The 115,343-nt window shown below is 65.5% G+C and carries 98 protein-coding genes, 4 tRNA genes and 2 pseudogenes (2 of these 104 running past the window's edge); 54 read left to right on the top strand and 50 right to left on the bottom strand.

Going from position 1 to position 115,343, the window contains the following annotated elements:
• The 5 genes from accC to QFZ54_RS03340 all read left to right on the top strand — a co-directional run.
• Positions 1-672, top strand: the 3' portion of a protein-coding gene (gene accC, locus QFZ54_RS03360) for an acetyl-CoA carboxylase biotin carboxylase subunit (protein ID WP_253072259.1). Its footprint begins 681 nt before the window's first position; 672 of the gene's 1,353 nt are visible here — the last part of the coding sequence; its start codon lies off the left edge, out of view; the stop codon is at positions 670-672.
• A gap of 133 nt (positions 673-805) precedes the next feature.
• On the top strand, positions 806-1,141 hold the full coding sequence (locus QFZ54_RS03355; protein WP_307084404.1) for an arsenate reductase family protein: 336 nt from the start codon (positions 806-808) through the stop codon (positions 1,139-1,141).
• 181 nt (positions 1,142-1,322) lie between these two features.
• On the top strand, positions 1,323-1,661 hold the full coding sequence (locus QFZ54_RS03350) for a P-II family nitrogen regulator (protein ID WP_055875939.1): 339 nt from the start codon (positions 1,323-1,325) through the stop codon (positions 1,659-1,661).
• A gap of 143 nt (positions 1,662-1,804) precedes the next feature.
• Positions 1,805-3,217 (top strand): type I glutamate--ammonia ligase, encoded by a 1,413-nt coding sequence (glnA, locus tag QFZ54_RS03345; protein WP_307084394.1) that lies wholly within the window; start codon positions 1,805-1,807, stop codon positions 3,215-3,217.
• Between the two features lie 593 nt (positions 3,218-3,810).
• Positions 3,811-5,148, top strand: a complete 1,338-nt coding sequence (locus tag QFZ54_RS03340; protein WP_307084392.1) for an ABC1 kinase family protein — start codon at positions 3,811-3,813, stop codon at positions 5,146-5,148.
• 3 nt (positions 5,149-5,151) lie between these two features.
• Here the strand turns inward: QFZ54_RS03340 and QFZ54_RS03335 are convergent, their stop codons facing one another.
• From QFZ54_RS03335 to QFZ54_RS03325, 3 genes are all read right to left on the bottom strand, one after another.
• On the bottom strand, positions 5,152-6,174 hold the full coding sequence (locus tag QFZ54_RS03335) for a phytase (RefSeq protein WP_307084389.1): 1,023 nt from the start codon (positions 6,172-6,174) through the stop codon (positions 5,152-5,154).
• Complete coding sequence (locus tag QFZ54_RS03330) at positions 6,174-9,242, bottom strand: TonB-dependent receptor (protein ID WP_307084387.1); 3,069 nt, start codon at positions 9,240-9,242, stop codon at positions 6,174-6,176. Before QFZ54_RS03330 ends, QFZ54_RS03335 begins: the two co-directional genes overlap by 1 nt.
• A 431-nt stretch (positions 9,243-9,673) precedes the next feature.
• Positions 9,674-10,648: a quinone oxidoreductase family protein gene (locus QFZ54_RS03325; protein WP_307084385.1), complete on the bottom strand. Its 975-nt coding sequence runs from the start codon at positions 10,646-10,648 to the stop codon at positions 9,674-9,676.
• Between the two features lie 119 nt (positions 10,649-10,767).
• Here QFZ54_RS03325 and QFZ54_RS03320 point away from each other — a divergent pair, with 119 nt between their 5' ends.
• Positions 10,768-12,228, top strand: coding sequence for an aldehyde dehydrogenase family protein (locus QFZ54_RS03320; RefSeq protein ID WP_307089244.1), 1,461 nt, complete (start codon positions 10,768-10,770; stop codon positions 12,226-12,228).
• A gap of 100 nt (positions 12,229-12,328) precedes the next feature.
• Here QFZ54_RS03320 and QFZ54_RS03315 read toward each other — a convergent pair whose 3' ends face one another.
• From QFZ54_RS03315 to QFZ54_RS03295, 5 genes are all read right to left on the bottom strand, one after another.
• The gene (locus QFZ54_RS03315) at positions 12,329-14,104 is read right to left on the bottom strand and encodes an SLC13 family permease (protein WP_307084384.1); all 1,776 of its coding nucleotides are present in this window, start codon (positions 14,102-14,104) and stop codon (positions 12,329-12,331) included.
• A gap of 69 nt (positions 14,105-14,173) precedes the next feature.
• Positions 14,174-16,891, bottom strand: coding sequence for a methionine synthase (gene metH, locus QFZ54_RS03310; protein WP_307084382.1), 2,718 nt, complete (start codon positions 16,889-16,891; stop codon positions 14,174-14,176).
• Positions 16,892-17,025: 134 nt separating this feature from the next.
• The gene (locus tag QFZ54_RS03305; protein ID WP_307084380.1) at positions 17,026-18,084 is read right to left on the bottom strand and encodes a homocysteine S-methyltransferase family protein; all 1,059 of its coding nucleotides are present in this window, start codon (positions 18,082-18,084) and stop codon (positions 17,026-17,028) included.
• A gap of 128 nt (positions 18,085-18,212) precedes the next feature.
• Positions 18,213-19,157, bottom strand: a complete 945-nt coding sequence (metF, locus tag QFZ54_RS03300; protein WP_307084378.1) for a methylenetetrahydrofolate reductase — start codon at positions 19,155-19,157, stop codon at positions 18,213-18,215.
• Entirely contained in the window at positions 19,154-20,107 is a 954-nt protein-coding gene (locus tag QFZ54_RS03295) for an ArsR/SmtB family transcription factor (protein WP_307084377.1), read from the bottom strand. The genes metF and QFZ54_RS03295 overlap by 4 nt, the downstream gene beginning before the upstream one ends.
• A gap of 193 nt (positions 20,108-20,300) precedes the next feature.
• On the opposite strand from QFZ54_RS03295, the gene QFZ54_RS03290 reads away from it, so the two are divergent.
• The 3 genes from QFZ54_RS03290 to QFZ54_RS03280 all read left to right on the top strand — a co-directional run bounded on the left by QFZ54_RS03290 (position 20,301) and on the right by QFZ54_RS03280 (position 21,931).
• The gene (locus tag QFZ54_RS03290; protein ID WP_307084374.1) at positions 20,301-20,672 is read left to right on the top strand and encodes a hypothetical protein; all 372 of its coding nucleotides are present in this window, start codon (positions 20,301-20,303) and stop codon (positions 20,670-20,672) included.
• Positions 20,673-20,786: 114 nt separating this feature from the next.
• Positions 20,787-20,987, top strand: coding sequence for a hypothetical protein (locus QFZ54_RS03285; protein ID WP_307084372.1), 201 nt, complete (start codon positions 20,787-20,789; stop codon positions 20,985-20,987).
• A complete protein-coding gene (locus tag QFZ54_RS03280) occupies positions 20,984-21,931 on the top strand; it encodes an aldo/keto reductase (RefSeq protein ID WP_307084369.1) in 948 nt (315 codons plus the stop codon). The genes QFZ54_RS03285 and QFZ54_RS03280 overlap by 4 nt, the downstream gene beginning before the upstream one ends.
• Positions 21,932-21,980: 49 nt before the next feature.
• Here QFZ54_RS03280 and QFZ54_RS03275 read toward each other — a convergent pair whose 3' ends face one another.
• Positions 21,981-23,363, bottom strand: a complete 1,383-nt coding sequence (locus QFZ54_RS03275) for a helix-turn-helix domain-containing protein (protein ID WP_307084367.1) — start codon at positions 23,361-23,363, stop codon at positions 21,981-21,983.
• Between the two features lie 186 nt (positions 23,364-23,549).
• On the opposite strand from QFZ54_RS03275, the gene QFZ54_RS03270 reads away from it, so the two are divergent.
• The 3 genes from QFZ54_RS03270 (at position 23,550) to QFZ54_RS03260 (ending at position 25,658) form a co-directional block, all read left to right on the top strand.
• Positions 23,550-23,714 (top strand): hypothetical protein, encoded by a 165-nt coding sequence (locus tag QFZ54_RS03270; protein ID WP_167398800.1) that lies wholly within the window; start codon positions 23,550-23,552, stop codon positions 23,712-23,714.
• Positions 23,715-23,970: 256 nt separating this feature from the next.
• Positions 23,971-24,954, top strand: a complete 984-nt coding sequence (locus QFZ54_RS03265) for a cation diffusion facilitator family transporter (protein ID WP_307084365.1) — start codon at positions 23,971-23,973, stop codon at positions 24,952-24,954.
• A 56-nt stretch (positions 24,955-25,010) separates the two neighbouring features.
• Positions 25,011-25,658 carry a hypothetical protein gene (locus tag QFZ54_RS03260; RefSeq protein ID WP_307084362.1) on the top strand — a complete coding sequence of 216 codons (648 nt, stop codon included), beginning with the start codon at positions 25,011-25,013 and terminating at the stop codon, positions 25,656-25,658.
• On the opposite strand, the gene QFZ54_RS03255 is transcribed toward QFZ54_RS03260, so the two are convergent.
• Together QFZ54_RS03255 and QFZ54_RS03250 are read right to left on the bottom strand one after the other, a co-directional pair.
• A complete protein-coding gene (locus QFZ54_RS03255) occupies positions 25,655-26,314 on the bottom strand; it encodes a DUF4893 domain-containing protein (RefSeq protein ID WP_307084360.1) in 660 nt (219 codons plus the stop codon). The two genes, QFZ54_RS03260 and QFZ54_RS03255, sit on opposite strands and share 4 nt — an antisense overlap.
• A gap of 73 nt (positions 26,315-26,387) precedes the next feature.
• Positions 26,388-27,173, bottom strand: coding sequence for a 3-hydroxybutyrate dehydrogenase (locus QFZ54_RS03250; protein WP_307089242.1), 786 nt, complete (start codon positions 27,171-27,173; stop codon positions 26,388-26,390).
• Between the two features lie 102 nt (positions 27,174-27,275).
• On the opposite strand from QFZ54_RS03250, the pseudogene ypfJ reads away from it, so the two are divergent.
• A pseudogene (gene ypfJ / locus QFZ54_RS03245) lies at positions 27,276-28,197 on the top strand (KPN_02809 family neutral zinc metallopeptidase).
• 153 nt (positions 28,198-28,350) lie between these two features.
• Here the strand turns inward: ypfJ and QFZ54_RS03240 are convergent.
• From QFZ54_RS03240 to QFZ54_RS03230, 3 genes are read right to left on the bottom strand one after another with little or no spacing between them, the layout of a single operon-like run.
• Positions 28,351-28,632, bottom strand: coding sequence for a DUF427 domain-containing protein (locus tag QFZ54_RS03240; RefSeq protein WP_307084358.1), 282 nt, complete (start codon positions 28,630-28,632; stop codon positions 28,351-28,353).
• 11 nt (positions 28,633-28,643) lie between these two features.
• Positions 28,644-29,000 carry an ArsC family reductase gene (locus QFZ54_RS03235; protein WP_307084356.1) on the bottom strand — a complete coding sequence of 119 codons (357 nt, stop codon included), beginning with the start codon at positions 28,998-29,000 and terminating at the stop codon, positions 28,644-28,646.
• 58 nt (positions 29,001-29,058) lie between these two features.
• The gene (locus QFZ54_RS03230; RefSeq protein ID WP_307084354.1) at positions 29,059-29,430 is read right to left on the bottom strand and encodes a hypothetical protein; all 372 of its coding nucleotides are present in this window, start codon (positions 29,428-29,430) and stop codon (positions 29,059-29,061) included.
• A gap of 92 nt (positions 29,431-29,522) precedes the next feature.
• Between QFZ54_RS03230 and QFZ54_RS03225 the strand changes: the two genes are divergently transcribed.
• From QFZ54_RS03225 to QFZ54_RS03210, 4 genes are read left to right on the top strand one after another with little or no spacing between them, the layout of a single operon-like run.
• Complete coding sequence (locus QFZ54_RS03225) at positions 29,523-31,568, top strand: NAD(+) synthase (protein WP_307084353.1); 2,046 nt, start codon at positions 29,523-29,525, stop codon at positions 31,566-31,568.
• A gap of 54 nt (positions 31,569-31,622) precedes the next feature.
• On the top strand, positions 31,623-32,480 hold the full coding sequence (locus QFZ54_RS03220) for a CDP-alcohol phosphatidyltransferase family protein (protein ID WP_307084352.1): 858 nt from the start codon (positions 31,623-31,625) through the stop codon (positions 32,478-32,480).
• Between the two features lie 15 nt (positions 32,481-32,495).
• A complete protein-coding gene (locus QFZ54_RS03215) occupies positions 32,496-33,587 on the top strand; it encodes an inositol-3-phosphate synthase (RefSeq protein ID WP_307084350.1) in 1,092 nt (363 codons plus the stop codon).
• A 1-nt stretch (position 33,588) separates the two neighbouring features.
• Positions 33,589-34,305, top strand: coding sequence for a phosphocholine cytidylyltransferase family protein (locus QFZ54_RS03210; RefSeq protein ID WP_307084348.1), 717 nt, complete (start codon positions 33,589-33,591; stop codon positions 34,303-34,305).
• 85 nt (positions 34,306-34,390) lie between these two features.
• Here the strand turns inward: QFZ54_RS03210 and QFZ54_RS03205 are convergent, their stop codons facing one another.
• Both QFZ54_RS03205 and ettA read right to left on the bottom strand, forming a co-directional pair.
• Positions 34,391-35,587 (bottom strand): sensor histidine kinase, encoded by a 1,197-nt coding sequence (locus tag QFZ54_RS03205; RefSeq protein WP_307084346.1) that lies wholly within the window; start codon positions 35,585-35,587, stop codon positions 34,391-34,393.
• A gap of 325 nt (positions 35,588-35,912) precedes the next feature.
• Positions 35,913-37,592, bottom strand: coding sequence for an energy-dependent translational throttle protein EttA (gene ettA / locus QFZ54_RS03200; protein WP_307084344.1), 1,680 nt, complete (start codon positions 37,590-37,592; stop codon positions 35,913-35,915).
• A gap of 103 nt (positions 37,593-37,695) precedes the next feature.
• Between ettA and QFZ54_RS03195 the strand changes: the two genes are divergently transcribed.
• The 4 genes from QFZ54_RS03195 (at position 37,696) to QFZ54_RS03180 (ending at position 40,263) form a co-directional block, all read left to right on the top strand.
• The gene (locus QFZ54_RS03195) at positions 37,696-39,099 is read left to right on the top strand and encodes a M20/M25/M40 family metallo-hydrolase (protein ID WP_307084342.1); all 1,404 of its coding nucleotides are present in this window, start codon (positions 37,696-37,698) and stop codon (positions 39,097-39,099) included.
• A 154-nt stretch (positions 39,100-39,253) separates the two neighbouring features.
• Entirely contained in the window at positions 39,254-39,520 is a 267-nt protein-coding gene (locus tag QFZ54_RS03190) for a hypothetical protein (protein ID WP_031393308.1), read from the top strand.
• A 136-nt stretch (positions 39,521-39,656) separates the two neighbouring features.
• A tRNA-Ile gene (locus QFZ54_RS03185) sits at positions 39,657-39,732 on the top strand.
• Positions 39,733-40,008: 276 nt separating this feature from the next.
• The gene (locus tag QFZ54_RS03180; RefSeq protein WP_307084335.1) at positions 40,009-40,263 is read left to right on the top strand and encodes a hypothetical protein; all 255 of its coding nucleotides are present in this window, start codon (positions 40,009-40,011) and stop codon (positions 40,261-40,263) included.
• 58 nt (positions 40,264-40,321) lie between these two features.
• Here QFZ54_RS03180 and QFZ54_RS03175 read toward each other — a convergent pair whose 3' ends face one another.
• The 4 genes from QFZ54_RS03175 to QFZ54_RS03160 form a co-directional block, all read right to left on the bottom strand.
• Entirely contained in the window at positions 40,322-42,436 is a 2,115-nt protein-coding gene (locus QFZ54_RS03175; RefSeq protein WP_307084333.1) for a prolyl oligopeptidase family serine peptidase, read from the bottom strand.
• Between the two features lie 78 nt (positions 42,437-42,514).
• Positions 42,515-43,501, bottom strand: coding sequence for a DUF2891 domain-containing protein (locus tag QFZ54_RS03170; RefSeq protein ID WP_307084330.1), 987 nt, complete (start codon positions 43,499-43,501; stop codon positions 42,515-42,517).
• A 33-nt stretch (positions 43,502-43,534) separates the two neighbouring features.
• Positions 43,535-43,957, bottom strand: a complete 423-nt coding sequence (locus tag QFZ54_RS03165; RefSeq protein WP_307084328.1) for a YybH family protein — start codon at positions 43,955-43,957, stop codon at positions 43,535-43,537.
• 7 nt (positions 43,958-43,964) lie between these two features.
• Positions 43,965-45,638 (bottom strand): EAL domain-containing response regulator, encoded by a 1,674-nt coding sequence (locus QFZ54_RS03160; protein WP_307084326.1) that lies wholly within the window; start codon positions 45,636-45,638, stop codon positions 43,965-43,967.
• A 124-nt stretch (positions 45,639-45,762) separates the two neighbouring features.
• Here QFZ54_RS03160 and moaA point away from each other — a divergent pair, with 124 nt between their 5' ends.
• The 4 genes from moaA to QFZ54_RS03140 all read left to right on the top strand — a co-directional run bounded on the left by moaA (position 45,763) and on the right by QFZ54_RS03140 (position 49,534).
• On the top strand, positions 45,763-46,776 hold the full coding sequence (gene moaA / locus QFZ54_RS03155) for a GTP 3',8-cyclase MoaA (RefSeq protein WP_373458428.1): 1,014 nt from the start codon (positions 45,763-45,765) through the stop codon (positions 46,774-46,776).
• Positions 46,773-47,552 (top strand): NAD kinase, encoded by a 780-nt coding sequence (locus QFZ54_RS03150; RefSeq protein ID WP_307084322.1) that lies wholly within the window; start codon positions 46,773-46,775, stop codon positions 47,550-47,552. Before moaA ends, QFZ54_RS03150 begins: the two co-directional genes overlap by 4 nt.
• Before the next feature lie 88 nt (positions 47,553-47,640).
• Positions 47,641-47,715: transfer RNA gene (locus QFZ54_RS03145), tRNA-Asn, on the top strand.
• A gap of 382 nt (positions 47,716-48,097) precedes the next feature.
• Positions 48,098-49,534: a mannitol dehydrogenase family protein gene (locus QFZ54_RS03140; protein ID WP_307084320.1), complete on the top strand. Its 1,437-nt coding sequence runs from the start codon at positions 48,098-48,100 to the stop codon at positions 49,532-49,534.
• On the opposite strand, the gene QFZ54_RS03135 is transcribed toward QFZ54_RS03140, so the two are convergent.
• Together QFZ54_RS03135 and QFZ54_RS03130 are read right to left on the bottom strand one after the other, a co-directional pair.
• The gene (locus tag QFZ54_RS03135; protein WP_307084318.1) at positions 49,531-50,373 is read right to left on the bottom strand and encodes an amidohydrolase family protein; all 843 of its coding nucleotides are present in this window, start codon (positions 50,371-50,373) and stop codon (positions 49,531-49,533) included. The two genes, QFZ54_RS03140 and QFZ54_RS03135, sit on opposite strands and share 4 nt — an antisense overlap.
• Positions 50,374-50,477: 104 nt before the next feature.
• Complete coding sequence (locus QFZ54_RS03130; protein ID WP_307084316.1) at positions 50,478-51,338, bottom strand: response regulator; 861 nt, start codon at positions 51,336-51,338, stop codon at positions 50,478-50,480.
• A gap of 182 nt (positions 51,339-51,520) precedes the next feature.
• On the opposite strand from QFZ54_RS03130, the gene QFZ54_RS03125 reads away from it, so the two are divergent.
• Together QFZ54_RS03125 and QFZ54_RS03120 are read left to right on the top strand one after the other, a co-directional pair.
• Positions 51,521-52,264 carry a hypothetical protein gene (locus tag QFZ54_RS03125; protein ID WP_307084313.1) on the top strand — a complete coding sequence of 248 codons (744 nt, stop codon included), beginning with the start codon at positions 51,521-51,523 and terminating at the stop codon, positions 52,262-52,264.
• Positions 52,261-53,361, top strand: a complete 1,101-nt coding sequence (locus QFZ54_RS03120) for a glycosyltransferase (protein ID WP_307084311.1) — start codon at positions 52,261-52,263, stop codon at positions 53,359-53,361. Before QFZ54_RS03125 ends, QFZ54_RS03120 begins: the two co-directional genes overlap by 4 nt.
• Positions 53,362-53,389: 28 nt before the next feature.
• Here QFZ54_RS03120 and QFZ54_RS03115 read toward each other — a convergent pair whose 3' ends face one another.
• Positions 53,390-54,247 (bottom strand): glycosyltransferase family 2 protein, encoded by an 858-nt coding sequence (locus QFZ54_RS03115; protein ID WP_307084309.1) that lies wholly within the window; start codon positions 54,245-54,247, stop codon positions 53,390-53,392.
• The gene (locus QFZ54_RS03110; RefSeq protein WP_307084307.1) at positions 54,244-56,286 is read right to left on the bottom strand and encodes an HAD-IIB family hydrolase; all 2,043 of its coding nucleotides are present in this window, start codon (positions 56,284-56,286) and stop codon (positions 54,244-54,246) included. The genes QFZ54_RS03115 and QFZ54_RS03110 overlap by 4 nt, the downstream gene beginning before the upstream one ends.
• A 177-nt stretch (positions 56,287-56,463) precedes the next feature.
• Here QFZ54_RS03110 and QFZ54_RS03105 point away from each other — a divergent pair, with 177 nt between their 5' ends.
• Positions 56,464-57,732, top strand: coding sequence for a glycosyltransferase family 4 protein (locus tag QFZ54_RS03105; RefSeq protein WP_307084305.1), 1,269 nt, complete (start codon positions 56,464-56,466; stop codon positions 57,730-57,732).
• On the opposite strand, the gene QFZ54_RS03100 is transcribed toward QFZ54_RS03105, so the two are convergent.
• The 4 genes from QFZ54_RS03100 to QFZ54_RS03085 all read right to left on the bottom strand — a co-directional run bounded on the left by QFZ54_RS03100 (position 57,648) and on the right by QFZ54_RS03085 (position 61,477).
• Positions 57,648-58,502: a hypothetical protein gene (locus QFZ54_RS03100; protein WP_307084303.1), complete on the bottom strand. Its 855-nt coding sequence runs from the start codon at positions 58,500-58,502 to the stop codon at positions 57,648-57,650. The genes QFZ54_RS03105 and QFZ54_RS03100 overlap by 85 nt on opposite strands.
• A gap of 219 nt (positions 58,503-58,721) precedes the next feature.
• Positions 58,722-60,362 carry an inorganic phosphate transporter gene (locus QFZ54_RS03095; protein WP_307089240.1) on the bottom strand — a complete coding sequence of 547 codons (1,641 nt, stop codon included), beginning with the start codon at positions 60,360-60,362 and terminating at the stop codon, positions 58,722-58,724.
• Positions 60,363-60,551: 189 nt separating this feature from the next.
• Positions 60,552-60,881: a UrcA family protein gene (locus tag QFZ54_RS03090; protein ID WP_307084301.1), complete on the bottom strand. Its 330-nt coding sequence runs from the start codon at positions 60,879-60,881 to the stop codon at positions 60,552-60,554.
• Positions 60,882-61,081: 200 nt separating this feature from the next.
• Complete coding sequence (locus tag QFZ54_RS03085; RefSeq protein ID WP_307084299.1) at positions 61,082-61,477, bottom strand: GFA family protein; 396 nt, start codon at positions 61,475-61,477, stop codon at positions 61,082-61,084.
• 110 nt (positions 61,478-61,587) lie between these two features.
• On the opposite strand from QFZ54_RS03085, the gene QFZ54_RS03080 reads away from it, so the two are divergent.
• Positions 61,588-63,870, top strand: coding sequence for an ATP-dependent helicase (locus QFZ54_RS03080; protein WP_307089238.1), 2,283 nt, complete (start codon positions 61,588-61,590; stop codon positions 63,868-63,870).
• Positions 63,871-63,891: 21 nt separating this feature from the next.
• Here the strand turns inward: QFZ54_RS03080 and QFZ54_RS03075 are convergent, their stop codons facing one another.
• Complete coding sequence (locus QFZ54_RS03075) at positions 63,892-64,233, bottom strand: L-rhamnose mutarotase (RefSeq protein WP_307084297.1); 342 nt, start codon at positions 64,231-64,233, stop codon at positions 63,892-63,894.
• Between the two features lie 112 nt (positions 64,234-64,345).
• On the opposite strand from QFZ54_RS03075, the gene QFZ54_RS03070 reads away from it, so the two are divergent.
• The 5 genes from QFZ54_RS03070 to fucP are packed head-to-tail and all read left to right on the top strand — an operon-like array spanning position 64,346 to position 69,268.
• Positions 64,346-65,086 (top strand): SDR family oxidoreductase, encoded by a 741-nt coding sequence (locus tag QFZ54_RS03070; RefSeq protein ID WP_307084295.1) that lies wholly within the window; start codon positions 64,346-64,348, stop codon positions 65,084-65,086.
• 10 nt (positions 65,087-65,096) lie between these two features.
• Positions 65,097-65,939, top strand: coding sequence for a fumarylacetoacetate hydrolase family protein (locus QFZ54_RS03065; RefSeq protein WP_307084293.1), 843 nt, complete (start codon positions 65,097-65,099; stop codon positions 65,937-65,939).
• Entirely contained in the window at positions 65,936-67,213 is a 1,278-nt protein-coding gene (locus QFZ54_RS03060; protein ID WP_307084291.1) for an L-fuconate dehydratase, read from the top strand. Before QFZ54_RS03065 ends, QFZ54_RS03060 begins: the two co-directional genes overlap by 4 nt.
• Entirely contained in the window at positions 67,210-67,962 is a 753-nt protein-coding gene (locus QFZ54_RS03055; RefSeq protein ID WP_307084289.1) for an SDR family oxidoreductase, read from the top strand. Before QFZ54_RS03060 ends, QFZ54_RS03055 begins: the two co-directional genes overlap by 4 nt.
• A 28-nt stretch (positions 67,963-67,990) precedes the next feature.
• Complete coding sequence (fucP, locus tag QFZ54_RS03050) at positions 67,991-69,268, top strand: L-fucose:H+ symporter permease (protein ID WP_307084287.1); 1,278 nt, start codon at positions 67,991-67,993, stop codon at positions 69,266-69,268.
• A 208-nt stretch (positions 69,269-69,476) separates the two neighbouring features.
• Here fucP and lldD read toward each other — a convergent pair whose 3' ends face one another.
• Complete coding sequence (gene lldD, locus QFZ54_RS03045) at positions 69,477-70,610, bottom strand: FMN-dependent L-lactate dehydrogenase LldD (protein ID WP_307084285.1); 1,134 nt, start codon at positions 70,608-70,610, stop codon at positions 69,477-69,479.
• A gap of 93 nt (positions 70,611-70,703) precedes the next feature.
• Here lldD and QFZ54_RS03040 point away from each other — a divergent pair, with 93 nt between their 5' ends.
• Entirely contained in the window at positions 70,704-71,591 is an 888-nt protein-coding gene (locus QFZ54_RS03040; protein ID WP_307084283.1) for an IclR family transcriptional regulator, read from the top strand.
• Positions 71,588-72,367 carry a GDSL-type esterase/lipase family protein gene (locus QFZ54_RS03035; RefSeq protein ID WP_307084281.1) on the top strand — a complete coding sequence of 260 codons (780 nt, stop codon included), beginning with the start codon at positions 71,588-71,590 and terminating at the stop codon, positions 72,365-72,367. The genes QFZ54_RS03040 and QFZ54_RS03035 overlap by 4 nt, the downstream gene beginning before the upstream one ends.
• Positions 72,368-72,405: 38 nt before the next feature.
• On the opposite strand, the gene QFZ54_RS03030 is transcribed toward QFZ54_RS03035, so the two are convergent.
• Together QFZ54_RS03030 and QFZ54_RS03025 are read right to left on the bottom strand one after the other, a co-directional pair.
• Positions 72,406-72,479: transfer RNA gene (locus QFZ54_RS03030), tRNA-Gly, on the bottom strand.
• 119 nt (positions 72,480-72,598) lie between these two features.
• Positions 72,599-73,087, bottom strand: a complete 489-nt coding sequence (locus QFZ54_RS03025) for a MarR family transcriptional regulator (RefSeq protein WP_307084279.1) — start codon at positions 73,085-73,087, stop codon at positions 72,599-72,601.
• Between the two features lie 60 nt (positions 73,088-73,147).
• Here QFZ54_RS03025 and QFZ54_RS03020 point away from each other — a divergent pair, with 60 nt between their 5' ends.
• From QFZ54_RS03020 to QFZ54_RS03010, 3 genes are all read left to right on the top strand, one after another.
• Positions 73,148-74,257: a branched-chain amino acid aminotransferase gene (locus QFZ54_RS03020; RefSeq protein ID WP_307084278.1), complete on the top strand. Its 1,110-nt coding sequence runs from the start codon at positions 73,148-73,150 to the stop codon at positions 74,255-74,257.
• Positions 74,258-74,309: 52 nt separating this feature from the next.
• Positions 74,310-74,384 (top strand) — tRNA-Gln (locus QFZ54_RS03015).
• 482 nt (positions 74,385-74,866) lie between these two features.
• The gene (locus QFZ54_RS03010; protein ID WP_307084276.1) at positions 74,867-76,045 is read left to right on the top strand and encodes an aspartyl/asparaginyl beta-hydroxylase domain-containing protein; all 1,179 of its coding nucleotides are present in this window, start codon (positions 74,867-74,869) and stop codon (positions 76,043-76,045) included.
• A 34-nt stretch (positions 76,046-76,079) separates the two neighbouring features.
• Here the strand turns inward: QFZ54_RS03010 and QFZ54_RS03005 are convergent, their stop codons facing one another.
• Together QFZ54_RS03005 and QFZ54_RS03000 are read right to left on the bottom strand one after the other, a co-directional pair.
• Positions 76,080-77,360, bottom strand: a complete 1,281-nt coding sequence (locus QFZ54_RS03005; protein WP_307084274.1) for an aspartyl/asparaginyl beta-hydroxylase domain-containing protein — start codon at positions 77,358-77,360, stop codon at positions 76,080-76,082.
• A gap of 26 nt (positions 77,361-77,386) precedes the next feature.
• Positions 77,387-77,647, bottom strand: a complete 261-nt coding sequence (locus QFZ54_RS03000; protein ID WP_307084272.1) for a hypothetical protein — start codon at positions 77,645-77,647, stop codon at positions 77,387-77,389.
• A 134-nt stretch (positions 77,648-77,781) separates the two neighbouring features.
• On the opposite strand from QFZ54_RS03000, the gene QFZ54_RS02995 reads away from it, so the two are divergent.
• Positions 77,782-78,843, top strand: a complete 1,062-nt coding sequence (locus tag QFZ54_RS02995) for a hypothetical protein (protein WP_307084270.1) — start codon at positions 77,782-77,784, stop codon at positions 78,841-78,843.
• A 172-nt stretch (positions 78,844-79,015) separates the two neighbouring features.
• On the opposite strand, the gene QFZ54_RS02990 is transcribed toward QFZ54_RS02995, so the two are convergent.
• Positions 79,016-82,114 (bottom strand): TonB-dependent receptor domain-containing protein, encoded by a 3,099-nt coding sequence (locus QFZ54_RS02990; RefSeq protein WP_307084268.1) that lies wholly within the window; start codon positions 82,112-82,114, stop codon positions 79,016-79,018.
• Positions 82,115-82,415: 301 nt separating this feature from the next.
• On the opposite strand from QFZ54_RS02990, the gene QFZ54_RS02985 reads away from it, so the two are divergent.
• From QFZ54_RS02985 to QFZ54_RS02970, 4 genes are all read left to right on the top strand, one after another.
• Positions 82,416-82,874 carry a hypothetical protein gene (locus tag QFZ54_RS02985; protein WP_307084266.1) on the top strand — a complete coding sequence of 153 codons (459 nt, stop codon included), beginning with the start codon at positions 82,416-82,418 and terminating at the stop codon, positions 82,872-82,874.
• Positions 82,875-83,276: 402 nt separating this feature from the next.
• Positions 83,277-85,199 (top strand): S9 family peptidase, encoded by a 1,923-nt coding sequence (locus QFZ54_RS02980; RefSeq protein ID WP_307084264.1) that lies wholly within the window; start codon positions 83,277-83,279, stop codon positions 85,197-85,199.
• A gap of 38 nt (positions 85,200-85,237) precedes the next feature.
• Positions 85,238-86,218 carry an MBL fold metallo-hydrolase gene (locus tag QFZ54_RS02975; protein WP_307084262.1) on the top strand — a complete coding sequence of 327 codons (981 nt, stop codon included), beginning with the start codon at positions 85,238-85,240 and terminating at the stop codon, positions 86,216-86,218.
• 238 nt (positions 86,219-86,456) lie between these two features.
• The gene (locus QFZ54_RS02970) at positions 86,457-87,908 is read left to right on the top strand and encodes a L,D-transpeptidase family protein (RefSeq protein WP_307084260.1); all 1,452 of its coding nucleotides are present in this window, start codon (positions 86,457-86,459) and stop codon (positions 87,906-87,908) included.
• Positions 87,909-87,930: 22 nt separating this feature from the next.
• On the opposite strand, the gene QFZ54_RS02965 is transcribed toward QFZ54_RS02970, so the two are convergent.
• Entirely contained in the window at positions 87,931-89,265 is a 1,335-nt protein-coding gene (locus tag QFZ54_RS02965; RefSeq protein ID WP_307084258.1) for a chloride channel protein, read from the bottom strand.
• A gap of 144 nt (positions 89,266-89,409) precedes the next feature.
• Here QFZ54_RS02965 and QFZ54_RS02960 point away from each other — a divergent pair, with 144 nt between their 5' ends.
• A complete protein-coding gene (locus QFZ54_RS02960; protein ID WP_307084257.1) occupies positions 89,410-90,576 on the top strand; it encodes an endo-1,4-beta-xylanase in 1,167 nt (388 codons plus the stop codon).
• An 85-nt stretch (positions 90,577-90,661) separates the two neighbouring features.
• Here the strand turns inward: QFZ54_RS02960 and QFZ54_RS02955 are convergent, their stop codons facing one another.
• Positions 90,662-94,141, bottom strand: coding sequence for a TonB-dependent receptor (locus tag QFZ54_RS02955; RefSeq protein WP_307084255.1), 3,480 nt, complete (start codon positions 94,139-94,141; stop codon positions 90,662-90,664).
• A 166-nt stretch (positions 94,142-94,307) separates the two neighbouring features.
• On the opposite strand from QFZ54_RS02955, the gene QFZ54_RS02950 reads away from it, so the two are divergent.
• From QFZ54_RS02950 to QFZ54_RS02930, 4 genes and pseudogenes are all read left to right on the top strand, one after another.
• Positions 94,308-95,810, top strand: a complete 1,503-nt coding sequence (locus tag QFZ54_RS02950; RefSeq protein ID WP_307084254.1) for a tryptophan halogenase family protein — start codon at positions 94,308-94,310, stop codon at positions 95,808-95,810.
• Positions 95,807-97,189 carry a tryptophan 7-halogenase gene (locus QFZ54_RS02945; protein ID WP_307084252.1) on the top strand — a complete coding sequence of 461 codons (1,383 nt, stop codon included), beginning with the start codon at positions 95,807-95,809 and terminating at the stop codon, positions 97,187-97,189. Before QFZ54_RS02950 ends, QFZ54_RS02945 begins: the two co-directional genes overlap by 4 nt.
• A pseudogene (locus QFZ54_RS02935) lies at positions 97,186-98,704 on the top strand (tryptophan halogenase family protein). The gene QFZ54_RS02945 and the pseudogene QFZ54_RS02935 overlap by 4 nt, the downstream one beginning before the upstream one ends.
• Positions 98,701-100,236 carry a tryptophan halogenase family protein gene (locus QFZ54_RS02930; protein ID WP_373458427.1) on the top strand — a complete coding sequence of 512 codons (1,536 nt, stop codon included), beginning with the start codon at positions 98,701-98,703 and terminating at the stop codon, positions 100,234-100,236. Before QFZ54_RS02935 ends, QFZ54_RS02930 begins: the two are co-directional and overlap by 4 nt.
• Here QFZ54_RS02930 and QFZ54_RS02925 read toward each other — a convergent pair.
• From QFZ54_RS02925 to QFZ54_RS02900, 6 genes are all read right to left on the bottom strand, one after another.
• Positions 100,222-101,262, bottom strand: coding sequence for a cupin-like domain-containing protein (locus QFZ54_RS02925; RefSeq protein WP_307084249.1), 1,041 nt, complete (start codon positions 101,260-101,262; stop codon positions 100,222-100,224). The genes QFZ54_RS02930 and QFZ54_RS02925 overlap by 15 nt on opposite strands.
• Positions 101,263-101,371: 109 nt before the next feature.
• Positions 101,372-102,187, bottom strand: a complete 816-nt coding sequence (locus QFZ54_RS02920; protein WP_307084248.1) for a pyrroline-5-carboxylate reductase family protein — start codon at positions 102,185-102,187, stop codon at positions 101,372-101,374.
• Positions 102,184-102,690: a YbjN domain-containing protein gene (locus QFZ54_RS02915; protein WP_443030063.1), complete on the bottom strand. Its 507-nt coding sequence runs from the start codon at positions 102,688-102,690 to the stop codon at positions 102,184-102,186. The genes QFZ54_RS02920 and QFZ54_RS02915 overlap by 4 nt, the downstream gene beginning before the upstream one ends.
• Before the next feature lie 97 nt (positions 102,691-102,787).
• On the bottom strand, positions 102,788-103,075 hold the full coding sequence (locus QFZ54_RS02910; protein WP_307084245.1) for an accessory factor UbiK family protein: 288 nt from the start codon (positions 103,073-103,075) through the stop codon (positions 102,788-102,790).
• Between the two features lie 39 nt (positions 103,076-103,114).
• Positions 103,115-103,672: a TspO/MBR family protein gene (locus tag QFZ54_RS02905; protein WP_307084244.1), complete on the bottom strand. Its 558-nt coding sequence runs from the start codon at positions 103,670-103,672 to the stop codon at positions 103,115-103,117.
• A gap of 359 nt (positions 103,673-104,031) precedes the next feature.
• Positions 104,032-104,832 (bottom strand): TlyA family RNA methyltransferase, encoded by an 801-nt coding sequence (locus QFZ54_RS02900; protein ID WP_307084243.1) that lies wholly within the window; start codon positions 104,830-104,832, stop codon positions 104,032-104,034.
• A 203-nt stretch (positions 104,833-105,035) separates the two neighbouring features.
• Here QFZ54_RS02900 and QFZ54_RS02895 point away from each other — a divergent pair, with 203 nt between their 5' ends.
• A complete protein-coding gene (locus tag QFZ54_RS02895; protein ID WP_132897923.1) occupies positions 105,036-105,707 on the top strand; it encodes an RBBP9/YdeN family alpha/beta hydrolase in 672 nt (223 codons plus the stop codon).
• A 143-nt stretch (positions 105,708-105,850) separates the two neighbouring features.
• Here the strand turns inward: QFZ54_RS02895 and QFZ54_RS02890 are convergent, their stop codons facing one another.
• Positions 105,851-106,018: a hypothetical protein gene (locus QFZ54_RS02890; protein ID WP_307084241.1), complete on the bottom strand. Its 168-nt coding sequence runs from the start codon at positions 106,016-106,018 to the stop codon at positions 105,851-105,853.
• The gene (gene dxs / locus QFZ54_RS02885) at positions 106,015-107,937 is read right to left on the bottom strand and encodes a 1-deoxy-D-xylulose-5-phosphate synthase (protein WP_307084239.1); all 1,923 of its coding nucleotides are present in this window, start codon (positions 107,935-107,937) and stop codon (positions 106,015-106,017) included. The genes QFZ54_RS02890 and dxs overlap by 4 nt, the downstream gene beginning before the upstream one ends.
• Before the next feature lie 92 nt (positions 107,938-108,029).
• On the opposite strand from dxs, the gene QFZ54_RS02880 reads away from it, so the two are divergent.
• The gene (locus tag QFZ54_RS02880; protein WP_307084237.1) at positions 108,030-108,560 is read left to right on the top strand and encodes a GNAT family N-acetyltransferase; all 531 of its coding nucleotides are present in this window, start codon (positions 108,030-108,032) and stop codon (positions 108,558-108,560) included.
• A gap of 141 nt (positions 108,561-108,701) precedes the next feature.
• Here the strand turns inward: QFZ54_RS02880 and QFZ54_RS02875 are convergent, their stop codons facing one another.
• Together QFZ54_RS02875 and QFZ54_RS02870 are read right to left on the bottom strand one after the other, a co-directional pair.
• Positions 108,702-109,169, bottom strand: a complete 468-nt coding sequence (locus tag QFZ54_RS02875) for a Fur family transcriptional regulator (RefSeq protein ID WP_187503499.1) — start codon at positions 109,167-109,169, stop codon at positions 108,702-108,704.
• Between the two features lie 41 nt (positions 109,170-109,210).
• Positions 109,211-109,594, bottom strand: a complete 384-nt coding sequence (locus QFZ54_RS02870) for a MerC domain-containing protein (protein ID WP_307084235.1) — start codon at positions 109,592-109,594, stop codon at positions 109,211-109,213.
• Between the two features lie 266 nt (positions 109,595-109,860).
• Here QFZ54_RS02870 and QFZ54_RS02865 point away from each other — a divergent pair, with 266 nt between their 5' ends.
• The 3 genes from QFZ54_RS02865 to rpsI all read left to right on the top strand — a co-directional run bounded on the left by QFZ54_RS02865 (position 109,861) and on the right by rpsI (position 112,090).
• The gene (locus tag QFZ54_RS02865; protein WP_307089236.1) at positions 109,861-110,928 is read left to right on the top strand and encodes a COX15/CtaA family protein; all 1,068 of its coding nucleotides are present in this window, start codon (positions 109,861-109,863) and stop codon (positions 110,926-110,928) included.
• Positions 110,929-111,053: 125 nt separating this feature from the next.
• Entirely contained in the window at positions 111,054-111,533 is a 480-nt protein-coding gene (gene rplM / locus QFZ54_RS02860) for a 50S ribosomal protein L13 (protein WP_060524218.1), read from the top strand.
• Complete coding sequence (rpsI, locus tag QFZ54_RS02855) at positions 111,533-112,090, top strand: 30S ribosomal protein S9 (RefSeq protein ID WP_082443995.1); 558 nt, start codon at positions 111,533-111,535, stop codon at positions 112,088-112,090. Before rplM ends, rpsI begins: the two co-directional genes overlap by 1 nt.
• A 442-nt stretch (positions 112,091-112,532) precedes the next feature.
• Here rpsI and QFZ54_RS02850 read toward each other — a convergent pair whose 3' ends face one another.
• From QFZ54_RS02850 to QFZ54_RS02840, 3 genes are all read right to left on the bottom strand, one after another.
• Positions 112,533-112,946, bottom strand: a complete 414-nt coding sequence (locus QFZ54_RS02850) for a hypothetical protein (protein WP_307084230.1) — start codon at positions 112,944-112,946, stop codon at positions 112,533-112,535.
• A 108-nt stretch (positions 112,947-113,054) separates the two neighbouring features.
• The gene (locus QFZ54_RS02845; protein ID WP_307084229.1) at positions 113,055-113,309 is read right to left on the bottom strand and encodes a hypothetical protein; all 255 of its coding nucleotides are present in this window, start codon (positions 113,307-113,309) and stop codon (positions 113,055-113,057) included.
• Between the two features lie 204 nt (positions 113,310-113,513).
• Positions 113,514-115,343, bottom strand: partial view of a sensor histidine kinase gene (locus QFZ54_RS02840; RefSeq protein WP_307084228.1) — the 3' portion only. The gene runs 39 nt beyond the window's last position; 1,830 of the gene's 1,869 nt are visible here — the last part of the coding sequence; the start codon falls outside the window, past its right edge; it ends in the stop codon at positions 113,514-113,516.

Genomic DNA, 115,343 nt, shown 5'->3' with positions numbered 1-115,343 from the left:
GAGCGCGACTGCTCGTTGCAGCGCCGCCACCAGAAGGTGCTCGAGGAAGCGCCCTCGCCGATCATCACCGCCGAAGAACGCGAGCGGATGGGCGGGATCGTCGCTAAGGCGATGGCCGACATGGGCTATCGCGGCGCGGGGACGATCGAGTTCCTGTGGGAAGCGGGCGAATTCTACTTTATCGAGATGAACACCCGGCTCCAGGTCGAGCATCCCGTGACCGAGATGATCACCGGGCTGGATCTGGTTCGCGAGCAGATCCGTGTTGCGGAAGGCCATCCGCTGACGTTGCGGCAGGAAGACGTGCAGTTCCGCGGGCATGCGATCGAGTGCCGGATCAACGCCGAGGACCCACGCACGTTCGCGCCGTCGCCGGGGCTGGTGAAGGTGTATCATGCGCCGGGCGGGATGCATGTCCGCGTCGATAGCGGGCTGTACGCCGGGTATCGCGTGCCGCCTTACTACGACTCGATGATCGCCAAGCTGATCGTCTACGGGACGACTCGGCAGGGTGCGTTGCGGCGGTTGCGGCGGGCGCTGGAGGAGATGGTGATCGAGGGCGTCACGACGACGATCCCGCTGCACCGTGCTCTGCTCGACGATCCTGAGTTCCAGGAAGGCGCGTATACGATCAAGTGGCTGGAAGAGTGGTTGGCCAAGCAGGGGGCTTAGCCGTCTGACGTCCCCCCTCCCTGGAAGGGAGGGGCGGGGGTTGGGTCGGCCGTGGGGCTGGCCGGACGTTCCCTCGAAACCGACCCACCCCCTGCCCCTCCCTTCAAGGGAGGGGAGTTTTGACGGAGCATTCGTGAAGGCGACGATCTACCACAACCCGCGTTGCTCCAAGTCCCGCGAGGCGCTCGCCTTGCTGCAAGAGGTGGGGGCGGACGTCACGATCGTCGAATATCTGAAGAACCCGCCGTCCCGGTCCGAGCTGGTCCGCCTTTACGACCGCGCGGGCATGACACCGCGCCAGGGTCTCCGCATGGCCGAGGATGGGGCGAAGGCGGTCAAGCACGGTGACGCCGAGGCTATCCTCGATGCGATGATGATCGACCCGCTGCTGATCGAACGCCCGCTGGTCGAGACCGACAAGGGCGTCCGGCTCGGCCGCCCGATCGCATGGCTGCACGAGATCCTGTGACCGCTTCCCCTGCCCTTGCATTGCGCACGCACCTACCGCGTGCCGCAATTTCAGGCAGCAAGATCGACGATATTCCGTGGTTGCCCGAGAGGGCCGCGGCTGGCACGCTTGGTGCAAGGCGCCCGCAAGGGCGGACGGCTCGCTCGCAAGGGCGAAGGTTTCAACAATCGGGGGCGTACCTGTGAAAAAGATCGAAGCCATCATCAAGCCGTTCAAGCTGGATGAGGTCAAGGAAGCGCTGCACGAGATCGGCGTGAGCGGCATCACGGTGACCGAGGCCAAGGGCTTCGGCCGGCAGAAGGGCCATACCGAACTGTACCGCGGCGCCGAATACGTCGTCGACTTCCTGCCGAAGGTGAAGCTCGAGGTCGTCGTCGAGGACGGGCTCGCGCAGCGCGTCGTCGAGGCGATCGCCGCGGCCGCGCAGACCGGCCGGATCGGCGACGGCAAGATCTTCGTCATCCCCGTCGAGAGCGCACTTCGCATCCGCACCGGCGAGCGCGACGACGACGCAATCTAGCTTCCGGCCACACATACGGCGTTGACGGCGCGTGATGAGATCGTCATTTGACGCGGCGCAACATTGTGTGGAAATCCAGTTCCATACAGCAATTAGATTCCCCCGCACCGCGTGGGCAATCTCCTAAACGAAGGGCAAGCATCATGGCGAATTCGGCCTCCGACGTTCTCAATATGATCAAGGACCAGGAGATCGAGTGGGTCGATCTGCGGTTCACCGATCCCAAGGGCAAGTGGCAGCATCTGACGATGGTCGCGAGCCTGATCGGCGAAGACGAGCTGACCGACGGCCTGATGTTCGACGGTTCGTCGATCGAGGGCTGGAAGGCGATCAACGAGAGCGACATGACGCTCAAGCCCGATCTCGACGCGGTCTATGTCGATCCGTTCTCGGCCACGCCGATGATGATCCTGATCTGTGACATCGCCGATCCGTCGACCGGTGAGCTGTACGCACGCGATCCGCGCTCGACCGCCAAGCGCGCCGAGGCGTATCTGCTGACCACCGGTGTCGGCGACACCGTGTATGTCGGCCCCGAAGCCGAATTCTTCATGTTCGACGACGTCCGCTTCGAGAACAGCTATTCGACGAGCTATTACAAGATCGACGACATCGAGCTCCCGGGCAATTCGGGGCGCGAATATGAGGGCGGCAATCTCGGTCACCGTCCGCGTGCCAAGGGTGGGTATTTCCCGGTCGCACCGGTCGACTCGGCCGTCGACATTCGCGGCGAGATGGTCTCGACGATGATCGAGATGGGCCTGCCTTGCGACAAGCATCACCACGAAGTCGCAGCCGCACAGCATGAGCTGGGCCTGACGTTCGGCACGCTGACGCAGACCGCGGATCGCATGCAGATCTACAAGTACGTCGTCCATCAGGTCGCCCATGCGTACGGCAAGACCGCAACGTTCATGCCGAAGCCGATCAAGGAGGACAACGGCTCGGGGATGCACACGCATTTCTCGATCTGGGAAGGCAAGACCCCGCTGTTCGCCGGCAACGGCTATGCGGGCCTGAGCGACATGTGCCTGTATTTCATCGGCGGCATCATCAAGCATGCCAAGGCGGTCAACGCGTTCACCAACCCGTCGACCAACAGCTACAAGCGCCTCGTCCCCGGTTACGAGGCACCGGTTCTGCTCGCTTACTCGGCGCGCAACCGCTCGGCATCGTGCCGTATTCCGTACGGCACGGGCCCCAAGGCCAAGCGCGTCGAAGTGCGCTTCCCGGACGCGCTGGCCAACCCTTATCTTGCCTATGCAGCGCTGATGATGGCCGGCATGGACGGTATCCTGAACAAGATCCATCCGGGCGAGGCGATGGACAAGAACCTGTACGACCTGCCCCCGGCAGAGCTCGCACAGGTCCCGACCGTCGCGGGCTCGCTCCGCGAGGCGCTCGACTGCCTGCTGGCCGATCATGACTTCCTGCTGAAGGGCGACGTGTTCTCGAAGGACCAAATCGAAAGCTATGTCGAGATCAAGCACGCCGAGGTAGCGCGCTGGGAGATGACGCCGAGCCCAGTCGAGTATGACATGTACTACAGCGGCTGAGCTGCCGTGCCGGCAGCGGTGCGCGAGAGCGCACAGCCGCTGTCGGCCGGCGTCGCGGGTAGCGACGACCGACGGCGTGGCTTTGCCACGGCGCTGAGTGAAAAGAGGGCGCGCGGAGCAATCCGGGCGTCCATTTTCGTAAACCCTCTCCTGCAGGGGGAAGGTGGCTGGCGCAGCCGGACAGAGGGGTATCTCCCTTTTACGAAGTGCGGATACCCCTCCGTGAGCCAAGAGGCTGCCACCTCCCCTTGCAGGGGAGGATCACGTTGCAGGCGCCCCCTTCCGTCATTCCCGCGCAGGCGGGAACCCATACTGGCTTACCATGCGATAGAAGCGCGAGCGGTCGAGGATATGGATCCCCGCCTGCGCGGGGATGACGATGGGGTTGGGAATGACGAAAAGGTATGGGCCCAAGTGCGTCCGCGCCGAGCTTGTTTCCCCGCGAAGGCGGGGATCCAGTCTGGGCTCCCGCCTTCGCGGGAGAACAAGAACGGGTAGCATCGGTTAACTTCGCTCGCTGGGTTCGATTGATCGACCGCTCCCGCCACCCATATCCCTAACAAGAGCCCCCCAAAAAAATCCAAGGAACACCCGTGACCGAAGACAGCGGCAACAGCGCCGGACGTGCGATCCCGAGCGGCCGCCTCGCCCGCCTTGGCGTCTTCGGCAAACTCGCGGGCGGGGTCGCCGGCGGGGTCGTTGCCGAGGCAGCGCGCCGGCTTGCCAGCGGCGAACGCCCCAGGATCGGTGACCTCCTCCTCACCCCCGCCAACGCCACCCGCGTCGCAGACCAGCTCTCCCACCTGCGCGGCGCGGCCATGAAGCTGGGACAAATGATCTCCATGGATGCCGGCGACATGCTCCCGCCCGAGCTTGCGACTATTCTCGCACGGCTGCGCAACAACGCGCACCACATGCCGCCGCAGCAGCTCGACCGCGTGCTCGCCGCCGAATGGGGCAAGGACTGGCGTCGCCGCTTCGCGCATTTCCAGGCACACCCGGTCGCTGCCGCTTCGATCGGCCAGGTTCACCGTGCCCGCCTGCCCGACGGCACCGAGCTGGCGATCAAGGTCCAGTATCCCGGCGTGAAGGAGAGCATTGACGCAGATGTCGACAACGTCGCGACGCTGCTCCGCGTGTCGGGGATGCTGCCCAAGTCGCTCAATATCGCGCCGCTGCTCGACGAGGCGAAGAAGCAGCTTCACGAGGAAGCCGATTACCTCCGCGAGGCGCAGATGCTCGCGCGCTACGGCGAATTGCTCGCCGATCAGCCGCAGTTCGTTGTCCCCGCTCTCCATTCCGATCTCACCACGCCGCGCGTCCTCGCGATGAGCTTCGTCACCGGCGTACCGGTCGAAACGCTGGAGACCGGGCCGCAGGATGTCCGTGACCGCGTGATGCACGACCTGATCTCGCTCGTGCTGCGCGAACTGTTCGACTGGCGGCTGATGCAGACCGACCCGAACTTCGCCAATTATCGCTGGCAGCCCGAGACCGAGAAGCTGGTCCTGCTCGATTTCGGCGCCGCCCGCCCCCTCCCGGCCGAAACCGGCGAAGGGTATCGTCGCCTGCTCACCGCGGCGCTGGCGGGCGACCGCGACGCGGTGCGCGAGGCCGCCATCGCTGCCGGGTTCCTCGGCGAAGCGGCGGTGCTGCAACACCGCGCGCTGGTCGACCGGATGATCGACGTGATCCTTGCAGAACTCGCCAAGCCGGGTCCGTTCGACTTCGGCGACCGCGCGTTCGTCGGGGTCCTGCGCGAACAGGGCACCGAGATCGCGCGCGACCGCGATACGTGGCACCTGCCACCGATCGACACGCTGTTCGTCCAACGCAAGATCAGCGGCACCGCGCTGCTCGCCGCGCGGTTGAAGGCGCAGGTCGACGTCCGCGCGATGGTCGCCGCCTATTGCGTGGACGATCGATCTTGACGCCTATCGCAACCGAAGCGCCTTTCGGACCGCGTCCCAGCTGACATATTTGAAGTTCTGCGTGGCGGGGGCGTTGTCGCCGTCCTGCGCTACCAGCAACCCATGTGGATAGGCCGGACCGAAATCGCCGAGCATCAGGTCGATGCCGTCGGTATCGCTGGTCCCGTCGATCGTGCCGCTTCCGATGCGGAAGCGGCCGGCATAGGTGACGCCCGGCAGACGGTAGAGCGTGTAGGCGTTGTCGCCCTGGCTCGACACGACGAGATAGCCGCCGCTCTTGCCGGAGGGCGCAAGCGCGAGGCCCTCCGCGTCGGCGACCAGCGTCTTGCCGTCGACCTTGGCGATCGGGGTTGCGATCGACGGTGCGGACGGATCGGCGTCGAAGCGCCAGAGGCCGACATCTTCTTCCGCGACGTAGAGTTGCCCGGTGCGATCGTCGACGACGCAGCCTTCGGACTGGGTGCCGAGCTTCATCGAGCGGACCGTCGTGACCTTTGGCGATGTCCCGGACAGATCGATCGCCACCTGATCGATGCGGCCATCCTTCAGCACGACGAAGCCGAACAGCGCCTTGTCGCTGGCACGGGTCCAGAGGCACATGCCGTACGCCTCGCCCGCGCCGACCGGGAAGCGACCGAGCGGCACAAGCTTTGCCGCCGCCGTATTGAGCGTGAACAGCGACACATGCGCGGTAGACACATCGGCGCGGTCGCTGGCGGCGGCGATCACCCGCCCGCCGAGATCGCGCAGGTCGACATTGTTGAGGCGGGCGGCGGGCGTGAAGCTCAGTCGCTTGCCAGCCAGGCTGTAGACATGGATGCCGGCCTTTTTGTCGGTGCCGATGACGAGGCTCTTTGCCGGATCGGCAGCGTTGCGCCAGATCGCGGGGTCGTCGGCGGCATCGGCGGCGGTGTCGACCGGATCGGTCTCCGCGGCCGCAGCGACCATCGGTGCCACGACTTCGGTCGGTGCCGAGGTCGTCGCGCAGCCCGCGAGTAGCAGCGCGGCCAACGAAAGTATCCGCATCAGAACGTTACCCGCACGCCGCCGGTGTAACGCCGGCCGAACGTCTCATGCTCGATCGTGTAGGCCGGCGTGCCGACATAACGACGGCCCGGACCGTTCAGGAGATTGGCGAAATCGGCATAGATCTCGAAATTCCCGTTGATCGCGTAGCGGACCGATGCGTCAAGTTCATTGTCCTTGGCCCAATAGAAATCGCCGCCGTCGACACCGCGGACGACGCCGCCGACGTCCGCGACCGAACCGATCGCGTCGAGCCATGCCGAGCGGTTCTGGTATGAGACGCGGGCCGAGAAGCCGTATTTTTCGTAATAGCCGATCAGATTGTAGATCGCGTCGGATGCACCGGGCAGCGGCACCTTCCGCGACGGGATATCGCCCGTGCCGGGCGTGTCCGCGCGGCTCTTGTTGATCGTCGCGTTGAGCTGGATGCCGAAGCCACCCATCCAGTCCGGCAGGCCGAGATCGGCGGTAAACGGGTCGAGCTGCTGCTGGATCGCGCCCTCGATACCCATGATATAGCCCTTGCCGCCGTTCAGGACGGTCGAGAACTGATATTGCGAACGATCGCTGCCGCCGCTGTTGAGGATATTACTGCCGAAGGTCTGCACCGAGTCGAACAAGACGTTGGTGACGTCCTTGTAATAGGCGCCGATCGACAGGAAGCCGCGCGGCATCGTGTAATATTCGACATAGGCGTCGATGCCCTTGGCCTTTTCGGGTTTCGCGTCGGGGTTGCCGCCGGACACGGTCAGGTTGGCGTCGTTGTACGTCAGGTTCGGACGAAGCTGATCGTAATCGGGCCGTGCGGCGCCAGTGTTGAACGACAGACGCGCCTTCATCCGGTCGTTGACGTCCCAGTTGAGGTGGAGGCTCGGATAGACGAGCGTCTGGCTCGATTTCGCCTCGACCGGCGTCGCCACGCTGGTCGCCGCGTCGATCGAGAAGGCGCGCGCGTCGTTGCGGATATGCTCGACCCGGGCACCGCCGACGATGCTGCCCCAGTTGGTCGTCGTGGTGGCCATCGCATAGGCCGAATAGACCCGCTCGCCGACCTCGTAGAAATTGGCGTCGACCGGCTGGTAGCTGGCGACGCTCCTGGCCTGATCGACCAGCCCGAGCACCTTGTCGCGGTCGAAATACTGGAAGGTATAGCCGAGCGGGATTTCGCCCTGGAACCCGCCGGGTTTGGCGATCGCGGAATAGTTGGTGGAGATCCCCGCGGCGGCGAACTGCGCCGCGCTGTTGATGTCGAGCAGGTTCTCGTTCGCGGTCTTGGTGCGGTCGTCATAGCGGACGCCGGCGGTGAACACCGTCTGCGCGCCGAACAGCGACGCCTCGCGGCTGATGTCGAGCTTCGCGGTGTAGGCCTCGGTCACGTCCTGCGCCTTCAGCGAGCGGAGGCGGGTCAGCGACGTCGGAAAATCCTCGATCGCGGTCACCTGTGCACCGCGCGAGAACGTACCGTCGGCGTTGCGGATCGTGCGGAACAGCTGGACCTTGGCAAGCTGCGGGTCGGTCAGGTCATAGCCGACGGTCAGCCGGTTGGTGGCGTTCGCGAAGCTCGGGCTCTCGTAGTTCAGCTGCGCCGGTTGGGTACGGTCGTCGATCGAGCGCGTGAAGTTGCCGCGCCATGCGACCTTCCACTCGCCGAGTTCGTGATCGCCGCCGACCGTGTTGGTGAACACCGACTGCTTGTATTTGCGCACCGTGAAGTTCGCGTTGAGATCGACGCCGTAGACCGTGCCTAGCAACGGCGTGTTGCCGGTGCAGACGTCGGCATAGCCGGTCGTGCCTGACGCTGGCCGTGCGTTGACGGTGCAGGCGGCGCTGCCGGTCGGCGCACGCGACTGCTGATCGTCGAGATCGAAGATGTAGTTGTTACGCTGCTCGTCGTCCGCGAACGCCGAGTAGATCGTCTCCGCGAACAGCTTGTGGCCGGGCGCCGGGCGCCAGTCGAGCCGGGTCGACAGCGAATAGTTCTTCCGCGTCAGGCGATACAGCTTGTTCTCGGTCTCGCGCGCCCAGTTGCGCGTCTGATAGCCGGGGCGCTTGTCTTCCTTGACCGCCTCGAAATCGGTCTCGAAATTGTCGGTGACCATGCCGCGGCGGTACAGGCTGGCGGACGAGACGATGCCGAACTCGCCGATCCCGGTGTCGATCCGGTCGGAGACGACGAGCGAGCCCTCATATTCGGTCTTCTTGCCGAGTTCGACATAGCCGAGGCCACCCTTGGCCTGCACCTTCATGCCGGGATAGTCGAATGCGGAGCGGGTGATGATGTCGACATTACCGGCGATCGTCTCGCCGGTCATGTCGGGGGTGACGGCTTTCCGCACGACGATCTGCGAGGCGATCGCCGACGGGATCGAGTCGAACCGGGCGTCGCGACCTTCGGGGCTGACGACGTTGATGCCGTCGATCGACAGCGTGGTCCAGTTGATCGGGGCGCCGCGCAGCGTGATGTAGCGCGCCTGGCCCTGGTCGCGCTGGACGCCGACGCCGGGGAGGCGGCTGACCGCCTGCGCGACGTTCTGATCGGGCAGGCGACCGATCGAATCCGAAGCGATGACCGAGACGAGCGACGGGCTGGTGCGCTGGATCTGGAGTGCGGCGGCTTCGGATTCCGCGATCGGGCGCGAGCCCGAGACGACGATCTCGTCACCCTCGCCCGCGGTCGCGCCCGTGGCGGTCGTCATCGCCACGTCGAGCGTCACGGCGGCATCGGCAACGGTCACCGTCCGGCGCGCGTCGGGAAAACCGACATAACGGATCACGAGTTCGTGCGTACCCGCAGGGACGCCTACCAGCGAGAACCGCCCGGTACGATCGACCACGGTCGACAGTTCGAGCGCGGGGATCGAGACCGATGCGCCATCGAGATAGTCCCCGCTGCCCGCCTGGGACACGGTGCCGGTGATCGCGCCGGGTGCGCGCGGCGCGCCGACCGGCGTTGCAGCGTCGGGACGCGCATGGGCGCTCGCAACGGTAAGCGGGATCAGCGCGCAGCCGGTGAGCAGCGCATGCGCAAGGACGCGACCGCGAACGCGGGTCGACAGGTTCGATTTCATGGTATTCCCCCGGGTGGTCCCGACTTCTTCAGCCGGCTTGGGAGGCGCGGTAGCTGCCGCGCATGGCAGCGCCGTTACGTCAGCATGACAGCACCATGACAGCTGCTTCGGCCGCCATCCGACCGCACCGTCATAGTGCGCAGCGCGTGGAAGCGGCAGGCTGGTACGGACTCACGCAAAGCCTGTCCCGAGCCAAGCCGAAGGCGCAAGGAGGCTAGAAGAATGGGTTCACGCGGAGACGCGGAGACGCGGAGGTGCTGAATACGGGACCAACGGTCCCCCTCATCATCGACATCCGAAGTGTTACGCGACGGTCGTACCGCGCGGGACACCTCCGCGCCTCCGCGCCTCCGCGCCTCCGCGTGAACAAACCTTCTTCGCGCCTTCGCGCCTTCGCGTGAACCAATCTTCTTTCGTGAGCAACGCTCGGATCAAGGCAGGAGCAGCGTGCTTCCCCAGGTCTCGCCGCTCTCGACCGCGCGATGGGCTTCCGCGGCGTCTTCGAGGGCGAAGGTCTGGCCGATCTCGGGGGTGATCGCGCCGCTGTCGAGCATCGCGAACATGCGGGCGATGCCGGCCTGCCTCTCCTCGGACGTGACGTAGTAATCGAACAGCGTCGGGCGGGTCACGAACAGCGAGCCCTTCCGCGCCAGGACGCCGATGTTGACGCCGTCGACCACCCCGCCGGCATTGCCGTAGCTGACGATCAGGCCGCGCCGCGCCGCGCTGTCGAGCGAGGCGTTCCACGTCGCGCCGCCGACGCCGTCGAGCACTATTGGCACGCCCTTGCCGTCGGTGATCTCGCGCACCCGCGCGGCGATGTCCTCGGACTTGTGGAGGATGACGTGATCGGCGCCCGCCTTGCGGGTCCGCTCGGCCTTGTCCTCGCTGCCGACGCTGGCGATGACGGTCGCGCCGATCGCCTTCAGCCAGCCGACCAGGATGTGGCCGACACCGCCCGCGGCCGCGTGGACGAGGACGGTCTGGCCTGCCTGTATCTTGGCGCAGCGCTCGACCAGGAACTCGGCGGTGGTGCCCTTGAGCAGCATCGCCGCGGCGGTGCGGTCGTCCAGCATGTCCGGCAGCTTGAAAAGGTCCTTGGCGGGAACGTTGCGCTCGGTCGCGTAGGCGCCGCGCGATGGGCCGAAGGTGCCGACGCGGTCGCCGGGCGCGAACCCCGTCACGCCCTCTCCGACCGCCATAACCACGCCCGCCGCCTCACTGCCGAGCCCCGAGGGCATGTCGACCGGGTAGACGCCGCTGCGATGGTAGGTGTCGATATAGTTGAGGCCGACCGCGGTGTTGCGCATCCAGACCTCGCCCTTTGCCGGCGGCGGCAGTTCGACGTCATGCCACTGGATCACCTCGGGGCCGCCGGTCTTCTCGATGAATGCCACTCTCGCCATGCCGGCCTCCTGATGAAATCTGCCCCCACACTACGGCATGCGTTTCGGGTTGCAACCGATCGGCGGCGAGCCCATTCCTTCGCCCGATAAAACGTAGCGACACGATGCGGAGAGGCATGATGAAAAGCTATTTGCAGCAGTATATCGACGGCGCTTGGGTCGATAGCGAAGGCGGCACCGTCTATCAGGTGATCGACCCGTCGACCGAGCAACCCTGCACCGAGATCACGCTCGGCACGGCCGCCGACGTCGACAAGGCCGTCGCGGCGGCACGCTCCGCCTTCGAGAGCTGGAGCCAGACGAGCGTGCAGGAGCGGCTTGATGTGCTCGGCCGGATCATGACCGAATACAAGGCGCGGATGCCCGATCTGGCGAAGGCGATGTCGCAGGAAATGGGCGCACCGATGGCGCTCGCCTCGATGGCGCAGGCGCCCACGGGCCTCGCGCATTTCTCCGCGACCGCGAAGGCACTGGCGGCGTTCGAGTTCTCGGAGGTCATCGGCAAGGCGACCGTAGTGCACGAGCCGCTCGGCGTCGTCGCGATGATCACACCGTGGAACTGGCCGCTGAACCAGATCTGCGCGAAGGTCGCGCCGGCGCTGGCGGCGGGCGACACGATGATCCTGAAGCCGTCCGAGGAGGCGCCGTCGTGCGCCGTGATCCTGGCGGAGATCATGGATGCGGCAGGCGTACCGGCGGGGGTGTTCAATCTCGTCAACGGCGACGGTCCGGGGGTTGGCGCGGCCCTGTGCGCGCATCGCGACGTCGATATGGTGAGCTTCACCGGCTCGACCCGCGCGGGGATCGCGGTCGCACTGGCAGCGGCACCGACCGTGAAGCGCGTGCATCAGGAGCTTGGCGGCAAGGCGGCGAACCTCGTGCTGGAGGGTTCCGATCTCGCCACGGTGCTACCGCCGACGGTCGCGGGGGTGCTCGCCAATTCGGGCCAGAGCTGCATCGCGCCTACCCGGCTGCTGGTACATGCGAGCCAGGTTGCCGAGGCGACCGCGATCGTGAAGTCGATGATGGAGCAGACCAAGGTCGGCGATCCCGCCGAGATGGGCCAGCATATTGGCCCGGTCGTCAACAAGGCGCAGTTCGACAAGATCCAGGGGCTGATCCAGTCCGCGATCGACGAAGGTGCGACCTTGGTGACGGGCGGCGTCGGGCGGCCGGACGGGCGCAATGCGGGATATTACATCCAGCCGACGTTGTTCACCGACGTGCGGCCGGACATGCGGATCGCGCAGGAGGAAACCTTCGGCCCGGTCGCTACGATTACCGCGTATCAGGATCAGGACGAAGGCATCCGCATCGCCAACGCGACGGAGTACGGACTGTCGGCGACGATCTCGGGCGACCCGGCGGCGGCGGCGAAGGTCGCACCGAAGTTGCGCGCGGGGCTGGTGACGATCAACTCGTGGAGCCCGGACATCGGCGCGCCATTCGGTGGCTACAAGCAATCGGGCAACGGCCGCGAGAACGGGCGCTACGGCCTGACCGACTTCATGGAGGTGAAGACGATCACCGGTCTGCCGGGTAATGTGCGCGAGGGCAAGCCGGCGGAAGCTGGGGCCTGACCCTGCAACCCTCCGTCATCCTGACGAAAGTCAGGATCCAGAGCCGATGGGACGGCGCGCGTAACTCTGGATCCTGACTTTCGTCAGGATGACGGGTGACTCAATGCATCGGCCAGACCGCGACGATTAGCGGGGTGCCTACCAGCAACACCAGCAGCGACAACGGTGCGCCGAGCCGCGCGTAGTCGCTGAACCTGTACCCGCCCGGCCCCATCACCAGCGTGTTGCACTGGTGTCCGATCGGCGTGAGGAAATCGCACCCCGCCCCGACTGCCGTCGCCATCAGGAACGCCTCCGGCCGAAACCCGAGATCGCCGGCGAAGGTGGCGGCGATCGGTGCCATCACCAGCACCGTCGCGGCGTTGTTGAGGAACGGCGTCACCGCCATCGCCGCCGCCAGGATCAGCGCGACCGCGCCCCAGGGCGGCAAGGTTGCCGCGGTCGACGACAGCCACGTCGCGATCACCTCCGACGCGTCGGTGGTACGCAGCGAATCACTGACCGGGATCAGCGCGCCGAGCATGATCAGGATCGGCCATTCGACATGGTCGTACGCCTCGCGCACCGGCAGCACGCCGGTCGCCATGATCAGCCCCGCCGCGGCGAAGAACGCGACCGCGACGGGCACGAACCCCAGCGCGGTCGCACTCATTGCCACCGCGAGGATGGCGATCGGTAGCCAGCTACGCTTCGACACGCCGAGCCGCATCTCGCGCTGCGCCAGCGGAAGACAGCCGAGATCGCGCAGTTTGCTCGGCAATTGCTCAAGCGGCCCTTGCAACACCAGCACGTCGCCGGCGCGGAGTTCGGTGTTGGCGAGACGGCGGGAGAGGTGCTCGCCCTGCCGCGAGATCGCGATCAGATTGACGCCGTAGCGTGCCTGCAACGCGAGCCTTGCGGCAGTGCGCCCGACGAGCTGTGAGCCGACGTTGATAACCGCTTCGATCACGCCGACCTCGTCGTCGTCGTCCTCGTCGGCCTTTTCGCGGTCCTCACCTTCGAGCTTCAACCGGTCGCGCGCGATCACGCGTTCGAGCGCATCGGGTTCTCCGCCGAGGATCAGCGTGTCGCCGGCGCGCAGATGCGTGTGGTCGTGCGGTGCGCTGCGCATCCCGGCGCGGAGGATTCGCGTGATCGTCACCTCGCGGTCGTGGCGGTCGAGGAACGCATCGACCGTATCGTCGACCGCGGGAGACCCCTCCGGGATCATCGCCTCGGTGATATAGCCCTTGATGTCGAGCGCCTCGCCCATCGTCGCTGCCGCCCGGCGATCGCGGGGCAGCAGCCGGTAGGCGAACCGCAGATAGATCAGCCCCATCAGCGTCAGGCCGAGCCCGACCGGGGCATAGTCGAACATCCCGAACGGATGCCCGGTCATCTGTTCGCGCACGCGGCTGACGATGATGTTGGGCGACGTGCCGACCAGTGTGATGAGCCCGCCGAGCAAAGATGCGGACGCCATCGGCATCAGGAAGACCGAGGGCGACGTATCGTTCTTCTTCGCCATCTGGAACGCGGCGGGCATCAGCATCGCGAGCGCGCCGATGTTCTTGACCAGCGCGGAGGCGAACCCGACCGACGCGGTCAGCAGCAACAGTTGCGAGCGGACCCGCGTCACGCGCTTGGCGAACTTGGCCAGAGCACGTTCGATGATTCCCGAGCGCTGCACCGCCGCCGAGATCACCAGCGCCGAGCCGACGATGATGACGATGTCGTCGGAAAAGCCCTTGAACGCGTCCTTCGGGCTGACGATGCCGAGCGCGATGCTGGCGAGCAGCGCGAGGATCGCGGTGACGTCGTAGCGAAACCTGCCCCAGATGAAGAGCGCCATCATCCCGAACAGCGTGGCGATCGAGAGATACTGGGGAACGGTCATCGGGTCTCCGCATGTGGACCCATAGTAAGCGCGGGCTCACGGCGGTTGTTCCGCGCGCGAGCCCGGACCTTAGTCGAGGTTAGGACGAAGCCAGCGCTCGGCGGTCTTGAGGTCGGCGCCACGGCGTGCGGCGTAATCCTCGAGCTGGTCGCGACCGACGCGCGCGACGCCGAAATACTCCGCCTGCGGGTGGCCGAAATAGAAGCCCGATACCGCGGCGGTCGGGAACATCGCGAAGCTCTCGGTCAGTTCCAGCCCGGTCGCGGTCTCGGCGTCGAGCAGGTCGAACAGGATCGGCTTGAGGCTGTGGTCCGGGCAGGCGGGATAGCCCGGTGCGGGGCGGATGCCGCGATACTGCTCCTTGATCAGCGCGTCGTTGGTGAGCTGTTCCTCGGGCGCATAGCCCCATAGCTCTTGGCGAACATGCTTGTGGAGGCGTTCGGCGAAGGCTTCGGCGAAGCGGTCGGCGAGCGCCTTGAGCAGGATGTCGTTGTAATCGTCATGCCCTGCCTTGAACCGCGCGATGTGCTCGTCGATGCCGTGGATACCGACTGCGAACCCGCCGAACCAGTCGTCCTGGGTGTCGATGAAATCGGCGAGACACATGTTGGCGCGGCCCTCGCGCTTGGCGATCTGTTGGCGCAGCATGGGGAGGCGGACTTCTTCCCCCCCGCCCGCTTGCGGGAGGGGGTTGGGGGGTGGGCTCGCGCCATCCTGAAGCGTGCCGATGGAGGAGAGCGCGTGCCCACCCCCGGCCCCTCCCGCTTGCGGGAGGGGGGAAGCGGTGACCACAACATCATCGCCCTCACGGCGCGCCGGCCACAGCCCCGCGACCCCGCGCGGGGTCAGCCACTTCTCCGCGACGATCGTATCGAGCATCGCCTGCGCATCCGCATACAGCGCACTCGCACTCTCGCCGACGACCTCGTCGGTCAGGATCGCTGGGAAGTTCCCTGCCAGTTCCCATGCGCGGAAGAACGGCGTCCAGTCGATATAGTCGCGCAGATCGGTCAGGTCCCAGTCCGCGAATACGTGCACGCCGGGTTTCACGGGCGCAGCAGGCTTCAACGAAAAGTCCGCCACGAACTTGCGCTCCCGTGCGGTAGCCAAGGGCAGCAATTCGCTCTGCCCCTTGTTCGCGCGCGAGATCCGCACCGCCTCATATTCGTCCGCGGTCTTGGTCACGAACTCGTCGCGGATCGTGTCCGACACCAGCGTCGAGGCAACGCCCACCGCGCGGCTGGCGTCGAGCACATGCACCACTGGACCGTCGTACGCGGGCGCGATCCTGAGCGCGGTGTGGACCTTCGAGGTCGTCGCGCCGCCGATCAGCAGCGGCATCGTCATGCCCGCGCGCTTCATCTCCTCGGCGACCGTCACCATCTCGTCGAGGCTCGGCGTGATCAGCCCGCTGAGCCCGATCATGTCCGCATCGTTCTCGTTCGCCGCTTCGAGGATCTTCGACCACGGCACCATCACGCCGAGATCGACCACGTCGAAGCCGTTGCACTGCAACACCACGCCGACGATGTTCTTGCCGATGTCATGCACGTCGCCCTTGACGGTCGCCATGATGATCTTGCCCTTGCCGCGCGCGCCGGGCTCCTTGGCCGCCTCGATATACGGCAGCAGATGCGCGACCGCCTTCTTCATCACGCGCGCCGACTTCACGACCTGCGGCAGGAACATTTTCCCAGAGCCGAACAGGTCGCCGACGACGTTCATGCCGTCCATCAGCGGACCTTCGATGACCTCGATCGGGCGGCCGCCATTGGTCTCGATGATCTGCCGCGCTTCCTCGGTATCCTCGACGACGTGAAGGTCGATGCCCTTGACCAGCGCATATTCGAGCCGTTTGTTGACGCCGAGTGAGCGCCATTCCGCCGCCGCCTTCTCGGCGACCACGTCGGTCCCGCGATAGCGTTCGGCGAGCGCTACCAGCCGGTCGCCGGCCTCGGGATCGGTGTTGAGCACGACGTCCTCGACCGCCTTGCGCAGTTCGGGATCGATGTCGTCGTAGATGTCGAGCTGACCGGCGTTGACGATCGCCATGTCCATACCCGCGGGGATCGCGTAGTACAGGAACACGCTGTGCATCGCCCGGCGCACCGGCTCATTGCCGCGGAACGAGAAGCTGAAGTTCGACAGCCCGCCCGAGATATGGACGTGAGGGCAGCGTGCCTTGATCTCCTTGCACGCCTCGATGAAGTCGACGCCGTAGTTGTTGTGCTCCTCGATCCCCGTCGCGACCGCGAACACGTTGGGATCGAAGATGATGTCCTCGGGCGGGAAGCCGATCCCGACGAGCAGCTTATAGGCGCGCTCGCAGATCTCGACCTTGCGGTCCTTGGTGTCCGCCTGCCCGACCTCGTCGAACGCCATCACGACCACCGCCGCACCGTACGCCATGCACTTGCGCGCCTGCGCCAGGAACTGCTCCTCGCCCTCCTTCATGCTGATCGAATTGACGATCGGCTTGCCGCTGACGCACTTCAGCCCCGCCTCGATCACGCTCCATTTCGAGCTGTCGACCATGAACGGGATGCGCGCGATATCGGGTTCGGCGGCGATCAGTTTCAGGAACGTCGTCATCGCGTGATGCGCGTCGAGCAGCCCCTCGTCCATGTTGACGTCGAGCACCTGCGCGCCGCTCTCGACCTGCTGGCGCGCGACCTCGACCGCGGCGGGGTAATCGCCGGCCATGATCAGCTTCTTGAAGCGCGCGGAGCCGGTGACGTTGGTGCGCTCGCCGATGTTGACGAATGAGGAGGAAGAAGTGGTGGTCATCTGTCTGGTTCTTCCCCCCCTCCCGCAAGCGGGAGGGGGTCGGGGGGTGGGCGCCCGCCATCCGCGGGCCTAATCGTTGGAGGGGAGCGCGAGCCCACCCCCTGCCCCCTCCCGCTTGCGGGAGGGGAAAGAAGTCAGGCCGCCATCGTGAACGGTTCGAGGCCGGCGAGTTTGGTCCGTACTTCCGGCCGCGCCACGACCCGCGGCTCTAGCCCGCGCACACCATCCGCCATCGCCTTGATATGCGCCGGCGTCGACCCGCAGCAGCCGCCGAGCACGTTGACCTGTTTCGCCACCGCCCACTCGCCGACCAACCCCGCCGTCGTCTCCGGCTGCTCGTCATACTCGCCGAGTTCGTTGGGCAGGCCAGCGTTCGGGTAGACCATGATCAGCGTATCCGCGATCGCCGACAGCGTCTTCACATGCGGCCGCAACTGCTCCGCCCCGAACGAACAATTCAGCCCGATCGTGATCGGCTTGGCATGCCGCACCGCGTGCCAGAACGCCTCGACCGTATGCCCCGACAGGTTACGCCCGCTAAGATCCGTCAACGTCATCGACATCATGATCGGCACGTCGCGCCCAAGCGCGTCGCCCGCCTCGATCGCCGCCATGATGCCGGCCTTCGCGTTGAGCGTATCGAACACCGTCTCGATCAGGATGAAGTCGACTCCGACCCCCTCGCCGCCCTCTAGCAGCGCGTCGATCTGCTCGCGGTACACGCCCTTCAAGTAATCGAAGTCGATCTCGCGGAACCCCGGATCGTTGACGTCGGGCGACAGCGACAGTGTCTTGTTGGTCGGCCCGATCGCGCCGGCGACGAAGCGCGGACGACCGTCCTTCGCTTCGTATTCGGTCGCGAGCGCACGCGCGATCCGCGCGGACTCGACGTTGATTTCGCGCACCAGATGCTCGGCGCCGTAATCGGCCTGCGAGATCACGTTGGCGCTGAACGTGTTGGTCGAGACGATGTCCGAACCGGCTTCCAGATATTCGCGCGTGATCGTCTCGGGGACTTCCGGCTTGGTGATCGCCAGGATGTCGTTGTTGCCCTTCTGGTCATGGCTCAAGCCGAGCGATCCCGCATAGGCCGCCTCGTCGAGCTTCCAGTTCTGGATCTCGGTGCCGAACGCGCCGTCGGTGATCAGGATGCGCTTGGCGGCTTCCGCGTTGAAACGTTCACGTGGTGTCATCGTATTCACTCCCCCCTCCCGCGAGCGGGAGGGGTCGGGGGTGGGCGCCTGATATCCTCGGGCGGTAACGTTGGAGGAGAGCGCGAGCCCACCCCCGGCCCCTCCCGCTTACGGGAGGGGGGCAGAAGTTAGGCCGCGGCGACCTTTTCAACCGGCTTCGCGCGAACACCCAGCATGTGGCAGATCGCGTAGGCCAGCTCCGCGCGGTTGAGCGTGTAGAAGTGGAAGTCCTTCACGCCGCCCGCATAGAGCCGCCGGCACATCTCGGCCGCGATCGTCGCCGCAACGAGTTGCCGGGCAGCGGGATGATCGTCGAGGCCTTCGAACAGCCGGTCCATCCACGCCGGGATTTCCGCGCCGCAAGCGCCTGCGAACTTGCGCGTCTGGGCGACGTTGGAGACCGGCAGGATGCCCGGCAGGATCTGCGCGGTGATCCCCGCCGCCGCAACCCGGTCGCGAAACCGGAAATACGCCTCGGGGGAGAAGAAGAACTGCGTGATCGCGCGGCTCGCACCCGCGTCGAGCTTGCGCTTCAGATTGTCGAGATCAGCATCATGGCCGCCCGATTCCGGATGGCATTCGGGATACGCCGCGACCGAAATCTCGAACGGGTGCAGCTTCCGCAGGCCAGCAACAAGAGCCGCCGCATTCTCATACCCACCCGGATGCGCCTGATACGGCTGGCCGAGCGTCGGCATGTCGCCGCGCAGCGCGACGATGTGGCGCACGCCTGCCGCCCAATACTCCTCGGCGACCTGGTCGATCTCGGCCTTGGTCGCCTCGACGCAGGTCAGATGCGCGGCCGCATTCATCGACGTCTCGCGCTGGATCCGCGCGACCGTCGCGTGCGTCCGCTCGCGCGTGGAACCGCCAGCGCCGTAGGTGACCGACACGAAATCGGGGCCAAGCGGCTCCAGCGTCCGGATCGCGTCCCAGAGCTGCGTCTCCATCTTCTCGCTTTTGGGCGGGAAGAATTCGAAGCTGATACCGACATCGCCCGCTAGGTCCGCGAACAGCGGTTCCTCAAGCGCGCGCCGCGCTTCGGCCAGTTGGGGGATCGAAATGTTCGTCATGCCGCCTTCACCTCACGCAAGCTCGCGCCGATCTGCCGGCCGAGCCATAATTTTACCGTCAACTCACCGCCCTCGAGCGTCTCGACCCGCGCCGTCTGCAAGCCCGCCGCCTCGAACCACGCCGCCATCTGCTCGTCCGCGAACCCGAGACGCGTGTGCGCATCGCGCACCCGCAATTCCTCACGGTCGTGGCTTGCAAAGTCCGCGATCAACAGCCGCCCGCCGGGCGCGAGGACCCGCGCCGCCTCACTCACCGCCGCGCCGGGCTGCTGCGCGAAATGCAGGACGTGGTGCAGGATCGCGACATCCGCCGCGGCATCCGCCATCGGCAGCGCGTAAAGGTCCGCCTGGCGCAGTTCCGCGTGCGTCATGTCGTGAAGCTTCGCCCGCGCAAGCCGCAGCATCTCCGAACTGCGATCGATCCCGAGCGCGACCGTAGCCCGTCCGCCGAACAATTCGAGCATCCGCCCGGTACCCGTACCGATATCGATAAGCGTCCCTACCGGAGCGTCGCCCAGCACGAGTGCCATCGCCGCCTCGACCTCGCTATCGGCGACGTGCAGCGACCGGATCGCGTCCCATTCGTCGGCATGCCCCTCGAACCACGCCGCCGCACTCGCCGCCCGGTCCGCGCGCACCGCGGCAAGCCGTGCCGCATCCGCCACCGCCCAATGATCCGGTTCGGCCTTCGCCCAGACATCCAGCGCCGCCGCGACCGGTTCGACCACGTCGGGCGCACCAAGCGCGACGAACACCCAGCTGCCCTCCTTGCGACGTTCGGCAAGCCCGGCATCGCACAGGATCTTCACATGCCGCGACACGCGTGGCTGGCTCTGCCCGAGCACCTGCGCGAGTTCGCCGACCGACAGCTCCATACGCCGCAACAGCGCCAGAATCCGCAATCGGGTCGCATCAGCCAATGCACGGAAGATTTCGAGCGCCATCGTCATGACCGGTCATATAAAGAATTCTTTATATGAGGTCAACGCGAGCGTGAGCGTCTTCGACATCAGGTGCGAGCCGGAGCGGCTTGTCGCATCCGCGACGGTCGTGACGGATCGGAAACGCCTTGTCCGCGTTCGATTGCGCTATGGGCTGTGATTTTGCTGGTCCACAAGACGACGTTTACGGGAGTAGATACGTATGAAGAAGTTCCTGATCCCCGCCCTGGCCCTGACCGCCGGCCTCGCCGCCTGCAGCAACAACGCGCAGGACGAGACTGCACAGGCCGCCAACGCCATTGCTGCCGACGCGAGCGCGACCACCGCCAATGCCGTCGACGACGTCAGCGCCGCCAGCGATCGCGCGCTCGGTTCGGCCGAGCGTTCGCTCGACAATGCCGCTGCCCGCCTCGACAACTCGACCGACAATCTCGATGCCAAGACCGACCGCGCCGGCGACCGAATCGAAGCCGGCGCAGACCGCGCGGGCGCGTCGATCAACAACGGGGCCGACCGGGCCGCTGACGCCACCGGCAACGCGCTGACCCGCGCCGGCAACGCGATCAAGGACTAAATCTTGCCAGGGCGCCCCCACTCCACCGTCACCCTAGTGCATGCTGAAACCTCCCGGTTCGGGTCACGACGACCTCTCCGGGAAGATACCGGCTTTCGCTGGCATGACGGTGCGATGTTGGGGGCGCTGTTTGTCATCTCCGCGCTGGCGGCCTGCTCTCCGGCCACCGAACCCGGCGCCGTTACGGCGGACGAAGCGCATCAGTTGAACGAAGCCGCTGCGATGCTAGACGCCAACAGCGTCGATCTGAACGCGGTTGCCGCTGCGCCCGACGATACCGAAATCTCCTCGAATCAAAGCGATCAGACCCGATGACTCTCCGCCGCCTCGGCTCGACCGATCTGAAGATCGCCCCCCTCGTCCTCGGCGGCAACGTGTTCGGCTGGACCGCCGACCGCGCGGCGAGCTTCGCCGTGCTCGATGCGTTCGTCGCCGGCGGCGGCACGATGATCGACACCGCCGACGCATACTCGGCATGGGTCGATGGTCACAAGGGCGGCGAATCCGAAAGCATGATCGGCGAATGGCTGAAGACCAGCGGCAGGCGCGACGACGTGCTGATCGCGACCAAGGTCGGCATGCTTCCCGGCGAAGGCGGCGAGAAGCTCGCCCCCGCGCGCATCGTCGCTGCTGCCGAAGCGTCGCTCAAGCGTCTCGGTACCGATCGGATCGACCTTTATTACGCGCACCAGGACGACGAGTCGCAGCCGCAGGAGGCTGTGCTCGAAGCGTTCGGCAAACTGGTCGACGCTGGGAAGGTCCGCGTCATCGGCGCGTCCAACTTCCACGCCGCCCGCCTGAAGTCCGCGGTCGAGGCCGCCAAGACGTCCGATTTGCCTCGCTATCACGTGCTCCAGCCCGAATATAATCTGGTCAGCCGCACCAAATTCGAAGGCGAATTGCAGGATTATTGCGTCGTCGAAAATATCGGCGTGCTGCCGTATTACGGGCTCGCGTCGGGGTTCCTCACCGGCAAATACCGCACCAAGGAAGACCTCGGCCAGAGCATCCGTGGCGGCCGAATGGGCGAATTGCTCGAAGGCACCGGCAAGGCGGTGCTCGACGCGATGGACTCGGTCGTGGAAGCGACCGGCGCGACCCATGCACAAGTCGCGTTGGCATGGCTGCTCGCCCAACCCGGCATCACCGCGCCGATCGCCAGCGCCACCAGCGTAAAGCAGATCGAAGACCTGTTGCCGGCGATGACGCTGGAGCTGACCGAGGACCAACTGGCCGCCCTCACCGACGCGGGCGCCTGACCTATCGATCCTCCCCCCCAGGGGAGGATCGATCTAGGTCGTTCGGTCCCTAGTCCCCCGCGAACGTCAGCGCCGATGTGCGCCTTTCCCGTTCGTTGATCAGCAATGCCCGGCCCGCGGGCGCGATCGAGCGTTGCGGGCAGTCGTTGCGGAAGCAGGCGCGGCAACCCAGGCCGATCGGCATGGCCCTCCCCGCCAGATCGAAACCGCTCGCCGCCGCCAGCACGCCGGCTTGTGATGCCGCCACACCGAGGCCGATCGCAAATTCGGCATGGACCGCGCCAAAGCGACTGCCCTGCGGTGTCACCGTTCGCGCCATCGTCAGCCAACGCGCGCCGTCTTCAAGTTCGACGAGTTGGACCATCAAACTGCCGGGCCGGTCGAATGCGTGATGCAACCGCCACAGCGGACAGCGCCCATCCGCCTCGACCAGCGCCGCACCGCTTGCGCCGGGATAGCGCTTCGATGCCTGCCCCGCGCGGTCGATCCGGATCATGAAGAACGGCAGCCCGCGCGCGCCCACCCGCTGCAACGTCGTCAACCGGTGCGCGACCTGTTCGAAGCCTGCCCCGAACCGGCGTTGCAGAAGCTCGATATCGTAGCCGGTCGTCTCGCACCCGCGCAGGAACCGGGCGTACGGCATCATCAGCGCGGCAGCGAAATAGCCGAGCAGGTGGCGGCGATAGAGCCGCTCGGCGGCGCGATCGGTGAAGCCTGCGCCCTTAGCGAGCGCATCGATCTCCGCCTTCGCCTCGATCTGGCCCAGCTGAAAGGCGACCGCGAACGTCCGCGAGGCAGGGTCGAGCATCTCGCTCAGCTGCAACTGGCGCGCGTGGAGGTCGAGCCGGCGCAGCATGTCCGGCAGCACGTCGGCCGGCAGCACGCGGATCGTCAGACCGTGCCTCGCACGCAGCCGTTCGGCGATCGCGCCGTACAGATCGCCCGCACCGAGCCGCAACTCGTCCGCCAGCGCTTCGGCTGTCGCATCTAGGTCGGCGAAATGGTTGCGCCAGCGTTCGATTTCGCGCCGGACGAGCGTCACCGGATCGTCGCCGCTTCCGACTGCCGTGCCCCCACCGATCCGGTCGAACACGCGCGCGAACGCTGCGGCTCCACCGGGCGCGCTGGCCAACCATTCCTCGACCTCCGTGCGATCGATCTCGAGATCGGCGAACATCGGATCCGCCAGCCGTCTGCGGATCGCATCCGCACCGCCGCCCGGTTCCCCTGCCGCAAGCGCTCGCGGATCGAAGTCGAAGCTCTCGGCGAGCTTGATCAGCAACGTCGCGGAGATCGGTCGCTGATTGCGCTCGACCAGATTGAGATAGCTGGGACTGATGGACAGGATCTCGGACATCGCCGCCTGCGTGAGCCCGGCGCTCCTGCGCAAGCGCCTGATCGCATGTCCTGCGAGCAATTTACGGTCTGCCATCGCCCAATCTCCTGTCACGATCTTTACAGACGGACAGCCGATTATCAAGGATCGCCGACAGTCCGACGCCGAGTTCGCGTTGTTTGCCATTCTCCCGGAGGCATGTGCGCCGGTACCAGTTGGGCATCGCCTCTCCACGCAGATGAAAGCTGTAAAGGGAGAGACAGGCCATGAAGGAGGCAAGCCATGCAGACGACCACCGAACAACCCCGCGCCCGCGCCGTCTTCTCGACCAACGATTTCGCGCTGATGAAGGAGGTGCTCGGCGAGATGATCAGCAAGACCTCCATCGACGACGCTCGGCTGATGCGGATGAGCGCGCTGTACCACCGTCTCGGTCGGCTCGGCTAAACCCGTTCAAGAGTTTCCTGGGGAGGAAAGGTACCCGCCGATGGTTCGTCCATCGGCGGGTATTCCTGTTTCCTCTGACTTCGCCCCTCCCTGAAAGGGAGGGGTTGGGGGTGGGTCGGCCCGCTCGTGTCGTGCCGGTTCGATTAATGCGGTGACCTACCCACCCCCGGCCCCTCCCTTTCAGGGAGGGGGGAAGGGAAACTCGCGTCGAAATTCCGCCCCTTTCCAACCGCATCCCCTCGTGTAGGACGGCGGCATGGCTACCTCACTGACCGCGCGCATCAAGGACGATATCGTCCTGTACGGCGCCCTCGCCGCCAATCTCGGGATCGGCGTGGCAAAGTTCGTCGCCGCCGGCATGACCGGATCGTCGTCGATGCTGACCGAAGGGTTTCACTCGGTCGTCGACAGCGGCAATCAGGTGCTGTTGCTCTACGGCCAGCGCAAGGCAAAGCGCCCGGCCGACGAGGCGCACCCGTTCGGCTATGGCCGAGAACTGTATTTCTGGGCGTTCGTCGTCGCGATCCTGATCTTCGCGATCGGCGCGGGCGTGTCGATCTACGAGGGGTGGCGGCACATCCAGGACCCGGAACCGCTGACCAGCCCGACGATCAACTATATCGTGCTCGCCATATCGTTCGCGCTGGAGGGCAGCAGCTGGACGATCGCGGTGCGTGAATTCTCGAAGACCAAGGGCGACATGGGCTGGTGGTCGGCGATCCACCGGTCGAAGGATCCGGCCGGCTTCATCGTGTTGTTCGAGGATTCCGCGGCGCTGGCGGGTCTCGTGATCGCCGGAATGGGCATCTGGGCAAGCCATGCGTTCAACGATCCGCGCATCGACGGCGCCGCATCAATCGCGATCGGGCTGATCCTCGCCTTGGTCGCCGTGTTGTTGGCGCGCGAATCGAAGGGCTTGCTGATCGGCGAGCGCGCCGACCCGGCCGTGATCGCCACGATCCAAAAGATCGTTGCGGCGCATCCCGCGATCGTCTCGGTCAACCACGTCCGCACGGTCCACGCCGCGCCCGACAGCATCTTCGTCGCAATCAGCGCGGACTTCGACGACGCGGTCACGATGAGCGACGGCGAAACGATGATCGAGGCGATGGAGACCGAACTTCGCGCCGCCGTGCCGACGCTGTCGTCGATATATATCCGCCCGGAGAAGCGCGAGAACGCGGTGCTGGCTATCGAGCCTCGTCACGACGACGGCGCTCCCAATCGAAACCACGCCTAATCTGAGTTATACGCAAGCCGCTGGCAACGCTTGAGTTTGCGCGATAGCATCCGAACATGAAACCGTTGCTCCGCCTGATTGCCTTGCTCGTCTTTTACGTCGGATCGGTGCTGCCTGCACAGGCCGCGGTGACGATCACGTTCTGGAGCCATGAGCTCGGCAACAGCTTCCCGCATGCATTCTTCACGTTGCGCGGCATTCCCAATGCGGGCGGTGCGCCGGTCGACACGAATGTCGGGTTTACCGCCAAATCGGTCTCGCCGGCGCTGTTGATGGGCCCGGTCGCAGGCAAGCTCGATATCGCCAAGCCAAGTTATGTTGCCGGCAGCGACGCGCAATTCTCGGTCGTCATGAGCGACGCGCAGTATGAAGCGGTGCTGCGGTTGGTCGACGCCTGGAGCGAGGGCAAGCCGGACAGCGTCTATCGCCTGTCGGATCACAATTGCGTGACCTTCGTGAAGGAAGCGGCGCGGATCGTCGGGCTCACAGGTATCGACCAACCGAAGCTTATGAAGAAACCGCGGTCGTATTTGAAAGCCGTACTGGCGGAGAATACCGGCCGCGTGACGCCCGTCGGCCTGCACGGGAAGGCCTATCTCGCCACGCTCGCGCCCCTTTCCCCGGTTCAGTCCACCAGCACAATTTCGGTCGGTGCCACGACGCGCATAGCGATGCCGATCGTCACGCTCGCCCCCGCGCGTTAAGACGCGGGCACCAGCTCGACGACATCCAGAACGGATTCGAACCGCGGATATGGCAGGACTACGCGCCACCGCTGCGGGCCGATGCGCTCGATCAGGCCGGCCATGTCGCGATTGACGTCGCGACCATAGCGCATCGGGCGCTTCTCATCGCCCAGTTCCATCGTGCCCAGGAATACCGCGCGCGAATCCGTATCGGCGAATACGGTACCGACCGGACGCTGCGATCCGTCGATCTTGACCAAGCTGACGACGTCGGTGCCGCCGTTCGAGTCGATCCGGCAGGCGAACCACGCAGAGGCCGAGTAGGTCGGCCCGATCCCGCCACGCGCGCCAAGCTTGAATGTCCGGCATCGGTACGCGCCGGCGGGGGGCAAGGCGTTGGCAAGCGCATGGTCCGGATCGAACAGAGCCGGTTCGCGGGCGAGTTCCCGCCGATCGACCTGCGCCAGCGCATCCATCCAAGCCCCACGCCAGCCGCGCAACCGTGCTCGGTCCGCCGGTGTCGCGACTCGTCGCCAATCGCCATCCCGGTCAGGGTCTATCGGGGACGGTGCCGCGATGCCTGCGGTAGCCGCGTGCACCGAACTCGAACCGCAGCCCGCCAGGACGATGCAGGCTCCCGTCGCCAGCGATGTCCGCTTCGTCGTCGATCGCATGCCCATCACCGAAGATAACCCTCCAACATGCTGTATGACAATCATATTTCGGCGACACCGACGACCATGTCGGTCACGCTGCGGTCCAGCCGCCGTCCATCGACAGGTTCGCGCCGGTGATCGCCTTGGCCTCGTCGCGACACAGGAATAGCGCGAACGCCGCGACCTGTTCGGGCGTGACGAATTCCTTGGTCGGTTGCGCGGCGAGCAGCACGTCGTTCATCACCTGATCGCGTGTCATCCCGCGCGCCGCCATCGTGTCCGGGATCTGGTTCTCGACCAGCGGGGTCCAGACATAGCCGGGCGAGATGCAGTTGACGGTGATGCCGTCGGTCGCGGTCTCCAGCGCGATCGTCTTGGTCAGCCCTGCGATCGCGTGCTTGGCCATGACGTACGCCGACTTGTTGGGGCTCGCGACCAGCGAGTGCGCCGAGGCGGTCGAGATGATGCGCCCCCAGCCCTTCGCGCGCATCAACGGCACCGCGGCGCGCATCATGTGCCAGGCCGAGGACAGGTTGATCGCGATGATCGCATCGAACTTGTCGATCGGGAAGTCGGCGATCCCGGCGACGTGCTGGATACCCGCGTTGTTGACGACGATGTCGACGCTACCGGTCTCGGCGGCGGCTCGCTCGACCATCGCGGCGATCTCGTCCGGCTTGGTCATGTCGGCCGGATCGTAAAGCGCGGCGGCTCCGCTGGTTTGCGCCAGAGCGGCCCGCTCCCGCTCGATCACGTCCGCGTCGCCGAAGCCGTTGAGCACCACCGCGGTGCCCTCGGCCGCGAACGCCTTGGCATAGGCCAGGCCGATCCCCGACGTGGATCCGGTGATGACCGCGGTCTTGCCCTTCAGGAACATGCGCACTCCCCAATCCTCTTCCGCAGCGGATTCGACCGCCGTGCAACTCTAGCGCCACCTTGCGCATTTCGTTCCCAAGCAGAAACGAAAAGGGGCATATTCATGCGGCTCGACAATTACGATCCGAACATCAACGTCGAGGACCAGCGCGGATCCGGATCCGGCGGCGGCGGCGGTTTCGGCGGCGGTGGTGGCGGCCTGCTGATGGGGCTGTTGCCGATGATCGGCAGTCGCTTCGGGTGCGGCGGGATCGTCGTCGTACTGATCCTGATGGCAGTGTTCGGCGGCATGGGTGGCCTTGGCGGCCTGCTCGGCGGTGGACAGTCCTCCGCGCCGACCACGCAGAGCGGATCGCCGCGCGCCGGCACGGATACCACATCGAGCTGCAACCTGACGCCCGAGAGCAAGGCCGCCTGCAACGCATTCAGCTCAGCGGACAACACGTGGGAAGCGATCTTCCAGAAGAACGGCCAGCGATTCGAAGCGCCGAAGCTGGTATTTCTTCGACGGCAATGGCCGTTCGGGCTGCGGCGCGGCGCAGTCGGCAATGGGGCCGTTCTATTGCCCGACCGACCAGGGCATCTATCTCGACACGAGCTTCTTCAACGAGCTTTCGACCCGGTTCAAGGCGGACGGCGACTTCGCGCAGGATTACGTGATCGCGCACGAGTTCGGCCATCACATCCAGAAGCTGCTCGGCACCAACGCGCAGGTCCAGCGGGCACAGCGGCAGGCGAGCGAGACCGAAGGCAACGCGCTGTCGGTACGGCTCGAACTGCAGGCGGATTGCTATGCGGGCGTGTGGGCGGCAGCCAACCGGTCGCGGCTCGAAGCCGGCGATATCCAGGAGGGCATGACGGCCGCGCAGGCGATCGGCGACGACACGTTGCAGAAGGAGTCGCAGGGACGTGTGGTGCCGGACAGCTTCACGCATGGGACGTCGGCGCAGCGTCAGGCGTGGTTGAAGCGCGGGCTCGACAGCGGCGATCCGCAGCAGTGCGACACGTTCTCGGGCGCGATTTGAGGTAAGGCCTCGATCCTCCCCCCGCCAGGGGTGGCTGGCACTTGCCAGACGGAGGGGGAGGAACGGGTTACGACTGTTCCGCTTCCTCCCCCCTCCGTCACCTTCGGCGACACCTCCCCCTGGCGGGGGAGGAATTAAAATCCGTCTGCGCCCTTACGCGACGGTCACGCCCTTCCAAAACGCATACCGGCCCTTGATCTCAACCGCCGCCGACTTCGGGTCCGGATAATACCAGACCGCATCGACGTTGCGCTTCCCGTCGACGACCAGCGTCTTGTAGCTCGCCACGCCCTTCCACGGGCAGTTAGAGTGCATCGCGCTATCCTCCAGCAGAGCCGGGTCGACGCTGTCGGCGGGGAAATAGTGATTGCCTTCTACGACGACGGTATCGTCCGATCGTGCGATCTCGCGGCCATTCCATGTAGCGACAGGCATGTAAGTCTCCTTCAGGCGCGCCCCAGCCCCGCCGCCTCATACCGCTCGGGCTTGAACCCGACCAGCAGCGTCTCGCCGGTATAGAGGACCGGGCGCTTGATCATCGAAGGCTGCGAAAGCATCAGCGCGGCGGCCTTCTCCGCGTCGAGATCAGCCCGATCCGCTTCGGGCAGTTTCCGGAACGTGGTGCCGGCGCGGTTGAGCAGCACCTCCCAACCAACCCGCCCGATCCAGTCGTTGAGATGCGCAGCGTCGACCCCGGCGGTCTTGTAGTCGTGGAACGCGTACGCCACGCCGTGCGCATCGAGCCACGTGCGCGCCTTCTTCATCGTGTCGCAATTCTTGATGCCGAACATCGTGATCGTCAAAATCGCCTCCCTGTCGCCGCGTGGCGCAAAGCTCGCCACCGGTTCGAACCGACCGGCGTCATACCGCGCCGTCCGTCTTCCCACCATCGGCGCAAGACCGCGCGAGCCGACCACCGATCGTGGAAAAGGCAAAGGCGGGCACGGCCAGGATGCACAGGATCGTCGCACCGGCCATCAACAGCCCGCCTGTGCCCGCGTTGACCCACATGACGGGCAGCTGCGCAAACGTCACGATCATGCCGCCCAGCCAGCCCCGCCGCCGCAACATGAAACCCGATAGCGCCGATAACACCAGCGACCCGGGATACCAGATCCGCCAATAGCCATCCGCGTCCCAGGGCTCTTTCGCGCCCGAAACATGGCTGACGAACTGCCAGTACAGCAGGCTGACGAGCAGGAGCATGAGGGGCTGGATCCATCGGGTGGTCATGCGCCTATCCTCTCACAGGACAGCGCACCGTGCCACCACCCACCTGGATCAAGCCAGTGGCGTGAGGCGGCGAGGCCGTTTATCGGTGCGCCATGACGCATCCATTCTACGCGATCCATAGTCACGGGCTGATCCGGGTTGCCGCCGCTACGCCGCGCGCTTCCGTGGGGGATACCAGCGCAAACGCCGAGGGGACGATCGCCCTGGCGCGCGAGGCGGATGCGCGGGGCGTCGACCTCGTCGTTTTCCCCGAACTGAACCTCACCTCCTATGCGATCGACGATCTGCATCTCCAGACCGCGCAGCAGCGCGCGACGCTGGCCGCGATCGCGACGGTCGTCGAGGCAAGCGCGACCTTGCGGCCGGTGCTGCTGGTGGGGGCGGCGCTGGTGCGGAACGGGCGGCTGTATAATTGTGCGCTGGCGATCGCTCGGGGCGAAGTTCTCGGCGTGGTGCCGAAGACGTTCCTGCCCAATTACCGCGAGTTCTACGAGAAGCGCTGGTTCGCCAGCGGCATGGGAATGACCGGACTGACGATCGAGCTCGGCGGCAAGGACGTGCCGTTTGGGACCGACCTGATCTTCGCCGCGCGCGACCTCCCCGGCTTCGTCTTCCATGCCGAGATCTGCGAGGATTACTGGGCCCCCACCCCGCCCTCGACCGCGGGCGCGCTCGCGGGTGCGCTGATCTGCTGCAACCTGTCCGCCTCGAACATCGTCATTGGCAAGGCACGCGAGCGGGCGATGCTGGCGGCGTCGCAGTCCTCGCGCGCGATGTGCGCCTATGTCTATTCCGCCGCAGGCCCCGGCGAGAGCACGACCGAGGTCGCGTGGGACGGCCAGGGCCTGATCCACGAACTGGGCGAGCAGATCGCGGAGTCGGAGCGGTTCTCGACCGAGCCGGAACTGGTGGTCGCCGACGTGGACTGCGAGCGCATCACCCAGGACCGCCTGCGCAACGGCACGTTCAACGATGCGGTAGTGTTCGGCGGCAATCCTGAGACGCGTTTCCAACGGATCGCGTTCGATCACGAACCCGTGCTCACGGACGGCGGACTGGAGCGCGCCATTCGCCGCTTCCCGTTCGTGCCGAACGATCCGGCGCGGCGTGACGACGACTGCTACGAAGCGTTCAACATCCAGGTGGAGGCGCTGTCGAAACGGCTCGTTTCCGCAAAGGCCGAAACGATCGTGATCGGCGTATCGGGTGGCCTCGACTCGACCCACGCGCTGATCGTCGCGGCCAAGGCGATGGACCGCCTCGGACGCCCCCGTAGTGCGATCCTCGGCTTCACCATGCCCGGCTTCGCGACCGGCGAAGGCACCAAGGCCAACGCTTGGGCGCTGATGCGCGCACTCGACATCACCGCCGAAGAGATCGACATCCGCCCCGCTGCGACACGCATGCTGGAAGACATCGGCCACCCGTTCAGCGATGGCGAACCCGTCTACGACATCACCTTCGAGAACGTGCAGGCCGGGCTGCGGACCGATTACCTGTTCCGCCTCGCCAACCAGCGGCGCGGTATCGTTCTCGGCACCGGCGATCTCAGCGAGATGGCGCTCGGCTGGTGCACCTACGGCGTCGGCGACCAGATGAGCCATTACGCGGTGAACACCGGCGTGCCGAAGACGCTGATCCAGTTCCTGATCCGCTGGTGTATCCGCACCGACCAGTATGACGCGGCGACCGACGCGATCCTCTCGACGATCCTCGCGCAGGAGATTTCGCCCGAACTCGTCCCGGCCAGCGCGGACGGCGCGTTGCAGAGCACCGAGTCGATGATCGGGCCGTATGCGCTCAACGACTTCTTTGCGCACTACGTGATCCGGCACGGCCTCGCTCCGTCTAAAATCGCGTTCCTCGCCTGGCACGCGTGGCGCGATGCGAGCGTCGGTGCATGGCCGGAGGATCTGCCAGCGGACGCGCGCGTCGCCTACGACCTGCCGACGATCCGGCATTGGCTGGAAAAATTCCTGTTCCGGTTCTTTACGACCAGCCAGTTCAAGCGATCCGCAATGCCCAATGGGCCGAAGGTATCGGCGGGTGGCGCGCTGTCTCCTCGCGGGGACTGGCGTGCGCCTTCGGACGGAATTGCAACGGTCTGGATCGAAGAATTGCGGTCAAGCGTTCCATAGGGTTCGCCGCGCCATCTTGCATAAACCGCGTGCCGGGCGCATTATGAAAATCCTATGACAGTGGCTCCACCGGATGGATCGCGCGATCGCCGGATCGAGATCCCTTCCAATCTTTGGCTGATTCACCCGGCAGGCCGTGCGCTTTTGCCGCTTGCGTTGGCGCGTGGGATTTCAGCGAATTCGGTGTCGATCGCCGGGCTTTGCCTCGGTGGAGCAGCCGCGCTCGCCTATACCCAGTGGGGAAACTGGGCGCTCGCGCTGGTCGGACTGGTGCTGTCGATGGGGTGGCTGATTGCCGACGGACTCGACGGAATGGTCGCGCGCGCGACCAAGACCGCGAGCCCGCTTGGGCGGATGCTCGATGGGTTGTGCGATCACGGCGTGTTCGCGCTAATCTACACCTCGCTGGCGATCACGATCGACACGCCCGAGGGTTGGATCATCGCCTTCGCCGCCGGTGGCGCGCACGCGGTGCAGTCGAACATGTACGAAGGCGAGCGCTCGCGCTTCCATCGTCGCATCAAGGGCGTGGCACTCGAAGCGCCGCCCGTGCCCACCGGCAACGCGCTCGTCCGCTTCTACGACGGCGTCGCGAGCAGCATCGACCGCATCGCCATGCCGTTCGAGCGCACGCTCGGCCAGTCGAGCGACCCGGTCGCGCTCGGCGCGCTCTATGGGGCCCGGGCCGTGGCGCCATTGCGCTTCATGGCCTTGCTTACCGCGAATGTGCGAGTATGGGCGATCTTCGTCGCCTGCTTCGCGGGCAACCCACGCATCTTCTGGTGGTTCGAGATCGTCGCTTTGACGCTCGTCGCCATCGTCGGGCTCGTTTGGCACCGTCGTGTCGAACGGGCTTTCGTCCGCACTTCCGCAACGCGACCGAAGACCGCGTCGCGCATGCATCTTTCGTAAGGAACAGGGTCAGTAATGAATAGCATTCGGATCGCCGTGGTCGGCATCGGCAACTGCGCGAGCTCGCTCGTCCAGGGCCTCGAGCATTATCGCGAGGGGGCAAACGACCAGGTTGGCCTGATGCATTTCGACATGGGCGGCTACAAGCCGAGCGACATCAAGGTCGTCGCGGCGTGGGACGTCGATCGGCGCAAGGTCGGCAAGGACGTCGCCGAAGCGATCTTCGCCAAGCCCAACTGCACCGCGGTGTTCGCACCCAATGTCGGCAACACCGGCACGATCGTGAAGATGGGCAAGAAGCTGGACGGCGTCGCCGACCACATGGCCGATTTCAAGGACGACCGTACGTTCCTGGTCTCCGACGCCGCCGAGCCGACCCGTGAAGAGGTCATCGCCGACCTCAAGGCCTCGGGCGCCGACGTGCTGATGAACTACCTGCCGGTCGGTTCGCAGGAAGCTACCGAATTCTACGCCGAGTGCGCGATCGAAGCGGGCGTGGCGTTCGTCAACAACATCCCCGTCTTCATCGCGTCGAACCCGGTCTGGGCGAAGAAGTTCGAGGACGCGGGCGTCGCGATCATCGGCGACGATATCAAGGCGCAGCTCGGCGCGACGATCGTCCACCGCGTGCTGACCGACCTGTTCGCCAAGCGCGGCGTGAAGCTGGATCGTACCTACCAGCTAAACACCGGCGGCAACACCGACTTCCTCAACATGTCGAACCATCGCCGTCTCGAGTCGAAGAAGATTTCGAAGACCGAGGCGGTCCAGTCGGTCGCGGCCGAGCGGATGGACGACGACAATGTTCATATCGGCCCGTCGGACTATGTCCCCTGGCAGAACGACAACAAGGTCTGCTTCCTGCGCATGGAAGGCCAGCTGTTTGGCGGCGTGCCGATGAACATCGAGCTGCGTCTCTCGGTCGAGGACAGCCCCAACTCGGCTGGCGTCGCGATCGACATGATCCGTTGCGCCAAGATCGCCAAGGATCGCGGCATCGCCGGCGTGATCGACCCGGCCTCGGCCTATTTCTGCAAGCACCCGCGCACGCAGATGACCGACGATCTCGCGCAGATCGAAGTCGAGCGGTTCATCAAGGCCGCCTGACATGATCGATACGGCTGTCCTCCTCGCCGCCGGGGAAGGCAGCCGCCTTCGCACCTCCGCTCCGTACAAGCCGCTGTGTGGGGTGGCGGGGCGACCGTTGATCGCCCACGCTTTGGAAGGACTGGCCGAGGCTGGTTTTGCGCGGGCGATCGTGACGGTGAGCTATGGGCGTGAAGCGATCGAAGCGTATCTCGGGAGCCGGCACTGGCCGCTGGTGGTCGAGACGGTCCTTGCGGACCACCGCGAACCTAACGGCGTGTCGGTACTGGCGGCGCGCGATGCGCTGGACGGTGGCGAAGCGATCCTCGCAATGTGCGATCACCTCGTCAGCCCTGAGCTCTACGCTCGCATGGCCAAGGCCGGCGCTGGCGGTGGCCTCCGTCTCGGTATCGACCGGCGCCTCGGTCACGACTGGGTCGACCCGGAGGACGTGACCTGCGTCGCGACCGAAGGCGACCGTATCGTTGCGATCGGCAAGGGTCTCGAACCGCACGACTGCTACGACACCGGCGTTTTCGCGATCGGCCCTGCGCTCTCGGATGCGCTGGCGACGCTGGCCAGCCCTTCGCTTACCGAAGGCGTCCGCTTGCTAGCCGCGCAAGGCCTGGCCCGCATCGTGGATTGCAGCGACATAGACTGGATAGACGTCGACGACGCCCCCGCACTCGCCAAGGCCGAAGCCTGGATGGCGACCAAGGCGGATGCGGTAGCGGCTTAAGCCATTGTTCTCCTGCGAAAGCAGGAGCCCATGATACCGAACGAAACGCGCCTGACCCTGGACTCCTGCGTTCGCAGCAGAACAGTCACTCGGACTGAACGTCGACCCGCGGATCGGGCACCTCGAGCGTCGCACACGTCCCGACCGCAGCATTCGCGATCGTCACCGTCCCGCGCAACTGCCGCGCGAGGCTCCCGATCATCCGCATCCCCAGGCTCTTGCGCGACGCCGTCTTCAGATCGAAGTCCGCCGGCAACCCTGCGCCCGTATCCGAGACGGTCAGCACGATCCGCCCATCAGCGCTCCGGATCGTCACGGCAATCGCGCCGCCCGCATCGTCGTACGCATATTTGATCGCGTTGGTGACGAGCTCGGTGACCAGCAACCCGACCGGGATAGCCGTGTCCGCGCTGATCAGGATCGCGTCGATGTCGCACTCGATCCGGTGGTTCGGCGCCTGCTCGGCCAGCCCTGTGGCGATCCCGCATACCAGGTCGTTCAGCGCCACGATCCCGACCTGCTCGCCGCGCCACAACTGGTCGTGGGTCTGCGCGATCGCCGTGATCCGCGCCTGCGCATCGCCGAGCAACCGCGTGATCCGCGGATCGTCGTCCTCCTGCATCTGCAGGTTGAGCATCGCCGATACCAGCGCGAGGCTGTTCTTCACGCGGTGGCTCGCTTCCCGCGTGAGCAGTTCCTGATGCTCCATCGCATCGCTCAGTCGCTGCTCGGCATGCTGCCGCTCGATCGCGACGCCGATCAGATTGGCGAAGCCCTGCATGAACGACAGGTCGGCCGGTTCGAACTTGCCTTCGTCGGGGCTGTCGACCTCGAGCACGCCGAAGCGCTTGCCCGACGTCTCGACCAGTACGTTGATCGCCCGGCGGATGTTGTGCTCGGCCATGAACGCGGGCGTTCGAAACCGGTCCTCGTTCTCCAGATGGTTCGAGATCACCGCCTCGCCGGTCTCCAGCGCAAAGCCTGCCGGCGACGCGAGATCGGTACGCATCTCGGTCGATCCGACCACCCCGGGCGCCCAACCGGTCCCCGCCCGGACGAGCAAACTGTCCTGCTCAGGTCGATATTCCAGGAACTTGCAATATTTCGACCGCATACCCTCGGCACATAATTCGGTAGCGCGCTGAAGCATGGGATCCAGATCCCGCGCACGCAGAGCCTCGATCCCGAAATCGGCCAGGATGGACTGCTGGCGAAGACGATATTGAAGCTCGCCGGCGCCCGGAGGGGCATCTCCACCCGGAGATTGCTCGATAACTGTCACGCCTGCTCCGTTCGTCGAAATTACGGGTCTGTCCTGCCGGCCTCGGCTAGAGGTTCAAGATGGCGGTTGCAGGGCGGCCTGCGGGTTACTCGTGCGATTGCGCGATATTTTCGCATACGGTGCCATCCCGCACCGCCCCGCATCCGTAATTCTAATCACCCTATCCGTCATCCTGACGAAAGTCAGGATCCAGAGCTGCTTGACGCTGACCTCCGTAACCCTGGATCCTCACTTTCGTCAGGATGACGGCTGAAGCTCGTGAATGTCTGTTCGCCCAAAGTCCGCCGCAGCCCGGCAATCCAGGCTTGCGGCAGGCTCCAGTCGATCAGCGCGTCAGCTTCTTGTACGCCAGACGCGTAGGCCGATCCGCCGCATCGCCCATGCGACGACGCTTGTCCTCCTCGTACGACGCGTAGTTGCCCTCAAACCACTCGACGTGGCTGTCGCCCTCGAACGCGAGGATGTGCGTCGCGAGGCGATCGAGGAAGAAGCGGTCATGGCTGATGACCACCGCGCAGCCCGCGAACGTCTCCAGCGCCTCTTCGAGCGCGCGGAGAGTCTCGACGTCGAGATCGTTGGTCGGCTCGTCGAGCAGGAGGACATTGCCACCCTCCTTGAGCATCTTGGCCATGTGGACGCGGTTGCGCTCACCGCCCGACAGCTGGCCGACCTTCTTCTGCTGGTCCGGCCCGCGGAAGTTGAACGCGCCGACATAGGCCCGCGTGCCCATCTCCTGCTTGCCGAAACGGAAGATTTCGAGCTCGTCGGAGATTTCCTGCCAGACGTTCTTGTTCGGATCGAGATCGTCGCGGCTCTGGTCGACATAACCGAGCTTGACGGTCGAGCCGACCTCGATCGTGCCCTCGTCCGGCGTTTCCTGCCCGGTGATGAGCTTGAACAGCGTCGACTTGCCCGCGCCGTTGGGGCCGATCACGCCGACGATGCCGCCGGGGGGCAGCGTAAAGTCGAGACCGTCGAACAACAGCTTGTCGCCATACGACTTGGTCAGGCCCTTGGCCTCGATCACCTTGCCGCCGAGACGCGCCGGCAGCTGGATCAGGATCGCGGCCTTGCCGGCAACGCGGTTCTCCTGCTTCTCCATCAGCTCGTCAAACGCGCGGATACGTGCCTTCGACTTGGTCTGGCGGGCCTTGGGGGTCTGGCGCATCCACGCCAACTCGTCGGCGATCGCCTTCTGCTTGCCGGCCTCTTCGCGCTCTTCCTGGCTGAGGCGCTGCGCCTTCTTCTCCAGATAGCCCGAATAGTTGCTCTCGTACGTGTAATAGCGCCCGCGATCGAGTTCGAGCACCCAGTTGACGACGTTGTCGAGGAAGTAGCGGTCATGCGTCACGAGGATGACGTTGCCGGTATATTCCTTGAGGTAGTTCTCCAGCCACGACACGCTTTCGGCGTCGAGATGGTTGGTCGGCTCATCGAGCAGCAGGATCTGCGGCTTTTCCAGCAACAGCTTGCAGAGCGCGACGCGGCGCTTCTCGCCGCCCGAGAGGTTGACCACCGACGCATCGCCCGGCGGGCAGCGCAGCGCTTCCATCGCCTGTTCGAGCTGGCTGTCGAGCGCCCAGCCGTCGACCGCGTCGATCTTGGCCTGAAGCTCGCCCATCTCCTCCATCAGCGCGTCGAAGTCGGTGTCGTCCTTCGGATCGCCCATCTCGGCCGAGATCGCGTTGAACCGGTCGACCAGGTCCGCGACCGGACGCACGCCGTCCTTGACGTTGCCCATCACGTCCTTGGTCGGATCGAGCTGCGGCTCCTGCGCCAGGTAACCGACGTTGACGCCTTCCGCCGCCCAGGCTTCGCCGGTGAAATCGGGATCCATGCCGGCCATGATCTTCATCAGCGTCGACTTGCCCGAGCCGTTCGGGCCGATGATCGCGATCTTGGCCGACGGGATGAACTGCAGGTGGATGTTGTTGAGCACGGGCTTGTTGGCACCGGGGAAGGTCTTCGACAGACCCTTCATGACGTAGGTATACTGGACGGCCATGTGGGTGCCGAGCTCCGTTCTGAATAAGGGCGGGATTTGACGTGCGCAGATAGCGATGCGGCGAGCCGTTGGCAAACGGGGAGCGCCGACATACGCTGCCCCCATGATGAAACGCACCCTGCTCGCGGCGCTGGCCGCCTCCGCCCTCACCTCTCCTCTGTCGGCGCAGCGTACCGCCGCCCCGGCGACCGCCGCCGACGCGAAGGTCGCTGCACTCCGCGACAAGGCGCTGACCGACGATACCGCGTACAAGATCGTCGAGGGGATCACGACCGAGGTCGGCCCACGCATGACCGGCACCGAGGCGGCACCGCGCGCGCGCGCCTGGTCGGTCGCCAAGCTGAAGGCGCTTGGGTTCAAGAACGTGCGGATCGAGAAATACCAACTTCCGGTCTGGTCGCGCGGCACGGAGAGCGGGGAACTGGTCGCGCCCTATGCGCAGAAGCTTCACTTGGTCGGCCTCGGCAATTCGGGCGCGACGCCGCCGGGCGGGCTGACCCTGCCGATCGTGTATTTCCCGACGTACAACGACTTGGCGCTCGCCGCCGACGGCAGCCTGAAGGGCAAGATCGCATTCGTGTCGAACGCGATGCAGCCGACCCAGGACGGATCGAGCTATGGGTCGCAGGGCACCGCGCGCTTCGTCGGACCGAACGTCGCCGCCAAGAAGGGCGCGGCGGCGATCGTGATCCGGTCGATCGGCACCGATCACGGGCGCGGGCCGCACGCGGGCAACACCAATTTCGAAGCGGGCGTGACGCCGATCCCCGCAGCGGCGCTGTCGGTTGCCGACGCCGAGCATGTCGAGCGGCTGGTGAAGCTCGGCAAGCCAGTGACGCTGAAGCTGGTGCTTGAAGACAAGCAGGCCGGGATGCAGGAATCGGGTAACGTCGTCGCCGAGGTTCCCGGCACCGACCCCAAGGCGGGCATCGTGCTGGTCGGTGGCCATCTCGACAGCTGGGATCTCGGCACCGGCGCGATCGACGACGGCGCGGGCATCGCGATCACCGCTGCTGCGGCCAAGCTCGTCATGGACAGCGGCCAGCGCCCACGCCGGACGATCCGCGTCGTCTGGTTCGGTGACGAGGAGAGCGGCGGGTTCGGCGGAACCGCCTACGCCAAGGCGCATGCCGGCGAGCGTCACGCGACCGCCGCCGAATCGGACTTCGGCGCCGACCGCGTCTGGCGGTTCGAGAGCAGCCTGCCCGCCGCCGCCAAGCCCATCGAGGATCGTCTCGCCGTCGCGCTCGCGCCGCTCGGGATCATCCGCGGTGCCGACGTCCCGCATGGCGGCACCGATGTCGGTCCAATCATCGCCACGGGGGTAGCCGGGATCGACCTCAACCAATCGGGCCTGCGCTACTTCGATTACCACCACACGCCCGAGGATACGCTGGATCTGATCGACCCCGAACAGCTTCGCCAGAACGTCGCGGCTTGGACCGCGATGATCGCCACGGTGGCCAATGCACCCGAAGAAATCGGCTCGATTGTGCCTCATAAGTGACGAGTTGCGGCAACCGATCTGTCATCGTTCTGCCGCAAACCTTGCGGGCGGATGAATTTAGCGGATTGACCGCCCGCCGGGGTCCGCTATTTGACGGGACTTCGCGACGGCAATCGGGTCGGCCGCGAGTGAAACTATGCTTGGGAGCATTCGAATGAAGAAGATCGTTCTGATCGCTGCTGCCGCCGGCCTGATGTCCGTCGCAGCCTGCAGCAAGTCGCCAGAAGCCGCCGCAGTTGAGAACAACGCGGACATGCTGGCTGACAACATGGAAATGCAGGCTGACAACATGGACGCCATGGCGGACAACACCTCGAACGCAGTCGCTACCGACGTGCTCGAGAACGCTGCTGACAACATGAACGCAGCTGCCGACAACGTCCGTGACGCTGCCGACGAGAAGACCGACAACATGAACTAAAATCTGTCGGGCGTTTTTACGCTCGATAGGATTTAGTGTCGGAAAGGGCGTTCCTTCGGGAGCGCCCTTTTTCTTTGTCCTTTTGCTTGTGCGCTCTTTTGCGGGATGTCCGCTTGCGCTAACGCAGGCGCCGGTGGGGCCTGTAGCTCAACGGTTAGAGCTGGCCGCTCATAACGGCTAGGTTGCGGGTTCGATTCCTGCCGGGCCCACCAACCCTTCCCGGATCCCGCTAGAACGAGATCGGTCGCACCGAAGTGCGCACAGCTGAATTCCTCAATCTTTCATGAGCCTTAGCGTCCATCCGTAAGCGGATGTGTAGTTAAGATCCTGTAAACGAACTCACATCACCGCGACTTGACGTGCTTTAGACGGCGAATTGCGCCAAATGATCGATAGTCAGTAGATTTTCAATGTTTCTGAACAAAGTGTCAGGTACAGGCATTTACGTGGATTGCGACGATCCTCGTCGTAGCTACGGGAGATGCTTAATGTTTATCAAATCTTTGGCCATGGCTTCGGCTGGCCTGGCGCTCGTCGCCGCACCTGTCGCCGCTACCGCCGCACAGACCAGCTCGGTCAGCAGCCTGTCGGTTGCGAAGTCGGCTCGCGCAGGCACGGCGACCGTCAAGAAGAACAACTTTGCTGACGGTGGCCTCATCGTAGTCGCACTCGCAGCAGTCGCCGTAGGCGGCGCGCTGTATCTCGCGATCGACGGCGACGACGACGATTCGGACAGCAACTGATCGTCCGGGCCGGTGTTAACGCACCGGCCCATTCGTACCGTATTTCGGTACGCGACATTCAGCGGATGGCACCGGTGCCGAGCTGGGTGTTAAGATACACCGTGACGAGCGCAGCGCGCTTCGCATCCTCGATCTTGTCCGCACCCGCCGCATGGCCGCCTTCCGGGTTCTCGTAATAGAAGAACGGGTTGCCATAAGCCTCCAGCCGCGCCGCGAACTTTCTCGCATGACCTGGATGGACGCGATCGTCCTCGGTCGAGGTATAGATGAACGGCGTCGGGTATCTCACGCCGCGCTTCAAATTCTGATATGGCGAGTATCGCGCAATGAACGCCCAGTCCGCGGGCTTGTCCGGGTCGCCATATTCCCCGATCCACGACGCCCCCGCCGACAGATGCGAGTAACGCTGCATGTCCAGCAGCGGTGATCCCATCACGATCGCTCCGTAAAGATCCGGGCGCTGCTCCATCGCCACGCCGACCAGCAGGCCGCCGTTCGACCGTCCCGACACCGCGATCTTCCGCTTGGCGCTGACGCCGGTCCGCACCAGGTCGTCGCCGACCGCATGCAGATCGTCATACGCCTTCTGCCGGTTCTCGCGCAGTGGCATCTGGTGCCAGCGCGGCCCGTACTCGCCGCCGCCGCGGATGTTGGCGAGCACGAACGCGTTGCCTTCCTCGACCCAGAACAGGCCCGCCGGACCCGACCGATAGGGCTGGTCGACGAGGTAGGTCGGCGTCTGCGCATTACGGAAGCCGCCATAGGCGTGGACGAGAGCAGGCACCGGTCCGGTCGTGCCCTTCTTGCGCACCAGGAAATACGGGATCTTCGTGCCGTCCTTCGAGGTCGCGAACCGCTGCTCCACCTGCATCGTCGAAGCGTCGAAGCGCGCGGGCAAAGTGTCGACCGCGACCGGCTTGGCATCGGGGCGGACGGCATACAGCGCGGGCGGGCTGAGGAAGCTCTCGACCATCGCAAACGCAACGTCGTCCTTCCCCGCAGTCGCATCGAGGTGGATCGTCGACGATGAAGGCAGCGCCGCGACCCGTTGCGTCCAGACGCCGTCCGTACCGCGCGTCAGCGACACCAGCCGCCCCGAGACATCGTCGAGCATCTTGACCCACAGCACCGACCTGCTCGAATCGACCTGCTCCACCGCCTGCGTCTTGGTCGGCACCAACACGCGCTCGATTGTCGGTGCACGCCCCGCCAGCACGTCGGCGATGCCGTACGCCACCACCGAGCCGCTCGCGATCCCGCGCCAGTCGGAGGCTAGCGTAGCGATCAGGCGACCATCGAGCACGGTGTTCAAGACCGCATCATCGGGCAAGGGCGACGGCACCAGCCGTCCGTCGTCGGCGACGTGACTCCGCTTCGAATGGAAGAAATCGACGTTGCGCGAGACGACCGCGTAACGCCGGTCAGCTTCGGTGTAGACATCGCTGTCGATCCCGACATCGTCCTGCATCGCGCTGGTAACGATCGTTGCGGAGGCAAGCGGCGTGCCACGCTGCCAGCGCTTCACGGTTCGTGGATAGCCGGACTTGGTAAGACTGCCGGTACCGAAATCGGTCGCGACATACAGCGCGTCAGGACCCGCCCAGTTCAGCCGGGTCTTGAAGCTCGGCACGACGAAGCCGTCCGCGACGAACTTGCCCGAGGGAATGTCGAATTCGCGCTCCTCGACCGCATCGCCGCCGCCGTTCGAAAGCGCGACCATGCAGCGATCGTAGGACGGCGACCGGCACGTCGCGCCCTTCCACACCCAGCTCTTGCCCTCCGCCTTGCCCAGTGCGTCGACGTCGATCAGCGTCCGCCACACCGGCTTGCCGCTGCTGAACGACGCCAGCGACGCGACCCTCCACAGGCCGCGCACGTTCGTCTTGTCCTGCCACAGGTTCAGCACCTGATCGCCGACGATCTGGTCCGGCGTCGCGATCTGGCGATCCGCTTGCAACAGGTCGAGCGCGCGCTGGCGATAGCGCGCATAACCAGGCTTCGCCTCCAGCGCGGCGAGCGACCGCGTGTTCCACCGCTTCACCGTATCGAGCGCACGCGCGCCGTGGATATCCTCGAGGTACAGGTTCGGATCGGTAGCGGGGGCCGGCGTCTGTGCCAGCGCGGTCGTCGAAAGGGCCAGCAAGGCCAGGAACGGCAGGCGTCTTTGCATCATCACTCTCTTTTCGTTCGATGATGCGACCTTAGGCAGCCCGGCCCGCTCTGCTAACCCCTTCTCTCCCGCCAACCGCGATCACTCGGCCTCCAGCGCGAGAAGTGCGAACGTCGCCAGCCAATGCTCGCCCATGTAATCGTCCGCGAGATGCGGCAGCGCCTCGGCCAGATGTACGTCGGCGATCGTGCGGGCTGCTACCGGATCGGGCAAGGCATCGGCGATCGTCCGCCAGCACCATGCGCGCGACAGGTTCACGCCGTCGAGATGCGCGAGGCGCCCGTCCGAACGGTCGCTGACGATAGCCGGTGCGCGGAGGCAAGCCGTCGCCGGACCGAACGGGTCGGGCAGGAACGCCGCCAGCCACGGCGCGAAATCGCCGCCCAGGACGTCCTTCATCAACGCTGCCTCGCACAACGTCGCCGACAGGAAATCCTCCCCGCTCGGCTCGAACGGCCGGCAATCCCGATCGTCGCCGTACCAGTCGCGCGCACGCGTCTCGATCAGCGCGGCCAACGACGCGTCATGCGTCCGCGCCCAGCGCAGCGCATGGACGAGCGCGAACGCGGTGCAGTCATGCTTCCCGCTCCGCACCGGATAGATGAGCTTCGGCAAATACGCCGCAAACCGCGCCGCAAATGCCCGCGCGAGCGGCTCGATCGCCGCCGCCCAGGGCCGATCGGGCCGCCGCGCCAGTTCGTCATGCAGGGCAAGCAGCCACCCCCAGCCATAAGGCCGCTCGAACCCGCCTGTCCCCGGCCGGTCGAGATAGGCCACCTCGCCCGCGATCAACGCAGGCACCAGCATCCGGTCCGCCAGCGCCTCGACCGCCGCGGCTTCCGCCATGTCCGGGTACAGCCGCGCGAGCCGCATCACCTGCCACCAGCCATGCACACAGCTATGCCAGTCGAAACTGCCGTGGAACACCGGATGCAACGTCTTGGGCAGCGCCAGGTCGCTTGGCCCGTCCAGCACCTGGTCGAGCTTGTACGGCCATTCGCGGGTCAGGTGCCCGAGCGTCAGCCCGGCAAATCGCGCCGCGGTCGCGCGGTCGAGCGCATGTATCATCGCGTCATCCCAAATCGTTCGTCGGACATCCGGTCAACTGCTGTGATCCGAAATGATCTTCCACGCCGCACCCCGCCGCTCGAACACCAGCGTGGTCATCCCGGATTCGCTCGTCGACGGCCCGGTCAGTGTCCAGCGCGCGAACAGGATTGCATGCGCCGGATCGAGGCCCCGCATTTCCAGGAACGCGAACGACAGCTTGCCGCGCGCGTTACCCGTCCCGCGAAAGCTCGGCCGGTATTTGGCGGAGATCGCCTCCTTGCCGCGCAGCAACCCCTTCGGCGTCACGAACACGGCATCCTCGGCATAGACGTCCATGAACCGCGCAAGATCGCCTGCGTTCCAGCCCGCCGCGCTAGTCTCCATCGCCTTGCGGATCACGATCTCGGCCGGCGTCTGCGCGATCGCAGGCGCTGCGATCGCCATGATCGCCAGGGGTAGCATCGTGCGTCGCATCAGTTCGTCACTCCCGCGCCATCAATTCCAGCAACGCCGCCTCACCCACCGGTTCGGACAGCAGGAAGCCCTGGTACAGGCTGCACCCGCCCGCGGCGAGCAGCTCGAGCTGCGCCGGCCGCTCGACACCCTCGGCGATCACCGCCAGTCCCAGTGAACGCGCCATCGTGATCGCCCCGGCCACCACCACGCGGTCGCGCGCACTGCCATCGATGTCCCGCACCAGCGCCTTGTCGATCTTCACGTAATCCAGCGGCAGCGACTTCAGATAGGCGAGGCTCGAATAGCCCGTGCCGAAGTCGTCGATCGCCACCCGGCACCCTGCCCCGCGCAGTTCCGCGAGCAACGCCGCCGCCGCCGCAAGGTCCTCGATCAGCCCGGTCTCGGTAATCTCGACGGTCAGCCGTCCGCGGGGAAACCCGCTCTCGTCGATCCGCGCCAGGAACAGCGCGCCGAACCCCGGCCGCGTGATATCCGCCGCCGTCAGGTTCAGCGACACGCGCAACGTTCCCAGCGCCTCCGGCCATGCAACCGCCCGCGCCAGCACCAGCCGCTGGATATGGTCCGACAAAGCGATGCCCAGGTCGGCCCGGTCTGCGGCATCGAACAGCGTATCCGCACCTAGCGGCCCGAGCACCCGGTGGTTCCAGCGCGCCAGGGCCTCTACCCCGGTGATCTTGCCGCTCGCGATCTCGACCTGTGGCTGCCAACGCAGGTCGATCTCGTCGCGCTCGATCGCATGGTGCAGGTCGATCGCCAGCGCATCGATTGGCGCGACCCCGTCGGGCAGCGCGACGTGGAGCACCGATCCGTCGCTCGCCTTCGCCTCGGCCAGCGCCTCGCTCGCACGACGCAGCAACGCCGCCGCATCGTCGCCAGGCTGGCGCTGCGCCACACCGAAGCGGCAGCCGAGGACGGCACGCGTATTCGCCACCGCGAACGGCCGCGCGAGCGCCGCATCGAGCGCGGTGATCGCGGCCGTCACCGCCGCCCCCGCCGCCTCGATCACCAGCACGAACTCCGACCCGCCGAGCCGCGCGACCATCGCATCCACGCCGATCGCCCCACGCGCGACCGTTTCCGCCCGCAGCACCGCAGCCTCGATCAGTTCATCCACCGCAGGCCGGCCATGCGCCGCGTTGACGATATCGAGCCGCGACAGCGCGACGAGCACCACCGTCACCGGACTTTCTTCGGCGATCCGCCCTACGATCCAGCGCCGCGCTTCGCCGGTTTCCCTGTCGAACGGCGAAGCGCCCGGTATCGCGCGCCGGTCAATCGTGCCACCGGATGCACGAGCGGCGTAACGCCCCGCGAACCGCAGCGCCTGGACGAGTTCGCCATCGCTGGCGGGGCTGGCTAGGAACTGCGTCGCGCCGGCATCGAAGAATTCGCCGATCGCCTCGACGTCGCCGCGTGACACCAGCACCAGCAACGCGGCACCGTTGGTGGCGACGATCCCACCCAGCCTGCGTGTCGCCGACAGTCCGTCGTCGAGCGCACCGCGCGCATCGATCAACGCCACAGCCGCACGGCTCGCCAGGAATCGTCGCTCCAACCCGTCGGCATCGTTCGCGACCGCCGCCCGCCATCCCGCACCGGCCCCTGCGCTCGCCAAAATCTCCGCGATCTCATCATGTTGACGGAACGATACCGCGAACAGCGTCGTTGCCATCTGCATGTCTTCCATATCCGTCGCACCCCGCTCCATCGGTGCGAGCCTAGCCGCCGCATCGCCGCGCGCCAATCCAATACCAGCCGATCCGGCCTTGTTAGTGGGACAGTCACGTCTTAGCTCGGAGGGGATGACGATGGCACCAACCCTCGAGCAAAAGCCTTTGCGCGATACGCATGGTCGCACGATCAAGTATCTGCGCATTTCGGTGACCGACCGCTGCGACTTGCGCTGCCGCTACTGCATGTCGGAAAAGATGACCTTCCTGCCGCGCAGCAAGCTGTTGAGCCTTGAAGAGATCGCGATCATCGCCGAGCGCTTCATCGCGCGCGGCGTCACCAAGATTCGCCTGTCGGGCGGTGAGCCTCTGGTTCGTCGCGATGTGGCGGAACTGGTCCAGCGCCTCGGCCACAACATCGGTTCGGGCTTGGAAGAGCTGACGATGACCACCAACGGCACGCGCCTCGCGCAGCATGCCGACGCGATGGTCGATGCCGGTATCCGCCGCGTCAATGTCAGCATGGACAGCCGCGATCCCGAACGCTTCCGCTACATCACGCGCCATGGCGACGTGTCGCAGGTTATCGGCGGCATCTACGCAGCGCGCGACGCAGGCCTCGCGATCAAGATCAACATGGTCGCGTTGAAGGGCTTCAACGAGGACGAGATCGGACCTATGCTGGCTTGGTGCCGCGACGAGGGCTTCGACCTGTCGCTGATCGAGACGATGCCCTTGGGTGCGATCGACGAGGACCGTACCGATCGCTTCCTCCCCCTGACCAAGGTCTTCGAAGACCTCGGCCAGCAATTCACGCTAGCCCGCGACGCACACAAGACCGGTGGCCCCGCACGCTACTGGAACGTCGACGGCACGAAGACCCGGCTCGGGCTCATCTCGCCGCTGACCGCCAATTTCTGCGACGGCTGCAACCGCGTCCGTCTCACCACCGAGGGCAAGCTCTACATGTGCCTAGGCCATGACGACCAGGTCGATCTCAAGGCGGCACTACGCGAGGGCGGCACCGCCGGTCTCGACGAAGCGATCGACGCCGGCCTGTTCGCCAAGCCCAAGGCGCACGACTTCCGCATCGGCCAGGGCGAAGGTCCCGCCGTCGCGCGCCACATGAGCGTCACCGGCGGATGAGCCTGTACGAGCGGCGGGCGCTGGTCGCGTCCAACACCCCGCCCGCTCGTGCCGCCCAGGCCGAACTCGCCGACATGGGCGAGTGGGTGCCCGTCGAGGAAGCAGACGTCGTCATCGCGCTCGGTGGCGACGGCTTCATGCTCCAGACGCTCCACACGATGCTGGAACGCCGCAAGCCGCCCGTCCCCGTGTTCGGCATGAACCTCGGTACGGTCGGCTTCCTGATGAACGAATGGCGCCACCACGGCCTTACGGACCGGCTGGAGCGTGCAAAACCCTTCAAGGTCATCCCGCTCAGCATGACGGCAATCGGCGTCGACGGTCGCACGCACACGCTGCCGGCGATCAACGAAGTCTCGTTCCTGCGAGAGACACGCCAAACCGCCAATCTCGAAGTGACGGTGAACGATCGCATCGTCCTCGCCGAACTCGCCTGCGACGGCATCCTTGTCGCCACCCCCGCCGGCTCGACTGCATACAATCTGTCCGCGCACGGCCCGATCCTGCCGCTCGGCTCGGGCATGGTCGCGCTGACGCCGATCAGCCCATTCCGCCCCCGACGCTGGCGTGGCGCGATCCTGCCCGACAAGGCACGCATCCGGATCCGCGTGCTCGACCCCGGCAAGCGCCCCGTCTCTGCGGTCGCCGACCAGCGCGAGATCCGTGACGTCGCTCAGGTCGACATCTGCATGGACCGCGCCCGCGAACTCACATTGCTGTTCGATCCCGAGCACGCGCTCGACGACCGCATCACGATGGAACAGTTCGTCGCCTGACCCGCGGTTCGTCCCGGACTTTCACTTTTTCAAACAAACCTGCTTGCATCGCCCGACTGGCCGTTTATAGAGCCGCCTCCGGCAACGATCCCTGATAGCTCAGCGGTAGAGCTCTCGACTGTTAATCGAGTGGCCGTAGGTTCGAATCCTACTCAGGGAGCCACCCCGCCATTGTAGAAATGGCCGGGTCTAAGTTGTTTGCCGGCTCGCGCCAAGCGCGAGCACATCCCCATATCGTAAGCGCAGATGACCCGCCCGCGGTGGATATTCCCCGCACGGACGGCCATGCCAAGATCGGCCTGTCGAAGATCGCATTCGCGACCACGCCGGGATACGGCACTGGCTTTGCTGCCCCTTGAGTAGTCGCAATCGGCCGACGCTGACTCATGCATAACGGCCGATAGTCGGTCCCGACTGCCACGCGACCGGGGAACGTCAGTGCGAACGCCGTAGACACGGCGGTTACCTACAGGCCAAAGTCGGCAGGCGCGGTGCGGGACGCAGCGACGAACGCAAATCGCAATTCGGAATTTCGGGGTAACGCTTTGACACGACTTAATCACGCGACGCTGGACCAGCTGCCATCGACGATCGAAAGCCCGCGAGGCCGCCCCTTGCCAACGGTCGGCATAGTGCATTTCGGGCCGGGAGCGTTCCACCGCGCCCATCAGGCAGCGTATATCGACGCGGTATTGGGGCATGATCCCCGCTGGGGGATCGCGGCGGTGTCGATGCGCAGCAAAGGAACCGTCGCAGCGCTTGCCGAGCAGGACGGCCTCTACACGCTCGCGATACGCGACGCTGAGTCCTCGAACCGCGTGATCGGCGCGCATCGCCGGTTCCTGGGCCCTGACGATGCCGCAGAGACGCTAGCGTTGCTCGGCGATCCCGCGATCCGGCTGGTGACGTCGACCGTGACGGAGAAGGGCTATTGCCTCGCGGCCGACGGCACACTCGACCTCTCGCATCCCGACATCGCGCAGGACCTCGCCGGCGGCGGGACACCACGCAGCCTCGTCGGGTGGCTGGTCGCTGGCCTCGCCGCTCGCCGAGACGCCGGGATAGTGCCGTTCGTGCCGATGCCGTGCGACAATCTCGCGAACAACGGTGCCAAACTTCATGCCGCGCTCGTCGCGTTCGCAAAGGCGCGCGATGCGGGACTGGCCGACTGGATCGACGGCGAAGTGCGGGTCCCGTCGACGATGGTCGATTCGATCACACCGGCGTCCGATGGCGCGCTGTACGACAGCGTCGCCGAAGCGATCGGCCTCGAAGATCTGGCTGCCGTTCAGCGAGAGTCCTTTGCCCAGTGGGTCATCGAGGACATCGGCGCCCCGCTCGGCCCCGATCTTGCCGCGGTGGGTGCGACGATCACCAGCGACGTCGCGAGCTATGAGAAGGCGAAGCTGCGGATTCTGAACGGCGCGCATTCGACGCTCGCTTATATCGGACTGTTGCGCGGTGCCGCGAGCGTCGCCGACGCGATGGCCGACGCGGCGCTTGCCCGCTTCGTGGATGCGATGATCCGCGACGACGTCATCCCGATGTTGCCGCGCACCCCCGGTTTCGATCTGGATGCCTATCGCGCCGCGGTACTCCAGCGGTTCCGCAATCCGGTCATCATCCACCGGCTCGACCAGATCGCGCAGGACGGCTCGCAAAAGCTGCCATACCGGCTCGGCGATACGCTGATCGCCAACCGCCGGGCGGGGCGGATGCCGACCGGGATCGTGACCGCGCTCGGCGCATGGGTCGCCTTCCTGATCCGACGCGCACGGGAGGGTATGGCGATCGTAGACCCGGCCGGCGATCGTCTCTTGGCCGCCGCAAGGGAAGGCACGCCCGCAGATGTCGTCGCCCGCCTCCTCGACGCCGGGCTAGGTTTCCCAGCCGAACTCCGCGACGACGTTGCCGCCCACTCCGCCATTGCCGACGCCGCGGAACGGATCGGCCGCGGCGAATGGTCGGACGTGGAGCGCTAGAGACGATAGGCTGTCGCCGCATTTCCACCGAAGATCCCGTCACGCGCACCTGGGCAGGCGCGCGTGACGAAGTCCTCGATCAGATCGACGACCCGGCGATACTCGGCAGCAAGCCGGCACACCGGCCAATCGGACCCGAAGATCAGGCGATCCGGACCGAAGCAGGCAAGCAGATGGTCGAGGTACCGCGCGATCTGGTCCCCCGTCCATGTCACGTGGTCCGCTTCCGTTACCAGGCCGGATATCTTGCAATAGAGCGACGGAACCTGCGCCATGTCGGCGATCGCGTCCGCCCATGGGTGCCAGCCACCCTGCGCGATATCCGGCTTGGCACCGTGATCCAGGATCAGTCGTGGAGCATCCGAAAGGCCCGCCGCAACGGCATCGCAGAATCGACGGACATGAATCGCCTGCCGCGGCTTGACGAGAATGTCGTAGCTGAAGCCCTGCTTCAGGGCCGCACGGACCCCACGAACGAAGGCAGGAGTCAGCAGGAATGCATCGTCCGGCTCGTCCTGGACGATGTGCCGAAAACCGATCAGCTTGGACGAGGCGGCGCGAGCCTGAAGCCGCTGCACCACGTCGTCGGCGCGCAGATCGATCCAACCGACCACGCCGACGATGCGCGGGCTCGCCGCCGCCAGGTCGAGCAGCCAGTCTGTCTCCGCATCGGTCTGGCATGCCTGCACGGCGATGCAGCCGTCGATTGCCGCATCGTCGAGCAACGGCATCAGATCGTCCGGGACGAAGTCCTGCGCAAGCACGCTGCCGGGATCGATCCAGTCGAACGCCGCGGGCGAATAGGACCAGAAATGCTGGTGTGCGTCTATGCGGGTCACGGCGCCGGTCACTGTGCGGTACGTCTGTCGAGTGGCGGGAATGTCTGCATCCGCTGAAACTACCGTGTGCATGCCGGTGCAGCAATCGCGTCCCGGTCCGCGCGCTACCTCGATACGACCGTCGGCATGAAGACATAGCCGTTGCCGCGAACCGTCCGGATGATCTCGGTCGGGTCGAACGCAAGCAACTTGCGGCGCAATCGGCTGATGTTGACGTCGATGGTCCGTCCGCGCGCCATGCTCTCGGTACGTCCCGACAGCGCGATCATGTCGTTGCGCGAATGCACCGTCTGCGGCTCGGAGACGAAGGCGTGGAGCAGAAGATACTCGCCGTCGGTCAACCGGACAGCCGTTCCGTCCGGCGCATGAAGCACGCGCATCCGGCAATCGAGCGTCCATCCGGCGAACGCGAAAATGTCGCACGTGCCCGGATGCGCGCAGTCCGCGACGTGACTAGCCTCCACGGTCGCTGGACGCGTGCCCCGCCGTCGCAATACCGAGCGTATTCGCGCGAGGATCTCGCGCGGACTGGACGGTTTGGTCACGTAATCGTCGGCACCCAGTTCGAGTGCGACGACGCGGTCGACTTCACTGCCCAGCGCGGAGAACATGATGACGGCGGGCGCGGTGGCATCCTGCACGAGCGTCCTGAGCACCGACAGCCCGTCCTCGCCCGGCATCATCATGTCGAGGACGACCAGGTCGCAGGACGACCGTCGCAGTAGCGTGCGCAGTGCGGCCCCGCTGTCCACCGCCTCCGCCCGAAGTCCGTGATCGACGAGAAACTCGGTGAGCAAGTCGCGCAGGCCAGGATCATCGTCGACGACGACGATCCGCGCGCCGTCCGGGCGCTCTGCTTCGGTGGTGGCAAAGGCGTTCTCATGGGGAACGTACGAAGCAGGGCCGGGCAAGCCGTGATGGTTCGCGATCATGCCGGTCGCGTGGACCCGACGTTTGTCCAGCATGTTTCCGCATACGGGTGGTCGCTCGACCGGCATGACAAAGGCCGTACGACGGTGAGATGGTTGTACGAAGCCCCAGTCGGCGCTAGCGGAAATCCGCTATGTCGCTCGCTTCCAAACCGCCCGTCAAGCCGTTGAACTGGCGTCAGCCTTTACCCGGCCTCCGGATTATAAAGCGCGGAGACGTGCCGATCACCCGCATCCAGATCTATGGACAGCGGTGCAGCGGCACCAACATCGTCACGCGAACGATCGAGGCAAACATGCCGGGTGCCGAGATCACCGAGGCGTTCGGGTTCAAGCACTGGTTCGTGCCGCCGCAGACGCTGTTCGTGAAGGATACGCTGGTGCTCGTCGTGGCGCGCGATGCGTATGACTGGGCCCGCAGCCTGCACCGCCAGCCCTGGCACGCACATCCCGACCTCAAGGCGCAACCGTTCGACGCCTTCATTCGCAGCCGCTGGCACAGCTATTGGGACGACCATTTCGGCCATATCGAGCCGGGCCATCCGATGCAGGGCGACGAGATGCTGCACGAGCGCGATCCCGAGACCGGCGAACGTTTCGCCAATTGCATCGCAAAGCGTACCGCGAAGCTGCGGCATTGGTCGTCCCTGACCGATCGCGCGCACAACGTGGCGTTGCTCGGCTACGATGCCTTCACGCGCGATCCCGCCGCGTTCCTCACCGCGCTCGGCACGGTGACCGGCATCGCCTACCGCGACACCTTCGTCCCCATCACCAGCTACAAGGGGCAAGGTTACGCGCCGTACGTACCCACGTCGTACCCCGAACTCGCGCCAGCCGATGCCGAGCATATCACCGCGTGGCTCGATCCCGAGGTCGAGGCGGCGTTCGGGCTCAGCGCCGACTACGCCGGTCGATATCATTCGCCTTCGAGCGTCGCTCCGGTAGAGCGTTCGGCATGAGCCAGCCGATCACGTTCTTCATCCATCATCAGGGCCGCGGGCATGCCAATCGCGCGATGGCGATCATCCGCGAACTGCCGGCCGATCGCGCGGTAACGATCCTGACCGCCAAGCCGTCGCTGTTCGACGGGTTCGAGCGGCCGATCACGATCGCCGCGCTGCCCGACATGATCGGCGCGCCGGTGCCTACTCCGGGCCTGTTCGCGCAGGCCACGCCCGAGGTGATGCACTGCGTTCCGCTCGGCGTCGCGAAGACCCGGGCGACGATGCGGACGATCGTCGATCACCTCGACGACGTCGACCCGGCGCTATTCGTGGTCGACGTCTCGGCGGAGATCGCATTGCTCGCCCGGATCGCGAGCGTACCCGCGATCAGCATTCGCATGCACGGCGACCGCCTCGATCCCGGTCATTTGGGCGCGTACCAGGCGAGCGTCGGCTTGCTGGCGCCGTTCGGCGAAGCGCTCGAACAGGCCGACACCCCCGACTGGGTGCGCGCCAACACGTGTTACGCAGGCGGTCTTTGCACCACCGTCGACCCCGTTCCGACCAAGGCCGAGGCACGCGCGAAACTCGGCCTCGATCCAACCAAGGAAATCATCGTCGTGCTTACCGGCGGCGGCGGCGCAGGGACTCCTTACGCACCGCTGACGATGGCGGCGCGCGCAGTGCCGGACGCCCTGTGGCTGGTGCTCGGGCCGGTCCACCGCGAGGGGCATGAAACCGATTTCGGCAATCTCGTCGAACTCGGCTGGGTCCCCGGCGTCACCGACCACATCGCCGCCGCCGATGTCGTCATCGCATCGGCGGGTGACAACACCGTGCACGAGATCGCACGCGTCGGTCGGCCTTACGTCTGCGCCCCCGAATGGCGCTATTTCGGCGAGCAGACCCGCAAGGCGGAGCGGCTGGCGGAACTGGGCGCGGCGATTGCACTCCCGTCATGGCCCGGGGCACTGGCGCCGTGGCGCGGTATTCTCGACGCTGCAAAGGCACTCGATCCGACCGCTCTCGCCGACCTGTACGACGCCGATGCCGCCAAGGTCGCCGCGGACTATTTGGAAGGGCTGGCGGTTTCGCTCTGGGCCGCGGGGTAGAAACCCCGTCCTGGCGTTGAGCCGCATCTCAGCTGAACAAAATCTCCGGCGGCATCCTCGACGCAGCAACCTCTTCCGCGGTCGGCCCCCGCAGCACGGTAATCGTGTCCGCATCCCACGCGATCAGACCGCGCTCGTCGAAATGCCCCAGCCAGTAATCCATGCACCCCCGCCCCCATGTCGCACGGAACAGTCGCGCGTTGCGGACGATCGCATCGAAATGTTGATAGGCGGGCGTATGGACGACATGATGCTGGTGATACGCCCGCGCACCGCCGACCCACCACATCGGCACACCAGCCTTCTCCAGCCGTGCGGCAAAGTCGGTCTCCTCGCCGCCGTAACCGACATAGCGCTCGTCCATCCCCCCTGCCCGCATCCAGTCCGCCGCCGAGATCGCAAACGACAGGCCCCAAAGCTCGCCATGGCTTGGTGTCGGCCGGATTTCGTCGGTCGCGATCGGTGGCTTGGCGGGGTGACGCACGCCGATCCGGTCCAGCAAGGCGAAATCGATCCCGCCCTCCAATGCCTCGGCCGGCAGATACAGCACTTCGCCGAGCCTGATCCCACCCGGCGATCCGGCGGTTTCGGCATACCGATCGACCAGTGTCGGCGACGGTACGCAATCGACGTCGAGAAAGATCAGCTGCTCACCGACGGCCGCCGTTGCCGCGCGGTTGCGCGCCGCGGCCAACGGCATCTCGTCGCCCGCGACGAACACTGCGCGCACCGGAAAATCGGTCGCCGGCAGGTCGACGTGCGGCGCGTCCTGCATATAGGCCACGACCAGTTCGTCGGGCTTGCGCGTCGATGCGTTCAGGCCGGCGATGAGGTTGACGAGGTGCGCGCGCCGACCGCGGACCAGCGTCAGGACGCTGATGCTCACGATGCCAGCTTGATCCGTTCGCCATGCCCAGCGGCGGCGCGGAAATACGCCACCCCCTCGATCACACCGCGCGCGTGATGACCAACCGCGACATAGCCATGCGCAAGGTCCGCGCGCGCGGCCAGGCCATCGGAATAATTGCCGACGATGATCGCGTGCCGCGACGATCGCAGCATCTCGATATCGTTGCCACTGTCGCCCGCGACGATCACCTGGCGCGGTTCGAGCCCCAGCCGGCGGCGGACGTGCTCGACCGCGGTGCCCTTCGACGCGGCGTGCGGCAGGACGTCGAGGTAACGCCCATGGCTCTGGATGATCGAGCAGCTATGGCCATGTTCGGCCAGTAGCGCGCGAACGCGTTCCGCGGCGGCCATGTCGCCGTCCGCAAAATAGCTGAGCTTGAACCGACGTTGCTCGAGCGGGCTTTGCGGCGTCAGTCCGGCATATTGCCCGATCAGCGCAGCAACCGCCTCGCGGTCCCAGCCCGCGGCGATGATGCCGTCCCACTCGGTATCGCGGTCGTACACCGCCCCGCGCACCGTCCGGTAATAGATTTCCGAACCGACCGATGTGATCAGGATCTCGGGACGCGGCGCGTCATGCTGTCCGAGCACCGCCATCGCACTGTGGAAACTGCGCCCGGTCGCGATCGCGAATGCGACGTCGGTCTGTGCCTCGTGCCACGCGGCAAAGTCGCCGACGCCTTGTGCGCAACCGATCAACGTTCCGTCGATGTCCGACACGAGAAGCAGCGCGGGATCGCGATCGGCGATCGACGGTACCGATGCGCCGACGACCTCTTCGAGCAACCCGGCATAGAGTTGCACGTGACGATCCCAGTCATACGCGCGTATCGCGACCGACCCCGCCGCGGAATAGCGCGACCAGAGCGCCGGATCGTCGAGGATCTTGACGATCGCATCGATGATCGCGGTCGGCGAGCGCGGATCGACGAGGATACCGTTGCCGCAGGTCTCGACGATGTCGTTCGGCCCGCCACTATCGGTTGCGACAACCGGCAGGCCGCTTGCGGCGGCTTCTAGCAACGTCAGTCCGAACGGTTCGTTCAATGCCGGGTTGACGAACACGCCCCCCCGGACGCGGGCATGCGCGTAGACCGCAGCGATGTCGTCGGGCCGGTGCTGCTTCGGATAGGCCACCTTGCCGTACAAGTCGTAGCGGTCGATCAATTGGAGCAGCTCGGCGATATTGTCGCGGATCTCGGGCTCCAAAGTCGCAATGTCGTCGCGCGTCCCGGCGAGGATCACGAGATTGGCCGCGGCCTGCAACGCCGGCGATCGACCATATGCGTGGACGAGCGCCGCGAGGTTCTTCTTCGTCACCGGCCGCGCGATGGCGAGGATCACCGGCTTGGCAGGATCGTCGAGGAACCGGTTGATGAGCGCATCGACCCGCGGATCACTGCGACAGTTCGCAAACTGCTTCAGGTCGCTACCGGGAGCGAACACGCGGATCCGGCCGGGATCATAGGCAACGTAATCGGCATATTGGACCTCGGCCTCGTCGCGCGACGAGGCGATAATCGCTGCCGCGCCGGCAATCGCCTCTTCCTCTATCGCAATGCGGCGATCGAGCCCGGCGGTCTCGGCACAGTCGCGATCGAACGCGGCGCGCTTCACGCGACCCAGCGAGTGGGCGGTGAAAACATAGGGGATGCCGGTACGTGCCGAGACGCGCGCCGCGATCAGCCCAGCGTCGGCATAATGCGCGTGCATGACGTCGGGCGCGCGATCGAGCGTGGCGATGTGCGCGACGAGTGCCTCGACCAAGCTGTCATGCTCGGTCCACAGGTCTTCCTTGGCCAGGTACGCATCGGACGCCGTGAGCAGGCGTACGATGCGCGTAGTGCCGTCGATCGTCTCGATCGGCTCGGCATAGCATTCGGCATAGGCTGCATGATGGAAGGCCCGGGTGACGATCTCCATCCGGTCGATGGCCGGGTTCCGCCCGCTGGCAGCGACCAGATCGAGCAAATACCGGATATGCCCCCCGGTATCGGCGGTAATTCCGTACTCCACGTCGGTTGCGCGTAAACATCCCTGCAACGCGATATGTAGAACGAACACCCTTCCCCCATTCATCTGTGATTCATCCGAGGAACCGTCGGCAGGGTTGCCGGGTTCCGGGCGGATGATACTTAAAAGCCCGCCATTGATGCAGATCAGCATGATGCGTCCGGCGCAGATCGACGCCGCGTGAGGATCGCTCTGCTCACATGGGCTTACCCCCCCGAGAAGAGCGGCCTTACCCGTGCCGCGCGTGAGATCGCGCAGTCGCTGGCCGGTGCCGGCCACGACGTCACCGTCTTCACGATGGATCGCCGGGATGCCAGCGGGGACGCCAACCGGGATGCCAGCCGGGATGGACGCGTGACGGTCATCGGTTGCGGTCTGCGCGAAGGTTCGCTGTCGGCACGGTTCCGCAAGATCGCGGCTGTGGGCCATGCCGTCGCTCCGCTCGCATTCCGTCGCGCGGTGCGGCGCGAACATCGTCGCGAGGCGTTCGACGTGATCGAGGCGACCAATTGGTACGCGCCCGGTCTCGCGATCGCGCTGACCGGCCCAGCCCCGCTCGTAACGCGCAACTCGACCCCGGCGGCAACCTCCGCAGCCGACGTCACCAGCCTTCGCGATCGGTTCGATCGACGCGCCGCGATGCTCGCCGAGCAACTGTCCGCGCGGTTCAGCAAGGCGCTCATTTCCAACACCCAACTCCACGGCAAGAAGATCGCCGCGCTATACGGTGTCATGGCGCCGAACCCAGACGGCCGACACGCGGTTATCGGGCTCAGCCTGCCCCCCGAGATCGTCGCGCGCGGAACTGCGGCGACCTACCCGGACGAAGGCATCGAGGGGCGACCGATCGAGCTTCTGTTCGTCGGGCGCGACGAACATCGCAAGGGCTTCGACGCGTTGATCATGGCGTTGCGGATCCTCGCGCGTCGTGCCGATGCCGGGATGCGTGATTTCCGCCTGACGATCGTCGGTGTGCATGCGGACGACCTGAAGGCATTGCCCACGACCGCCCGCGCGCGACTGCGCTGCCACCACCGTGTCGACGAACCGCTGCTCCACGATCTGATGGAGGCCGCGCACGTGATCGTCGCACCGTCGCGCTATGAAAGCTTCGGGCTCGTCTATCAGGAGGCGATGATGTTCGGCCGCCCGGTCGTTGCCTGCGCCGAGGACCCGAGCGCGCGGCTGTTCATCGGGGAAAGTGGTGCAGGGCTGCTCGCCAAACACTGCACCGGGGACGATCTCGCGACCCAGATCCAGCGCTTGATCGAGGACCCGGCGTTACGCGCGCACTATGCCGCGGCCAGCCGCAAGGCATCGGGCATGTTCACGCGCGATACGCTCGCGGCGCAGACGATCGCTGTCTATCGCACCGCGACGGAATCGAAGGGGGCTAGCAGCAACGCCTCGTCCTCCGGCCTGCCCGCGCCCGTCGACATCGCCTCGTAGATCCGCGTTCGCTCGCGCACCCGCTCGCCGTCGAGCCGGTGTTCGAGCGCACCGGCCAGCGCGAGCGAACTCTCGACGAACGGCACAACGGGCCGTTCATGCACGCGTCCGGCAAATCGGATGTTGCTGCAATTGAGGCGGTACTGGATGTCGGGATACGATGCCGACTGTACCCCATCGACGAGGTTTCTTCGCGGCAACCCCAGCGAACGCAGCCCGTCGCGATCCGCCGCCGCGACCAGCCAGCCCAGCGCACCCAGCAGTGCCGCGTCCGGTCGCTCGTCGGTATCGATCTGCAGCACCCATTGCGTCTGCATCATGTCCTGCAACCGGTTGCGCTGGCGCGCAAAATCTCCGTCGAGTGGGTGGCTCTGGACTTCGATCCACGGCACCCGCTCGGCGAGCTCGCGTGCGTGGTCTGCAGTACCGTCGAGCAGCACCACGATCCGGGTAAACGCATGGCGGTAATCGGTCGCGATCTCCAGGATGTCGCTCATGTCGGCAGGCCGCGCCATGATGCCAAGGCCGATCGCATGCGGTACCGGCGTCGCTGCGATCGAACGCGCGCGAGCGGGCCGGTAATCCGGGGGAAAGCGGACGTCATCGTGCGTCGTTTCGATCGGTTCGACCTCGAACCCGAACCGCCATGCCGCATTGCGTAACCCTGCCGGGTCGAGCATCCAGCGCTCGGCGGGCTCGCGCTCCAGATCGACGATGCCGCGTTCGAGCCGCGCGATGATGTCCTCCGCCACCGCGCCAACCTCGCTCACATCGCGGACCAGCAGGCGGCAGTGGCTACACTCGAACCAGCCGTCGCGTGCGAGCCAATCCCAGTTTCCGCATATCGAGCATCGCAATCGCATGGTCCCGGCAACCCGCAACGCAAGGAACCGGTTCCCATACCCCGTGCCGGCATCGGGCACCGCGCACCCGGCCTGTACCAACCTACCCCCGTCATCCTGACTTTCGTCTGGATGACGGGGAGCCGCTCAATACCCCAGCGAATGCGCCAGCGTCAGCAGCAACCAATACAACCCACCCGACAGCAACATCGCCACCGGCAACGTCATCACCCACGCCAGCGCCATGTTCATCACGGTACGACGCTGCAACCCAGCCCCGTTGGCAACACTCGCGCCCGCCACACCAGAAGACAGGATGTGCGTGGTCGACACCGGCATGCCGTATTTGACCGCCAGCAGGATCGTCGCGGCCGCGACCAGCTCGGCCGACGCGCCCATCCCGTAGGTCAGGTGCGTCTTGCCGATCCGCTCGCCCACGGTGACGACGATCCGCTTCCACCCGACCATCGTCCCCAGCCCCAGCGCCAACGCGACGGTGACCTTCACCCAGGTCGGGATGTACCGCGTGCCCTGTTCGAGCCCGCTATTGTAGCTCTTGAGCGTCGTGATCTCCTGCGCGGTAAAGCGGCTCTGCGCGGACTTGTCCTCGGCGATCAGCTTGGTCGTATCGAGCACGAGGTACATGTCGTTGCGCAGGTTCGGCGTCGCCGCCGCGGGCACCTTGCCGAGCGAGCCATAGCCCTCGATCCGGCTCGACACGTCGTCCGACAACGCCGCCAACGCGCCATAGATGACCGGGTCGGCGACGTGCTTGGTCTTTAGCGCCTGCGTGACCTGCGCGCGCGCCGTACCGACATCGGCAGGTGCACCATCGGCATGCGCGCGATACGCCGCCGACGCGGATTGCGCCGTCTGCACGAACGCCGGCATCGCGCTTTCGGGCATCGTCCGGTTCAGCGCATAGGCGGTCGGCGCGCAGCCGATCAGGATGAGCATGATCAGCCCCATGCCCTTCTGCCCGTCGTTGCTGCCATGCGCGAAGCTGACCGCGGTGCAGGTACCGATCAGCAGCGCCCGGATGCCGCGCGGCGGCGGCGTCTGGCCCTCGGGCGCCTCGTACAGTTTCTTGTCGCGCAGGAACCGCTTCATCACGAGCAGCATCAGCAGCGCGCCGACGAACCCGACGACCGGGCTGAACGCGAGCGCGGAGAGCACTTTCCACACCTGCACCATATCGACGCCCGACGTCCCATCGGCCCCGCCGCCATTGATGAGCTGGTTGGCGAGGCCGACGCCGAGGATCGAGCCGATCAGCGCATGGCTCGACGAGTTGGGCAGCCCGACCGCCCAGGTCGCGAGGTTCCACAGGATCGCCGCGAGCAGCAGCGCGAAGATCATCGCGAACCCGCCAACACTGCCGACGTTCAGGATCAGGTCGACCGGCAACAGCGTGACGATCGAATACGCCACCGCGCCCGACGACAGCATCACGCCGAGGAAGTTGAAGAACCCCGACCATACGACCGCGAACGGCGCGGGCATCGAGTGCGTGTAGATGACGGTGGCGACCGCATTGGCAGTATCATGGAACCCGTTCACGAACTCGAACCCGAGCGCGATCAGCAACGCCAGCGCAAGGAACGCGAACGCTCCGCCCGCCAGGCTTTCGCCGACCTGTGCGGTGTCGAACGCGATGCTGAACCCGGCATAGGCCAGCCCGCCGATCAGGACGGCAAGGAAGATCCACCGCCCCGACGGATGCAGCGAATGATCGAGCTTGGGACCGGTGTGCAGCGCTGGCGCCGTAGCGGCCGAATCAGCCGTCATCGCGCCGGGTGCAAATGTGGAGGTTGCCATGGGAATGTGCAGTCGGCCCTTACGATGACAATCTTATGACAGATATAAATCAGGCAGTGGTTCGCCCTGATTTGGGACGCCTCCCCTAACGATCCTCCCCCTTGCGGGGGAGGATTGTCGGAGCGACTCCGCCGAAAGATCAGTTCGCCGCGCGCTGGTTCACCGAGCCGTACCGATGCTCGCGATCTGCGTCCCACTACGCCCAAACAACACCGCGATCTTCACGTCCGCATCCACGGTCATTTCCTTGCAGCACCGCTGCGCATCGGCGAGCGCGTCGAGCCCCCCGCTACGTGGCTGGCAGGCGCTGGCGATCGCCGATCGCAGCCGGCGCTGGAACGCGGTCCGCCCGGCGTCGCTGGTCAGGTCGAGCCCGACGCGCGACACGCGTACCGACACCGGCTCGCGCCCGGAACTGGCCGAAGCACCTGCCGAAAGCAGGCACGCGCCGACGATCGCCGCCGAAGCGACGCTGATGAAAAGCTTCATGATGATGTTCCTCAAATGGTCCTGCGGTCCGCAGGGCTCGGCCTGCGGGCGACGGCGCCAGCGCGTCGGGACGCCTTTCTGGATGTGGCATCTCCGACGACGAACCTCGTCGCTGCGCATCCCCTAGGCGCACTTCATGACGCTCGCGCGACGGTTCGGCAACGGTCCGACGACGCGTGGAATCTATCTCAGACGTATGATCACATACCGGGATACCGCTCGAACGCCGGCAGTGCGGTCACGTCAACCATCCACGCTAAGCGATCGGCCACCTGGATATGCGCGCCCGGCGCGACCGCCTCGGGATCGTCCAGCGTGCAGGATTGCACGTCGATGATCCCCGGCAGCATGTCCGCGTTGGTATAGAAAAGCCCCGTTCCACACCGTCCGCAGAACTGCCGCCGGCCGTTCGTCGACGATACATACGTCACCAGATCACCGGAGATCGTCACCTGTTCCGTCTTGAACGCGACCCAGCCCACCATCGGCGCCCCAGCACTCCGACGGCAATCGCTGCAATGGCACAGCGCATAATGCTCGGGTTCCCCTTCCGCGACATAGCTGATCGCTCCGCAATGACATCGTCCCGCCAGCATGTCCGTCCCCCTGCAATGTTCCTCACTTGTTCCACGCATCGTCGCCCCGCGCAAGCGTTACTCGCTTGCCCCATCGCCCCCCGTTCCCTACCTGTTCACCGGTGAACCAGATCGCCCAAACGTCCGCGCCGCAAGCCGAGCCCCCCTATCTCCGCGGCCTCAATCCGCCGCAGCGCGAGGCGGTGCTGACCACCGACGGCCCCGTCCTCATCATCGCCGGCGCGGGTACCGGCAAGACCGCGGCGCTCACCGCCCGCCTCGCGCACCTGATCTTCACCAGGAAGGCGTGGCCCTCGGAGATTCTATCGGTCACCTTCACCAACAAGGCCGCGCGCGAGATGCGCGAGCGGGTCGGCCGTCTGGTCGGCGATGCGGTCGAGGGCATGCCGTGGCTCGGCACGTTCCACGCGATCGCCGCGAAGATGCTGCGCCGCCACGCCGAACTCGTCGGGCTGCAATCGAACTTCACGATCCTCGATACCGACGACCAGTTGCGTCTGCTGAAGCAACTTATCCTCGCCGCCGACATCGACGAGAAGCGCTTCCCGACACGCAGCCTCGCCGGGCTGATCGACCAGTGGAAGAACAAGGGCCTCGTCCCCGCCGACATCGATGCGGGCGAGTCCGAGCGCTATGCCAATGGCCGCGGCGGTGAGCTGTACCAGCAATATCAGACGCGTCTGATCGCGCTCAACGCGTGCGATTTCGGCGACCTGCTGCTCCACATGCTCGTCATCCTGAAGACGCACCGCGACGTGCTCGTGCAGTATCAGCAGCGCTTCAAATACATCATGGTCGACGAGTATCAGGACACCAATTCGTCGCAATATCTCTGGCTGCGGCTGCTCGCGCAGGAGCGCAAGAACATCGCCTGCGTCGGCGACGACGACCAGTCGATCTATTCGTGGCGCGGCGCGCAGGTCGAAAACATCCTGAAGTTCGAGCGCGATTTTCCCGGCGCCAAGGTCATCCGCCTCGAACAGAATTACCGCAGCACGCCGCACATTCTCGGCGCCGCCTCGGGCGTGATCGCGAACAATGGCGGACGGCTCGGCAAGCAACTCTGGACCGAGCGCGACGTCGGCGAGAAGGTCAAGGTCATCGGCGTCTGGGACGGCCCTGAGGAAGCACGCCGCGTCGGCGAAGAGATCGACATCGTCCGCCGCTCGGGCAAATCGCTGGACGAAGTCGCGATCCTGGTCCGCGCGCAGCACCAGACGCGCGAGTTCGAGGACCGCTTCATCGCGATCGGCATGCCGTACAAGATCGTCGGCGGTTTCCGCTTCTACGAACGCGCGGAGATCCGCGACGCGCTGGCGTACCTCCGCGTGGTCAACCAGCCCGCCGACGACCTCGCCTTCGAACGCATCGTCAACGTCCCCAAGCGCGGCCTCGGCGACAAGGCGGTCGCGCGCATCCACCAGCTCGCGCGCGCCACCGGCACACCGCTGACCACCGCTGCCGCGCGCATCCTCGATACCGACGAACTGACCGGGGCAGCGAAGAAGTCGCTTGGCCGGCTAGTCGGCGACATCGCCCGCTGGCGCGACATGGCGACCAGCCTGCCGCACGCCGAACTCGCGCGACAATTGCTCGACGAGAGTGGGTACACAGCGATGTACCAGGCCGAGAAATCGGTCGAAGCCACCGGCCGTCTTGAGAACCTCAGCGAACTCGTCCGCGCGATGGAGGAGTACGACTCGCTCGGCGCATTCCTCGAACACGTCAGCCTCGTGATGGACAACGAAGGCGGCGCGCAGGATCCGCAGGTCACGATCATGACCATCCACGCCGCCAAGGGGCTCGAATACGACACGGTCTTCCTCGTCGGCTGGGAGGAAGGCCTGTTCCCATCACAGCGCTCGCTGGATGAAGGCGGCGTAAAGAGCCTCGAGGAAGAACGCCGCCTCGCCTATGTCGCGATCACGCGCGCACGCCGGCTCGCGGTCATCATCCACGCCGCCAACCGCCGCATCTACGGCCAGTGGAACTCGTCGATCCCGTCACGCTTCGTCGCCGAACTCCCTGCCGAGCATATCGATACGGAAACCACGATGTCGGGAGGCGCAAGCCTCTGGCAAGCCAACTGGTCCGACCGCGCCGATCCCTTCGCGGATGTCGCACGCGGCACCGGTCGAGGCCCAGGCTGGCAGCGCGCGGCAGGCACGGGCAGCACATTCTCGGCCAAGCCCGCTCGCGTCGTCGAAAGCCGGTCGAGCGCGATCAGCCTCGGCAACAAGGGCCGCGACGACCTGTCGCTGGGCATGCGCGTCTTCCACCAGAAGTTCGGCTACGGCCTGATTGCAGAGATCGAAGGCAACAAGCTGGAGATCGATTTCGAACAGTCGGGCCGCAAGCGCGTCATGGACAGCTTCGTGACGCTCACGCCTTAACCGGTAGCAACGAAAGGCAGATCAGCCGGCGGTCTGATCCGCGAGCGAGAAGATCCGCTCCATCACCGCCCATTTCGGTCCGGTCGCGTCGATCGGCTTCTGATACACGTCCATCGCCGTCTCCCATGACGCGACAACCGGCTGCAAGGCCGGATCGGCCGCGCGTGGAAAATCGTCCTCGACCTCGGCGATCATCACGAGGCGGTCGGCGACCTGCCAGATCTCCATCTCACGATACCCCCGCTGGACGATGTCGCGCACGACCTCGGGCCACACTGCGCCCGGCGCGTGGCGTTCGCGGTAGGCGGCGATCAGGTCTGCGTCGTCGACGAGGTCGAGTGCACTCACGATGCGATACGTCACGGAAATTCCTTCGATACGGCGTATTCATACGACAATAGCGCCGCCGCCCCTTTTCAAAAGTCACTTTGACTAATAAAACCACCGAAACGCATAACGACGCGCAGGAGATGGAATGAGACTGTCCGGCAAGACCGCGGTAGTGACCGCGGCGGCACAAGGCATCGGCCGCGCCACCGCAGAACGCTTCCGCGACGAGGGCGCACGCGTGTTCGCACTCGACCGCGACGGCCATGCGTTGCAGGCGATCGAAGGCGTCGAACGTCTCGTCGTCGACCTGCTCGACGCCAGCGCGATCGCCGCACTGCCCGCCGCGATCGGCGACATCGACATTCTCGCCAACGTCGCCGGCTTCGTCGCGGCGGGCGATATTCTCCAAGGCAGCGACGACGACTGGATGCTGTCGTTCGACCTCAACGTCCACGCGATGCACCGCATGACCCGCGCGTTCCTGCCCGGCATGCTGGCGCGCGGCGGCGGTGCGATCGTCAACATGAGCAGCATCGCATCGAGCGTGAAGGGTATCCCCAACCGCTACGCTTACGGCGCATCGAAGGCGGCCGTGGTCGGGCTGACCAAGGCCGTGGCCGCCGACTTCGTTGGGCGCGGCATCCGCTGCAACTGCGTATGCCCCGGCACGATCGAGACCCCTTCCCTGCGCGAACGCATCGTCTCTCAGGCGGGAACGCAGGGCATTTCGGTCAGCGAGGCCGACGCCGCGTTCGTGGCGCGCCAGCCGATGGGTAGGCTCGGTCGCGCCGAGGAAATCGCCGCGCTGTTCCTGTATCTTGCCAGCGACGAATCGAGCTTCACCACCGGCGCGGTCCATGTGATCGACGGCGGCTGGGTCAACTAAGGATCATCAGATGAAACTGTTGCGTTACGGCCCACGCGGCCAGGAAAAGCCCGGCATCCTCGACCAGGACGGCGTCATTCGCGCGCTGCCCGCGGACCTCGGCGACATCGCCGGCGAGCTGCTGTCGTCCGAGGGTCTTGCGAAGATCGCCGCGCTCGACGTTGCGACGCTGCCCAAGGTCGAGGGCGCCCCGCGGATCGGGCCGTGCGTCGCGCGGACCGGCAAGTTCATCTGCATCGGCCTGAACTATTCGGACCACGCCGCCGAGAGCAACATGGCTCTGCCGGCCGAGCCGGTCGTGTTCGGCAAATGGACCAGCGCGATCCAGGGCCCGAACGACGATGTCGAAATCCCGCGCGGCTCCGAAAAGACCGATTGGGAGGTCGAGCTCGGCGTCGTCATCGGCACGCCCGGCCGCCACATCGCCAAGGCAGATGCGCTGTCGCATGTTGCCGGCTATTGCGTCGTCCATGACGTGTCCGAGCGCGCGTTCCAGCTCGAACGGGGCGGCACCTGGGACAAGGGCAAGGGCTGCGACACGTTCGGCCCGATCGGTCCCTGGCTGGTTACCGCGGACGAGGTCGATCCGCAAAACCTCAACCTCTGGCTCGAAGTCGACGGCCATCGCTATCAGGACGGCACCACCGCCAACATGATCTTCGACGTCGCGACGATCGTCTCGTACCTCAGCGACTTCTGCACGCTGGAGGCGGGCGACATCATCTCGACCGGCACGCCCGCGGGCGTCGGTCTCGGCCAGAAGCCGCCGGTGTATCTGCGCGCAGGCCAGACCGTGCGGCTCGGCATCGAGGGCCTCGGCGAGCAGACGCAGACGATGATCGCCGCCGCATGACGCAAATCACCGGCCTCCGGACGATCGACCTTCGCTTTCCGACCAGCGCGGGGCTCGATGGCTCCGACGCCATGAACCCCGATCCGGATTACTCGGCGGCCTATGTCGTGCTCGACACCGATACGGACGGTCTCGAAGGCCACGGCCTAACCTTCACGATCGGTCGCGGCAACGACATCTGCGTCGCTGCGATCGAGGCGATGCGGCATCTCGTGATCGGGCTCGACCTCGATTGGATCATCGAGAATCCGGGGCGGATGTGGCGACATCTGACGGGTGACAGCCAGTTGCGCTGGATCGGCCCCGACAAGGGCGCGATCCACCTCGCGACCGGCGCGGTGGTCAACGCGATCTGGGACTTGTGGGCTAAGGCGGTCGGCAAGCCGGTCTGGCGCCTCGTCGCCGACATGACGCCGGAGGAGTTGGTCCGTACGATCGACTTCCGGTACCTGACCGACGCGATCACCCCGGAAGACGCGCTCACGCTGCTGACGAACCGCGCGGCGGGCAAGGCCGAGCGGATGGCCGATCTCCAGGCCACCGGCTTCCCCTGCTACACCACGTCGGCGGGCTGGCTCGGCTATCCCGACGACAAGCTGCGGCGGCTCGCGCAGGAGGCGGTCGATGCAGGGTTCGACTATATCAAGCTCAAGGTCGGCCGCGATCTGGAGGACGATATCCGTCGGCTGACGATCGCGCGCGACGTGCTTGGCCCCGACCGAAAGCTGATGATCGACGCGAACCAGGTGTGGGACGTTCCGCAGGCGATCGAATGGGTCAACGCGCTCGCCTTCGCAAAGCCGTGGTTCATCGAGGAGCCGACCAGCCCCGACGATATCCTCGGCCACCAGGCGATCCGCGATGCGATCGGCGAGGTGAAGGTCGCGACCGGCGAGATGTGCCAGAACCGGATCATGTTCAAACAGTTCATGGCGGCGGGCGCGATCGACGTCGTGCAGATCGACAGCTGCCGTCTGGGCGGCGTCAACGAGGTGCTGGCGGTGCTGCTGCTCGCGGCCAGGTACGACCTGCCGGTGTGTCCGCATGCGGGCGGCGTCGGCCTGTGCGAATATGTCCAGCATCTCTCGATGATTGACTATCTCTGCTTCTCCGGGACCAAGGAGGGGCGCGTGATCGAATATGTCGACCATCTGCACGAGCATTTCGTCGACCCCTGCGTGATCCGCGACGCCGCGTACATGCCGCCGACGCTGCCGGGCTATTCGATTGAGATGAAGCCGCAGTCGCTGATCGACTATCGGTTCGCCGGATGAAGCTCGGGCTCGACGGCAAGGTCGTGATCGTCACGGGTGGCGGGGCCGGCATCGGCCTCGCCATCGCCCGCGGGCTGGCCGAGGAAGGCGCAATTCCGGTGATCGTGTCACGGAGCGCGCCTGAGGATTTCACGGCCGAGCACCTGTTCGTCGCGACCGAATTGTCCGACGACGATGCGTGCGCGGCGGCGGTCGAGGCGGCGGTCGCGCGCTATGGTCGAATCGACGGGCTGGTGAACAATGCCGGCGCCAACGACAATATCGGCCTCGACAAAACGCCCGCGCAGTTCCGCGCCTCGCTCGACCAGAACCTCGTCCATTATTTCGCGATGGCGCATCACGCGGTGCCGCATCTGCGAAAAACCCGCGGCGCGATCGTCAACATCTCGTCGAAGACCGCGGTGACCGGGCAAGGCGACACCAGCGCCTATGCCGCCGCGAAGGGTGCGCAACTGGCGCTGACCCGCGAATGGGCGGTCGCGCTGCGCGGCGACGGGATCCGCGTCAACGCGGTGATCCCCGCCGAGGTGATGACGCCGCTCTACCAGCGCTGGATCGACAGCTTCGACAACCCGGCGGAAAAGCTCGACGGCATCGTCGCGCGCATCCCGCTCGGCCACCGCATGACCGAGGATCGCGAGATCGCCGATACGGTGGTCTTCCTGCTCTCCGACCGGGCGAGCCACACGACCGGGCAATGGCTCTACGTCGATGGCGGCTACACTCATCTCGACCGCGCGATAGACTGACGAACAAAAAAATAATCAGGAGTGGATCATGAGCGGAACGACCGCCGACAGGAAATATTTGCCGGCGATCGTGCTGACGGTCGCGCTGTTCTTCCTCTGGGGGATGGCGAACAATCTCAACGACATCCTGATCGCGCAGTTCAAGAAGGCGTTCACGCTCACCGATTTCCAGACCAGCTTCGTCCAGCAGGCCTTCTACATGGGCTATTTCCTGCTCGCGGTGCCGGCGGCGCTGGTGACGCGGGCGAAGGGCTACAAGACCGCGATCGTCACCGGGCTGGTGCTGTATGCGGCGGGGGCGCTGCTCTTCTATCCGGCTGCGCATTACGGCGAATATCTGTATTTCCTCGCGGCGCTGTTCGTGATCGCGTGCGGGCTGGCGTTCCTCGAGACGTCGGCGAACCCGCTGATGACCGAGCTGGGCGACCCGAAGACCGCGGCCAAGCGGCTGAACTGGGCGCAGGCGGCGAACCCGGTCGGCACGGTCGTCGGCGTGCTGATCGGCAAATATTTCATCCTGTCCGAGATCGTCCACGACGACAGCACGGTAGCGGCGATGACCCCGGCGGCACGCGAGGCGTTCTATCGCAGCGAAGTCGTCGCGGTGCAGACGCCGTATCTGGTGATCGGGCTGGTCGTGCTGCTGTTCGCGGTCGCCGCCGCCGTGATCCGCTTTCCCGAGCACCGCGCGGACGAAACCGTCGGCGCGTCGTCGCGGTTCGTCGACGTGTTCCGCCACCCGCGGCTGATCTTCGCGACGATCACGCAGTTCTTCTACGTCGGCGCGCAGGTCGGGATGTGGAGCTATACGATCCGCTATGCGCAGGCGAACGTCCCCGGCATGGCCGAGCACGACGCCGCCGATTACCTGTTCGCCAGCCTCGTGCTGTTCGGGGTCGGCCGGTTCGCCGGCACCGCGCTGATGGGCCGGATCGCGCCCCCTCGCCTGCTCGCGATCTTCGCGGTGGTGAGTACCGTGCTGGCGGGCGTGGCCGGGCTCGTCGGCGGGCAGGTCGGGCTGTACGCGCTTGTCCTCGCGAGCCTGTTCATGTCGATCCAGTTCCCGACGATCTTCGCGCTCGGCATGGACGGGCTTGGCCCGCTCCGTCGCGCGGGGGCCTCGCTGATCATCATGGCGATCATCGGCGGCGCTGTGCTGACCGGGGTGATGGGGCACATCTCCGATCTTGCCGGGATCGATACCGCGATGCTGGTGCCGGCGGCGTGCTTCCTCGTCGTGCTGGCGTTCGCGGTGAAGGCCGGGCGGACGGTGTCGGGCGAGGTCGTGCAGCCGACGATCCACTGAGCAACGGAGCACCACAGAGCGAAGACAGTTGGTAGGACCCCGCCACTAACCACCACCCCGGCGGAGGCCCGGGCCCAATTGGAAAGGCCGTCGTAACGTAGCGCGGTCCCCCGTTACCTCCGTCCCCCAATTGGGCCCCGGCCTCCGCCGGGTGGTTGTCTTTGTTGGCGTGCATGAGCGTGAAGCGAGCTTTGGAAGGACCCAAGCCTCAAACCAGAATGCCCCGGTCGATCTCCGCAATCGACCTGACCCCCGTCAGCGCCATCGCTACGCGCATCTCGCGCTCGATCAGCGTCAGCAGTTGCGTCACCCCCGCCTCGCCCCGCGCCGCCAGCGCATACAGCCATGCCCGGCCCAGCAACACGCCGTCCGCCCCCAGAGCCAGCATCCGCACAACGTCCAACCCCGACCGCACCCCAGAATCCGCCAGCACGGTAAGCTGCCCCTTCACCGCCGCCGCGATCGCCGGCAGCGCCGCCGCGCTCGACAGCACGCCGTCGAGTTGCCGCCCGCCATGGTTCGACACGACGATCCCGTCCGCACCGATCGCCGCCGCCTCACGCGCATCATCGGGATCAAGGATGCCCTTGATGATCAGCGGACCGTCCCAGCCTTCGCGGATCCACTCCAGATCCTTCCACGCGATCGACGGATCGAAGTTGCTGCCGAGCCAGCCCATATAATCGTTCAGCCCGCTCGCCTTGCCCAGCACCGGTTCCAGATTGCCGAGCTGGTGCGGTCGCCCGTGCAAGCCCACGTCCCACGCCCAGCCGGGACGGCCCATCGCCTGCAACATCCGCCGCAGCGGCGCGCGCGGCCCCGACATCCCCGAATGCTGATCGCGGTAGCGCGCGCCCGGCACCGGCATGTCGACCGTGAACACCAGCGCCTTCGCACCCTCTGCCTTCGCCGTCGCCAGTAGGTCGCGCATGAACGCCCGGTCGCGAATGACATAGAGCTGGAACCAGGTCGGCCCGGTCGGCGCCGCCTTCACCACTTCGCCGAGCGAACACAGCGACACGGTCGACAGGCAGAACGGCACGCCCGCCGCATGCGCCGCCCGAGCCGCCTGAGTCTCGCCGCGACGATGGTACATGCCCGCGATCCCGACCGGCCCGAGCCCGACCGGCAACGCCTGATGCTGGCCGAACAACGTCGTCGACAGATCGAGATCGGACACGTCGCGCAACACCCGCTGGCGCAGCGCGATCCCCGACAGGTCGCTCACGTTGCGCGCGAGCGTCGCCTCCGCATAGGAGCCGCCATCGGCATAGTCGAACAGGAACCGCGGCAGCCGTCTGCGCGCAGCCTCGCGAAAATCCAGTGTCGATGCGATCGTCATGCAACGTCTGCCCTATTGCGTGGAGGCCAGCCACTTTCAGATATGAAACTGATGGCGATCGTGATCCGATGCGGCATAAGGACACGCCTTGCAATGACGACTGCGCCAGCCATGCCCCAATCTGCGTCCGAACCCCCACCCCCCTCCGCGCCAACACCCGACCATCCCGAGCCTAAAACGATCGGTACGGGTCCACGCGTCTATTCCGCGCCCGCGCTGGAAAAGGCGATCGACATCGTCGAACTTCTCGCGCGCGAGCCGAACGGCCTGACGGTCAGCGAGATCGCCAACCGTCTGTCCCGGTCGATCAGCGAACTCTTTCGCGTAATCGTCGTGCTCGACCGGCGGGGGTGGCTGCACAAGGATCCCGCCAGCGATCGCTACCGCGTGACCTACAAGCTGCTGGAAACCGCCCACCGCGCGACCCCAGCGCAGGAACTCACGCACGTCGCCGCGCCCCTGATGCAGGCGCTTTCCGCGATCGCGGTGCAGTCCTGTCATCTCGTCGTCGTCAACGGCACGTCCGGGCTAATCATTCTCCGACAGGAAAGCCCCGGACCGACCGGTTTTGCCGTCCGTCTCGGCACCAGCATAGCGTTGGCGACGAACTGCTCGGGTCACGTCCTGCTAGCCTTCATGGCCGCCGACGCTCGATCCGCGATACTCGACGCAACCATGCCCCCGGCAACCCGCGCCGCGCTCGATGCGTCGCTCGCCGCGATCCGCGACCGTGGCTATGAGTCGATCCGCTCCGCTCGGATGGGCGGCGTTTCGGACATTAGTTGCCCGATCTTCGGCTTTGACGGCCATGTCGTCGCCGCACTGACCATCCCGTTCCTCCAGGTCCTCGACGAAACCCCGCATATCTCGGCGGATGAAGCGCTGGTCGCGCTCAAAGGCACCGCGACCCGGATTTCACAAGCACTCGGCTGGTACGAACCCAGCGACCCGTCCGCCGGACGCAAGAGAGCAGAACCATGAAAACCATCATCCTGTCGCTGACGGCGCTCCTGCTCGGTACGGAAGCCCCGACCCTCGCATCACAGGCTGCAGTCGCCGCCACGAAGGCGGTCGCGGCCGATCGCCTCAACCTGAAATGGTGGGCGGATCGGCATGCGGCGATCCTGGCCACGCTTGCCCAACATCCGAATCCTTCCGTCGTCCTGATCGGCGACTCGATCACCAACAATTACGACAAGGCGGCACCGCCTGACGAGAATTTCGCACCGATCTGGGCGACCTTCTACGCCCCCCGCAATGCGCTGAACCTCGGCTTCAGCGGCGACCTGACCGACCACGTCTTGTGGCGGCTGCGTCACGGCGAAGTGGCGGGCATCCGGCCCAAGGCGGTCGTGTTGTTGATCGGCACCAACGACACCAACGCCGCCGGTCGTACCGCGTCGCAGGCGCAAAGAGGGATCGACGCCGTGGTCGACGACCTGAAACACCGCCTGCCAGGCACCAGGATCCTGCTGCTCGGACTGTTGCCGAGCGCGATCACGCCCGCCAAATCGGCGACCGATACGGCCGTGAACACGTATCTGGCGCGGCGCTATTCGAGCGATCCCCGTGTCACCTACCTCGATATCGGCACGATCTTCAGGAAACCCGACGGCACGCTGGACGATACGCTGTTCTACGATCCGCGCCTGCCGCAGCCTGGCAAGCCTCTACACCCCGACACACGCGGCCAGCGGATGATGGCCGAGGCGATCGAACCGACGCTGGCGAAACTGCTCGGCGAGCCGCCACGATGAACGGCCAAGTCGGCTGGGGTTTTCAGCGCTGTTCGCGATGGAGCGGGTGAAGGGAATCGAACCCTCGTCACTTGCTTGGGAAGCAAAAGCTCTACCATTGAGCTACACCCGCGGATGGCGATCTACGCCTGTCGCTCCGGTGCGTGCACCGGCTTTCGATGGTCGGCCGAGTGCCACAGTCCTGGCGGCGGCGTCAACGCCAAATTGTCCCGCCTGCCTTGTACCGACTCCCTAGCCGCGCAAGCCGAAAACCTGCGACCGGTCGGCTTCGGGGACCAGTCCTTCGAGTACCGCCCAGAACCCGGACACCGCGCTCTGTCCCGCGCTGGCATACGCCTCGGCCATCCGTATCCGCGCCGCCTCGAACAGTTCGCGCTCCATCTTCGAACCCTCGGCCGTCAGCCGCAGCAGCCGTTGCCGCCGATCGCGCTCGCCCGGCCGCGTCTCGACCAGCTTGCGCTCTGCGAGTTCGTTCAGCACACGGCCGAGCGACTGCTTGGTGATCGCCAACAGCGAGAGCAATTCACTCACCGTCATGTCGGGCTTGCGCGCGATGAAGTACAACGCCCGGTGGTGCGCGCGGCCCAGCCCCTCCTCGGCCAGCCCCTGATCGATCGATCGGGTCAGGTGACTATAGCCGAAATACAGCAGCTCCATGCCGCGGCGGAGTTCGGGTTCGCGAAGGAACAGGGGTGAAGCGGACGAAGCTGTGGCAGACATGTTGACCGGTTTAGACATCGCCCGTAGTCGTCGGCAACCCCGCCACGAGAGAGATTTTCGATGTCCGCTCCAGCATTTGCGCAATCCGCAACCTTCCGGCACGAACCCAACGCGACCCCGGTAGAGGCAAACGAGCGTGCAAAGCGGCTGATCGACCCCGGTTTCGGGCGTGTCTTTACCGATCACATGGCGATGATCCGCTACAGCGAGACCGAGGGCTGGCATGACGCGCGCATCACCGCGCGTGCGCCGCTGACGATCGATCCGGCCTCGTCGGTGCTGCATTATGCGCAAGAGATTTTCGAGGGAATGAAGGCGTATCGACTCGCCGACGGCCGCACCGCGCTGTTCCGCCCCGAGGCCAACGCGCGTCGCTTCCAGGATTCGGCGCGGCGTCTCGCGATGCCCGAACTGCCGACCGAGCTGTTCCTCGAATCGGTCGAGCGGCTGGTGAAGACCGATGCGAACTGGATCCCGGAAAGCAATGGCGGCGCGCTGTACCTGCGCCCGTTCATGTTCGCGTCCGAAGTCTTCCTCGGCGTGAAGCCGTCCGCCGAATATCTCTACATGGTGCTCGCCTCGTCTGTCGGCGCCTATTTCAAGGGCGGCGCACCCACGGTGTCGATCTGGGTGAGTCAGCAATACACGCGCGCTGCTCAGGGCGGCACCGGCGCGGCCAAGTGCGGCGGCAACTACGCGGCCAGCCTGCTCGCGCAGTCCGAAGCGATCCGCAACGGCTGCGACCAGGTCGTCTTCCTCGATGCCGCCGAACGCCGCTGGGTCGAGGAACTCGGCGGCATGAACATCTTCTTCGTGTTCGACGACGGCAGCATGGCGACCCCGGCCCTCACCGGCACGATCCTGCCCGGCATCACGCGCGACTCGATCCTGACGCTCGCACGCGCGAACGGCATCGAGGTCCGCGAGGAAGGCTACACCTTCGACCAGTGGCGCGCCGACGCGGCGAGCGGACGGCTGGTCGAGGCGTTCGCCTGCGGCACCGCTGCGGTCGTGACTCCGATCGGTACAGTAGCGAGTCCCGAGGGCCGCTTCACGATCGGCGATGGTGCTCCCGGTGCGCTGACGATGCGGATGCGCGACGCGCTCGTCTCGATCCAGCGCGGCACCGCCCCCGACGAGAACAACTGGCTGCACCATCTCGCCGATTGACGTCCGCAAGGGCTTTTCACAGGCCGCCGCCCCGCTATAAGGCCGCCTCTGTTGGGGCGTCGCCAAGTGGTAAGGCAGCGGCTTTTGATGCCGCCATGCGCAGGTTCGAACCCTGCCGCCCCAGCCAACTATTGATCTTCCTGTATCATATCAGAAAATTCACGCCCTTAGCACAATCGAATGCGCGCATTGCGTGACCGCGGAAGGATCGCCGCGCTGCGTCGCTCGAGCATGCTTATCGCCGCGATCACATTTTAGGTGGCGCCGGGTTTACCGCCTGTTCGACAATGCACACCTCGAACTGCGGCTGTCGTTAAGAACCGATCGCGTGAAGCGCGTAGCCGGGGCGCCGCGCTCCCCGCAGCCTCCTAACCGGTGGTGGCAGTGATGGACGAACGAACCAAGGCAGCCGACGCGAGACGCCCTACCCCGCTAGTTGCTGCGGTAGACGAGCGTCTGACTGAGCAGCGTCGCTAAAGTACGTTTGCGGAGGAGGCTTTCCGAACTGATGCAAAGCCAATTGCGTTTGCGCGTGCGGGACTGGGTCATCGCAGTGCTGCTTTAGCCGCCGCACTTGGCATGCGCACCCACATCGCTGTAGACTAGGGAATGCAACTGACCCGGCCGCAAGCTGAATCGCTCGCGCGCGACGGCATGGCCGCGCTCCGCAACGGTAACGCGGAACGCGCGTATGACATGTTGTCCCTTTTACGCGATGGTGCGCCGGGCATGCCCGCGCCGTGGTTCCTGATCGCTCAGGCGGCGCAATCGCTCGGCCGCGACGATGAGGCGGAAACGGCATTGGTGCAGTTCCTGGCAGCCGAACCGCGCCATCTCGCTGCGCTGTTGACGATGGCCGCGCTTAAGGTCCGACGTGGCGACGATCGCGCGGCGCAATCTTTTTATCGGACCGCGCTGAACGTCGCTGCGCTTCCGAATGCGACGATCGCGCCTGCGCTCGTGCCGATGCTGAGGGCGGGCGAGGCGTTCTTGGCGGATTGCGCCAAACGGTTCGCAGAACATCTCGGCGATGCACTAGCCGGGACTTGTCTGACAGCAGGCGCGTCGGGCGGGCGCGTCAGGTACGCGCTCGATCTGCTACTCGGGCGGAGCGACCTGTATCTGCAACAGCCGTCGATGTTCTATTTTCCCGGACTTGCGCAACGCGCGTTCTTCGAGCGCGATGAGTTCGCATGGGTTGCCGCCATCGAAGCCCAAACTGCGGAAATGCGCGCCGAACTCGAAAGCGTCGTGGCCGCCGAACAGGGTTTCGCACCCTATGTTCAATCGACGGCCGATCGCCCCGCGCCAGCCAACCCGCTGCTCGACGATCCAAGCTGGAGCGCGTTCCAGTTGTGGCGCGGTGGCGAGCGCGTCGAACCGAACGCATCGTCCTGCCCGCACACCATGGCCGCGCTTGACCATGCACCAATCCCAGTGATCGCGGGCCGCTCGCCGATGGCGATCTTCTCGTTGCTGAAGCCGGGCACCCACATCCTGCCACATCACGGAATGCTCAATACGCGGCTCATCTGTCATCTGCCGCTGATCGCACCCGATGGATGCGGGCTGCGGGTCGGCGCGGAGGCGCGTGCGTGGCAGACCGGTGAGATGCTGATCTTCGACGATTCGTTCGAGCATGAGGCGTGGAACCGCGGCACGGACTCGCGGATCGTGCTCCTGTTCGAGGTTTGGCGGCCTGAACTAACTGCCGACGAACGCGCGGCGTTGACCGATATCTTCGAGGCTATCGACACCTATCAGGGCGCGGCGGTCGACGCGGGCTGAGCCCATCGCTGCCGGGAATCCGTCGGCACCGAGCTCAGTCGACGATATCTCCGCTGTTGCCGAGCTTATTGCCAAGGGATCCGAACAGGTGACGGAGCATGATTGTCTCGTCACGCGTCAGATGGGGATTCCAGACATCGACGATCAGAACCGCACGGATCGTGTCGCCATCGTTCCAAGCCTCATGCTCGATCGTATCGTCGAACACGAACGCCTCGCCGACACGCCATTCGCGGGTCTCGCCGCCCACGCGGAACCCGCATCCGTCGGGCACGATCAGCGGTAGGTGCACGACCGAGCGAATGTTGCTGACCCCGGTGTGCGGCGGCAAATGCGTGCCGGGCTTCAGAATGGAAAAAAATGCGGTCGGTGCGCGGCCCCGAATATCCGCCAGCGGCAGCGCATCGAGGATCGCCGCGGTCTGCGGACAGCGCGCGCAGACCGCATCGTCGCGGACGCCGTAGCGCCACAGATAACGTGCGCTCCATTGGTCCGAGCGATCGAGTGGGCTCCACCGATTGGCTGGCGTGCCCGCCGGCATCGCGACATAAGGCGTGAAGTCGGACGATGGCTCGGCGAGCAGCACCTCCAACTCGGCACGGATCGCGGGCGTCGCCGCCTCGAAATCGGCGAGCCACCCGAACTGATCGCGCGAGAAGAATTCATCGGCCGGCAGGAATGGGAAATGCATCCCGTGCGGCGCCGGTGCATAGATCGTCCGACGCCCGAGCATCGCATCGACGCACGCGTCGAACCGCCGGCGTTGCGCAGGACTCGCGCCAGCCCGCAGCGGCTGCATCGCAGCGTCGACATCGTCCGAGAGGACGCGCGTGTGGAGCGCGATCCGCTCGGATGCTCGCGCCAGCAATTGTTCGAGCGGTGGCGATCGATCCGCTATCAATTGGACGATCGTCGCCACCCCACCCCAGCGGAACGCCGCCTGCGCGACATTGCCGATCCTGTCGTGCAGCTCGGCGAGACGCACGTTTGCCATCAGATTACGCTGGTCGAGCGCCAGCGCCCGCTCCAGTGCGGCCTGTTCCGCCGTGGCATCGCCAAGCCCGCGATACGCGCTCGCCAGGTTCATCCAGAGCGGCGCCGCGGCGGGATCGGCGTCCGCTGCACGCGCGAAATACCCAGCAGCGGCGTGGTCGTCGCGCCCGAGTGCCGCCATCCCCAGCGCGTTGAGCGCGACGGGATGGTCTGGTGCGATCGTCAGGATCTCGCGGAACGCTGCGCCAGCCCGATCCCGGTTGCCAGCACGTTGCGCGCGATCGATATCACGCAGCAGCTGTCCAACCGCGCGGTCTCGCAAGTGTTCATGAAGGCCGTGAGGCTCGCTCAGTGGCCGCCGGTCGCGGAGCGATCGACCATGTCCTGTCCCGTCGCGCGAGCGGCTTGCGCGATCTGGCCCCATTCCGCCCGGGTGTGGCAATCACGACGCGTTTCGATCAACGATCCCGCCGGCGCAGATCGCTTGCAGATCATGCGCTCCGGCTTGACGGGCGCCTTGTCGGTCACGGCGGTTTTTGCTGACGGCTGCTGTGCGACAACCGGGGTCGCCACGAGGGCGAATGCCAACCCGATCATGATCTGCCTCATATCTTCCACCCATTTTTAAATTTCGTAACGGTCAGCATCATGCCCTATTTGTGTCGGCCCACAATCGAAATCCGACGGTTTGGGAATGTGCATGGTCGGTGGCGAACCCGAGCGCGATATGCGATCCAGCTGCGATGACAAACCCAGCTCAAAACGCTCCACTCACGGATAGGAGCACGACCGGCAATGCTGCACGGATTGCCGATCCTTGCTGGCTCGCACATCGCTACGATCCGGACCGCGACGCCGTTCATCTGGTCGCCGCACATCGGGCGATGCGCGCGGCAGCGACCTTCCTGATCGACGAACATCTACCCACCGCCGCGAACCCGGTCGTCGTAGCGCGACGCGAGGCCATCGCTGCCATCCAGCGTGTCGATCCGGTCCATTTCATTTTTCATTCGGCCTATTGCTGCTCGACATTGCTAGCGCAGGCACTGGACCGCGTAGGGTTTTCTTCCACGCTGAAGGAGCCTGTAATCCTCAACGATTTGGTTGGGTGGCGCCACCGAGGCGGTAACCCTGCCCTGATCGCGGACCGGCTTGATGGCGCACTTACCCTCCTGTCGCGCTCGTTCCAGCCAGGCGAGGCGGTGATCATCAAACCCTCGAACGTCGTTAACGCACTCGCGCCGACGATGTTGACGATCCGCCCAGAGGCACGGGCCATCCTGCTCTACGCGCCGCTCCGGGTGTTCCTGACGTCGATCGCGCGCAAGGGGATGTGGGGGCGGCTATGGGTGCGCGAGTTGCTCGCCAAGCAACTCGCCGACGGCATGGTCGATCTCGGCTTTGCGCCTGAGGATTATTTCCGGCTGACCGACCTGCAAGTCGCGGCGGTCGGATGGATCGCGCAGGCCGACCTGTTCGCCTCGCTGGCGGCGCGATTTCCGGGGCGGGTACGATCGTTGCAGAGCGAGACGCTACTCGCCTCGCCGCGCCCCGCGCTGGCGGCGATCTGTACGCTGTTAGGTTTGCCCGACGATCCAGGCACCATCGACGCGTTGGCCAGCAGCGACGCGTTCCGCCGCAACGCAAAGGACGGCAAGGCGTACCGCGCTGCCGACCGCACCCGCGAGCAGATCGACGGCGCCGCGCTGTATGGGGACGAGATCGACAAGGTGCTGGTCTGGGCCGAAGCGGTCGCGCGCGGTGCCGGCGTAGCGCTGGATCCACCTCTACCGTTGCTGGGCTGAGAGCCGCCAGCGCGACTGCCTCCTGGGCCCTGTCGTCAGGTGACCCAACCGCCCGTGTATCGAATTGCGTCGGTATCGCAACGAGCCCCAATCATCGATCGGCCGGTCTTGCGCAGACAAAAAAAAGGGTGGCTCCGAAAAGCCACCCTTCCAGTTCGGATCGGCGCGGATCCTAGAAGTGCAGGCGCGCACCAACCGAGAAGCGACGGCCCAGCGCGTCATAGGTCGACGGATAGGTGTTGCCGCTGTTGAAGCTGGTCGAACCCACCGTCGAGCCGACGAGTGGCGGCTGCTTGTCGAGCAGATTGCTGACGGTGATGGTCAGGTCGAAATTCTCGGCGATGCCGATGCGGGTCGCCAGATCGAAGTAGTCGAACGACGGGATACGCGTGAAGTCCACACTCTGGCCAGCCAACGCGCCGCCCGTGAGGTTACCGACAAACGCCTCGCCGTTGCCGTTGGCGATATCGTCCGGCTCCTGGCGGACGCCGTCGATGTGGCGCCAAAGTACCGACACGTCGATGTTGTCGGCGAACGTCAACGTCGCACGCGTGTTCCAGGTAAATTCCGGCTGGATCGACCCGGAGCCCCCCGCAACCGCGCTTGCCGCGCCACCGCAGTTGACCGAGTAGAAGCCGATGCACTCACGGTTGAGCAGGCCAGGTGCCGCCTGGAACTTGGACGATTTCGACCAGTTGCCCTGGAAGGCCAGCGCCAACTTGACGCCTTCTGTGATCGGCGTGCGATAGTTCACCCCGAGATCGATACCATCCGTCTTGACCACGCCGAGGTTCGAGATCGCGGCAAGCAGGCCACGCGTCGTTGCAGGATCGCCATCGAGACCGCCCGTAACCGGGTTGCGCGAGATCGCAAGGCAGGCCGGGCTGGTCGCGCTGGCGGCGTTGATGTTGTCGAAACACGCCGAGATGATGTCGCCCGGTGCGAACTGCGAAATCGCTCCCTTGATCTTGATGTTGTAGTAATCGACCGTGATCGACAGGCCGGGCACGAACTGCGTGGGCTGCAGTACGACGCCGAGCGTGTAACTGTCCGATTTCTCGGGACGCAGGTCCAGATTGCCACCGGACGTGATGTTCGCCTGGCCTGCGGTCGGAATGGCGATGAGGCCAATTGTCGACGCGGGTGCACCCTGGGCGAGGCACACCGCGCGGAGGTCTGCGTTGCCCACTGGTGCGGAGCCGGCGCACCGATCCGTCGCCAAGTTGGTCAGGCCCGTGTTCACCGGCGAGAACAGCTCGCTGATGTTCGGCGCACGTACGGCGCGCTGGTACATGCCGCGTACCTTGAGGCCCATTGCCGGCTCCCAGCTTCCGCCTGCCTTGTAGGTCGTCGTGTTGAAGGTCGGTGCCGAATTCGCGAACACCTTGTAGTGCGAATAGCGCGCGCCGGCTTCGAGCGTCAGACTCCGGAAGAAAGGCTTGTCCTGGATCAGCGGCGCGATGAGCTCGCCGAAGCCTTCGCTCACTTCATAGCCGCCGTCGATGTTCGGTGCAGCACCACCGGCACCACCCAACTCGCCTGCCGTCTGCGCCAGCGTGTCCGAACGCTGCGATGCGCGATACTTGCGGTACTCGCCACCGGCGGCGAAACCGATCGCGTCGGTTGCGAACGGTGATGCAAAGCCGAAATCGCCGTTCAGGACCGCACGGGCCTGAGCCAGCGACGTCCGGACCGTCGACGTGCTCTCGCCCGTGATGTAGTTGGTCATCGCAGGCGTGATCGAACCGTCGGCGCCAAAGACGTTGAGCGGGACACAGCCGCTGCCGGCATCAATTGCGGCACCCTGTGGTGCGCCAGTCAGGCAGGTCGTGGTATTGGTCGCGTAGACCGCCGAACGCACGCGCGACGTCAGGACATAGCCCTGCAGCGTCTGCGTATTCTCGGATTCGCCATAGCCGCCCGATACGTCCAGCTTGATGCCGTCCGTCAGGCCTACCTTCACGCCAGCGCGATAATCGAAGATGGTCGTCTGATAATTGGAGATGCGCGGTCCGACTTCGGTCGTGCGACGCGCGAGGTTGGTCGTGATTGTGCGAAAGTTGGGGTCGGTTGGCAGGAGTGCGGTCGATGCCGCAGCGCACTGCGCAACGGTAATTCCCGAGGCGGCGCAAAACTGCGACCGCGCTGCCGCCGGCAGATACGGGTTCGACAGCGGAACGACGATCGACGAATTGAACACGCCCGACGGTGCGATGATCGTGTTGACCGTGTTCTTCGAGAACAGGCCGCGCGTATAGACCTCGACCGTGTCCGAAACCGCGTAATGGCCCGCGCCGTACATGTTGAAACGCTCGAACGGCGTCTGGAAGATGTTGTACGGGTTGAAGTTGAACGGCGTGACAGTCGACGTCAATGCGCCGGTGGCCGGATTAATCTGGCGACGCCCGCCCAGCGAGAACACCGACGGAGTCGTCGTGCCCGAGCCGCTCGATGCGCCCGAGAACGAGTCGTAGTTCTGGATCGAATAGTCGCGCTCGCCCTGATAGACGGGATCAGACTGCTGATAGCCTACCGAGAACACTGCATTGCCGCGGCCGTCGTCGAAATTCGCGCCGATCGTGATGTCGCCGCGGAAATAAGCACCGTCGCCACGCTCGGTGATCTGGTTCGATACCGATGCATCGATACCCGAGAAATCCGACCGGGTAATGAAGTTGACGACGCCAGAAACGGCATCGGCACCGTAGGTGGTGGCGGCACCGCCGGTCAGCGAGTCAACGCGTTCGACCAGCGCGAGCGGAATATTGTTAAGATCGACGCGGCCCAGCAGGCCCGATGGCGCGATGCGGTTGCCGTCGATCAGCACGACGTTGCGGAACGAACCGAGGCCGCGGAGATCGACGTAGGATGCGCCGCCATTGCCGTTGTTCACAGCCGAACCGATACTCGGAGTCGCGCCTGGGAGCGTGCGCAGAACGTCTTCTGCGGTGTTCGACTGACGAAGCTGAATTTCCTCCTGCCCGATCACGGTGACCGGTGCCGATGCGATCAGTGCCGGGTTCTTGATCAGCGAGCCGGTAACGACGATGTCGCCTTGGCTGTTTTCCTCAGAGGGCGCTGCTTCCGACGTCGTCATGCCGACTTCGCCCTGAGCATTCGCGCCTGGCGTGGTCGCCTGGGTCGCGGTCGCGCCGCCAGCGCGGATCCCCGAATTGTCACCCTGGACCTGCGCGAACGCTGGCGTGGCGAGCGTTGCCGCTCCCATGAGAAGCGTGGTCGCAAGCAAGTGTGCACGAGCAGCAGATGTCATATTGGCCCCTTTTTGCCGGCGGTTGCGCCGTGCATTTCTCCCCGGACAAAACCGGTTCTGGGGGAGATGTACCGACCGTGAATGGCGCATCGCAACAAATATCGTCGATTCGGTCCTTTTTAATTCTGTTTACGACGGCGGCGTGACATAAGCGCAACATAATGTCTGTAGATGGTCCCGTCCGGGACATTCCTGTCCTTTACCTGCATCGAGATTGTTCAATGCGTCATTTACCCCCCTCTGCGTACCGCTTGCACTCCTGGCTTTTACAGGCATTTCCTCTCGTACGGGCGCGACCGTCGTGGCCGATCCGGCCTCTTCGAAGACACTGGACGTTCTTGCCGAATGCCAGGAGGTCGCAGCCGATTCGGCCCGGTTGGCCTGCTTTGATGCGGCCGCTCGCCAGATCGCGAGCGCGCGCAAATCCGGCAGCTTGTTGGCGCTGGATCGCGCGACGGTCGTGGCGAGCAAGCAGCAGCGTTTCGGCCTCGCAGATGCAGCAAAAAATCCGCTTGGTGGTGGCGAGGCGGACCAGCTGACGAGAGTGACCGAAGTGAAGACGACGATCACGGGCGTGACTCCGTCGACCTATGCGCGGTTCTTGATCCAGCTGGCCAACAACACGGTGTGGGAAACGATCGAGCCGCTGACGCTCCCACCCCGTCCCGGCACGGCGGTCATCATCAAACAGTCCGGTTTTGGCGGGTTCAAAGCATCGATCGCCGGTGAACGCCCCGTCTTGGTCAAGCGTCGGCGCTAGCAACCGATCGACGACATAGCAGGACGAAACCCCGAGAAAAGCGGACACCTAGGGAACGACTGCAACTGAACGGCCCTGCGTTTGGATTAGATCGCGTTCGGGATCCGAATATCCGGATAACGCGTAGTCGGGCCGTACCACAGGACCCAGATATCCATGCCACGGCAGCCACCAGCTGCGATGTCAGCGACCAGCCAGCGCCGGTTTCAGATGCTCCGTACCCAACAGTAGTACCGTGCCAAGCGCCCGCCCTGACGCTGTCCGCCCGTACCCTATCCTCCGGCCGCCAAACGCCCCCATTCGACGCCGATAGCCGGGCGCAATCCCCCCCACCGCCAGACCGCTTGCCGCACGTCGGCGACCCGCTAAGCAGGAGCGACCGCCGTTTTGCCGGAGCCCCCGATGCGCCTTACCGTCACTGCCGCCCTTCTCCTCGCGACCGCCGCGCCTGCTTCGGCGCAGACGCTTCATCAATATGGCGGGCTCGCGCTGTCCCCCGCGGGCGATCGCACCGCGACCATCGAGAGCAGCGGTGCGCACGGGGTGGTGACGCTCCGCAGCGTCGCCGACGGACGCGTGCTGCGGACGATCGATCCGTGCGCGACGTGCAGCTATGCCGGGCTCAATTTCGCCCCCAATGGCGACCTCGTGTTCCTGGTCCGCGACAGCGCGGCGGGCAATGTCCGGCTGACCTATGCCGACGCCAAGACGACGCGCACCGTCGCGACCATCGCGGGCATCGCCCAGACCCCGCGCGTGTCACCCGACGGCAAGCGGATCGCGCTGCTGATGACGCTCGGTGCCGCCAAGGAGTCTGGCGCGACGCAGGCCGGCATCCGGATGATCGGCGAGATCGGCGAGAAGAGCGACGAGCAACGCCTCGCAGTGTTCGACATCGCCAAGGCCGCCACGACGGTCACGCCGCTCTCGCCCGCGGGTCGCTACGTCTACGAATATGACTGGACGCCCGACGGCCGCGGGTTCGTCGCGACCACCGCGCTCGGCAATGGCGACAACAACTGGTGGGTAGCGACGCTCGACGCGATCGATGCGCAGACCGGCGCGGTCCGCTCGATCGCCAAGCCGGCGACGCAGATCAACCAGCCGCGCGTGTCACCCGACGGCCGCACCGTCGCCTATGTCGGCGGCCTGATGAGCGATTTCGGCTCGATCGGCGGTGACGTCTTCACCGTCGGACTCGCGGGCGGCACGCCGCGCAACGTCACTGCCGGCGCCAAGTCGACGGTCACCACGATCGCCTGGACCCGCGGAGGCCTGCGCACGGTGACGCTCGCCGGCGACCAGATGCAGTTCGGCACGCTCACCCCAGGCCAGCCGGTATTGCCGGGCTTCGCCAAGCCGGCAAGCTCGAGCGCAGGCGACGGCCGCGCGGTGTTCTCCGCCGACGGCCGGATCGCCGCCGCCGTGGTGCAGGATTACGAACACGCCCCGGCGATCTACGCCGGCCCGCTCGGTTCCCGCGAGCAGGGCGTGAAGCAGATCACGCACGATAACGACGCGATGCCCGCACTCGCCGCCGCCCGCAGCATCAGCTGGAAGAACGAGGGCTTCGACGTTCAGGGCTGGCTGCTCGCACCCCGCACCGCCTTGGGCACCACGCCAACCGGCAAGGCGCCGATGATTACGATCGTCCACGGCGGTCCGGCGGCGGCCTCGACACCCAGCTATCTCTATCCGACCTCGCTGAACGCCGCACTCGTCAAAGCCGGTTACTACGTCTTCCTGCCCAATCCGCGCGGCAGCTACGGCCAGGGCGAGGCGTTCACGGCCGCGAACAAGCGCGACTTCGGCGGTGGCGATCTGCGCGACGTGCTGGCCGGCGTCGATGCGGTCGAGCGCGTTGCCCCGGTCGATGACAAGCGCCTCGGTCTTGGCGGGTGCAGCTATGGCGGGTTCATGGCGATGTGGGCCAACACGCAGACCAACCGCTTCAAGGGGATCGTCGCGGGCGCCGGCCTGTCGAACTGGGTCAGCTATTACGGCACCAACGGCATCGACCAGTGGCTGCTGCCGTTCTTCGGCAAGTCGATGTACGACGACATGAAGGCGTATGAGGACGTCTCGGCGATCTATCACGCGAAGACCGCCCAGACGCCCACGTTCATCTATGTCGGCGAGCGCGATATCGAGGTACCGCCGACCCAGTCGATCGAATGGTGGCACGCGCTGAAGGATCGCAACGTGCCGGTCAGCCTGGTGATCTATCCCGACGCCGGCCACTGCGTGACGGGCCCCGAACAGTCCGCGGACGTCCGCCAGCGGTCGATCGCGTGGTTCGACAAATACGTGAAGAACGCCAAGTAGCATCTGGGCGGCCGGGGGACTTGGGAATAGGCAGGCGCATGCCGCAGAACCGCTATTACCAGGGTCCCCCGTCCGACCATTTCGATGGCGTCCGGTTCTTCAATCCGGGCCAGTCGCCGACGGACCGCGGCCTCAAGGACGTGCTGCGATGGAAGCTCGGGCGCGGCGCGGCGACATGGCCGCGCTCGGTGCCCGTCACCCCTGTTAAGCCCAACGCGCGCGTGGACGGGATCCGCATTACGATGGTGGGTCACGCCTCGTTGCTGATCCAGGTGGCGGGGCTCAACATCCTGACCGACCCGGTCTGGTCTGAGCGCGCGAGCCCCGTCTCGTTCGCCGGACCGAAGCGCGTGACGGCGCCCGGCATCGCGTTCGACGACCTGCCGCCGATCGACGTGGTCCTCATCAGCCACTGCCATTACGATCATTTCGACGTCGCCACCCTGCGCCGGCTTCAGGCGGCACATGCGCCTCAGTTCGTCCTGCCGCTCGGCAACGACACGATCCTGCGCGCCGCCGTGCCCGAAGCCAGATGCGTCGTCGGCGACTGGTGGGACCGCCTGTTGATCGGCGATGGCATCACCATCACGATCACCCCCGCCTATCACTGGGCGAACCGCTGGCCGAGCGACGTCCGGATGGCGCTATGGGCCGGGCACTGGCTCGACACGCCGGCCGGCGCGATCTGGTTCGCGGGCGATACCGCGTACGGCAATGGCGCGATCTTCGGCCAAATCAGCGAGCGTCTCGGTGCGCCCGACGTCGCACTGATCCCGATCGGCGCCTACGCCCCGCGCTGGTTCATGGCCGGGCAGCATGTCGATCCCGACGAGGCGGTGCGTATCTTCACCGAGGTCGACGCGAAACACGCGCTCGGCATCCACTGGGGCACGTTCCAGCTGACCGACGAAGCCCGGGACGCCCCCCAAATCGCGCTGGCCGAGGCACTGACCGCCGCCGCGATACCTCGCGAGAAGTTCGTCGCAGCACCGCCCGGCGGCGTCTTCGATTTCGGCTGATCGAGGGGAGACCGAACCCCGGAACCGGGAAATCCGTCACGCATGTGAGCCGATCGAACGGTCCAAACGTTATCCACGCATGACAGTACGAACTTTACGGCTGCGGTTCGCTTCGGGTTGCATGCCGGTCCTGGTCCTGGCGCTCGGTGGATTTGCCCCGGCGCCCAAGCCCATCGCCCCGACAAAAATTGCAGCAGAGAGCCCGCCTCGCGTTGCATCGAAACCCGCATCAAAGGCAGTGGGCAAGGCCACTCCGGCCAAGGCGGCTTGGACTGCGGCAAACATTGCGGCCTTCGATCAAATCCTCGCCGACCGTGCGCGACACGGCCTCGATCGGGTCGAGTTCCTCCCCGCATCCGCAGAAGGCGCCTCGCCCATCGACGATGCGGCGCGGACCAAGGCTGCGCTCGACTATGCGGGGGCCCTCGCGCACGGCCGCATCGATCCCGCCTCGCTGCATCAGGTCTACACGTTGCCCCGGCCCAAGGTCGATCTCGCCACCGGCCTTTCCCGCGCGCTGGCGAAGGGCGACCTCGTCGCTTGGTTCGACGGCCTCGCGCCGCAGGATGCCGAGTATAAGCAACTCTCCGACGCGTATCTCGCGTTCAGCGCCAAGGCATCGACCGCGACCCCGGTGCAGGCGATCCCCTCCGGCGTGATCCGCGTCGGCAACCGGGACGCGCGCGTCGCCACGATCGTCGAGCAACTCGTCGAGAGCGGGTATCTGCCATCGTCGACCGACCCGCTCGCCGTAGCGCCCGTACCGACGCCCCTTTCACCGACGGCAACCGCGCCGACGCCCCTCGCGCCGACGCCCCTCACGCCGACGACCACGGCACCAATGATCTACACGCAAGCGATGGCCGAGGCGCTGAAAGGGCTCCAGACCGACTACGGCATCGCTGCAGACGGCGTGGTCGGACCCGAGACGTTGAAGGTGCTCAACCTCGGCGCGGGCGACCGTGCTCGGGCGCTTGCGGTCGGGCTCGAACGGCGGCGATGGCTGGCACGAACGCCGCCCGCCACCCGGATCGACGTCAACACCGCCGCCGCGCAGCTTCGCTATTACCGCGACGGCACGATGATCGATCAGCGCAAGGTCATCGTCGGCGAACCCGGTCGCGAGACGCCGGCGCTGTCGTCGCCGATCTATCGCCTCGTCGCGAACCCGACCTGGACCGTGCCGAAATCGATCCAGAACGGCGAGATGGCCAATGTCGGCGAAGACTATCTCGCCGAGCATAACATGGTCGTCCGCGATGGCTGGATCGTCCAGCAGCCGGGGCCTAGCAACGCGCTCGGCATGGTCAAGTTCGACATGGCGAACGACCAGGCGATCTACCTGCACGACACCTCCGCGCCGGGGCTGTTCGACCGGAGCCAGCGTCATCTGAGCCATGGTTGCGTCCGGGTCGAGGATGCGCTTGGGTTCGCGCGCATACTCGCGGAGGACGAAGGCGTCGGCGAGGCCTGGCAGACCGCGCAGGACTCGGGCGAGACGAGCTTCGTCCCCCTGCCCCGCCGCATCCCGGTCCGGTTGCTGTATCACAACGTCTATGTCGACGATTTCGGCAAGGTCGCGTTTCGGACCGATCCTTACGGCTGGAACGATCCGATCGCGGAGCAGCTCGGCTTCGTCAAAGCCTCCGCCAAACGGGCCGAGGCGCAAGCGATCGATATCGGGCCTTAAGTCGCTTTCGGCGGCTCGGGCCCTAAGTCGCTTTCGATGTTTCGGGCATCGCGAACGTCTTCGACAACCCGTGATACAGCTTTTCGCGACAGACCCATTGGCTGGCGGCGTCGGCGATGAACGCGGTCGCGAACATCGGCAGCATCAGTCCGCGGCTGGCGGTCGTCTCCGACAGGATGATGACCGCGGTCAGCGGCGCGCGGACGACGCCCGCGAAATACGCGACCATGCCCAGGATCACGATCGCGCTCGCGGGTTCGCCGGGAAAGATTTCGCGGAGCAGATTGCCGACGCCCGCACCGACCGCAAGCGACGGCGCGAAGATCCCGCCCGGCAACCCTGCGATCGCGGTCGCGGCGGTCGCGACGAACTTCGCGGGTCCGAACCATAGGGGGGCATCGACGCCGACGATCATCGCGCGCGCCGCGGAATAGCCCGTTCCCCAGGTCAGGCCGGTGAAGACGCCCAGCACCGCGACGACGGCGCCGCACGCCCCTGCGAACTTGACCGGGTTCGCGCGCGTCCACGTCGTTAGCCGATTGCGGCTCAGCGCCATCGCCAGCAACGTGCGGGAGAACAGGCCACCGGCCATTCCGCCGGCGATCCCCGCGATCGGCGCCACCAACAGTGCCGACAGCAGCGGCAGGTGGGCGCCGATCGCGCCGAAATAGATGTAATCGCCCTGCACCGACTGCGCGACCATTCCGGCGATGACGATCGCGGCGAGTACCAGCAACGTCACGCGCTGCTCGTACGCCGACGCCAGTTCCTCGATCGCGAACAACAGCCCGGCGAGCGGCGTGTTGAACGCGGCCGCGACACCTGCCGCACCACCCGCGATCAGCACCCCGCCCCTAAGCGGTACGCGGACGAGCCGGTGGGTCGCGCCCATCACCGCCGCGGCAAGCTGGACGGTCGGCCCCTCGCGCCCGACCGACGCACCGCCGAGCACGGCGCCGATCGTCAGCACCGCCTTGGCGGCGACGGTGAGCGGCGAGATCAGCGTCCGTGTCGCCTCGTTCGGGTCGGCCTGTGACGCGATCACCTGCGGAATGCCCGACCCCCGCGCGAACGGCGCATACCGCCGGGTCAGCCAGACCAGTCCCATGAACGTCAGCGGCGTCGTCAACAGCGGCAACCAGTGCCAGCTCTGCGCGTATCCGGCGAACATTTCCGCCGCCCAGTCCGCCGCTTCGGCGAACAGCGTCGCTACCACCCCGACCAGGATCGCCCCCGTCAGGATCGCCGCACGCGTCCGGAACTGTACCGACCGCGGCCCCCGCGCACGCAACAACGCGCGGTACCGCGACGGCGTCCAGCGCTTCGCCGGCACGAGATGATCGAAGAACCCAGCCATGACGTCGATCTAGATCATGCCGCCCGCCCCGTCACCCGCCTGCGGCTTGGCTGCGCGCAAGCCTCCGCAGACCGGTAACCGATTGACATCGTCCTGATATCTCACAACGATAGCGCTATCACAAAAATATAAAGAGGATGCTTCGTGGACATTACACGACGGGACGGACTGGGAATGCTGGCGGGGCTCGCCGCCACCGCGGGCACGACGGCACATGCTCAGGCACGGTCGATCCTGCGCCCAGCGCCGGCTACGGACGGCAGCCTGCAATCGCTCGCTGCGGCCAAGGGCATGCGCCTCGGCTCCTGTTTCGCATGGGGAGAACCCGGCGCCGACCGCGGTTCGTTCGCCAACCCCGCCTATGCCAAATTGCTGAAGCGCGACTGCGGGCTGCTGGTCGCGGAGAACGAGATGAAGTGGCAGGCGCTCCGCCCGAGCGCGACGACCTTCGACTTCACCCGGTTCGACGCGATGATGGCGTGGGCCGACGCCAACGCACTTCCGGTACGCGGCCACAATCTCCTCTGGCACCAGCCCAAGTGGATGCCGAAATGGGAGGAGAGCCATGACTTCGGCGCCACCCCCGCGCGCGCGGCGGAACAGTTGCTCGTCCGCCACATCACCACGGTGTGCCAGCGCTACGGCACCCGCATCCCCAGCTACGACGTCGTCAACGAAGCCGTCACCCCCGCCAACGGCACGCTGTACGATACCGCCCTCTCCCGCGCGATCGGCAGCCCCGAGGCGACGCTCGACCTGGCCTTCCGCACCGCGCGCACCGCGGCCCCGCATGCGCAACTCGTCTACAACGACTATATGAGCTGGGAACCGGGCAACGCGCAGCACCGCGCCGGCGTCCTCAAGTTGCTCGAGGGGTTCAAGGCCCGCGGCGTTCCGGTCGATGCGCTCGGCGTCCAGTCGCACCTCGTCACGCAGGGCACCGACACCCGCGCCACGATCGCCGCGCTCGAAGGCGAATGGCGCCGCTTCATCGATGCCGTCACCGCGATGGGCTATGCCATCGTCATCACCGAACTCGACGTCCGCGACAACGATCTCCCCGCCGATGTCGCGATCCGCGACCGAGGCGTAGCCGACTTCACCCGAGGCTATCTCGACCTCATGTTCGCCTACCCGGCGCTGAAGGACGTGCTCCTCTGGGGCATGACCGACCGCTACAGCTGGATCGAGGGGTTCGAGCCTCGCAAGGACAAGGCCCGCCGCCGCCCCTGCCCCTACGACGCCGCCTTCGCGCCCAAGCCGATGCACGCCGCGATCGCCGCCGCCTTCGCCGCCGCACCGCGCCGCTGACCGAAAAAAGGGCGCTCCGTACGACGGGGCGCCCCAAGGGGGGAGATGATAGCCGGCCGACCACTCCGGTCAGCCGGCATCCGCGCTACTTGATCGCGACGCGGATCGAGAAGGTGAAGCGGCGATCGTTGATGAACCAGTTGCGTGGTCGCGTCAGCAGGTCGTCGTTGATCACATAGGACGTCCGCGTGATCGAGTTCGTCAGGTTCACGCCCTGGAAACCCATCCGCACCGAAGGTGTGATCGAGTAGAAGATCGAGGCGTCGACCTGACCATAGGACTCCGCGAACACCGGTGAGTTCGGCACGATCACGTCACGAATGGTGAGCAGGTTCTTCGAACGCCAATTATAGGCGGCGCGTACTTCCAATCCGTTGCGCTGATAGAACGGCCCCACGTTGACCTGGTATTTGGACAGACCCTGCAACGGCAGACCGGCCGTATCGATGTTGGAAATGATACCTGCGGTAACGTTCGGATCGTTCGGGTCGAGGGTCTGTTGCGGCACGCCGGACGATTCGATGTACGTGAAGTTTCCGGAGAAGCCGAGCCCGGCCAGCATGCCGGGCAGGAAGTCGTACGTCTGCTGGTACCCGAGTTCGAGTCCCTTCAAGCGACCCGTATCGGTCGAGTTCAGCGGGGTCGTCACGATACCGTCAAAGCTCACGCCGTTGTTCGTGAAGGTCTGACGCTGCAAGCTGTTGGTCTGCACGCCGAACAGATTCTTCTTGAACAGCGACAGCGTCAGCTGGCCGACGTTCGAGAAATACCATTCGGCGGTCAGGTCGTAATTGTCGGCACGCACGGGCTTCAGATACGGGTTGCCCACGGTGAAGTTCGCGATCGGCCCGCCGTTGAACAGGATGTTCTGGTCGCTCGTGTTGAGGCCGACATTGTAGAACGCCCGGGTCTGGTCGAAGTTTGGCGGCGCGACGCTCTTGGTGAAGGCTGCACGGAACTGAATGCCGCTGCCGACCGCCAGCTTGATGTTGAAGCTCGGCAGGACATAGTCGTAGGTCAGCCTCGCGGCGACTGGCGACAACGCACCGTTCTGAAATGCCGCCGCTGCCGCCTGTGTGGCCTGCGGCAAGGCGCAAAAACGAGATACGGTCGCACCGGTTGCGATCTCCTCCGGCGTCAAGGTCGGACAGCTGAACGACTGTTGCGGGAACGAGTAGAAGCCTGACGAGATCCGGCGCGTCTTCGTGTAGCGCACGCCGACATTGCCGCTCAGGTTCCACCCGTTCGATAGGTCGTTGCCGAACCGCACGGAAAGATACGCGGCATTGTTGCGCTCGCTGACCGGATTGATCTCACCGGGCAGGAACGGCGTGCCGGCCACTGCGCCAGCCCGCCCGGCCAGCGGAACCCAGCCATTGGCGCCCGACAGGTTGCTCGTGAAGTTCCGCCATTCCTGGGCAATCTGGGTGATCGCCTGGGTCGCGGCGCCGTAATCCTGGAGGAAGCCTCCCGGTATGAACACGCGCCCGCCATTGGACGCGTCGTTCGCCTGACCCCTGAAGAAGTTGTCGTAGAGGAACGCCTGTTGCGGACCGAGTTGGCCGGCGTCACGGGTCGCCGGATTGCCGTCGATCGGCCGATCGAACCAGACGGGGCCGCCCGAACCGACCGATGCGGTCGCGTTGGGATCGGCAGCGGTCGGCGCCGGGACGGTACCCCCGCCCCAGATCTCGCTGAGCACGCCCCAGTTGTACGCCGTCGAACGCGCATCGTTCTGACGGTCGGAGAATCGATAACCGCCACGGATCGACGTCAGCCAGCTGTCCTCGGGGAACGAGTAATCGAGGTCGATACGCGCCGAATCCTCGTTGCCCTTGCTGTCCTCGATGTGATCCATCGCAGCACGGTAAAAGTTGTTATAGGGATCGGTTAAGCTGGGGTGCGCGGCATTCTGGTAGTTGTTGGGCTCGTTGGCGACCGGCACGAAGTTCACATAGGCCGGATCGTTGCCGTTCAGACGTATATCCGCGTTCTGATAGCTCGTGCCCCATACCGTCAGGTCGGTTACCTTCACCTGCGACCAGACATGCTGATAGTCGACGTTGACGCCCAACCGGCTTGTCGCCTGCCATTTGAAGTTGAAGCTCGCGTCGTTGGTGCGGAATCGCGATTGGTTGCCGCGCGCGATGTTGTTGCTCTGCAGGCCGTTGGTCGGCGTCCGCATATCGGCAGGTGCGGTCTGGTCTGCGCGGAAGCCGTTGGGGCCGGTGATCAGGCCGCTGGTGAAGACGTTGTCGTCGTCGAAGGTAAAGCTCGTGCCGGGGAAAGGCTGCGTATCGCCCGCCGCCAGCACGTTGTCCGTCGCCACTTCGATCGAATTCTCGGTCCAGGCCTCGCGCGAGTCCGTGCGGAGAAACTGTGCCGTCGCGGTCATCGACCTGTCGGGGCTCCGCCACTGACCGGCGGCCGAATAGCCATAGCGCGTACGATCGAATTCCTGGCTCCGGATCGCGGCACCGCGCGGGAGATAGGTCGTGCGGGCGAACGGCACCGTCACCGCTGCCGACTCCGCCGTTGCGGGGGTCGCGATGATCGAGTTGGGATTGTTCGGATCTATGTTGCTGGGCTGATAGAAGACGCCGTTCGTCCCCTCCGGACGCTCGCCCCAATTGGAGATCTGCACGCTGTCCGCGCGGCTGCGGACCTGTGAGCGGACGAAGCTGCCGAGCAGACCGAAATCGCCGATGCCGGTTTCCCAGCGGTCGCTGGCGAGCACCGATACGGTCGGCGCCGACTTCTTGACGAAGTCGCCGTAATTGTTCTCCAGCGTGCCACCGATGGCGAACCCGACGGAGTCGAACGGCAGACGCGTCCGCAGGTTGACCGTACCGCCGATACCGCCTTCGATCATATCGGCCGACGGGCTCTTGAACACATCGACGCCGCCCAACAGCTCGGACGGCACGTCGGCAAACGACAAGCCGCGACCGTTGTTCGCGCTGAACGAGTCGCGTCCGTTGATCTCCGAGCGCGTGTAACTCAGGCCGCGAACCGTGACGCCCGACCCTTCGGTCGAGAAGTGATCCGGGTCGACGCCAGCCGAGAACCGGCTGATCGATACACCCGGAACGCGCTGCAACGCTTCGGTCACCGAACGATCCGGCAATGCACCGATATCCTCGGCCGAAATCGAATCGACGACGACTTCGGAATTCTTCTTGATCGCCTGCGCGCTCTGCAAGCTGCGGCGAATACCGGTGACGACGATGTCCTGGCTGGCGGCCTCTTCCTGCGGGGTGGCAGTGGATTGCTCGGCCTGCGTCGGCACGGCGCCACCCGACGGAACCTGTGCGTTCGCGGACGGCTGTGCTTGCCCGGATCCGCCGGTGCCGACAGCAGTGCCGGCACTCGGCGCCAAGACACGATCTGAAGGTGCGGTACGCTCGATCGCGTTGGGAGTCGGCGTGCTCGGCGCGGAAAGGGAGTCGGATTGCTGGGCGGACAGCGCTTGCGGTGCCGCGGCCAGGCACAGCGCAATCAACGATGCTCCGCCTTTCAAAGCACCAATACGACGCGACGCAACTAGGATATTCACGGTGGTCATGACGATCGGCATCCCCTTTTACAGATAGCGCTATCATTTGTTGGCGCGCTTTATCTGCCGGGTGAGGTAGCGTCACGCGAATGTAACAGCTACATAAAACGTTAAGAACGCTCGGAAATGAGCAAGTAGTTGCTTTGATACAACACTGGGGGGATGACGATTGGCCATGGGCGCCCGGATGCAAGTGGTAATCGTTGGTGGCGGTACCGCCGGTTGGATGACAGCGGCCGCATTAGCCATGAGTTTCGCCGGCCGACTTGCCGACGTGACACTGATCGAATCCGAGGAGATCGGCACGGTGGGCGTCGGCGAAGCGACCGTCCCTCACATCCGGTTTTTTAATCAAAGATTGGGTATAGACGAATCGGACTTTATTCGTCGTACAAATGCGACCTTCAAGCTCGGCATCGAATTCCGCGATTGGAGTAGGCTCGGCGACAGCTACATCCATCCGTTCGGCGATTTCGGACACGACATTGACGGTCTACCGTTCCACCAGCATTGGCTGCACGCGACGCAAGACGACGCTCGCGACATGCCGGGGCTGGAGGCGTGCTCGCTGCCGATCGTCGCTGCCCGCGACAACCGTTTCGCTCCACCTCTCGATGATCCGCGTTCGATCGGATCGACCTATTCCTACGCCTATCAGTTCGATGCAGCGCTCTATGCGGCCTATCTGCGCGACTATGCCGAGGCGCGCGGCGTCGTCCGGATCGAAGGGCGTGTCGACGCGGTCGAACCACACGAGGACGGTATCGGCGCGGTTCGCCTCGCCGATGGTCGGCGTATCGCAGGCGACCTGTTCGTCGACTGCTCCGGCTTCCGCGCGCTGCTGATCGATGGTGCGCTTAAGGTCGGGCATCAGGATTGGTCGCATTGGCTGCCGTGCGACGCGGCATGGGCCGTTCCGACGGCCAACACTGGTCCGCTGACCCCTTATACGCGGGCGACCGCACGCGATGCCGGGTGGCAATGGCGTATTCCGCTTCAGCATCGCACGGGCAACGGTCACGTCTTCTCGACCCGGTTCACCGATCCTGAAATCGCCCGGACGCTGCTGCTCGACAATCTGGAGGGCGAAGCACTCGCCGAGCCGCGCATGCTGCGGTTTCGTACCGGTCGGCGGGACAGGCAATGGGTCGGGAATTGCGTCGCGATCGGCTTGTCCGCCGGGTTCCTCGAACCTCTCGAATCGACCAGCATTCATCTGATCCAGCTCGCGATCGGCAAGCTTATCGAGTTGTTCCCGGCTGGGGGCGTGTTCGATCCGGTCGACGAGGCGGAATATAACCGCGCGATGGCGTTGGAATACGATCGTGTCCGCGACTTTCTGGTGCTCCATTATTGCGCCACGGAACGCGACGACACGCCCTTCTGGCGCTACATGCGAACCATGGCCCTGCCCTCGTCGCTGACCGAGAAGATCGCCGAATTCCGCGAGCGAGGTATTGTCGTACAATACCGCGAGGGCATGTTCCTGCCCGCAAGCTGGCTTGCAGTCTATCATGGCCAACGGATCAACCCTGGTCGCGTCAATCCGCTGATCGCCGACACGCCGGTCGCAGCGTCGCAGGCGCGCGTCGCCGCCGTCGCGGCGGCTTGCCAGCGCGCGGCGGCCTCCATGCCGACTCACGAGGACTATATCGCGCGGATACGGCAAGTCGCATGACCCAGACCATTGCGATCGTCGGTGCAAATCTTTGTGGGTGGATGACCGCCGCGGCGCTTGCCCGCCGGCTTCCCTATGCCGCGTACCAAATAGTGGTGATCGACGACGGCGCCGCCGGTGACGGGCTCGGCGACTTCGCGCCGATGATCACCGTCCCCCCCGCACTGGTCGCGTTCCACGCCGAGATCGGGCTCGACCACGCGGCGCTCGTCGGCGCGGGCGGCGGCCATGCACTGGGCGTTGCGTTCGACGGATGGCGAGGCGACGGCAGCGCGGCGTTCCTGTCCTACGGCGAAACCGGCACACCGTATGAGGGTATTGCCTTCCACCACCTCGTCGGACGCCTGCGTGCTACCGGGGCGAACGTGCGGCTCGCGGATCACGCCCTCGCGGCTGTTGCGGCACAAACCGGTCGATTCGCTCCCGATGGGTCGATCGCGCACGCCGTCCATGTTCGAACGGACCAATATTCCGCTTTGCTGCGATCGCTTGCGTCGAACGCCGGCGCGACGATGACTTCGGCGCCCCTAGCTGAAGTGCATAGTGACGCGGATGGCATCGTCGAAACGCTGACGCTCGCCGATGGCAGTGAGATCGCGCCTCTGTTGGTGCTCGACTGTTCGGGCAGCGCCGCCGTGGTGGCCGGTCGAACCTCGCCCGGCTTCGAAGACTGGTCTGCTTTGCTGCCGTGCGACCGGACCCAGGTCGCGCTCATGCCTGCGGAGGGTGCGCCGCCGCCTTACACGCAGGTCGACGCGCAGGACGATGGCTGGATCGCGACCTGGCCGGTCGAGGGTGTCGACGTCCGTCTGATCTGCCGTGTCGGCGGTGAGGGTCACCCGTTCCGCGCAGGGCGCCGCGTCGAGGCATGGCGCGGCAATTGCGTCGCGCTCGGTGCGGCGGCGGGGGTGCTCGAACCGCTGCATCCGACTGCGCTGTCGTTGCTGCTGCGCTCGCTCGCGCGACTGATCCAGCTCTGGCCGGCTACGCCTCGTGCACCGGTCGAAGCCGCCGCGTTCAATCGCGCCGGCGCGTCTGCGATCGAGGGCGCACGGGACTTCCTGGTCGCGCAATATGCGGTTGCGGGTCGGGCTGGCGCGTTCTGGGACGATCGCCGTTCCGCGTCCTTGCCGGAGCACGTCGCGGCCAAGCGCGACCTGTTCGCGGCGCGCGGTCGCTTGCCGATGTACGACGACGAACCCTTCGAGGAAGAGGATTGGGCTGCCATGTTCGATGCGATGGGCGTGGTGCCGCGCCGGTACGATGCACGGGCCGATCTGGTCCCGGTCGATGCGATCGAGCGTCATCTTGCCGAGAACCGCGCGCGGATCATCGCTCGGGTGCGTGCGCTGCCGTCCTATGCGGGGGTTGCGGCATGAAGCTTGGTGCACCCATCCGCCGGGTCGTGATCGTCGGCGGCGGTACTGCGGGCTGGATGGCGGCGGCGGCGCTCGCGCGGCTCATTCCCACGGGGATGAGCATCACGCTGGTCGAATCGGACGCGATCGGTACCGTGGGCGTCGGGGAAGCGACGATTCCCCCGATCCGCGCCTTCAACGCAATGCTCGGCATCGACGAGGCGGAGTTCCTCGCAGCGACCGCCGGCACCTATAAACTTGGCATTGAATTCACCGACTGGTCCCAAATCGGCCACCGCTATCTCCACCCCTTCGGCAGTTTCGGTTTCGATATCGAGGGTGTCCGGTTCCACCAGCATTGGCGGCGTCGACGCGCGGCAGGGATCATCGAGGATATCGAAGACTATTCTCTATGCGCGGTTGCCGCACGTGCAGGTCGTTTCCTACCCCCTTCTCCCGACCCGGCGTCCGTGTTGTCCCAGATGGCACATGCCTATCATTTTCGATGCCGGCCTCTACGCCAGCTTCTTACGCGCGCGTGCCGAACGCGACGGCGTCGTTCGGGTCGAAGGCGAGGTCCTCGACGCTGCGTTGGACGGAGGGACGGGCCATGTTCGCCACGTCTCTCTGGCCGGCGACCATCGGATCGAAGGCGACCTGTTTCTGGACTGCTCGGGGTTCCGTGGGTTGCTGATCGAGCAGGCGTTGAACGCCGGTTACGAGGATTGGACTCGTTGGTTGCCCTGCGATCGCGCCGTTGCAATGCCGACCACGAACGAGAACTCGTCGATCACGCCCTATACCCGCTCGACCGCGCGTGCTGCCGGCTGGCAGTGGCGTATTCCGCTCCAGCACCGTACCGGCAACGGCTACGTATATTCCAGCGCCCATTGCTCCGACGATGAGGCTGCCGCGACATTGCGAGCAGGGGCGGATGGGACACCGCTCGCCGAGCCCCGCATTCTCCATTTCACCGCGGGACGACGACGCAAGCAGTGGATTGGCAACGTGGTCGCCCTGGGCCTTGCTTCAGGTTTTACCGAACCACTCGAATCGACCAGTATCCACATGGTTCAAACCGGCATTTCGAAGCTGTTGGCGCTATTTCCCGATCAAGGGTTTTCGCCGATCGAAATCGATACGTACAACCGGCTAGCGGAAACGCAGTTCGATCAAGTGCGCGATTTTCTGGTGCTCCACTACCACGCCACCCGCCGCGACGATTCGCCGTTCTGGCGCGAGGCACGAGATCGCGCGATACCCGATAGCCTAGCCGAAAAGATCGCGTTGTGGCGACGGCGCGGACGACTGTTCCGCCGGGAGGACGATCTTTTCGCGGAAGCAAGCTGGGTCGCGGTGCTGTTGGGTCAAGGCATCATATCCGAGGGGTGGGATCGACTCGCCGACGCGATTGACCTTCGCCAGGTTGATGCACGGTTCGATCGGCTGCGAGCGATGTTCGTCCAGACGGTCGAACGGATGCCGCTGCACGAGGATTATATCGCGCGTACCTGCCCAACCAAGGTGCGCGCGTGACTCCGCAGGCTCCGCAGTCGATCGTCATCGTCGGCGGCGGCACCGCCGGGTGGATGGCAGCGGTCGCCTTCGGCCGTCTGATGGGTCCCGCCGGCGTGCGAGTAACACTGGTGGAGTCGGATGCGATCGCGACGATTGGCGTCGGCGAAGCGACGATCCCGCCGATTCGAACCTTCCACGCGATGCTGGGGATCGACGAGAACGCGTTCCTCCAAGCCACGGGTGGCAGTTACAAGCTCGGCATCCGCTTCGAAGGCTGGAGCTGCCCCGGCGAGTCCTACATCCATCCTTTCGGGCAGATCGGCACGGACGTCGTCGGCGTACCCTTCGCTGCACAGTGGCTGCGCGCGCATCAGGTTGGAATGGCGGATCCACTCGCGCAGTATTCCCTCGAGGCACGCGCCGCAGAAGCCGGAAGGTTCTCCCGCCCGATCGCCAATGGCGATTCGCCATTATCCCGGATTGGCTACGCATATCATTTCGACGCCGGCCGCTATGCCGCCTTCCTCCGTACCCAGGCTGAGCAACGGGGCGTCGTCCGTCGCGAAGGAACGATCGAGCGCGTCGAAACTGGCCCGGCAGGCATCGCTGCGGTTCACCTCGCGAACGGCAGTCGTATCGACGGCGATCTGTTCCTGGATTGCTCCGGCTTTCGCGCGCTGCTGATCAGTGGGGCGCTTGGTACCGGTTGGGTAGACTGGTCCGAGTGGTTGCCTTGCGACCGGGCAGTTGCGGTGGCCACGAGCGCTGACGCTGCGCCGTTACCGATGACGCGCGCGATTGCGGGGCCCGCGGGCTGGCGATGGCGTATTCCCCTTCAACACCGCACGGGCAACGGCCACGTCTTTTCGAGTCGTCATCTGAGCGAAGATGAGGCGACCGCACAGCTTTTGGCCGATGTCGAAGGCAAGACGCTCGGCGACCCTCGCATAATCCGCTTTGCAACGGGGCACCGCGAACGCATGTGGAGCGGGAACTGCATCGCCCTAGGCTTGGCCGCCGGCTTCATGGAACCGCTCGAGTCAACCAGCATCCACCTCGTGCAGAGTGGATTGCAGCATCTTCTGCGCCTGTTACCGACCGGTAAGATGTCCATGCCTGCTTCCGCCCTTGTCGATCGGTACAATCGGGTAATGACCGCGGAGTTCGTTCGCATTCGCGATTTCCTGGTCGCGCATTATCATTTGAACGCCCGGCCCGAGCGTTTCTGGCGCGAACGTGCAATTGCTCCGATCCCCGACGGACTCGCCGACAAGCTTGCGCTGTTCAGGGCGGGAGGACGTATTTTCCGCGAAGCAGACGAGCTTTTCAATGAAACGAGCTGGCTGTCGCTGCTGACGGGACAAAACGCGCCCGTCGAGGGGTACGACCCGATCTGTGACGCTGTACCACTACACGTTGCCGTGCGCCGCTTGGCGCAGATCGAGCAGGTCGTAGGTGCCTCGCTAAATCATATGCCGCCGCATGCCGATGCGCTCTCGCGGATTGCAGCTCGAGAGTCTCGACGCGCCGATCATTTAGCGCCGCTGTAGCGACTTCAACAGATACCCGCGGATACGCTCGGTCCGGTCCGGCGAGGCCAGTCCCAATATACCACGTGCCGCCTCTGGAAGATGATCGCCTGCAGCATGCGCATCATCACCGAAAACATAATGCTCGAACCATGCACGCCACCCTTCCTTCTCCGCGGCTGGGCGATCGCGGACTGCCATCATCGCATGCACGAATGCATGGAAGGCCGAGACGCTGGGATCGAACGCCCACCAATAATTGCACAACACGTTGAGCGTCCCGAACGCTTGGACATGATGCCACCAGATTGCCGGGATGAACAAGGCATCGCCCGGCCCCAGATCGGCGACCATCGCATGACCTAGCGCTTCGGCATAGCGGGGATAGCGGTCGAGATCTGGCGCGAGCGGGTCCACCATGCTTGCCGGGGGCCCAGCCAGCGTCCGGTCCAGCGGCCCGATATAGAGATTGCCGACCTGGTCTGGGGGAAACAGCGTAAAACGGCGCTGGCCGGCGACTACGCAGGCGAGATTGGTCGAGCCATCATAATGTGTTGCGGTCTGGGATCCGTTCCCGATCCACAATCGTGGCGCAGCGCCGCCAAGCGGCAGGTCCAGCGGGTTCGCCGCCGCCCAGCCCGGCATATGCTCGGATGCCGTTGCTGCATTTGCATAAAGGACATGCCGCTCGCGTTCAGGCAGTTCCGCGAGCCGGAGCAATTCGCTCAGCAAGATACCGAGCGACGCCTTTTCGCGGTGGAAGTTGAACCCTTCCAAATTGTCGCCGCGATAAAAGAATCGCCCGCCAAACTCTGGGCCACCGATCAGCACCTCCATAGGTCGGCCGCCATCACCGAGACTTGCGAGATACCGTGCCGTCGCCTGGTGACCCGTCTTACCAGCGCGTACGCTCGCCCAATGCGCCACCTGTCCGCGGAGCACGACCGGCGTATCGCGCGGCGCGATTTCGGCGGCGAATGTCGTGGCATCGACTGCGGGTCGTTCGTCGACACGCGCATCGGTGGCAGCAGGCTGATCGATTTTCATGCTGATCCGATTACCTTAAGCCACATTCATGCGCTACATTGTGGAAGACGTTATAGGTTAAATATCAACGTACTTACGGGGTGGATGCAGACCGAGCGGCGCGTGTGGCTCAACGCGCCGCTGCGGCCATTTCGGCGTTCCTGCGCTCCGAAGCGGCGAGCGTCTTTGTCAGCAGATTCACGAGAGCGTCGTTATCGTCAAGCACGTTGAGCCCAGCACGCGTCGAACCGCCTGGGCTTGCGACCCGGTCGGCAAGTATCGCCGGCGACACGTCAGCCTCGGCGGACATGATCGCAGAGCCCTCCAGCGTCGCGATCGCCAGACGGGTGGCCTGGTCCGCCGGCAACCCTAGTGCGGCGCCAGCCTTGGCGAGCGCGTCGGCAAAGCGGAATACGAAGCCGGGGCCGCTGCCTGCGAGCGCGGTCACGGCGTCGAAATGCGCTTCGTCGGCGATCCATTCATAGTGGCCGAGGGGGGCGGCAAAGGCTTCGGCGGCAGCGATCGCATCGCTCGACGCGCCGACCGTGTAGAGCGACGTCACGCCCTTGCCGATTGCGACCGGGAGGTTGGGCATCGCGCGGACGATCGTGTCGGCCGCGAACCGCTGGGTCAGTGCGGCATGATCGACACCCGCCAGGATCGAAAGCAACAGCTTCGGAGCCCCGCGCAGCGGCGCCATCAACGCTTGCGCCGCGTCGATCTGCTGCGGCTTCAGCGCCAGCATCAGCGTGGCCGGCGCAGCCTCGTCAGGTAGCACGGTCAGCGAACGAACGCCGTCGGGGGCACCTCGACCGCTCCGCGTAATCACCGTCACGCTAGCGGGATCGAGCCCGGCCGCGATCCAGCGCCGCAGCATCGCGCCGCCCATGTTGCCGCAGCCGATCAGCCACAACGGACCTGCCGGAAAGTTAGAACCCGAGTTCATGCCTCGCCGTGCGTTTCGATCAACGCCGCAGCGATTGCGTCCTTGGGGCTCTTCCCGCCCCACAGCACGAACTGGAACACCGGATAGAAGCGCTCGCACTCCTCGATCGCCGATTCGACCAGCAGTTCCGCCGCGTCGAGCGACATCGTGCCGTCGTCGCCGCCATCGACCATCGCCGCATGCCGGAAGAGCAATATGCCGCTTGTCGACCAGAGTTCGAAATGTCCGATCCAGAGCTGTTCGTTGACCAGCCCGATCGTCTCGTACACCGCCTGGCGACGCTCGTCGGGCACCTTGATGTCTGGAAAAGCGAGGAATTGCAGGACGCTATCGTCGTCACGCCACAGCGCGCGCAGTTCGTAGGTCGCCCAGCTTCCCTTGACGGTCGCGACGATCTCGTCGTCGTGACGCTCATGCTCCCAGCCATGCGCGGCGTAATAGCTCTCGAGCATGTCGATCGGGGCGGCATCTTCGTGGTCGTGGTCGGCGTGTTCAAGCATCATAGGGTCCTGGCGGTCCTTATCGCACGACAAAGGGTGCCGAGGCAAAAACGCCCCGACAACCCCATCGGCCCCAATTCTGCGGAAAACTGTGGAAAAGTCAGTCGACCGACGCCCCAAGCGGTGCGTTTACCGTCGATTGTGCCGCAAACTTGGCTTCGAGCGCATCGAGCCGGGCCTTCAACACATCGTTCTCGTCACGCGCCGCAGCGGCCATCGCCTTTACGGCGTCGAACTCTTCGCGGCTGACGAAGTCGAGCCCGCCGAGCCATTCGCGTGCACGTTCCCGCGCACCGGAACCGGCTTCGCGACCGACGCCCGCAAGCGTACCGGCAGCACCGTTCAAGACCTTGACGATATCGTCGAACACGCGGTTTTCGGACTGCATTGCTTCAAAATCCCAAAGACTGTTGCACGGACTGCTGCGTCACAGCATTTGGGACGTATGCGGCGCAGGTGCAAGGGTTTCGGCACCGGGGTTCAATTGCCCGATGCTGAACGCGAGCACGCCGGCAAAGCTGATCCACACCATATACGGCACCATAAGCCACGCTGCGGCGGGACGGATGCGCGCGAATACGAAGGTCGCGGCGATCGACAGCGCCAGCATCGCGACGATCACGAGTACCGACAGCCCGATCTTGTGTGCGCCGAAGAATATCGGCGTCCAGGCGAGGTTGAGCACGAACTGAGCGACGAACAGCGCAACGGCCAGCCCACGCAACTGTGCACCGCGCGCATTGAGGATCATCGCGAGCGCCAGCCCGATCATGATGTAAAGCGTGGTCCATACCACCGGGAAGACCCAGCCGGGCGGGTTCAACGCAGGCTTGGCGAGCGCGACGTACCAGGCATTCTCGCTGCCGACGCTGACCGATCGTCCGGATAGGAAGCCAAGCAGCAGGATCAGGGGCACGGTCACGACCGCCCAGCGGAGGAACGACATCCTCAACTGGCCCTTCGAAGCGATACCGCCCACACACATCCTTCCATCTCAATGCGGGCTCGTCCTGCCGCGCCTTTTGCGACCGGTAAACCGTGCGTACGCGGTAATCGTTCCGCTAGTGATTCATTCCGGCACGAGGGGTGCCGGCAACTCGCGCTAAGTCGCTGATACGGGGTGGTTCGCGATCGTGCCGGCAGAGTGAAGTATAGGAAGTATAGACGCTGGGAGAGTTTCGTCGGGGTGGTTTCGTGGGTAGGAAATCCAGCAGTCGAGGTGTTGGAACGCTGTCAGGATCGGCGCGTGTAGGACAGCGAACATTGGTCCATCACGTAGCAGATCAGATCGACCATGCCGCCGAGGCAGCTCCTCCCCGCGCGGCCGACGTCGTTCACGCTCCGTCAGGATGACGGTGATGATTGGGTATCGGCAGGCACTTCGACATCGGACTGTTCCATGGTCGAGCCCTCGCCATGCAGCGCCGCAATCAGGAACTCCACATTGCCCTCGGGTCCGGTGATCGGGCTCTCGACGACACCGATCACGCTCCACCCCTGCCCCGTCAACCACGCAGCGACCTCGTCGCAGACGCGTTGGTGGATCGCGGTATCGCGGACCACACCGCCCTTCCCCACTTCACCACGTCCTGCCTCGAACTGCGGCTTCACCAGCGCCAGCAGCCGTGCGTCGGGCTTGGCGAAGGTCATTGGTCGTTCGAGCACCTTGGCCAACCCGATGAAGCTCGCATCGCAGACGATAAGGTCGATCGGCTCGGGGATGTGCGCGGGCGTAAGAATGCGTGCGCTGGTCTGTTCGTGGACGACGACGCGATCGTCCTGGCGAAGCGACCAGGCGAGCTGGTTGGTGCCGCTGTCGACCGCGTAGACCTTGGCCACGCCGTTCTTAAGCATGACGTCGGTAAAGCCGCCAGTGGAGGAGCCGACGTCGATCGCGACCGCGCCGCTCACGTCCCAGCCGAAATGCGCGAGGCCGTGGGCGAGCTTGATCCCGCCGCGCGAAACCCAGGGGTGATCGCGACCGCGCACGTCGAGCACCACGTCGTCGGGGAGAGTCTGGCCGGGCTTGTCGACCTTCTTCGTACCCGCGAACACCAGGCCCGCCATGATCAGCGCCTGCGCCCGCGTGCGCGACTCGACGAGGCCTCTGTCGACCAGCATCTGGTCCGCCCGTGTTTTTACCATGCGCGTATCTTTGCCATGAGCGTGCGTATCGTCGCCCGGTCCGACTACCGCAAGCTGCCTTCCTTTTGCCGCAATGTAATTGCCCATCTGATTAGTAGGATTACGTTGAAGGGATGGGATCGTGACCGGATGGCGTGCCCTAGAGCGTCGTTCGGCCACGCTCCCAACCTCGAAGAACGAGGTTTTGGAGAAGGAGAAGCGCTGTGGGTAGTTTCGCACCGTATGATTCCGTCCAGCCGACGATCCTGACCGTGCCCGGTCTTGGCGGCTCGGGTCCTTCGCATTGGCAGACGTTATGGGAGGATGCGCGACCCGATACGGTACGCGTCGAACTTGGCATGTGGAACACGCCGCATCGCAACGCCTGGGTGACGCGGCTCGACGAAGCGATCCGCCGCGCGGACGCACCGGTGATCCTGGCTGCGCACAGCCTTGGATGCCTGGCGGTGGCGTGGTGGGCGGAACTTAGTCCTCAGCCTTATGGCTGGCCGGTTGCCGGCGCGCTTCTGGTGGCGCCTGCGGATGTCGATCGGGGCGGCGCGCAGGCGGAGTTAAAGGGCTTCTCGCCGACGCCGCGCACGCCGTTGCCGTTTCCGTCGATCGTGGTGGCGAGCAGCGACGATCCCTGGGTCACGCCTGAGCGCGCGCACAGCATGGCGGCGGACTGGGGCAGTCACTTCGTCGACGCTGGGCCGCAGGGGCATCTTAACGCTGCGAGCGGGATCGGCTGGTGGCGCGAGGGGCAGGATCTGCTGGAGCGGGTGATCGCGGCGAGTGGTGATGGGCGGGGGCAGGCTTTGCCGCCGAGTAAGGCGCGGTCGATCCTTGCGGTGAGTGCGACGGACGCTGCGCAGACCCACTATTTGGGTGGGTGATTGCTAGCCTGAAGCCGCACCACCCCGGCGAAGGCCGGGCCCAATTGGTGAGGTCGTAGTAACGAGGGAGAGCACTCCGTTACCGACGTTTCCCAATTGGGCCCCGGCCTTCGCCGGGGTGGTGCTCAGTTACGAAATCCGGTTCACGAAATCCGAGAACCGTCTTCGTCGAACAGCTCGGGATTCGCCGCCTGCTCGGCTTTCGCCGCCGCCAGCCCACCGCGCATCCGCCGCCACATCGCGATATTCAGCGACACCATCACGATCACCGCCAGAGCGATGATCACGATGGCCTTGGTCGGGCCGGTCATGCGCGTACTTCGGCGACCCCGCCCGAATTGTGACGGAGCGCCTTGAGGACGGTGTCGACCAGCGCGGTCGCGTCGAGGCCGGCTTCGGCGTACTGGACTTCGGGCTTGTCCTGGTCCTGGTACACGTCGGGCAAACGCAGCGTGCGGAGCTTGAGCCCGCCGTCGATCAGGCCCTCGTCCGACGCCATCGTCAGCACGTGCGCGCCGAAGCCGCCGACCGAGTTTTCCTCGATCGTTACCGCGACTTCGTGCGTGGTCAGCAGCTTGCGGATCAGGTCGACGTCAAGCGGCTTGGCGAAGCGCAGATCGGCGACCGTGGTGCTGAGGCCCTTGGCTTCGAGAACCTCGGCTGCCTTGAGCGCCTCCTCGAGACGCGTGCCGAGTGACAGGATCGCGACGGTCTTGCCTTCGCGCACGATGCGGCCCTTGCCGATCTCCAGCAGCTGCGGGATCTCGGGCAGCGCTACGCCCGTGCCGTTGCCGCGTGGATAGCGGACCGCGATCGGGCCGGTGTCGTACTGCGCCGCGGTGTGGGTCATGTGGACGAGTTCAGCCTCGTCCGCCGCCGCCATCACCACGAAGTTCGGCAGCGTCGCGAGGTACGTGACGTCGAACGATCCGGCATGAGTCGCGCCGTCCGCACCGACCAGCCCTGCGCGGTCGATCGCGAAGCGGACCGGCAGGTTCTGGATCGCGACGTCGTGGACGACCTGATCGTACGCGCGCTGGAGGAACGTCGAGTAGATCGCGCAGAATGGGCGCATGCCTTGTGCAGCGAGGCCGGCGGCGAAGGTGACGCCGTGCTGCTCGGCGATACCGACGTCGAAGAACCGGTCGGGATAGGCCTTGGCGAATGCGTCGAGCCCGGTGCCCGACGGCATTGCCGCGGTGATCGCGCAGATACGCGGGTCCTTCGCGGCCTCGGCAACGAGCTGCGCGCCGAACACGTTCTGGTATTGCGGCGGCCCCGGCGGCGCCTTGGTCTGCACGCCGGAGATTACGTCGAACTTCTGGACGCCGTGATATTTGTCCGCGGCGGCCTCGGCGGGCGCATAGCCCTTGCCCTTCTTGGTGACGACGTGGACGAGAATCGGGCCCTCCTCCGCATCGCGGACATTCTCGAGCACCGGAATCAGGTGTTCTAGATTATGACCGTCGATCGGACCGACATAATAGAAGCCGAGCTCCTCGAACAATGTGCCGCCCATCGTCATGCCGCGGGCGAACTCGTCGGTCTTCCGCGCGGCGTTGTGGAACGGGCGCGGCAGGCGACGCGCGAGCTTCTTGGCGAGTTCGCGGATGCCGAGGAATTCGCGACTCGATACGATCCGCGACAGATAGGCCGAGAGGCCACCGACGGGCGGCGCGATCGACATGTCGTTGTCGTTGAGGATCACGACCAGGCGGTTGCCGGCCTGCTCGGCGTTGTTCATCGCCTCGTACGCCATGCCCGCGGACATCGCGCCGTCGCCGATTACGGCGATGCCCTTGCCTGGCGTGCCCGCGATCTTGTTGGCGACCGCGAAGCCCAGCGCCGCGGAGATCGACGTCGAGGAATGCGCTGCGCCGAACGGGTCGTATTCGCTCTCGCTGCGCTTGGTGAAGCCGCTGAGGCCGCCACCCTGGCGGAGCGTGCGGATGCGATCGCGGCGCCCGGTCAGGATCTTGTGCGGATAGCATTGGTGGCCGACGTCCCAGACGAGGCGGTCGCGCGGGGTGTCGAAGACGTAGTGGATCGCGGTGGTCAGCTCGACCACGCCGAGACCCGAGCCGAGATGGCCGCCGGTGGTGCCGACCGCGGAAATCGTCTCGGTACGCAGTTCGTCGGCGAGTTGGCGGAGCTGGTCCGGGCGCAACTTGCGGAGGTCGGCGGGTGTCGAGACGGTGTCGAGCAGCGGTGTCGCGGGAAGGTCGGCCATCGGACGGGCTTAATGCAGCGCGGGTATCGTGTCGATTGTTACCGTGTCTTGACGTAGCATTCGCGCTGAAATCGCTCGGGAAGTGCACAATTATGAACTTTACGCACCGTGTTGCCGTCGAGGCGGATATCCCCGCGATCGCGGCGCTGATGGCGCGGGCGATCGGCGCGTTGCAGGGGGATTTTCTCACGCCGGCGCAGGTCGAGGCAAGCCGCGCGGTGATGGGGCTGGATACGCAGCTGATCGCGGACGGGACGTATCTGCTGGTGGAGGCGGACGGGCGGCTGGCCGGATGTGGCGGGTGGAGCCGGCGGGCGACACTCTATGGCGGCGACCATAGTACGGCACTGCGTGATGCGGCTCTGCTGGACCCGGCGCGCGATGCGGCGCGGATCCGGGCTATGTATACCGATCCGGATTTCGTCAGGCGGGGTGTCGGGAGGTTGGTGCTGTCGGTTTGTGAGGCGGCGGCGCGTCAGGCGGCGTTTGCGCGGGCGGAGATGATGGCGACGCTGGCGGGGGAGCCGCTGTACCGGGCGTGCGGGTATCGGCCGATCGAGCGAATCGAGACGCCGGGGGACGTGCCGGTACCAATGATCCGGATGGGGAAGGATCTGGGCTAACATCTTCCCTTCTGTCCCCCTCCCTGAAAGGGAGGGGTTGGGGGTGGGTCGCCTTCCGTATCAGGCGATGCTGGCCAAAGCCCACCGACCCACCCCTACCCCTCCCTTCCAGGGAGGGACGGACTGAAACCGGGGTAAGCCCTACTTCGCCTCGCACTCCGCACAACGGCCGCGGACCTCGATGACCGGGCGCACCGGGGAGAAACCTGCTGCCTCCGCCGCGTTGCGAACGCCTTTAGTGATCGTGTCGTTGTCGAGATGCGTGGTCTGGCCGCACGAGTCGCAGACCAGAAAGATGCAGTCGTGCAGGCAATCGGGGTGCGCGTTGGCGACATAGGCGTTGGCGCTTTCGACCCGCCGCGCGAGGTTCGCGCCGACGAACAGGTCGAGGATGCGGTACACGCTGTTCGCTGCCACCCGGCGGCCTTCGGATTTCGAAACGGCTTCGGCGATATCGTAGGCGGAGGCGGGTTTCTCGAAACTCGCCAGCGCCGCGAACACGCTCGCGCGCATCGACGTCCATTGCTCGCCGGCCTTTTCCAGCGTCGTCTGCGCTGCGATGGTAAGATCGGCGCCTTGCGGTTCGGTGTGGTTGTGAGCGTGCGCCATGCTGGATGAAGTAGGATGCCGGAGGGGTTCCAGCAACCCGCTCAACTGTCGGCGCGGCGGTTGAGATCGTGACCGAAGGCGAGCAGGCCGACGCCGACGATCGTCCACAACGTCTCGCCGCCGCCGCTGTCGTGCGGCAGCGTCATCGCGCCGGCCATGATGCCGAGCCCGAGCGCGCCCATCGCGGCGGGCATCATATAGCCGTGATTGAGCACGCCACGGCCGAGCGCCAGCGCACCGAGGCCGATCGCAATCGTCAGGCCGACCTCGTGGAAGATCGGATCGAGCAGAAACCCGCTCGCGGTCGACATCAGTGCGACCAGCACCGACGTCGCCAGGCAGTGCACCATGCACAGGCCCGACAGCCCGATCGCATAGCGATCGAGACCGGCGAAGCGGTGGGTATGGCTGGCCGAGGGCGTCATCGTTCGTTGGATATAGACGGACGGTTGAAAGGATACAACATTACATCCTTTAATTTCTTGGCGATGTGGCGGATTTTGAAGCGGCATTCCCTCTTCCTTGTTCTCCCGCGAAGGCGGGAGCCCAGGCTGGACTCCCGCCTTCGCGGGAGAACAAGGAAGAGAAGCGTGGCTCTAGGTCCCGGCGCCCGAACCTCCGCCAACAACATGAAGCAATGCCTCACCACGAAGCGATGGCGCCAAGCAGCGCAAAGCACTATCTCAGCGCCATGCTTCAACCCAGCGCCGCCTTTCTCACCAAAGCCCGTCCTCGTGCGGTCGCCCTGTGGCTTTACGCGGTGGCGGCGCTGATCGTCGCGATGGTCGTCATCGGCGGGATCACCCGGCTGACCGAGTCGGGGCTGTCGATCACGCAGTGGAAGCCGATCAGCGGGATCATCCCGCCGCTCAACGACGCGCAGTGGCAGGCCGAGTTCGACGCTTACAAGCGCATCCCCGAATATGCCGCGTTCAACGCGGACATGACGCTCGGCGGGTTCAAGGCGATCTTCTTCTGGGAATATCTGCACCGGCTCTGGGGCCGACTGATCGGGCTCGCCTTCGCGGTTCCGCTGATCTGGTTCGCGGTGCGCAAGCGTATCCCGTTCGGATACGGCTGGCGCTTGTCGGCGCTGCTGGCGCTCGGCGCGTTCCAGGGTGCGATCGGCTGGTGGATGGTCGCGTCGGGCCTGTCAGTCCGGACCGACGTCAGCCATATCCGGCTCGCCGTGCATCTGCTCACCGCGCTGACGATCCTCGCGGGGATCGTGTGGACCGCGCTCGACCTGATGGCGCTGCACCGCAATCCGCTCGCCGCCCCTGCCCGCCTCGCGCCCGTGGCGATCCTCGCGCTGGCGCTGCTGTTCGTCCAGCTCGTCTATGGCGCGTTCACCGCCGGGCTCGATGCCGGCTATGCGTTCGCAAGCTGGCCGCTGATGGGCGACGGGCTGTTCCCCGCCGACGTGCCGATGGTGAACCCCGCCTGGAGCAACGCGGTCGACAACCCGATCGTGGTGCAGTTCATCCACCGCTGGTTCGCGTTCGCCGCCGCCGCCGGGCTGATCTGGCTGGCGATCAAGGCGACCAAGACCGGTAGCAGCGCGGGATTTTACGTGGTCGGACTCGTCACGCTCCAGATCATGCTTGGGATCGCAACGCTGATGACCGGCGTGCAGATCGACGTCGCGGTCGCCCACCAGGGCAATTCCGCCCTGCTCCTGATTGCCGCAATGTTTGCCGCCCACGCCGTAGGTACGGCACCCCGCCTGAATCAACGGGGCCTGAAGCAGCGGGTATAATAATACCCGTCAGGAAACCGGCGGAAAGCTTGACTTGAAGCCCCCCTTTCAGCATTAGGCCGGCATTCGCGCTGCGGGATCCTTCCCTTGGTGCGCTTGCATTCAATCTGGAAGGTCTAACGCCCATGAAGGCGCTCATGAAGACCACCAAGTCGGCGAAGCCGGCTGAGGTGGAAAAGCAGTGGCATATAGTCGACGCGGAAGGTCTCGTAGTCGGTCGTGCCGCATCGATCATCGCCAACGTCCTGCGCGGCAAGCACAAGGTGTCGTTCACCCCGCATGTCGATTGCGGTGACAACGTCGTCGTGATCAACGCCGACAAGATCCGCTTCACCGGCAACAAGGCCGCGAAGAAGATCTATTACAAGCACACCGGTTACGCCGGCGGCATCAAGGGCATCACTGCCGCCAAGGTCCTCGACGGCCGCTTCCCGGAGCGCGTTCTCGAAAAGGCCGTCGAGCGCATGATCCCGCGCGGCCCGCTGGGTCGTGAGCAGATGCGCAACCTGCGTATCTTCAAGGGTACCGAGCATCCGCACGAGGCACAGAACCCTGCCGTGCTCGACATCGGCAGCATGAACCGCAAGAACAAGGTGGGCGCATAATGTCCGACAACCGCCAGTCGCTCGCCGATCTCGCGAGCCTGACCAACCAGCCCGCGCCGGCTGCCCCCGCCGAGCAGGCTCTGCCGACCAGCGAAGGCGATCTCGCCGCACCGGTCTCGAACGAGCCCGTGCGCGAGCCGATGCCGCTGCGCGAGCAGATCCTCGACAAGCAGGGCCGCGCTTACGCGACCGGCCGTCGTAAGGACGCCGTCGCCCGCGTCTGGGTCAAGCCCGGCACTGGCAAGATCACGATCAACGGTCGTGACCAGGAAGTGTATTTCGCACGTCCGACGCTGCGTCTCGTCATCAACCAGGTGTTCGGCATCACCGAGCGCGAAGGTCAGTACGACGTCGTCTGCACCGTCAAGGGTGGTGGCCTTTCGGGCCAGGCCGGCGCGGTCAAGCACGGCATCAGCCAGGCGCTGACCCGCTTTGAGCCGGTGCTGCGCGCATCGGTGAAGGCAGCAGGCTTCCTGACCCGCGACAGCCGCGTCGTCGAGCGCAAGAAGTACGGCAAGGCGAAGGCCCGTCGTAGCTTCCAGTTCTCGAAGCGCTAATCTCGCTTTCAGTATCTGCTTATCAGAAGGGCGGTCCGGCAACGGGCCGCCCTTTCTGGTTTTGGGTTAATCCTGAAGGAAATAGATCGTCCGGGTAGCTGCCCCGAAGCGCAACGATCTCCCCTCCGTGAAAGGGAAGGGTTGGGGGTGGGTCGGCCAGCTTGAGCCTCAAGCGGTCGAATATGCGGAAACCGACCCACCCCCTGCCCCTCCCTTCCAGGGAGGGGAGCGCGTTGCGGACGAGGCATTGCGGATGCGGACACCACGGCAATCGAGTTCGTCGATCGGCCCGACAGGCCGACATCGCTTCAAGCTCTTAGTCTCGCGCATGCTTCATGGTCTCCCGCGAAGGCGGGAGCCCAGTCTGGGTCCCCGCCTTCGCGGGGAAACACTCTATCTGTATCAAAGCAGCGCCGATTGTCTCACCGGCTTCGGCAGAGCCTCACCCCAACGCCACGACGATCTCGTCAAGCGAGGCGTTGCGGATGCCGCGACGGTTGAATTCGTCGAGCATGATGGTCCACCAGTCATGGAAGCGCTTCAGATCCGCGGCGTCGCGTACGTAAGGGGTGTGGCCCGGTGCCAAGGACGGCAAGTGGAACGACAGGTTGAGCAGCCTCACCCCCTCGCCAGCCGCTACCGCGACGGCCTCAAGGGCATCGACGATTGGCATGTCCTCTGGCGTCAGTGCAATCCGGGATAAAAGGCGGGCGCGGGCGAACAGGCTCCTACCCTTTGGAATGCGTCCGAGCGCCCGGTACAGGCGCGGGCCAGCGCGACGCGCGTGGCCCGTGAAGACGGTGGTCAGTGGCAGTTCTAAGATACCGCCCAACCGATAGGCGCCGGCGTCCGCCATCGTAAAATCGGGGCCGCCATCCGCCCGGTAATCGTAGCCGGGGCGGACCGAGCTATCGATCCGGTAGCCGAGCCCCGCAAGCAGCGCGAAACTGTTGGGGCCGAGGCCTTAGCGCCCGGCGCGATAGACGCGTGGCACACTACCGAACGCTGCCGTGATTGCCCGCGTCAGCGTCTCGAGCTTGGCGGCTTCCGATATGCGGGGCAGGTTGCCGGCATAGCTCGATCCCGGCGGCGCGCCGTCCGCGAACGGTGGATTGACCCAGGCGTGGAGCTGCGTGCCGATCTCGGACCGCCCGTCCTCCAAGACATGCGCAAGGATCTCGACCGACGCCGGGTCGGTAGCGATCGGATAGTCGACCATCCAGGTCAGTGCGACGCCGCGGTCGGCGAACCGGCGGTGCGCGTGGGGAAAGGCCGCTATCGTAGTGGCCGCGCGGTTGTGGCGGTCGAGGGGGGCGGTCCAGTCGAATTCCTCTTCGACGTCGACGAAGACGGTGAAGTGGGTGCCGAAATCTTCGAGCCAGACGACGCGCTGCGCGTCGGTCGGGCGCGGGGGGGCGATACGTCACCGGTGTTCGTCGGCTATCGGCTCCACATCCACCATATTCGCGGCGGGAAGTTGAAGGGTCAGGCGGTCCAGCCCGATCGTGAGCACGCCGCCAAGTTCGACCGCGAGGTTCTGGGCAAGACGGAGCGCGAAACCCGTGCCCAGCAGTGGCGCGCCGTCGCCCTCCTGCTCGGCGTCGATGCTCAGCAGGACATTGGTCGCATAGGCGGCAAGCGCGGCGGGGCGGTCGAACTCGATCGTCACGGTGTGGGCAACGGTGTCGGCAACGGGGCGGACGACGATGCCGAGATGTTCGCCGTTCCGGCCGGCCGAGACCAAGGCAGCGAGCAGGCGGCCGACCAGTCGTTCGACAGCGCGGTCGTCGCCGAGGACCTCGCAATCGCCCGCCGGCATCGCGACGTTGAGGCTAGTGCCACGCAGCGAGGCCAGCGGCGCCAGATCGCGCGTAACGCGGTCGAGCAGCGGGCGAACCGGCACCGTCGTCGGTCGCAGGTCTAGCGCCCGACCCTCGATTCGCGCCGCGGTATCGAGATCGTCGATCGCGGAGAGCAGGTCGCCGGCCTGCGTGCGGATCGCAGTGGCACGCTCGCGGTAGGTCGGCGACACGGGGCCGAGCAACTGCGTCTCGATCAGCTCCGCGAACCCCGCGATCGCGTTGGTCGGCGTGCGCAGTTCGTGGACGAGCTGGCGGAGCGAATCGGAGACCGGCGAGGATGCGGGTTTGGCGGGCGCCGCGGTCTCGTCGGGGCGCGGGCGGCGTCCCGTTCCACGGAAGCCGATGAAGCGGCCCGACGCGTGTTCGAACGCGGGCACGCCCGACAGCCGCCACGATCCGAACGCATCGGACAGTCCGCCGACTTCGAGTCGCGCATCGCTGAACCGCGAGCGGCGACGGAACGCCCCCGCGGCGACGCCGTCGAGCTGCGCCTCGCCCTGTTGCGCCGCATAGGCGAGCGACACGCCGACCAGTGCCGAACGCGCGACGCCGTCGACCATGCGGATGATACCCTGCGCGTCGGTTTCGAAGCGGAAGCCCTCGACTTCGGCAACCGCGGGCGTCGGCGTAGCGGCCTCCATCGTGCGATCGCGATTGAACGCCTCGATCCGCGCGACGAGGTCGGAGATCTCGAACCGGTCGGCAGGCGGCGGTCCAGCCGGCTCGATGACGGTCGGCTCGGTCTCGGCGAGCTCGGCGTGGCGGAATGCCTCGGCCACGAACGGCAGCCCGCGCGCAACCGCGCCGAGCGTCAGGAACGGGGTTTCGCTGAGCGGCGCGGCGTAGAGGGACAGCTCGGGAAGCTCTTCGACCGGTTCATCGCGGACTGGCGCCTGTTCGATCGGCGCCGGCGCGGGGGCGATCGGCTGAGCGACGATCGACTCGGGGGCGATCGGCTCGACCGGTTCGGTCTCGGCGATCGCCATCTCGACCGGCGTTTCGGGTTTCGGTAAAACGAAGTCGGTCGGGCCGAAGTTTAGCAGCCCGCGCTGGACCTCTGCCGGCAGGTCACGACGGTGACGCAGGACGGAGCGGCTCTGCGGCGTCAGTCGCGGCAGGAGGGCAAGCCATTCGTCGGGCTCGAGCGTCGCTGTTCGCAACACGGGTGCGGCGATCACCAGCGCGTCCTCCGCGAAGAACCCGACGAGGCGCGCATCCGGCTTCGCAAACGCGAGGGCGCGCGCACTCGCGGCACGGACCTCGACCGGCACCGCCAGACGCAGCAGGCGCAACCGCGCGATGGCAGGTTCGTCGACCACTGCCCGACCACGACCCATCAGGTCGACCAACTGCCGCCATGCCGATTGCGCACCGAAATCGGTGGCCATGTC

The sequence above is a fragment of the Sphingomonas faeni genome (genome assembly GCF_030817315.1).
Classification (GTDB): Bacteria; Pseudomonadota; Alphaproteobacteria; order Sphingomonadales; family Sphingomonadaceae; genus Sphingomonas; species Sphingomonas faeni_C.
Note: the sequence above shows the minus strand (reverse complement) of the source record. Positions and strands in the feature narration are given on the sequence as shown.

Coding starts and splice junctions, on each gene's coding strand:
- QFZ54_RS02950 (WP_307084254.1), top strand. CDS start 94,308: ATGGGCGCCCGGATGCAAGTGGTAATCGTTGGTGGCGGTACCGCCGGT.
- ettA (WP_307084344.1), bottom strand. CDS start 37,592: ATGGCCGTCCAGTATACCTACGTCATGAAGGGTCTGTCGAAGACCTTC.
- QFZ54_RS02865 (WP_307089236.1), top strand. CDS start 109,861: ATGCTTCAACCCAGCGCCGCCTTTCTCACCAAAGCCCGTCCTCGTGCG.
- QFZ54_RS03220 (WP_307084352.1), top strand. CDS start 31,623: ATGACAGTGGCTCCACCGGATGGATCGCGCGATCGCCGGATCGAGATC.
- QFZ54_RS03010 (WP_307084276.1), top strand. CDS start 74,867: ATGCAACTGACCCGGCCGCAAGCTGAATCGCTCGCGCGCGACGGCATG.
- QFZ54_RS03325 (WP_307084385.1), bottom strand. CDS start 10,648: ATGGCGAGAGTGGCATTCATCGAGAAGACCGGCGGCCCCGAGGTGATC.
- QFZ54_RS02955 (WP_307084255.1), bottom strand. CDS start 94,141: ATGACCACCGTGAATATCCTAGTTGCGTCGCGTCGTATTGGTGCTTTG.
- QFZ54_RS03275 (WP_307084367.1), bottom strand. CDS start 23,363: ATGGCAGACCGTAAATTGCTCGCAGGACATGCGATCAGGCGCTTGCGC.
- QFZ54_RS03265 (WP_307084365.1), top strand. CDS start 23,971: ATGGCTACCTCACTGACCGCGCGCATCAAGGACGATATCGTCCTGTAC.
- QFZ54_RS02995 (WP_307084270.1), top strand. CDS start 77,782: ATGACAAACCCAGCTCAAAACGCTCCACTCACGGATAGGAGCACGACC.
- moaA (WP_373458428.1), top strand. CDS start 45,763: ATGACGATGGCACCAACCCTCGAGCAAAAGCCTTTGCGCGATACGCAT.
- QFZ54_RS03295 (WP_307084377.1), bottom strand. CDS start 20,107: ATGACGATGGCGCTCGAAATCTTCCGTGCATTGGCTGATGCGACCCGA.
- QFZ54_RS03225 (WP_307084353.1), top strand. CDS start 29,523: ATGACGCATCCATTCTACGCGATCCATAGTCACGGGCTGATCCGGGTT.
- QFZ54_RS02980 (WP_307084264.1), top strand. CDS start 83,277: ATGCGCCTTACCGTCACTGCCGCCCTTCTCCTCGCGACCGCCGCGCCT.
- QFZ54_RS02905 (WP_307084244.1), bottom strand. CDS start 103,672: ATGTGTGTGGGCGGTATCGCTTCGAAGGGCCAGTTGAGGATGTCGTTC.
- QFZ54_RS03190 (WP_031393308.1), top strand. CDS start 39,254: ATGAAGAAGATCGTTCTGATCGCTGCTGCCGCCGGCCTGATGTCCGTC.
- QFZ54_RS03195 (WP_307084342.1), top strand. CDS start 37,696: ATGATGAAACGCACCCTGCTCGCGGCGCTGGCCGCCTCCGCCCTCACC.
- fucP (WP_307084287.1), top strand. CDS start 67,991: ATGAGCGGAACGACCGCCGACAGGAAATATTTGCCGGCGATCGTGCTG.
- QFZ54_RS03285 (WP_307084372.1), top strand. CDS start 20,787: ATGTTGGGGGCGCTGTTTGTCATCTCCGCGCTGGCGGCCTGCTCTCCG.
- QFZ54_RS02900 (WP_307084243.1), bottom strand. CDS start 104,832: ATGGTAAAAACACGGGCGGACCAGATGCTGGTCGACAGAGGCCTCGTC.
- QFZ54_RS03150 (WP_307084322.1), top strand. CDS start 46,773: ATGAGCCTGTACGAGCGGCGGGCGCTGGTCGCGTCCAACACCCCGCCC.
- QFZ54_RS03315 (WP_307084384.1), bottom strand. CDS start 14,104: ATGACCGTTCCCCAGTATCTCTCGATCGCCACGCTGTTCGGGATGATG.
- metH (WP_307084382.1), bottom strand. CDS start 16,891: ATGACCACCACTTCTTCCTCCTCATTCGTCAACATCGGCGAGCGCACC.
- QFZ54_RS03250 (WP_307089242.1), bottom strand. CDS start 27,173: ATGTTCCTGAAGGGCAAGACCGCGGTCATCACCGGATCCACGTCGGGG.
- QFZ54_RS03210 (WP_307084348.1), top strand. CDS start 33,589: ATGATCGATACGGCTGTCCTCCTCGCCGCCGGGGAAGGCAGCCGCCTT.
- rplM (WP_060524218.1), top strand. CDS start 111,054: ATGAAGGCGCTCATGAAGACCACCAAGTCGGCGAAGCCGGCTGAGGTG.
- QFZ54_RS03330 (WP_307084387.1), bottom strand. CDS start 9,242: ATGAAATCGAACCTGTCGACCCGCGTTCGCGGTCGCGTCCTTGCGCAT.
- QFZ54_RS02890 (WP_307084241.1), bottom strand. CDS start 106,018: ATGACCGGCCCGACCAAGGCCATCGTGATCATCGCTCTGGCGGTGATC.
- QFZ54_RS02880 (WP_307084237.1), top strand. CDS start 108,030: ATGAACTTTACGCACCGTGTTGCCGTCGAGGCGGATATCCCCGCGATC.
- glnA (WP_307084394.1), top strand. CDS start 1,805: ATGGCGAATTCGGCCTCCGACGTTCTCAATATGATCAAGGACCAGGAG.
- QFZ54_RS03175 (WP_307084333.1), bottom strand. CDS start 42,436: ATGATGCAAAGACGCCTGCCGTTCCTGGCCTTGCTGGCCCTTTCGACG.
- QFZ54_RS03095 (WP_307089240.1), bottom strand. CDS start 60,362: ATGACGGCTGATTCGGCCGCTACGGCGCCAGCGCTGCACACCGGTCCC.
- QFZ54_RS03180 (WP_307084335.1), top strand. CDS start 40,009: ATGTTTATCAAATCTTTGGCCATGGCTTCGGCTGGCCTGGCGCTCGTC.
- QFZ54_RS03165 (WP_307084328.1), bottom strand. CDS start 43,957: ATGCGACGCACGATGCTACCCCTGGCGATCATGGCGATCGCAGCGCCT.
- QFZ54_RS03090 (WP_307084301.1), bottom strand. CDS start 60,881: ATGAAGCTTTTCATCAGCGTCGCTTCGGCGGCGATCGTCGGCGCGTGC.
- QFZ54_RS03215 (WP_307084350.1), top strand. CDS start 32,496: ATGAATAGCATTCGGATCGCCGTGGTCGGCATCGGCAACTGCGCGAGC.
- QFZ54_RS03170 (WP_307084330.1), bottom strand. CDS start 43,501: ATGATACATGCGCTCGACCGCGCGACCGCGGCGCGATTTGCCGGGCTG.
- QFZ54_RS03070 (WP_307084295.1), top strand. CDS start 64,346: ATGAGACTGTCCGGCAAGACCGCGGTAGTGACCGCGGCGGCACAAGGC.
- QFZ54_RS02850 (WP_307084230.1), bottom strand. CDS start 112,946: ATGGCGGACGCCGGCGCCTATCGGTTGGGCGGTATCTTAGAACTGCCA.
- QFZ54_RS02965 (WP_307084258.1), bottom strand. CDS start 89,265: ATGGCTGGGTTCTTCGATCATCTCGTGCCGGCGAAGCGCTGGACGCCG.
- QFZ54_RS02925 (WP_307084249.1), bottom strand. CDS start 101,262: ATGAAAATCGATCAGCCTGCTGCCACCGATGCGCGTGTCGACGAACGA.
- rpsI (WP_082443995.1), top strand. CDS start 111,533: ATGTCCGACAACCGCCAGTCGCTCGCCGATCTCGCGAGCCTGACCAAC.
- QFZ54_RS03240 (WP_307084358.1), bottom strand. CDS start 28,632: ATGCCTGTCGCTACATGGAATGGCCGCGAGATCGCACGATCGGACGAT.
- QFZ54_RS03305 (WP_307084380.1), bottom strand. CDS start 18,084: ATGACACCACGTGAACGTTTCAACGCGGAAGCCGCCAAGCGCATCCTG.
- QFZ54_RS03000 (WP_307084272.1), bottom strand. CDS start 77,647: ATGAGGCAGATCATGATCGGGTTGGCATTCGCCCTCGTGGCGACCCCG.
- QFZ54_RS03025 (WP_307084279.1), bottom strand. CDS start 73,087: ATGTCTGCCACAGCTTCGTCCGCTTCACCCCTGTTCCTTCGCGAACCC.
- QFZ54_RS02945 (WP_307084252.1), top strand. CDS start 95,807: ATGACCCAGACCATTGCGATCGTCGGTGCAAATCTTTGTGGGTGGATG.
- QFZ54_RS03055 (WP_307084289.1), top strand. CDS start 67,210: ATGAAGCTCGGGCTCGACGGCAAGGTCGTGATCGTCACGGGTGGCGGG.
- QFZ54_RS03160 (WP_307084326.1), bottom strand. CDS start 45,638: ATGCAGATGGCAACGACGCTGTTCGCGGTATCGTTCCGTCAACATGAT.
- QFZ54_RS03270 (WP_167398800.1), top strand. CDS start 23,550: ATGCAGACGACCACCGAACAACCCCGCGCCCGCGCCGTCTTCTCGACC.
- QFZ54_RS03085 (WP_307084299.1), bottom strand. CDS start 61,477: ATGCTGGCGGGACGATGTCATTGCGGAGCGATCAGCTATGTCGCGGAA.
- QFZ54_RS02875 (WP_187503499.1), bottom strand. CDS start 109,169: ATGGCGCACGCTCACAACCACACCGAACCGCAAGGCGCCGATCTTACC.
- metF (WP_307084378.1), bottom strand. CDS start 19,157: ATGACGAACATTTCGATCCCCCAACTGGCCGAAGCGCGGCGCGCGCTT.
- lldD (WP_307084285.1), bottom strand. CDS start 70,610: ATGACGATCGCATCGACACTGGATTTTCGCGAGGCTGCGCGCAGACGG.
- QFZ54_RS03065 (WP_307084293.1), top strand. CDS start 65,097: ATGAAACTGTTGCGTTACGGCCCACGCGGCCAGGAAAAGCCCGGCATC.
- QFZ54_RS03290 (WP_307084374.1), top strand. CDS start 20,301: ATGAAGAAGTTCCTGATCCCCGCCCTGGCCCTGACCGCCGGCCTCGCC.
- QFZ54_RS03040 (WP_307084283.1), top strand. CDS start 70,704: ATGACGACTGCGCCAGCCATGCCCCAATCTGCGTCCGAACCCCCACCC.
- QFZ54_RS03130 (WP_307084316.1), bottom strand. CDS start 51,338: ATGCTGGACAAACGTCGGGTCCACGCGACCGGCATGATCGCGAACCAT.
- QFZ54_RS03120 (WP_307084311.1), top strand. CDS start 52,261: ATGAGCCAGCCGATCACGTTCTTCATCCATCATCAGGGCCGCGGGCAT.
- QFZ54_RS02915 (WP_443030063.1), bottom strand. CDS start 102,690: ATGATGCTTGAACACGCCGACCACGACCACGAAGATGCCGCCCCGATC.
- QFZ54_RS03230 (WP_307084354.1), bottom strand. CDS start 29,430: ATGACCACCCGATGGATCCAGCCCCTCATGCTCCTGCTCGTCAGCCTG.
- QFZ54_RS03320 (WP_307089244.1), top strand. CDS start 10,768: ATGAAAAGCTATTTGCAGCAGTATATCGACGGCGCTTGGGTCGATAGC.
- QFZ54_RS03060 (WP_307084291.1), top strand. CDS start 65,936: ATGACGCAAATCACCGGCCTCCGGACGATCGACCTTCGCTTTCCGACC.
- QFZ54_RS03335 (WP_307084389.1), bottom strand. CDS start 6,174: ATGCGGATACTTTCGTTGGCCGCGCTGCTACTCGCGGGCTGCGCGACG.
- QFZ54_RS03020 (WP_307084278.1), top strand. CDS start 73,148: ATGTCCGCTCCAGCATTTGCGCAATCCGCAACCTTCCGGCACGAACCC.
- QFZ54_RS03260 (WP_307084362.1), top strand. CDS start 25,011: ATGAAACCGTTGCTCCGCCTGATTGCCTTGCTCGTCTTTTACGTCGGA.
- QFZ54_RS02910 (WP_307084245.1), bottom strand. CDS start 103,075: ATGCAGTCCGAAAACCGCGTGTTCGACGATATCGTCAAGGTCTTGAAC.
- dxs (WP_307084239.1), bottom strand. CDS start 107,937: ATGGCCGACCTTCCCGCGACACCGCTGCTCGACACCGTCTCGACACCC.
- QFZ54_RS02845 (WP_307084229.1), bottom strand. CDS start 113,309: ATGGTCGACTATCCGATCGCTACCGACCCGGCGTCGGTCGAGATCCTT.
- QFZ54_RS03280 (WP_307084369.1), top strand. CDS start 20,984: ATGACTCTCCGCCGCCTCGGCTCGACCGATCTGAAGATCGCCCCCCTC.
- QFZ54_RS03035 (WP_307084281.1), top strand. CDS start 71,588: ATGAAAACCATCATCCTGTCGCTGACGGCGCTCCTGCTCGGTACGGAA.
- QFZ54_RS02990 (WP_307084268.1), bottom strand. CDS start 82,114: ATGACATCTGCTGCTCGTGCACACTTGCTTGCGACCACGCTTCTCATG.
- QFZ54_RS03255 (WP_307084360.1), bottom strand. CDS start 26,314: ATGCGATCGACGACGAAGCGGACATCGCTGGCGACGGGAGCCTGCATC.
- QFZ54_RS02975 (WP_307084262.1), top strand. CDS start 85,238: ATGCCGCAGAACCGCTATTACCAGGGTCCCCCGTCCGACCATTTCGAT.
- QFZ54_RS02870 (WP_307084235.1), bottom strand. CDS start 109,594: ATGACGCCCTCGGCCAGCCATACCCACCGCTTCGCCGGTCTCGATCGC.
- QFZ54_RS02920 (WP_307084248.1), bottom strand. CDS start 102,187: ATGAACTCGGGTTCTAACTTTCCGGCAGGTCCGTTGTGGCTGATCGGC.